The sequence below is a fragment of the Marinobacter xestospongiae genome (assembly GCF_023156385.1).
GTDB classification, from domain to species: Bacteria; Pseudomonadota; Gammaproteobacteria; order Pseudomonadales; family Oleiphilaceae; genus Marinobacter; species Marinobacter xestospongiae.
On sequence record NZ_JAKZAK010000008.1, the window covers coordinates 57672 to 173014 of the forward strand.

105 protein-coding genes and 1 tRNA gene (2 of these 106 cut by a window edge) are annotated in these 115343 nt (G+C 61.7%); 78 read left to right on the forward strand and 28 right to left on the reverse strand.

Annotation, left to right across the window (positions count from 1 at the left end):
* From MLD24_RS07630 to MLD24_RS07655, 6 genes are all read left to right on the forward strand, one after another.
* Window positions 1–332, forward strand: partial view of an alpha-amylase family glycosyl hydrolase gene (locus MLD24_RS07630; RefSeq protein WP_248165849.1) — the final stretch only. It extends 1402 nt beyond the left edge of the window; the window shows 332 of its 1734 coding nt (coding positions 1403–1734); its start codon lies off the left edge, out of view; it ends in the stop codon at window positions 330–332.
* 14 nt (window positions 333–346) lie between these two features.
* A complete protein-coding gene (locus MLD24_RS07635; protein WP_248165851.1) occupies window positions 347–1522 on the forward strand; it encodes a tRNA-queuosine alpha-mannosyltransferase domain-containing protein in 1176 nt (391 codons plus the stop codon).
* A gap of 85 nt (window positions 1523–1607) precedes the next feature.
* Window positions 1608–2048, forward strand: coding sequence for a lactoylglutathione lyase (gene gloA / locus MLD24_RS07640; RefSeq protein ID WP_248165853.1), 441 nt, complete (start codon window positions 1608–1610; stop codon window positions 2046–2048).
* 89 nt (window positions 2049–2137) lie between these two features.
* Window positions 2138–3541 (forward strand): mannose-1-phosphate guanylyltransferase/mannose-6-phosphate isomerase, encoded by a 1404-nt coding sequence (locus MLD24_RS07645; protein ID WP_248165855.1) that lies wholly within the window; start codon window positions 2138–2140, stop codon window positions 3539–3541.
* 80 nt (window positions 3542–3621) lie between these two features.
* Complete coding sequence (locus MLD24_RS07650; protein WP_248165863.1) at window positions 3622–5067, forward strand: hypothetical protein; 1446 nt, start codon at window positions 3622–3624, stop codon at window positions 5065–5067.
* 11 nt (window positions 5068–5078) lie between these two features.
* A complete protein-coding gene (locus MLD24_RS07655) occupies window positions 5079–5456 on the forward strand; it encodes a hypothetical protein (RefSeq protein WP_248165865.1) in 378 nt (125 codons plus the stop codon).
* Window positions 5457–5505: 49 nt separating this feature from the next.
* Here MLD24_RS07655 and MLD24_RS21545 read toward each other — a convergent pair whose 3' ends face one another.
* Complete coding sequence (locus MLD24_RS21545; protein ID WP_282450525.1) at window positions 5506–6069, reverse strand: cold-shock protein; 564 nt, start codon at window positions 6067–6069, stop codon at window positions 5506–5508.
* A gap of 205 nt (window positions 6070–6274) precedes the next feature.
* Here MLD24_RS21545 and MLD24_RS07665 point away from each other — a divergent pair, with 205 nt between their 5' ends.
* The gene (locus MLD24_RS07665; RefSeq protein WP_248165867.1) at window positions 6275–6493 is read left to right on the forward strand and encodes a SlyX family protein; all 219 of its coding nucleotides are present in this window, start codon (window positions 6275–6277) and stop codon (window positions 6491–6493) included.
* 33 nt (window positions 6494–6526) lie between these two features.
* Here the strand turns inward: MLD24_RS07665 and dapE are convergent, their stop codons facing one another.
* From dapE to map, 6 genes are all read right to left on the reverse strand, one after another.
* Window positions 6527–7657, reverse strand: coding sequence for a succinyl-diaminopimelate desuccinylase (dapE, locus tag MLD24_RS07670; RefSeq protein WP_248165869.1), 1131 nt, complete (start codon window positions 7655–7657; stop codon window positions 6527–6529).
* 80 nt (window positions 7658–7737) lie between these two features.
* Window positions 7738–8766 (reverse strand): 2,3,4,5-tetrahydropyridine-2,6-dicarboxylate N-succinyltransferase, encoded by a 1029-nt coding sequence (dapD, locus tag MLD24_RS07675; protein ID WP_248165871.1) that lies wholly within the window; start codon window positions 8764–8766, stop codon window positions 7738–7740.
* A gap of 78 nt (window positions 8767–8844) precedes the next feature.
* Window positions 8845–9189, reverse strand: a complete 345-nt coding sequence (locus tag MLD24_RS07680; protein ID WP_227175403.1) for an ArsC family reductase — start codon at window positions 9187–9189, stop codon at window positions 8845–8847.
* A 67-nt stretch (window positions 9190–9256) separates the two neighbouring features.
* The gene (gene dapC / locus MLD24_RS07685) at window positions 9257–10456 is read right to left on the reverse strand and encodes a succinyldiaminopimelate transaminase (RefSeq protein WP_248165873.1); all 1200 of its coding nucleotides are present in this window, start codon (window positions 10454–10456) and stop codon (window positions 9257–9259) included.
* A complete protein-coding gene (locus tag MLD24_RS07690; protein ID WP_248165875.1) occupies window positions 10453–13101 on the reverse strand; it encodes a [protein-PII] uridylyltransferase in 2649 nt (882 codons plus the stop codon). Before MLD24_RS07690 ends, dapC begins: the two co-directional genes overlap by 4 nt.
* Window positions 13102–13872, reverse strand: coding sequence for a type I methionyl aminopeptidase (gene map, locus MLD24_RS07695; RefSeq protein WP_248165877.1), 771 nt, complete (start codon window positions 13870–13872; stop codon window positions 13102–13104).
* 265 nt (window positions 13873–14137) lie between these two features.
* Between map and rpsB the strand changes: the two genes are divergently transcribed.
* The 17 genes from rpsB (at window position 14138) to proA (ending at window position 34792) form a co-directional block, all read left to right on the forward strand.
* Window positions 14138–14887: a 30S ribosomal protein S2 gene (gene rpsB, locus MLD24_RS07700; RefSeq protein WP_227175407.1), complete on the forward strand. Its 750-nt coding sequence runs from the start codon at window positions 14138–14140 to the stop codon at window positions 14885–14887.
* Between the two features lie 230 nt (window positions 14888–15117).
* Entirely contained in the window at window positions 15118–15987 is an 870-nt protein-coding gene (tsf, locus tag MLD24_RS07705; RefSeq protein WP_248165879.1) for a translation elongation factor Ts, read from the forward strand.
* 232 nt (window positions 15988–16219) lie between these two features.
* On the forward strand, window positions 16220–16948 hold the full coding sequence (gene pyrH, locus MLD24_RS07710; RefSeq protein ID WP_227175409.1) for a UMP kinase: 729 nt from the start codon (window positions 16220–16222) through the stop codon (window positions 16946–16948).
* 51 nt (window positions 16949–16999) lie between these two features.
* Window positions 17000–17557: a ribosome recycling factor gene (gene frr / locus MLD24_RS07715; protein WP_228752845.1), complete on the forward strand. Its 558-nt coding sequence runs from the start codon at window positions 17000–17002 to the stop codon at window positions 17555–17557.
* 70 nt (window positions 17558–17627) lie between these two features.
* On the forward strand, window positions 17628–18410 hold the full coding sequence (gene uppS / locus MLD24_RS07720; protein ID WP_248165881.1) for a polyprenyl diphosphate synthase: 783 nt from the start codon (window positions 17628–17630) through the stop codon (window positions 18408–18410).
* A 12-nt stretch (window positions 18411–18422) separates the two neighbouring features.
* A complete protein-coding gene (locus MLD24_RS07725; protein WP_248165883.1) occupies window positions 18423–19259 on the forward strand; it encodes a phosphatidate cytidylyltransferase in 837 nt (278 codons plus the stop codon).
* Window positions 19259–20422 (forward strand): 1-deoxy-D-xylulose-5-phosphate reductoisomerase, encoded by a 1164-nt coding sequence (ispC, locus tag MLD24_RS07730; RefSeq protein ID WP_425562303.1) that lies wholly within the window; start codon window positions 19259–19261, stop codon window positions 20420–20422. The genes MLD24_RS07725 and ispC overlap by 1 nt, the downstream gene beginning before the upstream one ends.
* Window positions 20423–20461: 39 nt before the next feature.
* Window positions 20462–21811, forward strand: a complete 1350-nt coding sequence (rseP, locus tag MLD24_RS07735) for an RIP metalloprotease RseP (RefSeq protein ID WP_248166018.1) — start codon at window positions 20462–20464, stop codon at window positions 21809–21811.
* Window positions 21812–21854: 43 nt separating this feature from the next.
* Window positions 21855–24173, forward strand: coding sequence for an outer membrane protein assembly factor BamA (bamA, locus tag MLD24_RS07740; RefSeq protein WP_248165887.1), 2319 nt, complete (start codon window positions 21855–21857; stop codon window positions 24171–24173).
* 51 nt (window positions 24174–24224) lie between these two features.
* The gene (locus tag MLD24_RS07745) at window positions 24225–24722 is read left to right on the forward strand and encodes an OmpH family outer membrane protein (protein ID WP_227175413.1); all 498 of its coding nucleotides are present in this window, start codon (window positions 24225–24227) and stop codon (window positions 24720–24722) included.
* Between the two features lie 68 nt (window positions 24723–24790).
* On the forward strand, window positions 24791–25816 hold the full coding sequence (gene lpxD / locus MLD24_RS07750; RefSeq protein WP_248165889.1) for a UDP-3-O-(3-hydroxymyristoyl)glucosamine N-acyltransferase: 1026 nt from the start codon (window positions 24791–24793) through the stop codon (window positions 25814–25816).
* Window positions 25817–25827: 11 nt separating this feature from the next.
* Window positions 25828–26265: a 3-hydroxyacyl-ACP dehydratase FabZ gene (fabZ, locus tag MLD24_RS07755; RefSeq protein WP_227175415.1), complete on the forward strand. Its 438-nt coding sequence runs from the start codon at window positions 25828–25830 to the stop codon at window positions 26263–26265.
* Window positions 26265–27056, forward strand: coding sequence for an acyl-ACP--UDP-N-acetylglucosamine O-acyltransferase (lpxA, locus tag MLD24_RS07760; protein ID WP_227175416.1), 792 nt, complete (start codon window positions 26265–26267; stop codon window positions 27054–27056). Before fabZ ends, lpxA begins: the two co-directional genes overlap by 1 nt.
* An 11-nt stretch (window positions 27057–27067) precedes the next feature.
* Window positions 27068–28246, forward strand: coding sequence for a lipid-A-disaccharide synthase (gene lpxB / locus MLD24_RS07765; protein ID WP_248165891.1), 1179 nt, complete (start codon window positions 27068–27070; stop codon window positions 28244–28246).
* Window positions 28246–28941: a ribonuclease HII gene (gene rnhB, locus MLD24_RS07770; RefSeq protein WP_248165893.1), complete on the forward strand. Its 696-nt coding sequence runs from the start codon at window positions 28246–28248 to the stop codon at window positions 28939–28941. The genes lpxB and rnhB overlap by 1 nt, the downstream gene beginning before the upstream one ends.
* Before the next feature lie 68 nt (window positions 28942–29009).
* Window positions 29010–29086 (forward strand) — tRNA-Met (locus MLD24_RS07775).
* 438 nt (window positions 29087–29524) lie between these two features.
* Window positions 29525–34792 (forward strand): anti-phage protein ProA, encoded by a 5268-nt coding sequence (proA, locus tag MLD24_RS07780; protein WP_248165895.1) that lies wholly within the window; start codon window positions 29525–29527, stop codon window positions 34790–34792.
* A 46-nt stretch (window positions 34793–34838) separates the two neighbouring features.
* Here the strand turns inward: proA and MLD24_RS07785 are convergent, their stop codons facing one another.
* The 8 genes from MLD24_RS07785 to MLD24_RS07820 all read right to left on the reverse strand — a co-directional run bounded on the left by MLD24_RS07785 (window position 34839) and on the right by MLD24_RS07820 (window position 47058).
* Window positions 34839–35981 (reverse strand): Wadjet anti-phage system protein JetD domain-containing protein, encoded by a 1143-nt coding sequence (locus tag MLD24_RS07785; RefSeq protein ID WP_248165903.1) that lies wholly within the window; start codon window positions 35979–35981, stop codon window positions 34839–34841.
* The gene (locus MLD24_RS07790) at window positions 35965–39288 is read right to left on the reverse strand and encodes an ATP-binding protein (protein ID WP_248165905.1); all 3324 of its coding nucleotides are present in this window, start codon (window positions 39286–39288) and stop codon (window positions 35965–35967) included. The genes MLD24_RS07785 and MLD24_RS07790 overlap by 17 nt, the downstream gene beginning before the upstream one ends.
* Window positions 39285–40022, reverse strand: a complete 738-nt coding sequence (locus tag MLD24_RS07795) for a DUF4194 domain-containing protein (RefSeq protein ID WP_248165907.1) — start codon at window positions 40020–40022, stop codon at window positions 39285–39287. Before MLD24_RS07795 ends, MLD24_RS07790 begins: the two co-directional genes overlap by 4 nt.
* 6 nt (window positions 40023–40028) lie before the next feature.
* A complete protein-coding gene (locus MLD24_RS07800; RefSeq protein ID WP_248165909.1) occupies window positions 40029–41525 on the reverse strand; it encodes a DUF3375 domain-containing protein in 1497 nt (498 codons plus the stop codon).
* 224 nt (window positions 41526–41749) lie between these two features.
* Entirely contained in the window at window positions 41750–43288 is a 1539-nt protein-coding gene (locus tag MLD24_RS07805; RefSeq protein WP_248165911.1) for an amidase, read from the reverse strand.
* A gap of 60 nt (window positions 43289–43348) precedes the next feature.
* Window positions 43349–44392, reverse strand: a complete 1044-nt coding sequence (locus MLD24_RS07810; RefSeq protein WP_248165913.1) for a hypothetical protein — start codon at window positions 44390–44392, stop codon at window positions 43349–43351.
* A 140-nt stretch (window positions 44393–44532) separates the two neighbouring features.
* Entirely contained in the window at window positions 44533–45741 is a 1209-nt protein-coding gene (locus MLD24_RS07815; protein ID WP_248165915.1) for an acyl-CoA dehydrogenase family protein, read from the reverse strand.
* Window positions 45742–45753: 12 nt separating this feature from the next.
* Window positions 45754–47058, reverse strand: a complete 1305-nt coding sequence (locus MLD24_RS07820; RefSeq protein ID WP_248165918.1) for an acyl-CoA dehydrogenase family protein — start codon at window positions 47056–47058, stop codon at window positions 45754–45756.
* A 277-nt stretch (window positions 47059–47335) separates the two neighbouring features.
* Here MLD24_RS07820 and trhA point away from each other — a divergent pair, with 277 nt between their 5' ends.
* From trhA to MLD24_RS07840, 4 genes are read left to right on the forward strand one after another with little or no spacing between them, the layout of a single operon-like run.
* A complete protein-coding gene (gene trhA / locus MLD24_RS07825) occupies window positions 47336–47998 on the forward strand; it encodes a PAQR family membrane homeostasis protein TrhA (protein WP_344815646.1) in 663 nt (220 codons plus the stop codon).
* Window positions 47998–49779 carry an autotransporter assembly complex protein TamA gene (locus tag MLD24_RS07830; protein ID WP_248166022.1) on the forward strand — a complete coding sequence of 594 codons (1782 nt, stop codon included), beginning with the start codon at window positions 47998–48000 and terminating at the stop codon, window positions 49777–49779. Before trhA ends, MLD24_RS07830 begins: the two co-directional genes overlap by 1 nt.
* On the forward strand, window positions 49776–53486 hold the full coding sequence (locus tag MLD24_RS07835; RefSeq protein ID WP_248165920.1) for a translocation/assembly module TamB domain-containing protein: 3711 nt from the start codon (window positions 49776–49778) through the stop codon (window positions 53484–53486). Before MLD24_RS07830 ends, MLD24_RS07835 begins: the two co-directional genes overlap by 4 nt.
* Before the next feature lie 7 nt (window positions 53487–53493).
* On the forward strand, window positions 53494–53694 hold the full coding sequence (locus MLD24_RS07840) for a hypothetical protein (RefSeq protein WP_248165922.1): 201 nt from the start codon (window positions 53494–53496) through the stop codon (window positions 53692–53694).
* A gap of 11 nt (window positions 53695–53705) precedes the next feature.
* Here the strand turns inward: MLD24_RS07840 and MLD24_RS07845 are convergent, their stop codons facing one another.
* Window positions 53706–54431, reverse strand: a complete 726-nt coding sequence (locus MLD24_RS07845; RefSeq protein WP_248165924.1) for a gamma-glutamyl-gamma-aminobutyrate hydrolase family protein — start codon at window positions 54429–54431, stop codon at window positions 53706–53708.
* On the reverse strand, window positions 54424–55440 hold the full coding sequence (locus tag MLD24_RS07850) for an amidoligase family protein (protein WP_248165926.1): 1017 nt from the start codon (window positions 55438–55440) through the stop codon (window positions 54424–54426). The genes MLD24_RS07845 and MLD24_RS07850 overlap by 8 nt, the downstream gene beginning before the upstream one ends.
* A 176-nt stretch (window positions 55441–55616) precedes the next feature.
* Between MLD24_RS07850 and lexA the strand changes: the two genes are divergently transcribed.
* Entirely contained in the window at window positions 55617–56225 is a 609-nt protein-coding gene (lexA, locus tag MLD24_RS07855) for a transcriptional repressor LexA (protein WP_227175434.1), read from the forward strand.
* A 50-nt stretch (window positions 56226–56275) separates the two neighbouring features.
* Complete coding sequence (locus MLD24_RS07860; protein ID WP_227175435.1) at window positions 56276–56800, forward strand: cell division inhibitor SulA; 525 nt, start codon at window positions 56276–56278, stop codon at window positions 56798–56800.
* A gap of 131 nt (window positions 56801–56931) precedes the next feature.
* Here MLD24_RS07860 and MLD24_RS07865 read toward each other — a convergent pair whose 3' ends face one another.
* Together MLD24_RS07865 and MLD24_RS07870 are read right to left on the reverse strand one after the other, a co-directional pair.
* The gene (locus MLD24_RS07865) at window positions 56932–57192 is read right to left on the reverse strand and encodes a hypothetical protein (protein WP_227175436.1); all 261 of its coding nucleotides are present in this window, start codon (window positions 57190–57192) and stop codon (window positions 56932–56934) included.
* Window positions 57193–57246: 54 nt separating this feature from the next.
* Entirely contained in the window at window positions 57247–57780 is a 534-nt protein-coding gene (locus MLD24_RS07870) for a DUF6586 family protein (RefSeq protein WP_248165928.1), read from the reverse strand.
* A gap of 344 nt (window positions 57781–58124) precedes the next feature.
* On the opposite strand from MLD24_RS07870, the gene MLD24_RS07875 reads away from it, so the two are divergent.
* From MLD24_RS07875 to MLD24_RS07895, 5 genes are all read left to right on the forward strand, one after another.
* Window positions 58125–59483, forward strand: coding sequence for a DUF1329 domain-containing protein (locus MLD24_RS07875; protein ID WP_228752847.1), 1359 nt, complete (start codon window positions 58125–58127; stop codon window positions 59481–59483).
* Between the two features lie 298 nt (window positions 59484–59781).
* Window positions 59782–60093 (forward strand): flagellar protein FliT, encoded by a 312-nt coding sequence (gene fliT, locus MLD24_RS07880; protein ID WP_227175438.1) that lies wholly within the window; start codon window positions 59782–59784, stop codon window positions 60091–60093.
* 163 nt (window positions 60094–60256) lie between these two features.
* Complete coding sequence (locus tag MLD24_RS07885) at window positions 60257–61708, forward strand: sigma-54 dependent transcriptional regulator (RefSeq protein WP_227175439.1); 1452 nt, start codon at window positions 60257–60259, stop codon at window positions 61706–61708.
* 225 nt (window positions 61709–61933) lie between these two features.
* Window positions 61934–63208 (forward strand): sensor histidine kinase, encoded by a 1275-nt coding sequence (locus tag MLD24_RS07890; protein ID WP_248165930.1) that lies wholly within the window; start codon window positions 61934–61936, stop codon window positions 63206–63208.
* Between the two features lie 12 nt (window positions 63209–63220).
* On the forward strand, window positions 63221–64678 hold the full coding sequence (locus MLD24_RS07895) for a sigma-54-dependent transcriptional regulator (protein ID WP_248165932.1): 1458 nt from the start codon (window positions 63221–63223) through the stop codon (window positions 64676–64678).
* A 38-nt stretch (window positions 64679–64716) separates the two neighbouring features.
* On the opposite strand, the gene MLD24_RS07900 is transcribed toward MLD24_RS07895, so the two are convergent.
* From MLD24_RS07900 to MLD24_RS07915, 4 genes are all read right to left on the reverse strand, one after another.
* Entirely contained in the window at window positions 64717–65613 is an 897-nt protein-coding gene (locus tag MLD24_RS07900; RefSeq protein ID WP_248165934.1) for an alpha/beta hydrolase, read from the reverse strand.
* Window positions 65614–65720: 107 nt separating this feature from the next.
* Window positions 65721–68123, reverse strand: a complete 2403-nt coding sequence (locus tag MLD24_RS07905; RefSeq protein WP_248165936.1) for a TonB-dependent siderophore receptor — start codon at window positions 68121–68123, stop codon at window positions 65721–65723.
* Between the two features lie 135 nt (window positions 68124–68258).
* On the reverse strand, window positions 68259–69248 hold the full coding sequence (locus MLD24_RS07910) for a FecR family protein (RefSeq protein ID WP_248165938.1): 990 nt from the start codon (window positions 69246–69248) through the stop codon (window positions 68259–68261).
* Window positions 69238–69753 (reverse strand): sigma-70 family RNA polymerase sigma factor, encoded by a 516-nt coding sequence (locus MLD24_RS07915; protein ID WP_425562300.1) that lies wholly within the window; start codon window positions 69751–69753, stop codon window positions 69238–69240. Before MLD24_RS07915 ends, MLD24_RS07910 begins: the two co-directional genes overlap by 11 nt.
* Window positions 69754–70130: 377 nt before the next feature.
* Between MLD24_RS07915 and fliE the strand changes: the two genes are divergently transcribed.
* The 18 genes from fliE to flhB all read left to right on the forward strand — a co-directional run bounded on the left by fliE (window position 70131) and on the right by flhB (window position 85599).
* The gene (fliE, locus tag MLD24_RS07920) at window positions 70131–70499 is read left to right on the forward strand and encodes a flagellar hook-basal body complex protein FliE (protein WP_227175446.1); all 369 of its coding nucleotides are present in this window, start codon (window positions 70131–70133) and stop codon (window positions 70497–70499) included.
* 15 nt (window positions 70500–70514) lie between these two features.
* Complete coding sequence (gene fliF / locus MLD24_RS07925) at window positions 70515–72218, forward strand: flagellar basal-body MS-ring/collar protein FliF (RefSeq protein WP_227175447.1); 1704 nt, start codon at window positions 70515–70517, stop codon at window positions 72216–72218.
* A 37-nt stretch (window positions 72219–72255) separates the two neighbouring features.
* Window positions 72256–73251 (forward strand): flagellar motor switch protein FliG, encoded by a 996-nt coding sequence (gene fliG / locus MLD24_RS07930; RefSeq protein ID WP_416381912.1) that lies wholly within the window; start codon window positions 72256–72258, stop codon window positions 73249–73251.
* Complete coding sequence (locus MLD24_RS07935) at window positions 73251–74102, forward strand: flagellar assembly protein FliH (RefSeq protein ID WP_248165947.1); 852 nt, start codon at window positions 73251–73253, stop codon at window positions 74100–74102. The genes fliG and MLD24_RS07935 overlap by 1 nt, the downstream gene beginning before the upstream one ends.
* Entirely contained in the window at window positions 74083–75441 is a 1359-nt protein-coding gene (fliI, locus tag MLD24_RS07940; RefSeq protein WP_227175450.1) for a flagellar protein export ATPase FliI, read from the forward strand. The genes MLD24_RS07935 and fliI overlap by 20 nt, the downstream gene beginning before the upstream one ends.
* Window positions 75441–75881 carry a flagellar export protein FliJ gene (gene fliJ / locus MLD24_RS07945; protein WP_248165949.1) on the forward strand — a complete coding sequence of 147 codons (441 nt, stop codon included), beginning with the start codon at window positions 75441–75443 and terminating at the stop codon, window positions 75879–75881. Before fliI ends, fliJ begins: the two co-directional genes overlap by 1 nt.
* A gap of 156 nt (window positions 75882–76037) precedes the next feature.
* Window positions 76038–76343, forward strand: a complete 306-nt coding sequence (locus MLD24_RS07950) for an STAS domain-containing protein (protein WP_248165951.1) — start codon at window positions 76038–76040, stop codon at window positions 76341–76343.
* 32 nt (window positions 76344–76375) lie between these two features.
* Complete coding sequence (locus MLD24_RS07955) at window positions 76376–78091, forward strand: ATP-binding SpoIIE family protein phosphatase (RefSeq protein ID WP_248165953.1); 1716 nt, start codon at window positions 76376–76378, stop codon at window positions 78089–78091.
* 81 nt (window positions 78092–78172) lie between these two features.
* Window positions 78173–78520, forward strand: a complete 348-nt coding sequence (locus MLD24_RS07960; protein WP_227175454.1) for an Hpt domain-containing protein — start codon at window positions 78173–78175, stop codon at window positions 78518–78520.
* Window positions 78521–78597: 77 nt separating this feature from the next.
* Window positions 78598–79809 (forward strand): flagellar hook-length control protein FliK, encoded by a 1212-nt coding sequence (locus MLD24_RS07965; protein ID WP_248165955.1) that lies wholly within the window; start codon window positions 78598–78600, stop codon window positions 79807–79809.
* A 267-nt stretch (window positions 79810–80076) separates the two neighbouring features.
* The gene (locus MLD24_RS07970) at window positions 80077–80580 is read left to right on the forward strand and encodes a flagellar basal body-associated FliL family protein (protein ID WP_248165957.1); all 504 of its coding nucleotides are present in this window, start codon (window positions 80077–80079) and stop codon (window positions 80578–80580) included.
* Window positions 80581–80595: 15 nt separating this feature from the next.
* Entirely contained in the window at window positions 80596–81594 is a 999-nt protein-coding gene (gene fliM, locus MLD24_RS07975) for a flagellar motor switch protein FliM (protein ID WP_227175457.1), read from the forward strand.
* Entirely contained in the window at window positions 81587–82123 is a 537-nt protein-coding gene (fliN, locus tag MLD24_RS07980; protein ID WP_227175458.1) for a flagellar motor switch protein FliN, read from the forward strand. The genes fliM and fliN overlap by 8 nt, the downstream gene beginning before the upstream one ends.
* A 7-nt stretch (window positions 82124–82130) precedes the next feature.
* Window positions 82131–82604 carry a flagellar biosynthetic protein FliO gene (gene fliO / locus MLD24_RS07985; protein ID WP_425562299.1) on the forward strand — a complete coding sequence of 158 codons (474 nt, stop codon included), beginning with the start codon at window positions 82131–82133 and terminating at the stop codon, window positions 82602–82604.
* A gap of 35 nt (window positions 82605–82639) precedes the next feature.
* Window positions 82640–83350, forward strand: a complete 711-nt coding sequence (fliP, locus tag MLD24_RS07990) for a flagellar type III secretion system pore protein FliP (protein ID WP_248166028.1) — start codon at window positions 82640–82642, stop codon at window positions 83348–83350.
* A gap of 39 nt (window positions 83351–83389) precedes the next feature.
* Window positions 83390–83659: a flagellar biosynthesis protein FliQ gene (gene fliQ, locus MLD24_RS07995; RefSeq protein ID WP_227175459.1), complete on the forward strand. Its 270-nt coding sequence runs from the start codon at window positions 83390–83392 to the stop codon at window positions 83657–83659.
* Window positions 83660–83662: 3 nt separating this feature from the next.
* Window positions 83663–84448 (forward strand): flagellar biosynthetic protein FliR, encoded by a 786-nt coding sequence (fliR, locus tag MLD24_RS08000; RefSeq protein ID WP_248165959.1) that lies wholly within the window; start codon window positions 83663–83665, stop codon window positions 84446–84448.
* 11 nt (window positions 84449–84459) lie between these two features.
* Entirely contained in the window at window positions 84460–85599 is a 1140-nt protein-coding gene (gene flhB / locus MLD24_RS08005; protein WP_248165961.1) for a flagellar biosynthesis protein FlhB, read from the forward strand.
* A gap of 19 nt (window positions 85600–85618) precedes the next feature.
* Here flhB and MLD24_RS08010 read toward each other — a convergent pair whose 3' ends face one another.
* From MLD24_RS08010 to upp, 3 genes are read right to left on the reverse strand one after another with little or no spacing between them, the layout of a single operon-like run.
* Complete coding sequence (locus MLD24_RS08010) at window positions 85619–86509, reverse strand: class I SAM-dependent methyltransferase (protein WP_248165963.1); 891 nt, start codon at window positions 86507–86509, stop codon at window positions 85619–85621.
* Window positions 86490–87746 carry a uracil-xanthine permease family protein gene (locus MLD24_RS08015; protein WP_248165965.1) on the reverse strand — a complete coding sequence of 419 codons (1257 nt, stop codon included), beginning with the start codon at window positions 87744–87746 and terminating at the stop codon, window positions 86490–86492. Before MLD24_RS08015 ends, MLD24_RS08010 begins: the two co-directional genes overlap by 20 nt.
* A 2-nt stretch (window positions 87747–87748) precedes the next feature.
* On the reverse strand, window positions 87749–88387 hold the full coding sequence (upp, locus tag MLD24_RS08020; protein WP_227175464.1) for a uracil phosphoribosyltransferase: 639 nt from the start codon (window positions 88385–88387) through the stop codon (window positions 87749–87751).
* A gap of 216 nt (window positions 88388–88603) precedes the next feature.
* On the opposite strand from upp, the gene flhA reads away from it, so the two are divergent.
* The 16 genes from flhA (at window position 88604) to MLD24_RS08100 (ending at window position 106831) form a co-directional block, all read left to right on the forward strand.
* On the forward strand, window positions 88604–90769 hold the full coding sequence (flhA, locus tag MLD24_RS08025) for a flagellar biosynthesis protein FlhA (RefSeq protein ID WP_248165967.1): 2166 nt from the start codon (window positions 88604–88606) through the stop codon (window positions 90767–90769).
* Between the two features lie 58 nt (window positions 90770–90827).
* Window positions 90828–92168 (forward strand): flagellar biosynthesis GTPase FlhF, encoded by a 1341-nt coding sequence (gene flhF / locus MLD24_RS08030; RefSeq protein WP_248165968.1) that lies wholly within the window; start codon window positions 90828–90830, stop codon window positions 92166–92168.
* 95 nt (window positions 92169–92263) lie between these two features.
* Complete coding sequence (locus MLD24_RS08035; RefSeq protein WP_227175467.1) at window positions 92264–93076, forward strand: MinD/ParA family protein; 813 nt, start codon at window positions 92264–92266, stop codon at window positions 93074–93076.
* A 30-nt stretch (window positions 93077–93106) separates the two neighbouring features.
* Complete coding sequence (locus MLD24_RS08040) at window positions 93107–93853, forward strand: RNA polymerase sigma factor FliA (protein WP_227175468.1); 747 nt, start codon at window positions 93107–93109, stop codon at window positions 93851–93853.
* Window positions 93854–94084: 231 nt separating this feature from the next.
* Window positions 94085–94468, forward strand: coding sequence for a chemotaxis response regulator CheY (gene cheY, locus MLD24_RS08045; RefSeq protein WP_227175469.1), 384 nt, complete (start codon window positions 94085–94087; stop codon window positions 94466–94468).
* Window positions 94469–94486: 18 nt separating this feature from the next.
* Entirely contained in the window at window positions 94487–95290 is an 804-nt protein-coding gene (locus MLD24_RS08050; protein ID WP_227175470.1) for a protein phosphatase CheZ, read from the forward strand.
* 13 nt (window positions 95291–95303) lie between these two features.
* On the forward strand, window positions 95304–97466 hold the full coding sequence (locus MLD24_RS08055; RefSeq protein WP_248165970.1) for a chemotaxis protein CheA: 2163 nt from the start codon (window positions 95304–95306) through the stop codon (window positions 97464–97466).
* Between the two features lie 36 nt (window positions 97467–97502).
* Window positions 97503–98639: a protein-glutamate methylesterase/protein-glutamine glutaminase gene (locus MLD24_RS08060; protein WP_227175472.1), complete on the forward strand. Its 1137-nt coding sequence runs from the start codon at window positions 97503–97505 to the stop codon at window positions 98637–98639.
* Window positions 98639–99379 carry a flagellar motor protein gene (locus tag MLD24_RS08065; protein ID WP_227175473.1) on the forward strand — a complete coding sequence of 247 codons (741 nt, stop codon included), beginning with the start codon at window positions 98639–98641 and terminating at the stop codon, window positions 99377–99379. The genes MLD24_RS08060 and MLD24_RS08065 overlap by 1 nt, the downstream gene beginning before the upstream one ends.
* Window positions 99380–99421: 42 nt before the next feature.
* Entirely contained in the window at window positions 99422–100204 is a 783-nt protein-coding gene (gene motD / locus MLD24_RS08070) for a flagellar motor protein MotD (RefSeq protein ID WP_248165972.1), read from the forward strand.
* Window positions 100205–100414: 210 nt separating this feature from the next.
* Entirely contained in the window at window positions 100415–101203 is a 789-nt protein-coding gene (locus MLD24_RS08075; protein ID WP_227175475.1) for a ParA family protein, read from the forward strand.
* Between the two features lie 57 nt (window positions 101204–101260).
* Window positions 101261–102304, forward strand: coding sequence for a chemotaxis protein CheW (locus MLD24_RS08080; RefSeq protein ID WP_344815622.1), 1044 nt, complete (start codon window positions 101261–101263; stop codon window positions 102302–102304).
* A gap of 147 nt (window positions 102305–102451) precedes the next feature.
* Window positions 102452–102940, forward strand: coding sequence for a chemotaxis protein CheW (locus MLD24_RS08085; protein ID WP_227175476.1), 489 nt, complete (start codon window positions 102452–102454; stop codon window positions 102938–102940).
* 75 nt (window positions 102941–103015) lie between these two features.
* Entirely contained in the window at window positions 103016–103408 is a 393-nt protein-coding gene (locus MLD24_RS08090; protein WP_248165974.1) for a DUF2802 domain-containing protein, read from the forward strand.
* Between the two features lie 67 nt (window positions 103409–103475).
* Window positions 103476–105743 carry an ATPase, T2SS/T4P/T4SS family gene (locus MLD24_RS08095; RefSeq protein WP_248165976.1) on the forward strand — a complete coding sequence of 756 codons (2268 nt, stop codon included), beginning with the start codon at window positions 103476–103478 and terminating at the stop codon, window positions 105741–105743.
* The gene (locus MLD24_RS08100) at window positions 105740–106831 is read left to right on the forward strand and encodes an ATP-binding protein (protein WP_248165978.1); all 1092 of its coding nucleotides are present in this window, start codon (window positions 105740–105742) and stop codon (window positions 106829–106831) included. The genes MLD24_RS08095 and MLD24_RS08100 overlap by 4 nt, the downstream gene beginning before the upstream one ends.
* Here the strand turns inward: MLD24_RS08100 and MLD24_RS08105 are convergent.
* Window positions 106828–107160, reverse strand: coding sequence for an EscU/YscU/HrcU family type III secretion system export apparatus switch protein (locus tag MLD24_RS08105; protein ID WP_227175479.1), 333 nt, complete (start codon window positions 107158–107160; stop codon window positions 106828–106830). The genes MLD24_RS08100 and MLD24_RS08105 overlap by 4 nt on opposite strands.
* Window positions 107157–108509, reverse strand: coding sequence for a flagellar hook-length control protein FliK (fliK, locus tag MLD24_RS08110; RefSeq protein WP_248165980.1), 1353 nt, complete (start codon window positions 108507–108509; stop codon window positions 107157–107159). Before fliK ends, MLD24_RS08105 begins: the two co-directional genes overlap by 4 nt.
* Window positions 108510–108671: 162 nt before the next feature.
* Here fliK and ccmA point away from each other — a divergent pair, with 162 nt between their 5' ends.
* The 9 genes in view from ccmA to ccmI are tightly spaced (at most 55 nt apart) and all read left to right on the forward strand, a layout consistent with a single transcriptional unit that may run on beyond the window.
* Window positions 108672–109316, forward strand: coding sequence for a cytochrome c biogenesis heme-transporting ATPase CcmA (gene ccmA / locus MLD24_RS08115; RefSeq protein WP_248165987.1), 645 nt, complete (start codon window positions 108672–108674; stop codon window positions 109314–109316).
* On the forward strand, window positions 109313–110035 hold the full coding sequence (ccmB, locus tag MLD24_RS08120; RefSeq protein WP_394373238.1) for a heme exporter protein CcmB: 723 nt from the start codon (window positions 109313–109315) through the stop codon (window positions 110033–110035). Before ccmA ends, ccmB begins: the two co-directional genes overlap by 4 nt.
* Window positions 110036–110090: 55 nt before the next feature.
* Window positions 110091–110834, forward strand: coding sequence for a heme ABC transporter permease (locus MLD24_RS08125; protein ID WP_227175483.1), 744 nt, complete (start codon window positions 110091–110093; stop codon window positions 110832–110834).
* Between the two features lie 4 nt (window positions 110835–110838).
* Window positions 110839–111069, forward strand: coding sequence for a heme exporter protein CcmD (ccmD, locus tag MLD24_RS08130; protein ID WP_248165989.1), 231 nt, complete (start codon window positions 110839–110841; stop codon window positions 111067–111069).
* Between the two features lie 20 nt (window positions 111070–111089).
* Window positions 111090–111560, forward strand: a complete 471-nt coding sequence (gene ccmE / locus MLD24_RS08135; RefSeq protein ID WP_248165992.1) for a cytochrome c maturation protein CcmE — start codon at window positions 111090–111092, stop codon at window positions 111558–111560.
* Between the two features lie 50 nt (window positions 111561–111610).
* Window positions 111611–113617, forward strand: coding sequence for a heme lyase CcmF/NrfE family subunit (locus MLD24_RS08140; protein WP_248165994.1), 2007 nt, complete (start codon window positions 111611–111613; stop codon window positions 113615–113617).
* Entirely contained in the window at window positions 113614–114153 is a 540-nt protein-coding gene (locus MLD24_RS08145; RefSeq protein WP_227175487.1) for a DsbE family thiol:disulfide interchange protein, read from the forward strand. Before MLD24_RS08140 ends, MLD24_RS08145 begins: the two co-directional genes overlap by 4 nt.
* The gene (locus MLD24_RS08150) at window positions 114153–114647 is read left to right on the forward strand and encodes a cytochrome c-type biogenesis protein (protein WP_248165996.1); all 495 of its coding nucleotides are present in this window, start codon (window positions 114153–114155) and stop codon (window positions 114645–114647) included. The genes MLD24_RS08145 and MLD24_RS08150 overlap by 1 nt, the downstream gene beginning before the upstream one ends.
* A gap of 40 nt (window positions 114648–114687) precedes the next feature.
* A protein-coding gene (ccmI, locus tag MLD24_RS08155) for a c-type cytochrome biogenesis protein CcmI (protein WP_248165998.1) crosses the window boundary here: on the forward strand, window positions 114688–115343 show its 5' portion. It continues 604 nt past the right edge of the window; only the first 656 of its 1260 coding nucleotides appear in the window; its start codon is at window positions 114688–114690; the stop codon falls past the right edge of the window.

A 115343-nucleotide genomic window follows, 5' to 3' on the forward strand; every position in this document is an offset into this window, starting at 1 on the left:
CGCTCAGTCACCACAGCCAGGTGTTTGGCGAGCTGAAGCGGTTGATTGAAGTACGGCGTCGGCAGCCAGCGTTTCACCCCAATGCCACCCAGTTCACCCTGCATCTGGGGTTGCAGGTGTTTGGCTTCTGGCGCCAGAGTCTGCGGCGGGACCAGTCCATCTTCTGCATCTACAACGTCACCGACAGTGTGCGCCAGGTGGCACTCAGCGACATCAACCTGATCGGTACCGACCGCTGGCTGGACCTGATCTCGGGCCAGCGCATCGACGATCTGGGGGGCGAGATCACCCTCAAACCCTACCAGGCGGTCTGGCTGTCCAACCGGGAGTGATACCATAGCGCGTTATGCGCGATGATCCTCACTCTCACGACCCCGAGTCATACGGCTCCAACTCTCACAGCTCTTGTCCTGACGGCCCAGAACGACCGCGGGCGCTGATCCTGTCGGCCTACGATGTGGGCAGCCACCGTCGCTGGCGGCAGCAGTTGGTGGCCTGCCAGCCCGCCTACGACTGGCAGGTGCTAACCCTGCCGCCACGTTTCTTCCGCTGGCGTATCCGGGGCAATGCCCTGAGCTGGCTGCGGGAGCCAGCCCTGTCGCGACCCTGGGATCTGTTGGTGGTCACCTCAATGGTGGACCTGGCGACTCTCAAAGGACTCCAGCCTCAGCTGGCAAGGGTGCCGACCCTGCTGTACATGCACGAGAACCAGTTTGCCTACCCGGAGTCCGCCGGCCAGCACCAGAGCATCGACCCGCAGCTGGTCAACCTATACAGCGCCATCGCCGCCGATCGGGTGGCCTTCAACAGTGAGTGGAACCGGCAGAGCTTCCTCACTGCTGTCGACGCCCTGCTGCGTAAGCTGCCGGATGCGGTGCCGGCCGGCGTGGTGGACTCGATCCGGGCCAAATCCCTGGTCTTGCCGGTGCCGCTGGAGGACCGGCTGTTCGTGTCCCGCCAGCAGCCCCATAACCGTGATGAGCCCCATCTGCTGTGGAATCATCGTTGGGAGTACGACAAAGGCCCGGGGCGCCTGCTCGCTCTTTTACAACGGCTGGAGGCGCAGGGGCAGCGATTCCGGCTGAGTGTGGTTGGGGAGCGTTTCCGCAGTCAGCCGCCGGAGTTCGAGGCCATTCGCAGCCGCTTCGGGCATCGGCTGGAGCACTGGGGGTTCCTGGAGGATCGGGACGGTTACGACGCCCTACTCGCCCGTGCCGATGTGGTGGTGTCGACGGCGTTGCACGATTTCCAGGGCCTGGCAATGCTGGAGGCGATGGCTTCCGGGTGCCTGGCACTGGCGCCGGACCGGCTGGCCTATCCGGAGTACGTGCCGGAACACCAGCGTTACCCCAGCCACCCGACCGATGAGGGCGCCGAGGCGCGGGCGGCAGCTCATTGTCTCGCGGCCTTGTTGGGCTCCAATGCCTCGCTGGTGCAGCCCCGGCAATGGAGCCTGTCTCATCTGGGGCCCCGTTACCGGGAACTGTTGGCGGAGCTGGTGGCGCAGCAGGCCAGCGAATGAACCAGACATCCCGGGATAGCCACAATTGCGCATTCAGCGCCCCCGGGCCCGGTGTACACTGGCGGAAGAAACCAAGGAGTTCGTCATGCAATACCTGCACACCATGGTCCGGGTCCACGACCTGGACAAATCCCTGCACTTTTATTGTGACCTGCTGGGACTGACCGAGATCAGCCGCAAAGACAGTGACCGCGGCCGGTTTACCCTGGTGTTCCTGGCCGCCCCGGACGACGAAGCCCGGGCCCGGGAAGAGAAAGCGCCAACGCTGGAGCTGACCTACAACTGGGACCCGGAGGAGTACACCGGAGGCCGTAACTTCGGTCATCTGGCGTTCCGGGTGGACGATATCTATGCCCTGTGTGAGCACCTTCAGCGCCATGGCGTCATCATCAACCGCCCGCCCCGGGATGGCCACATGGCGTTTGTCCGCTCACCGGACGGCATTTCCATTGAACTGTTACAGAAAGGGGAGCCGCTGCCGGCGGCTGAACCCTGGGCCAGTATGGAGAACACCGGCAGCTGGTAGCCTGCGTCGCCGGCGCCTGCATGGCCAAGCCTGGCCGGATTGCGTAGAATCCGGCCATCATTCCTTACTCTCATTGCCTGGAAACCAGTATGTTAGCAGTCATTCTCTCCGGCGGGTCTGGCACCCGCCTCTGGCCCCTGTCCCGGGAAGCATACCCCAAGCAGTTCCTGCCGGTTGTCACTGACGAGACGCTGTTGGCCGAGACCATTCAGCGGGGTCTGCAGCTGGACGAAAACGCCCGCGTTATGGCGATTACCAATGAAGACCACCGTTTCGTGGTGGCTGCCCAGCTTCACGCCCAGGCCAGCCAGCGTACCGAGGGAATCATCCTGGAGCCGGTAGGGCGTAACACCGCACCGGCCATCGCCCTGGCGGCACTGGCGGCGGGCGCGGAGTCTGATGAGCTGCTGCTGGTGATGCCGTCTGACCAGGTGCTGAAAGACATGAAGGCGTTCCGTGAAGCGGTCGACAAGGGTGCCGAAGCGGCGCGTGCCGGCAAGCTGGTGACCTTCGGCATTGTGCCGTCCTCACCCCATACCGGCTATGGCTACATCAAGGCCGGCAAGGACCAGGGCGGCTACGCCGACGTAGCGGCGTTCGTGGAGAAGCCCAACGAAGCGAGGGCGCAGGAATACCTGGACGAAGGCGGCTACCTCTGGAACAGCGGCATGTTCCTGTTCCGGGCCGACCGCTACCTGGAGGAGCTGGCGGAACACCAGCCGGCGATGCTGGCGGCTTGCCGTCAGGCCTGGGACGGCAAAGAGGGCGATATGGACTTCATCCGGGTTGCGCGGGAAGCGTTCGAGGCCTGTCCTGACGATTCCATCGATTACGCGGTGATGGAAAAAACCCGAGACGCGGTGGTGGTGCCGCTGGATGCCGGCTGGTCAGACGTGGGCTCCTGGTCAGCGCTGTGGGAAATCCAGCCACAGGATGAACACGGCAACGTCTGCCGTGGCGACGTGATCACTGAGGACGTTTCCGGCTCTTACATCCATTCCGAAAGCCGACTGATTGCGGCCCTTGGGGTGGACGACCACGTCATCGTGGAAACCGATGACGTGGTGCTGGTGGCGGATCGCTCCCGGGTCCAGGAAGTGAAAAAGCTGGTGGCCAAGGTCAAGGCCAGTGGCCGCCTGGAACACCGTTTCCACAAGAAAGTACACCGCCCATGGGGCACCTACGAAGGCGTTGCTCAGGGCGATCGTTTTCAGGTCAAGCGCATTACCGTTAACCCGGGGGCGTCGTTGTCCCTGCAGAAGCACCACCACCGCGCCGAGCATTGGGTAGTGGTCAAAGGCACCGCCAATGTCCACCGTGGTGAGGAGACCCTGCTGCTGACGGAAGACCAGTCCACGTACATTCCCCTGGGCGTGACCCATCGGCTCACCAACCCGGGTGTGATCCCCCTGGAGTTGATTGAAGTGCAGACCGGCAGCTACCTTGGGGAAGACGACATTGTCCGGTTCGAGGATACCTATAACCGGGTGTAACCGTGTCAGGACGATGCGGCTCGACAATCTTAGCGGTCGTTCCATTTTCCGGAACGGCCCAACGCAAAAAGGAGTTTGCGATGGAAGACTGGCAAGGATGCCTCACTCCCGTCTGCCAGCAGGCGCTTCAGGTCGCCCTGCGGCAGGTTCGCGGCCGTCATGGCTGCGCCATTACCGTGGAGGATTTCCTCCTGGCTTTGCTGGAAAGCGCCCCTGCACTGGTACGCTTTCTGCGGGCCCGCGGCGTTGACCAGGACGAACTGGTTCGCACCATCCAGTGTGAACAGCCCACCGTAACCTCACTGGCCGGCAACAGTCAGCTATCCACCCAATTGCAGTACTGGCTGGCTCTCACCCGGGAGCAGAGTCCCCGGCCCTGGCTGGACTGGCCCCAATTGCTGGAAACCCTCGCCGTGTCGGCCGAACGCTTGCAGGACAAAGCCTATGTGGCGGTGTTGGAGCAGGTTTCCCGGTGGCCGGATGGCTCCTCGGATACGGACTCTGCCGATAACTCCCCGGGTCACCCCTGTGGCGCCAAGGTATTGATCACCGATCCGGACTGGCTTGCCCTGGCAGAGGATGTTCGGGTTGCCCTGATGATGTCGGACCGGGCCCTGGTGTGGGTCAGCGGCCCAGCTGGCATTGGTAAGAGTGCCTGGCTGGCCGGGCTGGCTCCGATTCCCGGTCGGCGTCTGGAGTGGCTGCAGTGGCAGGATGATGACAGCTCGACATGGCAGAGTGTGCCTGCGGAGACACCGGTGGCGACAGCCGACTATGCCCGCTCCTCTGTATTGGTGCTGGATCAGCTCTCCCCGGGGGATCTGTGCGAACTGCTTGGCAGTAAGGGGTCGGAACTGGCTCGCCGGCTGAGGGCGCACGCCGGGCCGATACTGCTGGTCGGTCGCTGCAAGCTGGAGGCGTCGGGCGCCATTCGGGCTCTGGAATGCCAGCTTGGGCGCACACTGCAGCGCTTGCGGTTTCCGCTGCCCGGGCGAGGCCAGTTGACGGCGGTGCTGCATGCCCATCAGCCCTGCCTGGAGAAACGCTGGCAGGTCCGCATTGAGTCTGATGCCCTGGCTCGTGTGGTGGCCGCCTGGCCCGATCCGGTTGATACACCGGGCAAGGCGCTGGCCATTCTGGAGCGAGCAGTGGTGCGCAAAGCTCTGCGGTTCCACCAGGGGCAAGGGGACGAAGCCATACGGCTGGCGGGCGAAGTCCAGCTGTTGCGTCAGCGGTTGTTGATCGGCCTGGCCCGGCAACAGCCGGTGGCCGAGCTGGAACGGGTTCTGCACCAGCTTTGTCTGCAGCAGACGGCGGCGGAAGTGAGCTGGCAGGAAGAGCTTCACGTCGGTGCGTTTAATGACCTCCGGCCGCAGGACGTTGAGCAGGAGCTGATGCGCCTGCAGTGGCTCGACCAAGCGGAATGCCTGGTCCCGGGTTGCAGCGTTGCCCGCCAGGCGTCACTATGCAGCCAGAACAATGGGCTGCCCGGTTCACCAGAGTGGGCAGCGCAGAGCACAACTTAGGGAGACGGTGGGTGCAAGACCTTGAAATCTACATACGCGACCTGGAGCCAGGGCAACTCAGCCACTGGTTGCAGGCTCACTTTGATGAGCTTGAGCTGGATGACGCCAGTCTTGACCGGCCCATGTTGAGAGGGCAGGGCAAGGTCAACGCGCAGCCGGTGAGCATCAGCCTGTACCCTGGTGCGATGGGGCGACGTTACGCCTGTCTGGTGCTGGAAGGCAATGAGCTGCCGTGGGCAAGCGATCTGGATTGCGCCCGCAGCGCCTGGGAGGCTCTCCAGGTTGAAGTTCGTTGCAGCCCCGGCGGCTGGCAGGAAGGTGATCCGGTAGCGGATGAGAAATGGTGGCGGCTGGATCAGCGTGGTGAGCAGCTGGTGGCCTGGAACTGAGGGGATTGACGGTCAGTGGCCGCTGGGAGGCGACCACTGACCGACGGCCTTACTCTTCGAGGATAGAGACGTTGTCGGCCTGCAGGCCTTTATCCGCTTCCACCACATCGAAACGTACTGCCTGGCCCTGACGCAGGACGCGACGGCCACGCCCGCGAATGGCGCGGAAGTGCACAAACACTTCGTCACCGCTTTCACGCACGATAAAGCCGAAGCCTTTCTTGACGTTGAACCACTTCACGGTACCTTCTTCATCACCTTCCGGTCCCTCGTTGTCGTCATCATCATCGTCAGACGCCTGCGTGCGGGACTGAGGCGCGCTGCGACGCGCGGCCTGGGGCTGCTGACGGCTCTGGCGCTGAGGCTGCTTCTGGGAGAAGGTGATGGCAAGGAAACCGGCCAGGGCGAACAGTACCAGAGTCAGCACATAGGCGCCGATTCCCTGGGCACTACCCAGTACAAAGGTGGGTTTGCCGGCCAGTTCTGAGCTGCCGGTTTGGGACAGGATCTGGAACAGTTCCGGGGTAAAGGTCACCAGGGCGAACGCGAGAACGAACGGGGCCGGGATGGCGATCAGGATGGCCAGGAGGATCGCTTTGGCTGGACTACGCATTGGGGGATGTTTCTCCGTTATTCAAAATTTCAAACTCTAACCAACAAGGCCGGGAATCGCGTACACTTGGATAACCGACCGGTGAACAACAGCCGCTACCAGAAACCGGTGCCGGCTGACAAAAGCGCGATCATAACAGATATCAGCGGGTACTGGCCAAGCGGACGCTACATCGGAGAAGCCACAACAGAGGAGTCTCACTGCCATGACTGAGAAGTCCCTGGAAACCCGACTGGAAGAGCTGGAAACCCGGCTGGCCTTTCAGGACGACGTCATCAACACCCTCAACGAGCAAGTAGCCCGGCAGGAGCTGGAGCTGCGGGAATTGTGGGACGCCAAACGCCACCTCCACAAGCAGATCAAGGAGATGGCGCCTTCCAACATCAAGCCGGAAGAGGAAGAGACGCCCCCTCCCCATTACTGAGCCTGAGTGGTTGCTGATGGTGCCAGTGGCCTATCAGGCCAGCAGCTGCACCAGGATCTGTTCGTAGATATCGGACAGGGTGTCGAGATCCTCGGCCTTCACGCATTCATCCACTTTGTGGATGGTGGCGTTGATTGGTCCGAGTTCCACCACCTGGGCGCCGGTCGGGGCGATGAAGCGGCCATCGGAGGTGCCTCCGGAGGTCGACAGTTCCGTCTCGCGCCCGGTGACCTGGCGAATGGCGTCCTGGGTCGCACTGACCAGGGCGCCGCGATCCGTGAGGAAGGGGCGGCCACTGAGGTTCCATTCCAGGTCGTAGTTGAGCTTGTGATCGTCGAGTATCTCGGACACCCGCTCAGCCAGGGATTCGGCCGTGTTCTCGGTGCAGTAGCGGAAGTTGAAGTGCACCAGCAGTTCACCTGGAATGATGTTGCTCCCGGTTCCCGACTCGATCTTGGTGATCTGGAAGGTGGTGGGCGGGAAGAATTCGTTACCACTGTCCCAGTGCTGGGTGCTGAGCGCGGTCAGTGCCGGCGCGGCGGTATGCACCGGGTTCTCTGCCAGGTGCGGGTACGCCACGTGGCCCTGGACCCCGTGTACGGTGAGGTAGCCATGCAGTGAGCCGCGACGGCCGTTTTTGATCACGTCGCCGACCAGCTCGGTGCTGGAGGGCTCGCCAATCAGACACCAGTCGATCTTCTCGTTCCTTGCCTCCAGCGTTTCCACCACTTTAACGGTGCCGCCCTTGGCGGGGCCTTCCTCGTCGCTGGTAATCAGCAGTGCGATTGAACCGCGATGCTCAGGGTAGCGAGCCACGAAGCGCTCACAGGCAGTGACAAACGCCGCCAGGCTGCCCTTCATGTCTGCCGCGCCGCGGCCGTGCAGAAAGCCGTCGCGAAGGGTGGCGTCGAACGGCGGCAGCGCCCAGTTCTTCTCCGGGCCGGTGGGAACCACGTCGGTGTGGCCGGCAAAGGCCAGTACCGGGCCGTCCTGGCCCTTTCGAGCCCACAGGTTGTCGGTATCGCCAAAGCGCAGGGATTCTCCCTGGAACCCCAGGGCCGCGAGACGGGACATCATCAGTTCCTGGCAGCCGGCATCGTCTGGTGTGACGGAGCGGCGGCGAATCAGTTCCATGGCGAGTTCGATGGTGGGCGAGTTACTCATTGGGTGGCCTGTCTGTTTCGAGGTAGGGCGAGCCCGGTCCGCAGTCAGGGCAGGGACCGGGCGTGATCAGGGCGTAGCCCTCAGTTGTTGGCGTGAAGCTCTTCGTTGAGTTCGATCGCGGTCTTGTTGGTCTTGCACTCAACCGCGCCGGTCTGGCTGTTACGACGGAACAGAAGGTCCGGCTTGCCGGCGAGGTCGCGGGCTTTGACGACTTCCACCAGGTTGTTGTGGTCGTCCAGCAGCGCCACTTTGGAGCCGGATGTGATGTACAGGCCTGCTTCCACTGTGCAGCGATCACCCAGCGGGATGCCAATGCCGGCGTTGGCGCCGATCAGGCAGTTCTCGCCCACGGAGATGATGATGTTGCCGCCGCCGGACAGGGTGCCCATGGTGGAGCAGCCGCCGCCGAGATCGGAACCCTTGCCGATCAGCACGCCTGCGGAGATCCGGCCTTCGATCATGCTGGTGCCTTCGGTACCGGCGTTGAAGTTGATGAAGCCTTCATGCATGACCGTGGTGCCTTCACCGACGTAGGCGCCCAGACGTACGCGGGCGGTGTCAGCGATACGGACCCCGGCGGGAACCACGTAGTCGGTCATCTGCGGGAACTTGTCGACGGATTTCACTTCCAGCACGCGGCCTTCAAGGCGCGCCTGGAGTTGGCGATCCGGCAGTTCTTTCAGGTCGATCGCGCCTTCGTTGGTCCACGCCAGGTTGGGCAGCAGTCCAAAGATGCCATCCAGCTTGAGGCCGTGGGGCTTGGCCTGGCGGTGGGAGATCAGGTGCAGCTTGAGGTACACCTCCGGTGTGCTGCTGGCGGTGTCGTCGCTTTCCAGTACCGTGACCACAACCGGGCGCTGGCTGTCTGCGGCCTTGCGGGCGAGGTTGGCCTGGGCTGCGTCGCCAGCGTCGGCCAGAGCCTGGGCGAGGGCGTTGAGCTGGTCGGCATTGGCGACGAGCGCCTGATTGCCGCTGGTGTAGCCAAGGGCTGAGCGGGCGGCGTCAACCAGCGCGTCGGCCGGGTTGAGTACCGGTTGCTGGTAGAACACTTCCAGCCACTCGTTGCTGGTGTTCTGGGTACCGATGCCGATTCCGAATGCGAAACTCATGGCGCTGAATTCTCCTTCAATCTGGGATTTTGTGTTCGGGTCGCGCTGATGTCCTGTGGCCGTGTCGACGGCCCGGGCTCAGGGCGTGAAAGTGTTGGCCCAGTCATCGGCCTTGAAGCCGACGTAGACCTTGCCGTCCTGCTCAACCACCGGGCGCTTGATGATCGATGGGTTGTCGAGCATGACGGTGTGGGCGGATTGGGCGTCGATGTTATCACGAACCTCTTCCGGCAGCTTGCGCCAGGTGGTTCCGCGCCGGTTCAGCAGCAGCTCCCAGCCTACGGCCTGCTCCCAGCGGCTGAGCAGTTCCGGGTTTAGACCGTCTTTCTTGAAGTCGTGAAACTGATGGTCGATGCCCGCCTCATCCAACCACTTGCGGGCTTTCTTGACGGTGTCGCAGTTCTTGATGCCGTAGAGTTTCATGAGTCCTGACTCGTTGCTTGCAAGGGTTGGTTCGAGAGTTGGGCTGGTGCCTGGCCGACTACCGCCATTAGCGTTGGCGCAGATAGGTCGCTATGCGTTCGGCTGCCGTCACGCATTCGTCCAGCGGTGCGACCAGTGCCATACGCACCCGGTGTTCGCCCGGGTTGTAGCCGTCAATGGTGCGTGACAGATAGCGGCCGGGCAGAACGTGTACGTTCTGGGTTTGTGCCAGTTCGAGGGCGAAGGTTTCGTCGTCCACCGGCGTCCTGGGCCAGAGATAGAAGCCTGCGTCCGGGAAATCGACCTCCATCACCTGCTTCAGGATTGGCACCACTGCCTCAAATTTGGCCCGATAAGCGGCCCGGTTTGCCTGCACATGGGCTTCGTCCTGCCACGCCGCCACACTGGCGAGCTGGTGCTGAACCGGCATCGCGCAGCCATGGTAGGTGCGATAGCGCAGGTATTCCCTGAGGATGCGGGCGTCACCGGCGACAAAGCCGGAGCGCAGTCCGGGCAGGTTGCTGCGTTTGGACAGGCTGTGGAACACCACGCAGCGGGCGAAGTCGTCCCGGCCCAGGGCGGCGCAGGTCTGCAGCAGGCCCTCCGGCGGCTGGGCTTCGTCAGGGTAGAGCTCCGAGTAGCACTCGTCGGAGGCGATGATGAAGTCGTGGCGGTCCGCAAGCTCAATCACCCGTGCCAGGGTGCTGCGGGGAATAACGGCGCCACTGGGGTTGCCAGGAGAGCACAGGAACAGAATCTGGCAGTCGTCCCAGACGCTGGCCGGTACCTGATCGAAATCCGGGATAAAGCCGTTGCTCTCGTCGCAGGCGAGGTAGTGGGGGCTGGCGCCGGCCAGCAGTGCCGCGCCCTCGTAGATCTGGTAGAACGGATTGGGGCTCACCACTCTGGCGCCGGGGCGGCTGCGGTCCACCACCGACTGCACCAGGGAGAAGATGCCTTCCCGGGTGCCGTTGACCGGCACCACGTGTGCATCCGCCGTTAGTGTGCCAGCGGTCAGTTGAAAGCGGCGGGTGGCCCACGCCGCGATGGCTTCGCGCAGTTCGTCCAGGCCGCGGGTTGTCGGGTAGTTGGCCAGTCGGTCCAGGTTGTCCGCGATCACCCGTTTGACGAATTCGGGGGCCGGATGCTTGGGCTCACCGATGCCCAGGGCGATGGCCGGGAGGTGGTCGGGCAGCTCGATGCCGGCCTTGAGCTTGCTCAGTTTTTCAAAGGGGTAGGGGTGCAGTCGGGACAGGTTGGGGTTCATTGAGTCTGGTCCAGCATGTTGCAGAGGTCTTCCTGAAGGCGGTGACACACGTTCGGGTCCTGGATCGGCTGGCCGTGTTCGTCGGTGACGAAGAACACGTCTTCCACCCGCTCACCGAGGGTGGCGATTTTGGCGGTGGCCAGGCGTACCCGGTGTTCCAGCAGGACCTGGCCGATTCGGGCCAGCAGGCCGGGGCGGTCGGGGGTGACGACTTCCATCACCGTGCGCTGATTGTAGGTGTCGTTTGAGAACGTCACCTCCGTCGGGAAGGCGAAGTGCTTGAGTTGTCTCGGGGTGCGCCGGTGAATGATGTCCGGGTAGTCCTCCGGATCATCCAGTTCCTCGATCAGGCGCTTGCGTACCCGCTCCTTGCGGGCCGGGTCGATCCCCAGTGGTTGGCCCTTGTCATCCAGCACGACGTAGGAGCTGATGGAGTAGGGGCTGTTGGTGCAGGTGGTGATGCGGGCGTCGGCGATATTGAGGTTGAGTTGCTCCAGCACCGCCGTTGTGGCCGCGAACAGCGCAACCCGGTCTTTCATGTAGATGGTGATCTGGGAGTAGCCTTCACTGGGGCCGCCGCGGGTGTCACGGATCAGCACCAGGGGGTCCGGGTGGTCGCCATGGCGGATGATGGCGGCCGTCTGCCAGGCAATGTCCACGGTGGAGTCCTGGAGGAAGTAGTCCTGGTCCAGGTTGTCCCAGATACTGTCGATCTGCTCGTCACTGAAGCCCTGGGACAGCAGCATTTCCCGGGCTTCCGTGCGGGTGGCCCGGACCCACTCCTGGCGGTCCACCGGGTTGTCGTTGCCGCGGCTCAGAACCCGTTTCGCCTCAATGTACAATTGCCTCAGCAGGGAGGCGCGCCAGGTGTTCCAGAGCGAGGGGTTGGTGGCGCTGATATCGCAGACGGTGAGCACGTACAGGTAATCAAGGTGCACCTCACTGGGCACGGACCGGGCGAAGCCCTGGATAATGTCGGGGTCGGAGATGTCCTTGCGCTGAGCCGTCATCGACATCAGCAGGTGGTTCTCCACCAGCCAGGCGATGAGCTGGGTATCGCGCTCGCTGAGGTGGTGGCGCTGACAGAATGCTTCGGCGTCGATCGCCCCCAGTTCGGAATGATCCCCGCCCCGGCCCTTGGCGACGTCGTGATAGAGCCCGGCAATGTACAGGGTTTCCAGTTTCGGCAGTCGATGGATCAGGCGCGATGCCAGCGGGAACTCGGTGCGGGCGTCCGGGCCGGTCAGGCGCACCATGTTGCGGATCACCCGCAGGGTATGGGCGTCCACTGTGTAGATGTGGAACAGGTCGTGCTGCATCTGGCCGATGATCTGGCCAAATTCCGGCAGGTAGCGCCCCAGCACATTGTACTTTTTCATGTACGACAGGGTCTGATCCAGCGCATGGGGCGTTTTCAGCAGTTCCATGAACAGGGTCGTTACCGCCAGGTCGCCGCGGAAGGCATCGTCAATAAGGTGCCGGTGGGCCCGCAGGGAACGAATGGTGGTGGCGCGGATGCCCTTGATCTCCGGATGCTGCGCCATCAACACGAAGATCTCCATAATGGCGTAGGGCGCGTAGGCAAAGACCTGGTTGTTGATCGCTTCAATGTAACGGTTACGGACCTGGAAGCGTTTGTTCAGCGGCTGGATGGTTTCCTGGCCCTCGCTGGCGAGGATGGCCTCATCGTAGTACTGCAGGATGACGTCGGCCAGCTCGGCCAGCGCCAGCACGGTGCGGTAGTAAGCCTGCATCATCGCTTCCACGCCCAGGCGACGGCCTTCGTCACGGTAACCCAGCAGGTGAGCCAGAGCTCGCTGGTGATCAAACAGCAGTCGGTTCTCGTTGCGATCGGCGATCAGTTGCAGGCCATAACGCAGTCGCCAGAGGAAGGTCTCGCCCTCGAGCAGAATCCGGTGTTCTTCTTCGGTCAGAATGCTGAAACGAGTCAGATCGGCGATGCTCTGCAGGCCGAAATGCCGCTTGGTGATCCAGCCAATGGTCTGGATGTCTCGTAGCGCCCCGGGGGAGCCTTTGACGTTGGGCTCGAGGTTGTACTCGGTGTCGCCGTATTTGGTGTGGCGGGCCTGTTGCTCCTCCCGCTTGGCGATGAAGTACTCCCGGTCGGTCATGATGTCATCGGAGTAGATGGCATCGCTCAGGGTTGAGCGCAGTTCGTCCGGGCCGGCTACCGTCCGGGTTTCCAGCAGGTTGGTGAGAATGGTGACGTCGTCGCGGGCGGCGTGCTTGCTTTCTTCCAGGCTGCGGACGCTGTGGCCGATGTCCAGTCGCAGGTCCCAGAGCAGCGTGATGAAGGCGCCGAGATCTTCCTGCCAGTCGTCCTCAACGCCGTTGCGGCTGAGAATCAGCAGATCGATGTCGGAATGGGGGTGAAGCTCGCCGCGACCGTAGCCGCCCACAGCCACCAGGGCAATGTCCGGAGAGCTGGCGAAAGGGTAGCGTGACCAGATGAGCTGGAGAACCCGGTCGATGGTGTTGGCGCGGGACTGCACCAGCTCCCGCACCCCGGCACCCTGGCGAAAGGCCTCAGCATCCGCGTTGTAGCGGGATTGCAGCAGTTCGCGGGCTGCCAGGACCGGGGACAGGTCCTCGCGGACTCGGGTTTCCAGCTCGGCCGTGTCCACCTAGAACGACTCTTCGGTTCGCTTGGTGAGCACGTCACAGCCGTCGGCGGTCACCAGCAGGGTGTGTTCCCACTGGGCGGACAGTTTGTGGTCCTTGGTGACCACGGTCCAGCCGTCTGGCAGCAGCTTGGTCTGGTACTTGCCCTGGTTGATCATCGGCTCGATGGTGAAGGTCATGCCTTCCTGGAGTTCGAACCCGGTGCCTGGCTTGCCGTAATGCATGACCTGGGGCTCTTCATGGAACACCTTGCCAATGCCGTGACCGCAGTAGTCTCGAACCACCGAATAACGATGCTTCTCGGCGTGACGCTGGATTACGTGGCCGATGTCCCCCAGGCGGGCGCCTGGCTTGACCAGTTCAATACCTTTATAGAGGCATTCCTGGGTAATCTGGATCAGTCGCTCGGTGCCGGGCTTGGGCTTGCCCACAATGAACATCTTGCTGGTATCACCGTGGTACTCATCCTTAATGACGGTAACATCGATGTTCATGATGTCGCCGTCCTTGAGGATTTTCTTCTCCGACGGAATGCCGTGGCAGATCACGTGGTTGACCGACGTGCAGATCGACTTCGGAAACCCCTTGTAGTTCAGCGGAGCCGGAATCGCCTTCTGTACATTGACGATGTAATCGTGACAGATGCGGTCCAGTTCCTCGGTGGAAACGCCAGGCTTGATGTACTCGCCAATCATCTCCAGCACTTCGGCCGCCAGACGGCCGGCGACACGCATCTTCTCGATTTCTTCCGGGGTCTTGATCGTTACCTGCATTGGGCTTCCTGTTGATTTGGATCAAACAGGCATTTTAAGGGTGCGCTGTTCCGGGTACAAGGCGGTGGCTGCCTTCGCCGGCGCCTTAAAAGGTACGAAAGCAATGGCGCCGGGGTTTGCTTTTGTGGTATAAACGCGCCCGCCGGACATCAATCCGGTAAATTCGCACACGCGTCGACACGTTGTCCCAGGGTGCCCCCTTAACAGGTGGGGTTGGGGCAATCGGACGTGTGGAGGACTAACCCGAAGCTAAAAGGTATATATCATGGCTCAGGTAAATATGCGTGACCTGCTGAAAGCAGGTGCTCACTTTGGTCACCAGACCCGTTACTGGAACCCGAAAATGGGTAAGTACATCTTTGGTGCCCGTAACAAGATTCATATCATCAACCTGGAGCAGACTGTTCCTGCCATGAACGACGCGCTGAAGTTCGTTCAGCAGCTGGCAGAGAGCAAGAACAAGGTCCTGTTCGTTGGCACCAAGCGTGCTGCCGCCAAGATCGTTAAGGAAGAAGCCGAGCGCGCTGGCCAGCCGTTCGTAAACCACCGCTGGTTGGGTGGTATGCTGACCAACTACAAGACCATTCGTCAGTCCATCCGTCGCTACCGTGATCTGGAAGCCCAGAGCAAAGACGGTACTTTCGACAAGCTGACCAAGAAAGAAGCCCTCGAGCGTACCCGCGAGATGGACAAGCTGGAGCGCAGCATCGGCGGTATCAAGGACATGGGTGGCCTGCCGGACGCTCTGTTCGTGATCGACGTTGACCACGAGCGCATCGCGATCAAGGAAGCCAACAAGCTGGGCATCCCGGTCATCGGCGTTGTTGATACCAACAGCGATCCTGACGGCGTTGACTATGTCATCCCGGGCAATGACGACGCGATCCGTGCGATCCAGATCTACGTTAAGGCGGTTGCCGATACCTGTGTTGAAGGTACTCAGGCTGGCGCCGGCGCTGATGAGTTTGTAGAAGTCAGCGAAGACGCCGAAGGCGCAGCTCCGGCTGCCGAGTAAGACGCCTGGCGTCATGTGCTGATCATCTTTCGGCGCTTGAATGTGGGGGCTGAGGAGAGAAACCTCCGGTCCCCCTTTCTTCAGGTGCGAAAGGTACGGGCAAGACCCGACTCCACCCGAGTGGGAGGATCAGCGTTCTGAACAGTCGAGGCTGTTCAGGTTTTCCTGAATATCTGTACCGGCCCCATAAGGGACGGGACTCCAGATTCCTGACATTGAGAGGATTGAACATGGCTGCAATTACCGCTGCAATGGTCAAAGAACTGCGTGAGCGTACCGGTCTTGGCATGATGGAGTGCAAGAAGGCACTGGTAGAAGCTGACGGCAGTGTAGAAACTGCTATCGAAGAGCTGCGTAAGTCTTCCGGTCTGAAGGCCGCCAAGAAAGCTGGTCGTACCGCTGCTGAAGGCGTTGCCCTGATCAAGGTATCCGACGACAACACCGTCGCATACGTCCTGGAAGTCAACTCTGAGACTGACTTCGTTGCCCGTGATGACAACTTCATGGCTTTCGCCAATGACGTTCTGGCCGTTGCGTTCGACAAAGGCGAGACTGACGTTGCCAAGCTGATGGAAGGCGAACTGGAAGAGAAGCGCCAGGGCCTGGTTCAGAAGATCGGCGAGAACATCACTGTTCGTCGTCTGCTGAAGGTTGAAGGTCCGGTTGTTGGTGGCTACGTCCACAGCAACAACAAGATCGCTTCCGTTGTTGCCATTTCTGCTGGTGACTCCGAAGTGGCTCGCGACGTTGCCATGCACGCCGCTGCGGTTAACCCGCGCGTTGGCAAGCCAGAAGACATGCCTGCTGAAGAGCTGGAAAAAGAGAAGGAAATCATCAAGGCCCAGCCGGATATGGAAGGCAAGCCTGATGAAATCGTTGAGAAGATGATGGGCGGCCGGATCAAGAAGTTCCTGAAAGAGAGCAGCCTGGTCGAGCAGCCGTTCGTCAAGAACCCGGACCAGACCGTTGGTGAGCTGATCAAGGCTGCCGGTGGTGAGCTGGTTGGCTTCATTCGCCTGGAAGTTGGCGAAGGCATCGAGAAGGAAGAAGTGGACTTTGCTGCCGAGGTTGCTGCTGCAGCCGGTACCGGCAAGGCCTGATCCTGCTCCCAGGGCCCGGAATCAACGATTGTCGGGCCCGACAAAGACTGCCACGTTGGCTGGGGAAACCCGGCCCTCGTGGCGGGCTTGTATCTGAGATACCCCTTTTTTACCGCCGGATCGGCTGGAGAGGTATGTCAGATGCGAGTCCGGACAGTGATCGCGCCAGTCGACAGGCGTGGTCCTCCCGCAGCGTCGTCATCCTGCCAGCCAATGTATAGAGGGGATCATCATGCCTAAGTCTTCGAACAGCCAGCCACGGTACAAGCGAGTTCTGCTGAAACTCAGTGGTGAGGCGCTCATGGGTGAGCACGATTTCGGCATTGATCCGAAGGTGCTGGACCGAATGGCCCTGGAGATCGGCGCGTTGATCGGTATCGGGGTCCAGGTTGGCCTGGTGATCGGTGGTGGTAACCTGTTCCGCGGTGCCGCCCTGAACGCGGCGGGCATGGACCGGGTAACCGGTGACCACATGGGGATGCTGGCAACCGTCATGAACGCCCTGGCGATGCGGGATGCCCTGGAGCGCTCCAACATCCGTACACGGGTAATGTCGGCCATTCCGATGAGCGGCATTGTTGAGCATTACGACCGCCGCCGTGCGGTTCGCGATCTCAAGGATGGCGATGTCGTGATCTTCTGCGCCGGTACCGGCAACCCCTTCTTCACCACCGATTCCTCCGCCTGCCTGCGTGGCATCGAAATCGAAGCCGACGCGGTACTCAAGGCCACCAAGGTGGATGGCATCTACTCCGCCGATCCGGTCAAGGATCCATCAGCGGAGAAATACGACTATCTGACCTATGATCAGGTGTTGGACATGAAGCTGGAAGTCATGGACCTGACTGCAATCTGTCTGGCCCGTGATCACGGCATGCCGTTGCGGATCTTCGACATGAACCAGCCGGGCGTGTTGACCCGGATTGTCACCGGCGAGCCCGAAGGCACACTGGTCGACTGAGTCGGCGACAGACAACGTTTTTTTACCAGACACAGAATTGAGGATGCTGCAGTGATCAACGAAATCAAATCCGATGCCGAAACGCGCATGAAGAAGAGCCTGGAAGCTCTGGGTTCAGCATTCAACAAGATCCGTACCGGTCGCGCCCATCCGGCGATCCTGGATAGCGTTATGGTGAGCTATTACGGTCAGGACACCCCGCTGAAGCAGGTGGCCGCGGTCAACGTCGAAGACAATCGTACTCTGGTGGTGGCGCCCTGGGAGAAGAACCTGACGCCGACCATCGAGAAGGCCATCATGATGTCTGATCTGGGCCTGAACCCGTCCACCAACGGTGACGTGATTCGGGTACCGATGCCGATGCTGACCGAGGAAACCCGTCGCGAGATGGTCAAGCAGGCCAAGGCAGATGCCGAGCACGCCCGTGTCTCCATCCGCAACGCCCGCCGGGACGCCAACAATGACATCAAGGACCTGGTGAAGGAGAAAGAGATCTCCGAAGACGACCAGCGTCGCGGTGAGGAAGAGGTCCAGAAGCTGACCGACCGCTACGTAGCTGAGGTCGAGAAGATGCTCAAATCCAAGGAAGAGGACCTGATGGCGGTCTAGACCGTCACGGTTCGGCGTTCACCAACCACCGGCAGAGAGCCTTCCCAGGCGCTGCCGGTCAGGGGTTAGCATGACGGAAAAGGTATCCGCAGATATTCCGGTTTCGGCGGCGACGCGGCCCCGGCACGTGGCGATCATCATGGATGGCAACAACCGCTGGGCCAAGGCGCAGCGCCTGAAAGGGGTTGCCGGTCACAAGGCCGGGGTCAAGGCCGTCAAGTCGGTGGTGGAAACCTGTGCCCGGGAAGGGGTGGAAGTACTCACCCTGTTTGCGTTCTCAAGCGAGAACTGGCGTCGTCCCGAGGATGAGGTATCGGCATTGATGCGGTTGTTCCTGTTCGCGCTGGAACGGGAAGTCAAGAAACTGCACCGCAACAATATCCGGCTGCGGATCATTGGCGATCGCAGTGCCTTCAGCGCCGTGCTCCAGGAGCATATGGCCCGTGCCGAAGAGTTGACCCGTCACAATACCCGCATGACGCTGGTGATTGCCGCCAACTACGGTGGCCACTGGGATATCACCCAGGCCACCCGCCAGGTGGCGGCAGACGTGGCGGCAGGGCGCCTGGCGCCGTCCGATATCACCGATGACCTGATTCAGCAGCACCTCTCCATCGGCGACCTGCCCATGCCGGATCTGATGATCCGCACGGCCGGTGAGCAGCGGATCAGCAACTTCCTGCTCTGGCACCTGGCCTATACCGAATTCTACTTCTCAGAGGTGTACTGGCCGGATTTCCACGAAGCGGAGATGCGCGAGGCGTTGGAAGCCTACTCCCGTCGTCAGCGCCGGTTTGGCCAGACTGACGATCAGATTTCCGCCGCGTGCTCGCCCGACAATAACGACGAATAAGCGACCCGACTCGTGTTAAAGACCCGTATTATCACCGCCCTGATCCTGGCTCCCATTGCGATCGGGGGCATTTTCTTTCTACCGCCACTGGGCTTCGCCCTGTTTACCGGTCTGATCATCGCCATTGGTGCCTGGGAGTGGGCCAATATGGCAGGACTGACGTCCCAGGCCGCCCGTTTTGGCTATGCCGCAGTCGTTGCCGCCGTGTTGTACCTGTTGTACCAGCCCCTGGCCTGGGTGAACTGGGTGGCGCTGGTGTGGTGGGGAATCTGTCTGCTGTTGGTGCGCAGCTACCCCAAGGGCACGGATCGGTGGTCACCGGTGCCGGTGCGGGCGCTGATGGGCGTGCTGGTTCTGGTACCGGCCTGGGTTGGTTTGAACCAGTTGCGCAATGGCGACGTCGAGTTTGGCCGTCTGGACAACAACCTGCTGGTTATTCTCTACGTCTTCTGCATTGTCTGGGTCGCGGACATCGGTGCCTATTTTGCCGGGCGCGCCTTTGGCAAGGCCAAGCTGGCGCCCCGGGTCAGCCCCGGTAAATCCTGGGCTGGGGTGTGGGGTGGCCTGGCTGCCGTCGCGGTGTTGGCAACACTGTGCAGTATGGCTGTCGAAGCGACCCTGGTGGAGGGCTCGCTGCTGGTCATCGCCAGTTTGCTGACCGGGGCGATTTCGGTCCTGGGTGACCTGCTGGAGAGCATGCTCAAACGCCATCGTGGCATCAAGGACAGCAGCCAGCTGCTGCCGGGGCATGGCGGCATCATGGACCGGATCGACAGTCTCACCGCCGCAATTCCGGTGTTTGCACTGTTGGTTGGGCTGTTGGGCTGGCTGCGGGCCGGAGTGGCATGATGCGCTCGGTGACGGTCCTGGGCGCTACCGGCTCCATTGGTCAGAGTACACTGGATGTCATCCGTCGCCACCCACAGCGGTTCCGGGTCGAGGCGCTGACGGCCAGCACCCGGGTCGATGAGATGACCCGCCTGTGTCAGGAATTCCAGCCGTCGGTCGCCGTGATGGCGGACGCCGCCGCTGCGGCCGAGCTGCAGTCCCGTTTGTCCGGTACCGACATCGAGGTGCTGACAGGTGAATCGGGGTTGTGTGCGGTCGCTGGTGACGCAGGCTGTGATACCGTTATGGCGGCCATTGTGGGGGCGGCCGGTCTGGCGCCCACCCTGGCAGCTGTGAAGGCCGGCAAGCGGGTTCTGCTGGCCAACAAGGAAGCACTGGTGATGTCCGGTCAGTTGTTCATGGACGCAGTGGCCCACTCTGGCGCCGAGCTGCTGCCGATCGACAGCGAGCACAATGCCATCTTCCAATGCTTGCCCGCAGGGCAGAGTCGGCAGTTGGATGCCGCCGGTGTCCGCCGAATTCTGCTGACCGCCTCCGGCGGCCCTTTCCGTACCTTCAGCGTCGAGCAACTCCAGGATGTTACTCCGGAGCAGGCCTGTGCCCATCCCAACTGGTCCATGGGGCAGAAAATCTCGGTGGATTCCGCCTCGCTGATGAACAAGGGGCTGGAGCTTATCGAAGCCTGCTGGCTGTTCAACACTGATCCCGGTAAGGTGGAGGTGCACGTCCATCCTGAAAGCATCATTCACTCCATGGTGGACTACGAGGATGGCTCCGTGCTGGCGCAGTTGGGTAGCCCCGACATGCGCACGCCTATCGCCAACGGCCTGGCATGGCCGGAGCGGATTGAAGCCGGAGTGCCGCCTCTGGACCTGTTTGCCATTGGTCGTTTCAACTTTGAGCGCCCGGACCCGGACCGTTTTCCCTGTCTGCGACTCGCCGCCGAGGCGTTCTATGCCGGAGCGACGGCGCCAGCCATCCTGAACGCCGCCAACGAAGTGGCTGTTGATGCCTTTCTGAAGCGTAAGATTCGTTTCGTGGATATCCCGGCTATCATTGAGCGGACCCTGGCGCGGGTGGCGATTGAACCGGCAAGCAATTTTGAGGCAATCTTTGCCAAGGATGACGAAGCTCGAGCGGTGGCCCTTGAGCAGATCCGTTGAACTCTCAATCATTGAGAATGACTGGCAAATGACATTATGATGCAGCTATTGCAGACCATACTGGCATTGGTGCTGACCCTGGGAATCCTGGTCACCATCCACGAGTATGGCCATTTCTTGGTGGCCCGGCGCTGCGGGGTCAAGGTGTTGCGGTTTTCCGTTGGCTTCGGCAATCCGGTCTACTCCTGGTACGATCGCCACGGTACCGAGTTTGCGATCGCGCTGATTCCCCTGGGTGGCTACGTCAAGATGCTCGACGAGCGCGAAGGGCCCGTGCCGGAAGAACTCCGGGATCAGGCGTTTACCTCCAAATCGCCGGGTCAGCGTATTGCGATTGCCTCGGCTGGTCCTATCGCCAACTTCCTGTTCGCCATTGCTGCTTACTGGCTCCTCGGCGTGGTCGGATTCAATGCCCTGGCCCCGATTGTGGGGGAAGTGGAGCAGGATTCGGTCGCTGGACGACTTGGCCTGGAAAGTGGGATGGAAGTGACTGAGGTTGATGGCCGCCGGGTATCGTCCTGGCAGGACATCAACATGCGCCTGCTGGAGCGTGCAGGGGAGCATGGGTCAGTCTCGATGACGGTCATCGACGACGGCCTGTCCCGTCAGCTTCAGGCCTCCCTCAATGGCTGGCAGTTGGATGACGAAGCACCATTGCCTTTGAGTCAGTTTGGCGTATCGCCCTGGCGACCGGCGGTGCCGGCGGTGATTGATCAGGTGCTCGAAGACGGTCGTGCCGCCTTGGCTGGGCTGCGACCCGGTGATGAAGTAACGGCGGTGGACGGTGAGCCCGTGGCCGGCTGGTACGAACTGGTGAAGGTGATTCGGGGCGCGCCAGAGCAGACCCTGGAGCTGTCAGTGCTGCGCGATGGGCAACTGATGCTGGTGGCCATTACGCCAGCGGAGCAGGTGCAGGATTCCGGAGAGACCATCGGTTACGTTGGTGCAGGTGTGCAGCCGGTCGATTGGCCTGAGAGCATGCTCCGGGAGGTCGGTTACAATCCGCTGGCGGCGATTCCGTATGCGATTGAGCGCACCTGGGCCGATACCCGGCTGACGCTGGTGGCGATCAAGAAAATGGTTACCGGGCTGCTGTCTCCCAAAAATCTCAGTGGTCCGATTACCATTGCCCGGGTGGCGGAGCAGAGCGTCAGTTCCGGATTTGAGGATTTTATTCGTTTCCTGGCCTACCTGAGTGTCAGTCTCGGCGTGCTTAACCTGCTGCCGATTCCGGTACTCGATGGCGGCCATATCGTTTTCTATACCATTGAAGCCATTCGCCGTAAGCCGGTCTCGGAACAGGTTCAGGCGCTAGGATTACGAATTGGTATGGTAATGATTCTTTCATTGATGGTGTTTGCACTTTACAACGACCTGATGCGGTTGTGAGAATTGCCACCTTCTTACGCGCACCAACAGGCGAAGTTATTGAATGAGACGGTCTTTTTTCGGCGCAGTATTCGGCCTGGCAGTTACTTCCTTGGGTGGCCAGTCAGCCTTTGCTGACGAGTTCATCATTTCCGATATCGAAGTCGAGGGGCTGCAGCGGGTTTCCGCGGGCAGTGTGTTCTCGGCGTTCCCGATCGGTATCGGGGAGTCACTCTCCGACCGGGCACTGGCGGATGGCATCAAGACCCTGTTCAAGACCGGTCTGTTTACCGACATAGCCGCCAGCCGCGACGGCAACGTGCTGATCCTCTCGGTACAGGAGCGGCCTTCGATCAGCTCTATCGATATCGAAGGCAACAAGAATATCGAGACCGAAATGCTGATGGACGCGCTGTCCAGTGCCGGTCTGCAGGAAGGTCAGGTCTTCCGGCGCGCGACCCTGGAGCGGCTGGAGCTTGAGATCCTGCGCTCCTACGTGGCGCAGGGGCGTTACAACGCCCGGGTCAAGGCCACCGGCGAGACCCTTCCGCGCAATCGGGTGGCCATTCGCCTGGAGATCAATGAAGGCGATGTGGCGGCGATCCAGCACATCAATCTGATCGGCAACAAGAGCTTCGACGACGAGCAACTGCTGGATCTGTTTGAACTGCAGACCAGTGGCGTCTGGGCGTCGCTGACCAGTGCCGACAAGTACGCCCGCGAGCGCCTCAGCGGTGATCTGGAAACCCTGCGTTCGTTCTACCTCGACCGTGGCTACATAGATTTCACGGTGGAATCCTCCCAGGTGTCGATCTCGCCGGACAAGAAAGAGGTGTTCATTGCCATTGCCATCAATGAAGGCCCCCAATACACCATCCGCGATATCCAGCTCCGGGGCGATCTGATTCTCGACGAAGAGACGCTCAAGAAACTGTTCGTTATCGAAGAGGGGGATGTGTTCTCCCGCGCCTCGATGACCACCACGTCGGATCTCATCACCCGGCGCCTGGGCACCGAGGGCTACGCCTTTGCCAACGTCAACGCCATTCCGGAGACGCACGACGACAACACCACGTCGGTGACCTTCTTCGTGGAGCCTGGCAACCGCGCTTACGTACGTCGTATCAATTTCCGCGGCAACGTCGCCACCCGGGACGATGTGCTGCGTCAGGAAATGACCCAGATGGAAGGTGGGGTGGCGTCAACCGACCGGATCGAGTTCTCCAAGACCCGGCTTGAACGTCTTGGTTTCTTCAAGACTGTGGACGTTGAGACGGTGCCCGTGCCGGGTACTGACGATCAGGTGGACGTCAATTATTCGGTGGAAGAGCAAACCACCGGGAGCCTGTCTGCTTCAGTGGGTTATTCCCAGACTTCCGGTGCCATCCTTGGTGCCAATATCTCGGAGAACAACTTCTTCGGCAGCGGTAAGCGGGTGTCCATCGGCGCCAACGTCAGCGATTCGATCAAGAGCGCCAACTTCTCCTACCTGGACCCTTACTTCACCGTGGATGGGGTCAGCCGTGGGTTTAGCCTGTTTGCCCGGGAAACCGACTTCGAAGACCAGGACATTTCCTCCTACCTGCTGGATGAGTATGGCGGCAAGCTGACTTTCGGCTACCCCACCGACAACATCACCCGGCTGAATTTCGGCCTGGGCTATACCCTGTCGAAGGTCCAGACCGGGAGGTTCACGTCGCTGGAAGTGGAGGATTTCATCGCCGAGGAAGGTGACCACTTCAACAACTACTACCTGTTCGGTTCCTGGCGGCGCAGCACTCTCAACCGGGGAATTCTGCCCACCGATGGCTACAGTCATACCCTGTCTGCGGACGTGGCGGTGCCGGGCAGCGACCTGACGTACTACAAGCTGCGCTACAAGGGCGACTTCTACCAGCCTCTTAACGACGCCCAGAGCTGGGTGCTGAGGGTGCGGTCCGAGGTTGGTTATGGGGATGGCTACGGCGATCGTACCGTGATGCCGTTCTACGAGCATTACTACGCGGGTGGTTACGGCTCCGTTCGCGGTTTCGAGGCAAACTCACTGGGGCCGCTGGCGACCAATAGTGAGAACGACGACTCTGATCCTGATCCCTTCGGTGGTAATCTCCTCACCGAGGGCAGCATTGAGCTGGTATTCCCGACGCCGTTTGCCGGCGATACCCGATCCATGCGGACGCTGTTTTTCATCGATGGCGGTCAGGTGTTTGATGCCGATCGCGGTTATGATCCGCGATTTGATGAAGTCCGGTTCTCGGCCGGCATCGGTTTCCAGTGGATCACGGCGGTGGGTCCGCTGGCGTTCAGTCTGGCCAAGCCATTAAACGACAAGGACGGGGATGACACCCAGGTGTTCCAGTTCTCGTTGGGCCAGAACTTCTAACCCAGCCAACTCGTGACCGGCTGGATCGATTCAACCATGAGGAGAGTGGACATGTTCAGAAAACCCGCAGTGGCTGCGCTACTGGCTCTGTTGATCGCCATGCCGGCCGCGGCCGATACCCGCATTGGCGTGGTGGACCTGCGCCAGGCGCTGTTTTCTTCCAACGATGCCCAGGCTTTCAGTGACAAACTGCAACAGGATTTTGCGGATGAGGAAGCCAATGTGCGCTCGGTTCAGGAAGAGGCCCGCCAGCTCAAGGAGCGTCTTGAGAAAGATGGCGCGATGATGAACGAGTCCGAGCGGAATTCCCTGGCCTCCGACTTCCAGGACAAGGTCCAGGAGTTCAATTTCCTCAAGCAGCGTCTGGACAACACCGTTGCCGGCCGTAAGCAGGCGTTTCTGGAGCAGGCTCGTCCGGAGGTGGACGCCGCAGTCAAGGAACTGCTGGAAGAGAACGATCTCGACCTGATTCTGCCGAGCGAAGCGGTGGTCTACGTGAAGCCGGAGATGAATCTGACCCAGCAACTGCTCGAGAAGCTGAATCAATAACGTTTAGGCCGGTCTGGCAGTTCTCCGGGTCGGCAGACGGGACACTGGATGCTGGCACGGGAGCTGACATGACACAGAAAACCTACACCCTCGGTGAAATCGCCGCGGCACTGGGCGCTGAACTGCAGGGCGACCCCGATGTCCGCGTGGAAGGGCTGGCGACGCTTCAGGCTGCCGGCCCCGGCCAGCTGTCCTTTCTGGCCAACCCCGCCTACGCCCGTTTTCTGGCCGACACCCGGGCGTCCGCTGTGATTGTGGCGCCGGCGATGGCTGAGAAAAGTGCGACCAATGTCCTGTTACTGGACAACCCCTATCTTGGGTATGCTCGCCTCAGCCATTGGTTTGATCCGGCCCCGGTAGCGCCGCCCGGAGTCCATCCCACGGCGGTTGTGGACCCCACGGCCGTCATCCCCGACACTGCCTCCGTTGGCCCCCAAACCGTCATTGAGGCGGATGTGGAGCTTGGCGATGGCGTGGTGATTGGGGCGGGCTCAGTGATTGGCGCCCGCTGTCGTATTGGCGCTGGTTCGGTGCTGCGCCCGCGGGTGACTCTGGCCCACGATGTGGTAATGGGTGCCCGTTGCCACATCCTCAGTGGTGCCGTGCTGGGGTCGGATGGCTTCGGCTTCGCCAACGAGCGGGGTGTCTGGCACCGGATTGCGCAGATCGGGCGCGTGGTTCTGGGTGACGACGTCGAAGTCGGCGCCAACACCACCATCGATCGTGGCGCGCTGGACGATACTGTCATCGGAAATGGGGTAAAACTGGATAACCTGATCCAGATCGCCCATAACGTTTCTATTGGCGACCACACCGCCATGGCGGCAAAGGTGGGTGTGGCCGGCAGTACCCGTATCGGGCGGCACTGTGTGTTCGGCGGTGCTTCCGGCGTTGCCGGCCATCTCGAGATCGGCGACCAGGTCCAGCTCACCGGCATGACGCTGGTGACCGGCAACCTTTCCGAGCCCGGAGTCTATTCTTCGGGGACCGGTGCGGAATCAAACCGGCAATGGCGAAAAAACGCGGTTCGCTTCCGACAGCTTGATGCGATGGCCAGAAAGCTGAAGGAACTGGAAAAGAAAATTGAGGGCTGAGGCCAATCCTGATGATGCACATTAAAGAGATCATGGAGTTCCTTCCACATCGCTATCCGTTCCTGCTGGTGGATCGCGTGCTTGAAGTTGAGAAGGGCAAATCGATCGTTGGTTACAAGAACGTCTCCATCAACGAGCCGTTCTTTACCGGGCACTTTCCCAACAACCCCATCATGCCCGGTGTTCTGATCGTCGAGGCGATGGCGCAACTGTCGGGAATTCTTGGTTTTGTGACCGTTGACAAAAAGCCATCTGACGGCGTGGTACACTACCTCGCTGGCTCCAGCAAGGTCCGCTTCAAGCGGCCGGTGGTGCCAGGGGATCAGTTGCGGATGGAGTCGCAGTTTATATCCGGTAAACATGGAATCTGGAAATTTGACTGCCGTGCGCTGGTTGATGGTGAAGTCGCCTGTGTCGCGGAGGTCATGACCGCTGAGAGAGACGTTTGATGGCGACAAATGATTGGTCGGGAGTACATCCTCAGGCGATTGTAGACCCTTCCGCGAAACTGGCTGACGGTGTCACCGTCGGCCCCTGGAGTTACATCGGCCCCGATGTGGAAATTGGTGAAGGTACCGAGGTGCTTTCGCACGTGGTTATCAAGGGGCCAACGAAGATCGGGCGTAACAACCGCATCTTCCAGTTCTCCAGTATTGGCGAGGAGTGTCAGGACAAGAAGTACGCCGGCGAGCCCACCACTCTGACCATCGGTGACAACAACGTTATTCGTGAGAACTGCACCATCCACCGCGGTACGGTCCAGGATCAGGGGCGTACCGAGATCGGCAGCGACAACCTGCTGATGGCGTATGTGCATGTGGCTCACGACTGTGTGGTCGGCAGCCATACCATCCTCGCCAACTGTGCCACCCTGGCCGGCCACGTCCGGGTTGGTGACTGGGCGATTCTCGGTGGCGGCACTATGGTTCACCAGTTCTGTCGCATTGGCCCCCACAGCATGAGTGCCGGCGGCAGTATCGTGCTCAAGGACATTCCCGCGTACGTCATGGCCAGTGGCCAGTCCGCCCAGCCCCATGGCCTGAATGCCGAGGGACTCAAGCGCCGTGGTTTCGACAAGGACGTGCTGACGGTCCTGAAGCGGGCGTACAAGGTGATCTACCGTCAGGGACTGACCACCGAACAGGCCCTGGAAGAACTGGAAAGCCAGTACAGCGATGTCGATGCTGTACACCCTCTGATTGAATCCCTGCGTGGTGCTCAGCGCGGCATCATCCGGTAGTGTCCTCCTCCATGCTCCCCCTGGCCCCGTGCGTTGATGGCAAGCGCCCGCTGACGTTTGGTATTGTTGCCGGCGAAGCCTCCGGCGACATTCTTGGGGCCGGGCTGATTCGGGCCCTGCGCGCCCGCTACCCCCAGGCCCGTTTTGTCGGCATTGGTGGCGATGAAATGGTGGCCGAAGGCTTCCATTCACTGCTGCCGATGGAGCGCCTGTCCGTTATGGGGCTGGTGGAAGTGCTGGGACGATTGCGGGAGCTGCTCAGCATTCGTGACCGGCTGCTGGACTATTTCCTCACCACGCCACCGGATGTGGTGATTGGCATCGACTCCCCGGATTTTACCCTGCGTATTGAGCGTCGCTGTCGCGACGCCGGCATTCCCACGGTTCACTATGTCAGCCCGTCGGTCTGGGCCTGGCGCCAGAAGCGGATCTTCAAGATCGCCAAGGCGGTGGACCTGATGCTGACCCTGTTCCCGTTTGAGGCGCGCTTTTACGAGGAGCACCAGGTGCCGGTGGCCTTTGTTGGCCATCCACTGGCTGACCGGATTCCGCTGGAAACCGATACCCGGGGCGCCCGGGTGGCTTTGGGGCTGGACCCGGCGTTGCCGGTGCTGGCAATTCTGCCCGGCAGCCGCGGCGGTGAAGTGGAGCGCCTGGGCAACCTGTTCCTGTCGGCTGCGCATTGGCTGCAGCAGCAGCGGCGGGATATTCAACTGGTGATTCCCTGCGTCAATCGCGACCGCGAGCAGCAGGTGACGGCATTGGTGGCGGCGCTGGACGTGCAGTTGCCGGTCACCATTGTGCGCGGCCGTTCCCGGGAGGTGATGGCGGCGGCGGATGTGGTGCTGCTGGCATCGGGCACAGCGACCCTGGAAGCCATGCTGCTGAAAAAGCCGATGGTGGTGGGCTATCGCCTCAGCAACCTGAGCTACGCTCTGGTCTCGCGGTTGGTGAAGGTGCCTTATGTGGCTCTGCCCAATCTGCTGGCGCGGGAGCCCTTGGTGCCGGAGCTGTTGCAGGACGACGCCACACCGGAGGCCCTCGGTGCTGCCGTGCTGGAGCGGCTGGAAAACGACACCGAACGGGAGCGTTTGACGACTGCGTTCACCGACCTGCATCACCAGCTCCGCCGCTCCGCCGATGAACGGGCGGCATCGGCAATCGTGGAGCTTTTGGAGAATCGACGCTGATGGCCAGAACCGAACTGCCGCCGTTTGTTTGTAGCTACGCCGGAGATCGTCTCGCCGGTGTTGACGAAGTCGGGCGCGGACCGCTGGCAGGGCCGGTGGTGACCGCCGCCGTGATTCTCGATCCGACCCGCCCGGTGCCTGGCCTGGCAGACTCGAAGAAGCTCACCGAGAAACGGCGTGAACGGCTGTTCGAGCAGATCCAGGAGCAGGCGCTGGCCTGGAGTGTGGGCCGCTGCGAAGTGGAGGAGATCGATCGCCTCAATATCTACCAGGCGACGATGCTGGCCATGGAGCGTGCCGTGGCGGGGCTGCCAATGGCTCCGGAATATGTACTGGTGGATGGCAATCGGTGTCCGCGCTGGTCCTGGCCGTCAGAGCCGGTCGTCAAAGGCGATGGCCGGGTAGCGTGCATCAGCGCTGCCTCAATCATTGCCAAGGTGGTCCGGGACCGGGAAATGGTGGCTCTGGATGCCCAGTACCCGGGCTATGGGCTGGCCGGCCACAAGGGTTATCCGACCGCAGCTCACCTGCAGGCCCTGGAGGATCTGGGGCTAACACCGATCCATCGACGCTCGTTCCGTCCTGTGCAATCGGCGCTGGAACGGGTGGGTGAGAACCGGACCGGCACCCAGCAGGACCCCGCCAAAAGCGAGTCGCTGGACTACCCAACCGATTTATTTCCAGAAAGCGTTTGACAGCCCCCAGTGTAATCCTTAATATACGCGCCACGTTGATCGGGACAGCCGGTTAACAACCAGTTTGATGCGGGGTGGAGCAGTCTGGTAGCTCGTCGGGCTCATAACCCGAAGGTCGTTGGTTCGAATCCAGCCCCCGCTACCAATACAGAAAAAAGCCGGTCGATGACCGGCTTTTTTCGTTTTAGCCAAAGGGCTTTTGAGTCAGTGTTCTTATTTGTGCTGCGCCCTTTAAGATCGCTGATGATTCCGCGTTACCCTATTTGAAAGGCAGACCAGTCAAACTGGCCTGCCTTTTTTGTTTGCGCGAGAAAAACGTGAGATGCCTTGCCGGTGCTTCTGATTGCATGGCCAGGGAGCCTCTCGGTGAAACGTTGTTGAAAGGCTTTCCGTTCCTCCCAAGCAATGTCACCGTTAGGCTGGCGAGGGCCGTCGCAAGTCAAATCGGTAGTAAGCTGTTAGCGTATTTGGGTGACGTGTCAGCGTGTAACGTTGGAGCGCTACTGCAAATCTTGAGATGCTCTTGTTAATAGCCGATTGGCCTCCAATACAGATCGGCGCAATTCACTGTGAGGGAACGGATATGTCTGACAGGGACGCGTTAACACTGAAAATCCACACCACCCTGGTGGAAAAGATCAACTTCGCCTGCCACCAGAGCGCGTTTGCCGTGCTGCGGGAATTGCAGGTCGAGAATCTGGATGAAGCGCAGGATCTGTCGGACCTGACGGTGACGTTGGCGGCATCCCCGGCGTTTGTGAAAACCAAGACCTGGACTGTGGATCGGCTCGCGGCAGGTGGTCTGCTGGCCATGAAGGATCGGGATCTGGAGCTGGATGGCGGGTTCCTGCATGGGCTGACGGAATCCATGCGAGGCACGGTAACGATTCGGGTCAGCCAGGCGGAGCAGTGCCTGGCCGAGGTGGCGATTCCGGTGGAGTTGCTCGCCTGCAACGAGTGGGGCGGTGCGGCCTACATTCCGGAACTGCTGGCCGCCTTCTGCACCCCGAATGATCCGGCGGTGGACCGCTTGCTGGGGCAGGCCAGCCAGCTTCTGCGCTCGGCGGGCAAATCGGGCAGTATCAACGGCTACGATTCCGGCAGTCGTGAGCAGGTGTGGTTGATGGCGTCGGCCATTTATTCCGCCATCGTGAAAATGCAGGTGGGCTATGCGCTGCCGCCAGCCAGTTTCGAGAACAATGGCCAGAAGATTCGTCTGCCCAGCCAGATCGAGAGCTCGAAGGTGGCTACCTGCCTGGACACCACCCTGCTGTTTGCGGCGGCACTGGAGCAGGCCCAACTGAACCCGCTGGTGATTTTGACCCGCGGCCACGCCCTGGTGGGGCTGTGGCTGGACAAGGAGGACCTTGCCAGCGTGGTGGTCGATGACGCAGAAACCCTGCGCCAGCGCATTCCGCTGAAAGAGCTGATCCTGATCGAGACCACCTGCCTGACCAATCACCCTGCGCCGCCGTTCTCCCAGGCAGTAAAGGAGGGCAACAAGCAGGTGGCGCTGGACAAGGATGGCGAGTTTGTCGCCGCCATCGACATCCGCCGGGCGCGGGCACATCGCATCAACCCCATCAGCCTGACAACCGGGATCGCCGGGGGTGCCGGGGTTGCCGAAACCGGCGATGCGACAGAGGGTATCGAACCCGGGCTGGAAGAGGCGCCAGTGGATCTGCCGTCGGCAACCGTGCATGTGGAAGCGGATCTGCCGGACGATACGCCGGGCGGTCGCCTGGAGCGCTGGCAGCGCAAGTTGCTGGATTTGTCCGCGCGCAACCCGCTGTTGAATCAAAAGCCCAGCAAAAGCAATCTGACGCTGGTGTGCGCTGACCCGGGGGCATTGGAAGACGTGCTGGCCACTGGGGCTCGGATATCCATTGCACCATTCCCTCAGTTAAAGACCCAGGATCAGGACCAGGAGATCCATCGCCAGCGTACCGGCGAAGAGCTGAAAGAAGTCTATGCCCGTGATGCGCTGGCCAAGAAACAGGTATTGGTGGAGCTGACTCAGGAGGAGCTGGACAAAAGGGCCGTGGAAATCTACCGCAAGGCCCAGACGTCGCTGAAGGAAGGGGGCTCCAATACCCTGTTTCTGGCGGTGGGCTTTCTGCTGTGGAAGCCCAGGGACAAGGGCGATCGCCGCTACCGTGCGCCGCTGATCCTGTTGCCGGTTTCCCTGGAGCGCAAGTCGGTGCGCAGTGGCGTGAAGATGGTGGCCAATGACGATGAGCCCCGCTTCAACACCACCTTGCTGGAGTTGCTGAAGAAAGACTTCGGTATCGAGATCCATGGCCTCAGTGGCGCCTTGCCGGAAGACGAAAGCGGTGTGGACGTGGCCGGGATCTGGCACCGGGTGCGCCATGCCATCAAGGAGGTTCCGGGCTTTGAAGTCATCGAAGAAACGGTCCTGGGCCACTTCTCCTTTGCCAAGTACCTGATGTGGAAGGATCTGGTGGACCGCTCCGAGGCGCTGAAACAAAGCCCGGTGGTGCGTCATCTGCTGGATACGCCTCGAGAGGCTTATGAGAGCGACATTCGTTTTGTCGATCCCAAAGAGATTGACCGGGAATACACCCCGGCGGATCTGCTGACGCCGCTACCGGCGGATTCTTCCCAGATGGCGGCCATTGCCACGGCGGATCGGGGCAAGGACTTCGTCATCATCGGCCCGCCTGGCACCGGCAAGAGCCAGACCATCGGCAACCTGATCGCGCACATGCTGGGCAAGGGCAAGAAAGTCCTGTTTGTGTCCGAGAAGACCGCCGCACTGGAGGTGGTGCATCGGCGCCTCAGGGACATTGGTCTGGGCCAGTTCTGCCTTGAGCTGCACTCCAACAAAGTTAAGAAAGCCGATGTGCTGGATCAGCTGCGAAGTTCCTGGAACAGCGCCTCTGGGGCTGTGGTGGGTGACTGGAAGGCGGAGGCCGAACGGCTGAAGGCGGTGCGGGATCGACTGAACCGGTTGGTGAATGCGTTGCATCAACCCCACCGAAATGGTCTTACGCCGCACTATGCCATGGGCGTGAAGGTTCGTGATGCCGATCTGGCCGCCAGGGTGAAGCTGAGTTGGCCGAACGCGGCCTATCACGATGAGGCTCAACTGCAGAAACTGCGTGAAGTGGCCGCATTGCTGGCGGTGCAGGCCGGGGCGGTCGGTGATCTGGTCGACCACCCGCTGGCGCTGGTCAGCAATTTTGACTGGCGCCCCCAGTGGGAAGACGAGGTGGTGGCAGCCGCCCGCAGCCTGAAAGCCAGCGGGGCAAGGCTCACGGAGGCACAGGCATCGCTGGAGCAGGCGTTGGGCATCAGCCCGGGCGTGGTGAACCTGCCCAGGCTGGCGGCCATGGCGGAGTGCGGCCAGGTATTGCTGGACGCTTACCGTCAGCATGCGTCTTTTGCGCTGGAGCCGGATGGCGCGGACCGGCTGGAGGCCTTGGAAGAGGCCGTCGTTCAACTGAAAACCTACATCGAGACCCAGGCGAAGCTGAGCTGCCCCTATGAGGCCCTGGCCTGGCAAACCCTGGATGCCGCGGTGCTGGAACCGGCCTGGACAGAGGCCAATGACACCTGGTGGCCCAGGAGTTGGTTTGCAAAGCGCAAAGTGGTCAAGCAAATGCGTGAGGGCGGTGCGCAGGGCGATCCGGACCCGACCAATGATATCCCGCTGTTGAAACAGCTGCGGGAGACCGGTGGCCAGATCGACCGTCTGGATGGCGTGCTGAAAGGCCTGCGGGAGTGGGACGCCTATCACTCAGACCCGGAGGCCATCGCCGCCCTGAAGACGCTGGGCTCTCGGGCGCGCGTTGCGGTGGGCAAGCTGGCGGACGACGCGCAATCTCTGGTGGCGTTGCGCGGCACAATTCGCACGCTGCTCTATGATGCCAACGACCTGCTGGCACCGGATGCGCAAGTGGGGCGGACCATCAATGACTTCAGAGCGGCGTTCGAGACCTTCACGGCCCATAAGGAAACGTTTGAAGCACTGATCGGTGGTTCTCTGAATGGCCGATTGCCGGAAGGGCGGCCAGCCCTTGAGTCGATTGCCGCACAATGCCAGGCGATCGTGGATCACCATGTCGCCTTGCGCGATTGGTGCGCCTGGGTGCGGCGCCGCACTGAGGCGCTGGATCTCCAGCTTGGCCCGCTGGTGGACGCCATTGAGAACGGAACGGTACCCGCTGACCAGGTAGAAGCGGTTTTCGAGGCGGCGTACTGCCGTTGGTGGTCGTCGGCGGTGATCGGTGAGGATGAGGTACTGCGCACCTTCTCCTCACCGGAACATGAAGCCGCCATTGAAAATTTCCGGGAGCTGGATACCAGGTTCAGTGATCTGACGGCGCAGTACATTGCCGCCAACCTGGCTGGTGAAATCCCGGATCAGGAAACCACCCGGAAGAAGTCGTCCTGGGGTGTGTTGGCCCACGAACTCCAGAAGAAAATGCGCCACAAGCCGGTTCGGGAACTGATGGAAACCATCCCGGACGTGATTACCACGCTGGCGCCGTGCCTGATGATGTCGCCGTTGTCGATTGCCCAGTTCCTCTCCGCCGGGCAGGCGCAGTTCGATGTGGTGATTTTTGATGAAGCCTCCCAGATCACCGTGTGGGATGCCGTGGGCTCGCTGGCCCGTGGCAAACAGGTGATTGTGGCCGGTGACCCGAAGCAGATGCCGCCCACCAATTTCTTCGGTCGCTCCGATGACGACCCGGATGGCGACATCGATGGAGAAGGGGATCTGGAGAGTATCCTCGATGAACTGATCGGGGCCAGTATCCCTCAGCGGGTGCTGAACCTGCATTACCGGTCCCGCCGGGAAAGCCTGATCGCCTTCTCCAACAGCCGCTATTACGACAGCTCCCTGATCACGTTCCCGGCGCCGGTGCATCCCGACAAGGGGGTGTCGCTGGTGAAACCGGAAGGCTTCTATGCACGCGGCAAGGCGCGCCATAACCAGGGCGAGGCCAAGGCCATCGTGGCGGAGATTGAGCGCCGTCTGACCTCTGATAACCCGGCGGTTCGCAGCCAGTCCATTGGCGTGGTCACGTTCAATACCGAACAGCAGAGCCTGATCGAGGATCTACTGGACAGGGCGCGAGCGGAGGATCCTGGCATCGAGTGGGCGTTCTCCGAGGATGAGCTGGAGCCGGTGTTCGTCAAGAACCTGGAAACCGTGCAGGGGGATGAGCGTGACGTGATCCTGTTCAGCATCACCTATGGTCCCGATGAAACCGGCCACGTCACCATGAATTTTGGCCCGCTCAACCGCTCGGGTGGGGAGCGCCGGCTGAACGTGGCCATGACCCGCGCCCGTTCAGAAATGGTGGTGTTCTCCACCCTGCCGCCGGAACGCATTGATCTGGCCCGCACCCAGGCTCGCGCCGTGGCAGACCTCAAACACTTCCTGGAATACGCCGAACGTGGCGCCTCTGCGCTGGGGGCTGCTGTCTATGGCTCCATGGGCGATTTCGAATCCCCCTTTGAGGTCGCGGTGGCGAGAGGCCTGCAGGACCGGGGCTGGACGGTACATCCCCAGATCGGCGTCTCCGCCTACCGCATCGACATGGGCATAGTGCACCCGGACAAACCCGGCATCTATCTGGCCGGCATCGAGTGTGATGGCGCCATGTACCACAGCTCCGCCTATGCCCGTGAGCGGGACAAGATTCGCCAGGGCGTCCTGGAGGGCCTGGGCTGGACGCTGTTCAGGGTGTGGTCCACGGACTGGTGGAGCAACAGGGATAAGGCAATGGCGGCGTTGGATGCGGCGTTGTCTGAACGTTTGGCGCTTTGCCGCGCTGAAGGTTCGGCAGCCACGGCGGGGCAGGAAGAGGTTGAGTCGTGAGCGTGGCTTGTGCGGCCTGATATGGCCTTCAAGAGTGGGCCTTCGATCAGGCGCTCCACCCCAGAACCGCCTGATGAACAAGCTCCACTGGCAGGAACTCCTGTTCCAGCCGGCCTCTTTCTGAATGTAGCAGCTGCTGGTAAAGCGCCGCCTCCTGGCAGTTCAGTCTGGAAGGGGCTTCCGCCGAAGCCGGTTGGGGTTCTTCCACGGCGCTTTGCTGCCGATACCGTTCGAAGGTTGTCTGATCCATCAACAGCGGGGTGAGGTTTGGCAGGTAGTCACGCGCGCGGCTCAGCATGGTCAGACCCCAGGTATCCAGGTCGCCCCAGTAGGCAATGGATTTCTGGCTCAGCCATGGTGCCTGCAGCCAGGAAAGATTCAGGCCGGAGCCGAGCACGGCGATGGTGTCTGGTACCGCCGGGAGCTGGTGCAGACAGCGTTCGTTTTCCACCAACAGCAGACGCTGACCGGGCAGTGAGGTCGTTTGTAGCTCGTGGGCCCGCACGCGCATCTGGGCGAAGGGCAGCAGCGTGCCGCTGAGGTCGGCTACCAGCAACCAGTGATGGCCTTCGTCCTCCGCACCCAGAAAGGCCTCGAGTCCAGTATCACTGGCTTGGCCGTCGAACAGGATGTCCAGCATCTGAGTAATCAATTGGCGGTTGCGTTCAAAGAACTTACTGTCGATGCCGGCCAGAGCAAGGGCTCGGAGCGGTTTCCCCCTTGCGCAGCCGGGCTGTAGCTGCAACGCCACCTTGCCACAGAGGATGACGTCAGACGCCGGTTTATCCATGACCAGGCTACGGCGGCGTACGATCAATGAGTGAAATCGCGGGTCCAGCGCCGAGGCCAGATGGGCGAGCGTGTCGTACTCCCTTCTAACCTCATGATTGCCGGCGGCCTGCACCCACTGGCTGGGCGATTGCAGTACCCAGAACGCAGGCACATCGATGGCTTCGCTGGTGCTCTGGAAGCGGACAGGCTGCCACTCCACCTGTCCCACGGCGACTGCGCGCCAGTGTTGCAGATGCTGGCGAACCTGGCTGACCCGATCCCGTACCTCGGCAGCGCTGGGTTTACCGATGGCAATCCTCAGTGGCCAGGTTTCGGGGGAAAGTAGACGCCGCTCCCTCAGATCGGCTGATTGCCACTGCCGGGCGAGGCGGGCCGCGATGTCATCCGGAGATTTCATGAGCTTTCCGGGTCACTTTATCCGCGTGTGCCTTGAGTTCCTCCCAACTGAGCGAGGTCAGGGTGGCCTGCAGGTTCTTACGATGTACCAGAATGGCCGAGCGGGTGTGGGCTCGTAGCAGCCGCATTTCCTTGTTTGGGGTCACGAACAGAGGGTGCAGACCGAACTCGTTCAGGGCCGAGATGATGCGCCCCGCCACAGCATGGGAGCTCTTGGAGAAGGCCTCGTCAAGCACAATGGTGCCGAACAGGGGCTGAGTGGCACCGTCTGGACACAGGGCATAGCTCAGGGATGCCGTGAGAATATAGCTGGCGATGATCTCCTTCTCGCCACCACTGCCGCCCTGGGAACCGGTGCGGGTCTCGATCACGGCGCTGGAGTCCCGATCCAGCACCGACACTTCAAACTGCAGCCGGTAACGGGGGTCCAGCAGGGCGCGGGCACCAACGGTGCGTTTGTTGTCCGCCGCATCCCGCAGCAAGGCCACCATGTTTTGCAAGGCCTTGAAATGACTCTCCCCCTGGTCGTCCTTGAGGGCATCGGCTCTGAGTTGACGCTGGGCCCGCTCGAGTGTTCTCAGGGATTCGTGGGTTACCCGGCGGGGTTCCAGGCGCAGGTATCGGCCAGGTTGAAAATCGACCCGGCGCAGGGTGGCGTTAAGGTCGGCAATCCGCTCCTCGATGATGGCCACCTGGTTCTGGATATGAGCCAGCAGTTGGGTAACCCCCTGATCGGAGGATTGGTTAAGATAGCCGAGGAAGCGCTCCAGCTTCTGGGGCAGGGCCTCTTCTTCCAGTACCCGCAGCCGTTCCAGGTACTCCGGGATGTCCCGAATGTCGCTGCCAGTCTCCGCCAGAGCGCCGGTGTCGATGGTTTGAGCTTTTTCCATCAGTTGGGTCAGGCTAAGCTCGTACCCCTGGACCTGTTTGCCCAGCTTGCCGATGGTGTTATCCAGCTGTTCCCGCTGATGTCGTTCCAGGGCGTCCAGGCGATCGTACTGATCGGCTGAAGGTTTTTTGAAATGCTGGTCTGCCAGAGTCTGTTGTTCGTCGCTGAGGCCATCGCCAAGGCGCTCCAGCAGGTCATGGCACCGTTGGGTTGCCTGGCGGCGTTTGTCCTCCAGGACGGCCAGGTCAGCCTGCTGTTTGCCCAGCTTCTTACGATGCCCCTCCAGTTGCTGATTGACGGCCTCGAATTCCCTCCGGGTGACTTCCACGTCTGAATCCGGTGCGGTCAGAGCGTCCAGCCGCTCCTGGAGTGACGCCAGTTCCTGCTGCGCGGTGGGGAGGTCGATGGTGCTGAACTCGATGTCGGCAAGCAGTTTGTAGAGGGTGATCTGATCGCGGGTCACCGTCAGCTTGGCACGGGCTTGGTTGAGCTGTGCTTCAACTGCCTCTGCTTCCTGGCGGGCGTCCGCCAGTTCGCTGTTGAGGGCGACCAGCCGGTCACGGTTGTTGAACCCGGTCATCCAGCCTTTATCGAGGCGCTGGTTGTCCCGTTTTTCAAAGTGCCCGCTTTTGCCGGACATCAGGCCCTGTCGGGTCATGCCGTGGGGGGTCTGGCGCAGCACTTCCGGTGAATCGACACAGTGCCGGTCGATGCTCGCCAGCAGCTGTTTCAGTGCTTCCCGGTGAGGGTGGTCCTTGAAGTTGAGCTTCCGGGTGAAGCCGTTCTCCATGAACTCCGCCGCGCCCTTGGGGATCTGGGCTTCCAGCAGCCGTACGTGCAGCTTGTTGTTGCGGCTATTGATCCAGTCAAGGGCAGATTGCATCGCCGCCGGCGGCACCAGCAACCGCAACCGATGACCGCCGATAGCCCTTTCGATGGCGCCCCGCCAGTCTTGTTCTTCGGCTTTGACTTCCACCAGTTCGGCGACGAAGGGCAGGCTGGCTTCCGCCAGGTTCAGGGCGTCGGCGAGCTCGGTCCGGAATTCCTGATAGCGACCGTCAATGTTGGAGTCGGGGCGGGCCTTGATGCGGTCGATTTCTGCGGTCAGTTCGGTCAGCGTTTCGCTGAGCCTGCCGTGGTGGATGCGCAGGTCCAGCAGGGACTGGTCCTGGTTCTCCTCCGCGACGGCAAGCTCTTTGAGACGTACCTCACCCTGTCGGTGGTTGGCGGCGAGGGTTTCCGGGGAAAGGGTGTCGTCCAGTTCGAGTTTCCGGGTGAGGGCCTGGTAATCCCGGGCGTGGCGCTGCCGTTCTTCCGCCCAGCGCTCTTGCTGGGCGATTTGTTCTTTCAACTGCTCAATACTGGCGCCGCCGGCCTTGAGGTAGATGTCCTTCAGGGTGTCCGCTTTGCTGGTCAGCTCCCTTTCGGTGGCAGCCAGTGTCTCGATGGTATGCCGGCCATCGTCAAGTTGTGTGTCCAGTTCCCGCGCGCGGTCGCTCCAGAGGTCATAGCCGGTTTGAGCAAACCATATTGGAAGAGTGTCTTTCAGGGTCAGTTGCTGGCCCAGCGCTTGACGGGTGTTCTGGTGTTTTTGGTAGGTATCGGCAATGGGCAACAGCGATTGATGCTGTCTGCGGGCGGTTTCCAGTTCGCTGTGAATCGCCGCCAGGTCGTCGAACTCGCTGGCGACTTCCGCGGCCCGGTCGAACGCGGATTGATCATCCAGCACCAGCTCTCGAAAGATCTCGTCGATGCTGTTGAGTTGTTTCAGGCCGGCGGCGCGATTGAGCAGAGTGAAGGCATTCTCACCTACTTCAAAGAAACGTCGTACCTGAGCCAGGTAGGCTTTCTTGCTGTCGTTGGTCTGCAGTCCCGGGTGTTGCTTGGCATGCTGTTTGAGCTCCCTCGCGCCACCTTCGTGGTGCAGTGCCAGCCAATCGTCCAGGCCTTGGTCGTCGCGTTCCGAAAACAGCCACAGGCGTTTGAGGTCACTTGCGGCCGAACTGCTGCCCTCAATCCAGAACAGGGCGGCAATGCGGATAGCCTTATCACCATTTGAGAAGCGGGCGCTGACGGCGGTGACCGTTTTGCCAGGGCGGGCGATGTGGCTGTTGTCGCCGCTGTTGTTGCCGGCCCCGGATACGCCGCGGATGTAGGAGATCAGGTCCCGGTCACTTTCGTGGCCGCCGGTGGAGGCCAGGTTGTAGCGGGGTTGATGGGTTAACAGGGTCATCAGCGCATCCACCAGCGTGGTCTTGCCGCTGCCAGTTGGACCGATGATGGCAGTGCCTTTGGGATCAATCTCCGCACAGTGACGGCCACCAAAAGGCCCCCAGTTATAAAGATCCAGGTGGGTAAGAATGTAGGCTGACGGCGGCAGCGATTCGGTTGCGAAGAGGTCGTTCTGGGACTGGCTCATACGTCATCTCCGTCCATGGTGTCAGTCTGGCCTGCGACCTTCCGGAAATGGTGCAGCAGGTTCTGCAGGTTTTCCGGATTGGCCAGGTGAGCAATGATGGGGCGGATGGTTATCTGATCGTTGGTATCAATATCCGAGACAATACCGTGGTTTCTCAGGGCATCCAGCAGGCTGCGTAGCCGTTTCTGGTCCCGGGCATCACTGCCGGTATCACCCAGATACAGTTGAAGTTGTGGTAATAATTCCTCCAGCTCCAGGGTGGCGTCACCCGCGCCCAGTCCGGCCTCCTGTTCGTGCGCTATAAAGTGCTGTCGGAGAATGGCGACCAGCAGGGACTGTTCCATGGTCAGGCGCTGGCGGCGTACCAGGGGGTGGGACCATTCGTCGGCATTGTCTTCGCCGTCCCGAAACAACTGCTCGGAGACCACCAGAAAAGCCAGACCGCGAACATCATCCACCTTTAGGCGCAGGTCGAAGGGTTCCAGAGTCCGATTGATGGCGGACGTCTGGGTAATGGCAATTTGGTACAGATTGGGCTTGCGATCAGCCTCTAAAAGTCCGTATTTCAGCAGCTCCTGGGCGGTGGCCTTGAGATGTTTGGCGGTGTATTGCTCGGTCTCGGCGGAACCGGTTTCGGCTGTCGGGTGCAGGGCGGGTGCGGTTTCCGTGGGTGCGCTGTCACCGCTTTCCGGTTCATCGGCTGGACGGGTCAGGCGGTCAAAGTAGTCGGGCATGAGGGGTTACAGCTCCCAGTCTATGGATTCTGCGTCGTTGCGGGTCAGGGTCAGGTGCGGCAGACGAAAGCGCAGTGTCTGACCGTTGCTGTCGGTGATGTCCACGGTTTCCTGCTGGTCGGAAATCGTCACCTCTGCCTCTCTGGCCATGGCCAGCCAAAGGGCAATGGACTCAAGGTCATGGGTGGGCGGCAGGTGGCTGGCGATATCGCCAATGCTCATCGGGCGGTCGGTGACGGTTAACAGCTCCACGGTGTCTTGATAGAGCGCTTCTCGGTCGAGACCGTCAAAGGCCCGCCAGAATTCCTCGTCCACATCCTCAAGATTGGCGTTCTGCTCGGACAGTTCCAGGTCCTGACTCTGCTCTTCGGTGGCGGACTTGAACCTGAGGCGTTCCATCACGGGCAGGCCGGAAACTGCAACAGCGACCGGAGGCAGGGGCGTCTCGCTCTTGCGGACCTTGTGGCTGGACCAGTCGACGCTCAGCGCGGTGTTGAGTAATCCATTGAGCAGCTCGCCTACCCGGTGGTTTTCTGCGGCCAAGCCTGTTTTCAGAAACCCCTTCACGTCCTTCTCGCTGCGGGCGCGGGCCTTGATGATGGCAGCGGATTCCTGAATGAGGCGGATCACCAGCCAGCGAAGTTCGTCTTGCTGTTGCCGGGAGAGTGCATGCTGTGTGGCGGGGTGACGCAGAATGGTGCGCAGCCGGTGTTTCATGTTCTCCAGCTCGATGGAGCGGCTGAGCTGTTCATTGAAGTTGTGGAAGACCTTGCCCTCGGCGGTCTCCAGCAGGGTGTCGTGGCCATCCAGCAGCCGGTCGACAATGTCGCCCCGGTGATGCTGATCGCTGACGATGGATTGGCGCAGTTGCCGGTCAGCCTCCCGATACGAGTCTTCCACCCGCCGGAAATCCGCCCGCAGGCTGGTGGCCAGATTGTAGACCTCGCGGATGCCTTCGGCAGCCTCTGCGCCTTTGAGCACCTCAAAGTGGCCGGCCTCGACCGCTTTGAGTTCCGCCTCCAGATCCCGGATCTTGCGCCGGATATGGTCTGCGCGGCTCTGTGCATCGGGGTTCAGCCGGGTTTCCAGGCTCTCGATTTCCCGTTGCACGGTTGCCAAGCGGGAGGCAGTCGAGGTCATGATCTTTTCGTCGAGGCCTTCCACGAAGGTCAGAGCCTTTTGCAGGGCGTCGGTGGCCATGAGCCGGCCATCGCGCTCCACAATCAGCCCCTTGCGAATCCAGGATCGAAGTTCTTTTCTGGCATCACCGGCCGGGTCCCCGGACGTGAGATCCAGGTCGTCGCTGTTCGCATGTTCCTGGAGGATATCCGCCAGCATCTGCTGGGCATCCTCCAGCAGAATCTCTTCCCGGTTCTGTTCCAGCAAGGTCTGCAGGCAGCTTAGCACCAAGGGGCCACGGTTGGCGGAAAGCAACTTCCAGGCGGGGTGTTGATGGCGAGCAACCAGGTAGGTGCGGGTTTTCAGGTGGGTTTGTCGGTCCATAGGGCTATGGGGCGTTCATTCCCTCAGTCAGCTCGATGCCTCTTTTCAGAGGTGATCTTGAATTCATCAGTGTGTTGCTATCGACACTGGCCGTGGCTGCAAAGAGGCAGTACTCCCTCGAGTTGCTCGACGTGCCCCCCGCAGCCCACTCGCAATGATATTGCATTGGAAAGCTGCTGTCTGCCGCCCCCGTCAGGACCCGGCACCCCTACACCGGTATCACCTCAATCGGCCGCCTCATCCAGCCTTTCCCGATTGTACCGTTGTGTTCCACCGACGTTGTCCTGTGCCTGAGGCGGCGTAAACCCGGCCAGCCCCTCGGCTTCCAGCAGTTCCGCAAAGCGGATGGTGGTGAGGTCTTGCCCGGGGGCGGCGATAACCTGGACTCCAAAGGGCAAGCCGGCTGCCGTCCGGCCAATGGGCACTGAGGTGGCTGGCAGACCCAGCAGCGAGGCCAGGGCGATCCAGCAGAACTGGTCCATGTAGGAGCGCTGCTGGCCGTTAACGGTGATTTGCCGTCTCACCACGGGATCACTTTGATCATGGGGAATGGCTGCGGTCGGGGTAATGGGTGTCAGCAGCACATCCACGTCCTGGAACAGGGATTCGATCTGGCTGCGCATCTGTTCCCGGTGTTCGTGGTGTATCAGCCATTGGTGCACCGGCTGGTTTACGCCACGGCCATACTGCCCGATCCCGGTGGTCATCGGTCCCAGATGGCGGAGTATTTTCTCCAGGCGACTGATCCACAGCATCTGCCGGCGTTGGGCTGGTTTCAGGGATGGACTCAGCAGGCTGCCCAGCAGGTTGAAGTAGAGTGGCAGGAGCTTGTCGAGGGACAGCAGAGGGTGATCGGCGGTGCCGATGTGGCAGGCCAGTCCTTTCAGCCGGTCGGCCAGGGTGTTGTAGCCGCCACTCAGTTCCTGACTGATGGGACAGTGGGGATCGTCAAACCACAGGCCGATCCGGCATTGGCTGAGGCTGGTAAGCGAGGCGGGCTCCATGTTCAACTGCCAGCTTCTGGCCTGATCCGGTCGTGGGCCGGCCAGGCCAGTCAGCAGTAATTCCAGGTCACGGGCACTGCGGGCCATCGGGCCTGCCACCGCCAAGTCCGGTTCAGACTGGGTGCCAGGGGGACCGGGGATATGGCCGCGCATTGAAATCAGATGACGGGAGGCCTTATGTCCGAAGACGCCACAAAAATGTGCCGGGGTTCGGATGGACCCTGCCAGGTCACTGCCCACCTCAAGAGGCGTCATCCCTGCCGCAAGGGCGGCGGCAGCCCCGCCGGATGAGCCTCCGGCGGTATGGCTGATGCCATAGGGATTGTTTGTGGTACCGAAGAGCCGGTTGTAGCTCTGCAAATCACTGGCGTAGAGTGGCACGTTGGTCTTGCCCAGAATGACGGCACCGCCTTCCAGCAGTCTGGCGATGGCGTTTGCTGCCAGGGTAGGGCGATGATGCTGCAATACCGGGGCGCCCGCGGTGCAGGCAAAACCGGGAACCTCCCAGGTATCCTTGATGGTCAGTGGCAATCCGTCCAGGGGGCCAAGGGGAGCACCTTGCTGCCGGCGCTGGTCTGAGGCCCGGGCGGCGGCCAGGGCCTGCTCCCGGTTCTGGGTGACAACGGCATTGATGACCGGGTTCTGGGTTTCGATTCGGGCCAGCAGGGCTTCGGTCAGGGCGACGCTGGTCACCTCACCCTGAGTCAGTTGTCGACTGAGTTCATGAGCGGGCAGGTAGTGCAAGGGTGCATTGTCCACGGTGGATGTCCTTATTCGTTGTTGTTGTCAATCGACAGCTGCTCTGCCGTTATTGTTGCGCTATGACTCTTTGGCGGCAGCCATTTCGGCGTTGGGCTGCTTGAGGTCCGAACGCCAGTGCTTGACCTGTACCTGGGTCTTGATGGCTTCAATAATCTCATTGATCAGCGAGATAAGCGCCTCGTTACGGACTTCCGGCGCTTCATGGTCGCCTGGTTGCGGCAGCACCACCTCAACGATGTCCTCAATAAAAGCGTGATTGGCCGACGAAGCTAGGTCTTCGAGGATCTGGTGGATTACGTTGGCGACGATGTCGCCTACCGCATCTTCCAGGGTTTCCTGGATGGTTGGGCCTACCATGGGGAGCAGGCGTAGCCGGGACAGTTCCAGGTTCTGCTTGAGAGCGTGATCCACCCGGTTCTCCAGGTAGACCCGCAGTTCTCCACGTTTGGGCATATAGCCTTCGCTGGCGGCACGGGAGACCCGGTCTGATAGCCACTCGGTCAGCATCGCCTTGCGTGGCACCAGAATGTCGTTCTGGATGCGCTCAAACAGCGGTGAGCCCAGGGTGATTTCGCTCTGCACGCCAGAGAGAACCTTGATAACGATGCGGTCCGACAGTTCCTCCAGAAAGGCTTCGTAGTAAAACGCGCAGAACTGGTACAGCCGCCACTGGGTGACATCGATAATGCGGTACTGATGCAGCCGGTAAATGATGGAGATGATTCGCAACACCCGCAGGAAGCGGAAGCTGCCCACCGGTATACAGCCCACCAGGTCGTACCAGTGAATGAACGGGTAGAAGTACCAGCGATCGTAGATCTTGGCTTTGATGGCGTAGCCCCAACGCACAAAAAACTCGGTCAGGAAGATCGCGACGAAGATCAGGTCGTAGAACAGGAAATTGGCGTGCACAGGCTTGTAAAGATCGTTGAACGCCGGCACCTGCTGGGCAAGGAACTGTTCAACGGCCGCAAAGCTGTAAATGGAGTCGAAGATGATCAGGGTCAGGTTGAGGATCAGAAGACCCAGCATCAGAAAGTCGATGATGAACCAGATCAGCTGATGGCTGGTCTTCAGGTTTTCCCGGTTGATCTTGAGCATAGAGCCGTTCGGTTGCCTCCGAGACTGCGGATTCGGGTTATGGAGAGTGATGGCGTGTGCTGGACCGTGGTGGCAAGCATCGGTCAGTGGCAAACAGGAGAGCAGGGCCGTGACCCTGCACACCGGCTCATCAGAATACCCTATTTGAGTTCCCTGGACGACTTGCCCAGCAGTCTTCTGGCAATGATAAGAAGCTGAATCTGTTGAGTTCCTTCAAAGATATCGAGAATCTTTGAGTCCCGCGCCCACTTCTCCAGCAGTTCGCTTTCGGCAAATCCCAGGTGGCTGCACAGTTCCACGCATCTGAGGGTGATTTCGTTACCGACTCGCCCAGCCTTGGCCTTGGCCATGGAGGCTTCGCAGGAATTGGGTTGACCATTGTCCGCCATCCAGGCCGCTCTCAGGGTCAGCAGCCAGGCGGCATCCAGTTCGGCTTCCAGGCGTTGCAGCTCACGCACAGCGGCATTCTGGGTCCAGCCCTGGAGGCGATAGTCCAGATCCAGGCCGGTGCCTGCCAGCAGTTCCCGGGTTCGCTCCAGCGCGGCACGACCAACGCCAACCGCCATTGCCGCCACCACGGGACGGGTGTTGTCAAAGGTCTGCATGGCGCCAGCGAACCCTTTTTCCGCTTCAATGTCCGGATTACCGAGCAGGTTTTCCCGGGGGATGCGGCAGTTGTCGAATCGCAGGGTGGCGGTATCGGAAGCGCGGATACCGAGCTTTTTCTCCAGCCGTTCCACGGTCATTCCGGGGGTGCCTTTCTCCACCACGAACGACTTGATGGCCGCGCGGCCCTGGCTTGGGTCCAGGCTGGCCCACACCACCACCGCGTTGGCGCGGTCCCCGGCAGTAACGTAGATCTTCTCGCCGTTGATGACGTAGTGGTCGCCATCGATGGTTGCGGTGGTGCGGATGGCGGCGCTGTCTGAGCCGGCACCGGGTTCGGTGATCGCCATGGCCGCCCAGGTATCGCCGAAACGGGCCAGTTGTTCGTCGTTGGCAACGGCCGCAATGGCGGCGTTACCCAGACCCTGACGCGGGATCGACAGCGCCAGCCCGACGTCGCCCCAGCACAACTCGGTCAGGCCGAGCACGGTGTTCATGTTGGTGCCATTGCGATTGCCGGTGTCACCTTTGGGGCCGGACTGGGCAAGCTTGCCGGCGCCAGCGGTGGCTTCGCCGGAGCCGGCGTTCATGCCATCCATGATGGTGGCGAACATGTCCAGTTCCCGGGGGTAGCTGTGCTCGGCCCGGTCATACTTGCGGGAGATTGGCCGGAACACCTCCCGGGCAACCTGCCGGGCCTGGTGGATGATGGGGCTGAACTTGCGGGGAATATCCAGATACATGATGCCGTCTCCTCAGGCGTGGGTGCCGCCGTAGTACACCGCGATGGACCGGAGGTCCCGATACCAGCGCTCGACCGGGTGTTCCCGGGTAAAACCGTGACCGCCGAGCAACTGCACGCCCTGGGTGCCAATCTCCACGGCTTTGTCGTTGCAGAATTGGCGGGCCAGACAGGCCTCCCGGTGCCAGCTCTGGCCGGTTTCCGCGCGGCTGGCTGCGCGCCAGGCCAGCAGTCGCATGCTGTCGGTTTCAATCGCCAGGTTGCTGATCGCAAAGGCGACGGCCTGGCGGTGGCTGATGGGTTCGCCAAAGGCTTTGCGTTCGTTGCAGTAGGGGATGATGTAATCCAGTACCGCCTGGGCGGTGCCAACCGCCAGGCCGCATCGCAGCAGGCTGCCATAGTCCAGAAAGGCGTTGTAATCGAAGTCGTCATCCCCCAACAGGGCGTCGGCCTCCAGCTGACAATCGCGGAAGGTCAGCCGGGTAAGCTGCGCCGCCCGCAGCCCCATGGCAGGCTCGCCCTGACGTTGCAGTCCGGGGGTGGTGCCGGGGACCAGAAACAGCCTGGGCTGGTGCTCCAGGGTCGCGGCGACCAGGATCAGGTCGCTGACATCACCCAATACGACGCCGCATTTCTCGCCGTCGAGGCAGTAACCGTTCCGGGTCCTGCGAGCCCGGGTTGTCAGCCGGTGGGGATCGAACATGGGGGTGGGTTCATCCACCGCGATGGTGGCAACCGCTGGCTCGGATTCGCAGAAGGCCGGCAGGAATCGTGATTGCTGCTCGCCGGTTCCCCAGTGGGTCAGTGCCTGGGCCACGCTGAACGGCGCCAGCAGGGCCATGGCCAGCGCCATGTCGCCCCAGGCCAGTTGTTCGGCGATCAGCACGCTGGTCACCGGTGATTGATGTTCGGCAACGCCGCCGAGGCTCTCGGGGATGGCGTAGAGGGGCAAGCCGAGTTCAGCGATGCTCTGGTGCAGATCGGCCGGCAGGGCGCCGGCTTCATCGGCTTCGGCGGCTGCCGGTCTGAGGGTGTCCCGGGCCAGACGCGCCAGCGTGTCGACGATCATCTGCTGGTCGTCATCCAGTCCCAGATCAAACAGCTCCGGGGTCGCTCGTTTGGACAATCGCTGGGTGGGTAGCCACTGTTTGGCGCGCCGGAACTGGCGGTTGGTCAGGTGCAGGGTCTGGAATCCGGCCCGCGTGCCGTGGAACGCGGCCTGCTCGACCGCGGGACGCAACCGCAGGCGGTCGAGCCAGTCGCTGCCAGCCAGCCGGGTCATGGCCGCCAGGGCCAGGCCGATGGGATCTCGGGTCATGGGTGGCTCCCCTTTTGTCTGCTGTTTTGTATTGTTGGTTGTTATTGGCTGTGTCTGATCATCTGGCCCGGGCGGTGCAAGACCATTGGCAGGGTTGGCAATGAGCTCAGGCAAATGGGTCAATCCCGGCGCAGGCGGTAAGTGCCTTCACCAGGCGGCGTGTTGATGGGCGTGGATTAACTTGACTGCCAGAGGGTAAAATCCCAGGCTTGGGGCCTGCTCCCTGCGCGGGGGCAATCTGAGGCTCCTTAAAGGATTGTTTGGAGGAAGTGACAGCGTGTCCCAATCGGTTTCAATGCAGCCTTACCCACCTGCCGAAGAGTGGTTAAACCAGGTTACTCATGGTCTGGCCGCGCTGCTGAGCGTGGTGGGCATGATCGTACTGCTGGTGATGGCGGCGCCGATGGACGATACCTGGAAGCTGGTCAGCTTCAGTGTCTACGGCGCCAGCATGACGCTGCTGTTCCTGGCCTCCACGCTGTATCACTCGGCCCGCCGGCCGGCGCGCCGCCAGCTCTTCAAGATGCTTGACCATTGCGCCATTTTCCTGCTGATTGCCGGCACCTACACCCCGTTTCTGCTGGTCAACATGCGTGAGGGCAGCGGCTGGACCCTGTTTGCGGTGATCTGGGGCCTGGCGCTTGGCGGCATAGCCCTGAAGCTGGCATTCGGCCACCGATTCAAGCCGTTACAGATCGCCATCTACCTGCTGATGGGCTGGTTGGTAGTGGTTGCCTCAAAGGAGCTGGCGGCCAGCGTCAATACGCTGGGGTTGTGGCTTGTGGTCGCGGGCGGCATTACCTACACCCTGGGCGTGGTGTTCTACCTGTTCAAACGCATTCCCTTCAACCATGCCATCTGGCACCTGTTTGTGATTGCCGGCAGTACCTGCCATTTCTTTGCCATTTATCACGGGGTTCTGAACGGCCCCTCGGTGTGATGGATCAACTCGGCATGTTCTCCCGGCAGCCAGGCGCAGCCCAGCGAAGCCTCCGGCGCTTTGCCGTCCGGTGTCTGGCCGGGTTGGCCGGGGCGTTGCTGGCTGCAATCGCCTCGGCCCAGCAGGTGCTGGTGGAGGTTCAGGGCGATTACGACAACCTCCAGGACAATGCGGAAGCCTTCATTGGCGATGTGGAGGGGCGCAGTGAGCAGCGGCTGCGACGCTACATCCCTACCGCAGTCGGGCAGGTTGAACAGGCGCTGAAAGCTCTGGGCTACTACCAGCCCACCATCGAATCCCAGATGCTTGAAGATACCGAGCTGCCCACCGTGCTGTTGACGGTGATCCCCGGCGAGCCGGTTCGGGTGCGCACCGTCAACGTCACCATCCGCGGACCGGCCCGGGACGATCCCTTCTTCCTGCCGGTATTGCCGGAAAAACCGGCAGTGGGTGATGTGCTCAATCATGGCCATTACGATGCTCTGCGCCAGACTATCCGCAACCGTTCGCTGATCCTTGGCTATTTCGATGGTGAATTCACCAAGCGGACCCTGCTGGTGGACCCGGAAAACCATACCGCCGATATTGAGCTGGAATTCGTCAGCGGCGAGCGTTTCCGCCTCGGTGAGGTGACCTTTGATGGTGGCGACGAGTTTGATCGCTCATTGCTGGACCGGTTTGTGAAGATCGAGTCGGGCGAGTACTACCATGCCGACAAGATTGCCGAACTCAGCGGCGATCTCTCCAACAGCGGCTACTTCGCTGAGGTCCTGGTGGACGCACCTCAGGAAGGCGCGGTGGACCGGGTCATCCCGGTGAGTGTCCAGGTGCGGGCCCGGGACCCGCGCTCGGTATCGGCGGGTGTTGGCTATTCCACCGACGTTGGTCCCCGCCTCCGGGGGACCTGGCGGGAGCACTGGATCAACGAGCAGGGCCACCGTCGTGGTGCCGAAACCGAGTTGGCCAAACCCCGCCAGAGCATCAGTGGCTGGTACGAAATTCCCCTGGACCCGCCGATGACGGATCTGTGGCGCTTTTCCAGCGGTTACCTGCGTGAGGACATCGAAGACGTCGAGTCCGAGCGGCTGACGTTTGGGCAGCAGTGGCAGCATGAGAAAGATAATGGCTGGCTGCAGATCCTGTCGCTGCGCTGGGAGGGCGAACGCTACAGCATCGGTGGTGAGGAAACCAACCGCAGTTACCTGTTGTTGCCCGGCATTGGCTACTCCAAGCTCCGGGCCGACTCCCCCCTTGACCCGTCCCGGGGATACCGGGTGCAGTTTGACCTCACCGGCGCCCACCGGGAAGTGTTTTCCACCGCTGACGTGTTACATCTGAATGTTCTGGTCAAGGGGCTGATTACCTTTGCCGACAAGCACCGGTTACTCACCCGTTTCCAGTTTGGTGGTGTGGCTACTAACGACTTTGATGAAGTGCCGCCATCGTTGCGTTTCTTCGCTGGTGGTGACCAGAGCGTCCGAGGCTATGGCTACGAGACCCTGTCTCCGGAGGACCGCGAAGGCGTGTCGGTCGGTGGTCGTTACCTGATGGCCGGCAGTGTTGAATACCAGTACACCATTGCCGATCGCTGGCGGCTGGCGGCGTTTTTTGACCGCGGCAATGCCATTGATGATCTGTTTGACCCCCTGGCCACGGGTGTGGGTGCCGGCATTCGCTGGATCAGCCCGGTCGGCCCGTTGCGGCTGGATATTGCCAAGGGGCTGGACCCGGAGTTTGGCGGTGACTGGCGCCTGCACTTCTCCATGGGGCCCGAGCTATGACCGCCACCGTACGTCACCCGTTGCGCTGGCTGCTGCTGACGTTGCTGGCCCTGCTGGCGGTGGTGGTGTTGGCCATCGCCGGTGTCTTCGCCATGCTGCGTTCCGACACCGGCACCCAGTGGGTGCTGGAGCAGATCCCCGGGCTTACCGTCACCGCTGGTCAGGGCTCGCTGCTCGGGCGCTGGCAGGCGGAATCGCTGCACTGGCAGGGGTACGGGGTCATCGCAGAGGTTGCCTCGCCGCTGGTGGACTGGTCGCCGACCTGTCTGTTTGGCATGGAGTTGTGTCTGGAGGCGCTCTACGCCGAACGGGTGGACGTCACACTGCAGCCGTCCGACGCTGAGCCTGCCAGCGGGCCGATACGGCTGCCGGAGCTGAACCTGCCGCTGTCACTGACGATCAGTGAAATTCGACTGGGCCCGGTGACGGTTAACGGCAACCGGGTGGCCCAGTTGGCGGTGGTGCAGGCCACCGGTTCCGGGGCCGATTGGCAACTGCAGCGTTTGCGTTACCAATTGGATGATATCGACGTCGATGCCCGTGGCCGCCTGACAACCCGGGGGGACTGGCCGTTGCACCTGGAGGTGGCTACCAGCCTGCCACCGCCAGTTGGCGACCAGTGGCGGATTCAGCTGGAGCTGGCCGGCAGCGTTGCGGATCTGCGCTTCCGGGGCCAGAGTGAGGGCTACCTCAATGCCGACATCGAGGGTCGCACCCGGCCGCTGCAGCCCGCCTTGCCGGCCCGAGTGGCGGTGACTTCCAGTCGCTTCCTGGCCCACGACAGCCTGCCGCTTACCCTGGCGCTCAATGACTGGCGACTGGCGCTGGATGGCAGTCTCGAATCGGGGTTTGCCACCGAACTGAAGGCCCGCCTGGAAGGCACCGAGGGCCCCGTGCAGCTGGCCCTGAGCGGGCAAGTCGGTACCACCGGCGCGGAGTCGGTAGAGCTGTTACTGACCACCGCCAAGACTGCTGAGCGGCCCGCCGGTCGCGTCAGTGTCAATGGCGAGGTGGACTGGTCCGGGGAGCTGGATGCCCGGGGCGAGCTGACGCTGGACCGGTTCCCCTGGCATTCGTTGTTGCCGGATGTGACGCCACCGCCGGTGACCCTGCAATCTCTGGTGGCTGGCGGCCATTACCGGGCAGGGAACTACCAGGCAGAGGCGGAAGCTCAGGTTACGGGTCCCCAGGGACCGGCGACCGTGGAGACCCAGTTCACCGGCGACCTGTCGGCGGTGTCACTGGACCGGGTGTTGGTGACGACTGAGGCCGGTCGGGCAGAAGGCAGCGCGGACGTCGGCTTTGCCGGCCCCCTGACGTGGCAGGCATCGCTGGAGCTGGCTGGCTTCAATCCCGGCTACTGGCTGCCGGTGCTGGAGGCAAGCCTGGATGGCGCCGTCAGCAGCCAGGGTCGCGTGGTCTCCGGGCACCCCCCGCAAGTGGCCGCCCAGTGGCAGGTGGCTGGGCAGTGGCAGGGCCAGCCAGCCGAAGCCCGGGGCCAGCTGGATGCAGCGAACGATCGCTGGCAGGCTGCCGGGCTTGAGCTGTCGGTTGGCCCCAATCAGGTATCCGGGGAAGGCGTCTGGGCCCGGCAACTGGAGGCGATGCTGACGTTGACCATCCCCCAGCCGGACATGTTGCTGCCCGGGCTCAGTGGGCAACTTAGTGCGGAACTGAAAGCCTCCGGGTCACCGGACCGTATCGATGGCCAGTTACATCTGGATGGCCAGAGCCTGGGCTGGCAGGACAGCGTTTCGCTGGAAAGCCTGGCGGTTAAGGCGGATCTCACGGACAGCCAGCGGCTGTCGGCGACAGTGACCGGTTCCGGGCTGGAGGCGGCGGGTCAGACTCTGGCGTCATTGGAACTGGCCCTGAACGGGGGGATCGAGCAGCATCAACTGACGCTGACCACCGTTCGTGACGAGCTGGAAACCTACTGGCAGTTTGAAGGCGGCTGGCAGGACGGCTGGCAGGGGCAACTGGCCGACGGCCGCATCGACCTGCCACAGCAGGCCCAGCAGTGGCGTCTTGAAGCGCCGGCGGATCTGGTCTACCGGCAGGCGGGGCCAGCGCTGACACTGGGCCGGCATTGCTGGCGCTGGCAACAGAGTGAGGTCTGCGCCGGCGATCAGCAGCTGATGCCTGAGCTGGCCATCGAATACCGCCTGACGGATTTTCCAACGCTGGCGTTGTCACCGTTCTTCCCGAATACGCTGAAGTGGGACAGTCGCCTGGATGGCCGGTTGGCGTTCCGGTTGCCCGAGGCCGGCCCTCAGGGTGAAGTGGTGCTGGCCGCCGATGCCGGCGAGGTGGAAGTGCTGGTGACCGACGCCTGGCATACCCTGGATTACGACACCCTGGACGTGCGCCTGGAGCTGATGCCGGAGGCCGCCAGTCTGGATCTGACGCTGGCGGGGCCGGACATCGGGCGACTGGTGACACAGGTAAGCCTGGACCCGAGTTCCCCCCGTTATCCAATGACCGGAACATTTGATCTGGCGGATCTGGATATCGCCTTCCTGGGCCCAATGCTGGATCTGGAAGCCGTGACCGGGATGGTCAGTGGTTCCGGCAAGGTGGGGGGCGAGCTGCTGTCGCCCCGGCTGGAAGGCGAGCTGTCCCTGGTGCAGGGCAGTCTGGTGGATCAGCGTCTGCCTACGCCGGTGCAGGATCTGGTGCTGGTGGTACGACTGGACGGCCAGCGTGCCGATCTTGAGGGGCGCTGGGCGGCGAATGATCGCAGCGAGGCCCGTATCGACGGCACCATGAACTGGCAGGGATCGCCGGAGATGACACTGTCCCTGGCGGGGCAGCGACTGCCATTCAACTATGAGCCATACGCCAGCGTGGAGCTAGCGCCGAACCTCTCGATTCGCTACGCCGAGGGCGGGCTGACCATCGGCGGCGAGCTGAACGTACCGCGCGGCCAGATCGAGATACGCCAACTGCCTGAGCAGGCCGTGACGGTATCAGACGATGAGGAGCTGGTAGGCGTTACCCGCGAGGAGCCGGCACTGCGCTCCCTCAATATGAATGTCACCGTCTCGGTGGGGCAGGATGAGGTGTCGTTTGACGGTTTCGGGGTCACCGGCAACCTGCAGGGCGGCCTGCGTCTGGGCAATGACCTGGACACCCGGGGCTCCCTGCAGTTGCGGGACGGCCACTTCGAGGCCTACGGCCAGGAGCTGGAACTCAGGCGTGCGCGGCTGGTATTCGTGGGGCCTATCGCCGAGCCTTACCTGGATATTGAGGCCATCCGCCGGGTGGATCAGGTGGTGGCCGGGCTGCGACTGTCCGGGCCGGTGTCTGAGCCGTCGACGGAGGTGTTCTCCGAGCCCTCGATGTCCCAGGCCAATGCCCTGTCTTACGTGATTCTCGGGCGGCCGTTACGCTCCGAGGGTGATCAGGGCCAGGTGAGCCAGGCCGCGATTTCGCTGGGGCTGACCCAGGCCAGCAAGGTGACCCAGAAGATTGGTGAGGAAATCGGTATTGAACAGCTGATCCTGGAAACCGAAGGCTCCGGGGACCAGGCTTCGGTGGTTGCCAGCGGCTACCTGACAGAAGACCTCAGTCTGCGCTACGGGGTGGGTATCTTTGAGCCGATATCCACCATCGCTCTGCGGTATGATCTGGGAAGGTACTTCTACCTGGAGGCCGCCAGCGGACTCGCCGCGTCGCTGGACATCTTCTACACACGTGATTTTTAGGTGAAGCATGCTGCTGCATCAGGACCAGATTCGACTTACCCGCCGCGAGTGCCAGGTATTGCAGAAGCTAACTGGCGCGGACCCCAGTGGCATCACCAATCGCCAGCAGCTGCAGCGGTGGACCGAGACCCATCTCACCAGTCTGCCAGACGATGATCCCGCTGTGGCGGCCATCAAGGCGATCCTGCGTCAGCACCTGCCAGTCTGACGCCCCCGGTATCAGGCCAAGGCTTCCTGGCCTTCCAGTCGCGCCAGCTTTCGCAGTTTGGCGGCATGCACCAGGCTGCTGAAAATATGGCGATGGCCAGGGTGGTAGAGCAGGTATTCCGGGTGCCACTGAACCCCCAGTACCCAGTGGCCCTCGGTATGCTCTATGCCCTGCACGAACCAGTCGTTGTCCACTGCCACCACCCGCAGGTGTCGCCCCAGCACCTTGATCGCCTGACTGTGAATGCGGTTGGCGCCAATCGACGGTGCCGGCATGATTCGCCCCAGCAGGCTGTTGTTCACCAGTCGCACGGTCTGTAGCGGTAAAAGTAACGGGTGGTGCCGGGTATGGACCCGCAGCGGGGTGACGTCCTGACACAGCGAGCCGCCCCGAAACACGTTCAGCAGCTGTGCCCCCCGGCAGATCCCCAGAACCGGCAGATCCAGCCGTTCGGCCTGCGCCAGCAGGGACCAGTCGGTCTCGTCCCGGCGTCGGTCATAGCCGGCTGAGACTTCCGGTTCCTGGCCATAGCGTCCCGGGTGAACGTGGGTGCCGCCGCTGAGTACCAGCCCGTCCAGCAGGCTGACATCGACCCGGGCGCCGGGCCGAATGTAGAGCGTCCCGGCGCCGGCCAGGCGCAGGGCCAGAGCGATCAGCCGATGGGGCATCCGTTTGCGTCTCGGTCCACTGATACCGATGGTTACCCCGGGGTGCTCGCGCTCCGGCTTGTCAGACATAGCCGTTGACCTGCAGCCACTGGTGACAGGTTTCTGTCCAGCTGTGGGTCAGGTTATGGAGGCTCAGGCGGTGGCTTTCGCGGAGGGCCTGCATCAGCTCCTGCAGGTGCTGTGGCCGGTTGGCGATGCGCTCAAGAACCACCCAGTCATTCCACACCGATGAGAAGTGCCAGCCCGGGTTGTCGATGTCGCAGTCCGGCAGGCGGTAATGCAGGGTGGGGCGGGACTTGATGCGATGGTCCTGGACATAATCCGCCAGCAGTTCCGGGTTGAGATGGGCAAACAGCGGCAACAGGTCCAGCGCACGGTTACGGGTGGGATTATCACGCAGGTAGTCCTGCATCAGCTCGTCGAGATTGGGGTGATAGTCAGGCTCCACCAGGCGTTCCACAAACAGGTGATCCCAGGGTTCGATGTAGCTGGTGATCTTGCGGCTGATATCGAGCTGATGGCGTTCCTTAAGCCAGTCGTACAGCACGGCAAAGGCTTGCAGGTAACGCAGCAGGGTGGGGGCCGACAGGTCCGGCAACTCTGGGTTCAGTTGCAGGGCGAAGGCGTAGTAGATGGCTTCCCGGCTGCCAAGAGCGCCCGCCTCCCGCAAGGCATTGCACAGGTCTTCGATCTGCTCAAGATCCTGGAACGCGATGGGCGGTGTGACAATCTCCAGGGGCACCAGCTTCTCGGCTGCGGCGTCAATCAGATTCATTGCATGACCACCGAGTTCCCGCAGGGATTCCGGCAGTTGCTCGTCCTGGAGATCCAGGTCCTTGATCGGATCGGAATCCAGCTCGATGGTGAAGTCGCCGTGATCGGTGCGGATACGGGTGACGTAGCGGGACGTGATCTCGGCCTCGCCATTGAGCATCTCCGCCACCAGATCCACCAGGGCGTGGTAGCTGAGGCCGGATATCTCTATCTCAATACCCACCCGTCGGGGCTGTTGTCCGGTGGTGTGGCACACCTCCGGCAACTGACAGGCGCTGACTTGCTTGACTGTGGTGTCTTCCATGGGGTGAACAACCTCCGGTATCGGGAAAGAGTCTCCTGACAGTATCGACAGAACCGATCCGATGGCAAACGGGCTTTGGGGCCAGTCAGCCTCACAGTGAAATGCGGCTTGGGGTTTACACTGGATAAAACACTGTATATATTTTGGCTTACTGTATAAAAAAACAGGAAGACACCATGAAGCTTACGGCAAGGCAAAGCCAGGTGCTGGATATCATCCGGCGCTATCTCGACGATACCGGCTATCCACCCACCCGGGCCGAGATTGCGGCGGAGTTGGGTTTCCGTTCAGCCAACGCGGCGGAGGATCACCTGAGGGCGCTGGCACGCAAGGGCGCCATTGAGATGGTTCCCGGTGCCAGCCGGGGAATTCGTCTGCCGGAAGCTGAGCCTGATCTGGGGCTGCCAGTGATTGGCCAGGTGGCGGCGGGTAGCCCCATTCTGGCACAGGAGCACATTGAAGATCACTGTACGCTCAAGCCGGAGTTTTTCTCGCCGAGCGCGGATTACCTGTTGCGGGTACGCGGGATGAGCATGAAGGACATCGGCATTCTCGATGGTGATCTGTTGGCTGTGCATCGCACTCAGGACGTTCACAACGGCCAGGTGGTGGTCGCCCGTGTTGGCGAGGAAGTGACAGTCAAGCGCTTCCGCAAGCAGGGCTCCACGGTATGGCTGATTGCCGAGAATGAGGAGTTCGCCCCCATTGAAGTCGATCTCCGTGAGCAGGAAGTCTTTATCGAGGGGCTCGGCGTCGGCGTGATCCGCCGCTCCGACCTTCACTAGTTATTGCGTAGACCAGGCCATGCCCGGCGAGCGGGCAGGGGGAGAATGAAATGGAACAGCTCAGTTTCGACCGCAACCTGACCGTACCCGGAGCCCTGGCCGGTGGCATGAATGCCGGGCGGCGTATTGGTTCGCTGGCGCTGCGGCCCGCGCACCCGAAAGCGTCTGAACCTTCGGAGGCTGGCCCCCGGTTCTCTTCCCCCGCCCAGGCAGATGCCGAGACCGGTAATGTCACCGAGATCATTTTGCCGGCGGGGCAGGGAGACAGTGTCCAGTTGCTTCTGCCAATGCTGACCCAACTCAATCAGGAGCGGCGCTGGTTGGCCCTGATTGATCCACCGGCAGCCCTGGTCGGCAAATGGCAGACCATGCACGGGATTGTGGCGACAGAGCTGCTGGTGTTGCGTTCAACTCCGGAGCATTCCGCCCAGGAGTTGGCAGAGCGGGCGCTGAGTGCCGGTACCTGCCATGCCGTGGTTATGTGGACCTCAAAACTCGCAAGGCCTGCCTTCCGGGCACTTCAGGCCGCCTCGGCCATTGGCAACAGCCACGGTGTGGTGCTGCGCCAGCGTTGAGTCGAGATGCTACGGGGCGTTCGGCCTGGATCAGGTGATCTGATGTGGTCAGGCTTGATTTGGCAGGAAGCGGGGCGGCCTTTACCAGGTAGGCGTTGAGCTGGGAAGGAAAGGCCGCCCGGGGTGTCGCGTCAGTGCAGGGTGTAAGACGGCTGGGTTTCGAAAGTGTCGTTATCGTCCTCTTCCCAGTCGATATCGTGAGTCATGTTACCAACGGCTTCAATGCCAGCCGCAATCATCGCTTTGGCAACGGCCATATCGCGATCTTCCATCATTTCCCGGGCTTCTTCGGAAAACGAGATCTTAACCAGGGGCGCGCTGTCGTCGTCGATGCGGCGCAGGGCGTAATCGCCGTTGGTGAGTTGTACAATTTCAAAATAAGAAGGTGACATCAGCTCTGCCTTTGTCGATCGGGTTTCGGTGGTGTACAGAGGTGGCTCTGGTGATTACCACTCGTTGTGTCGTTCGGCGACGGTATCCGCAAACGCTTTCATGGCGGTGGCCATGCTGTTCAGGGTTGCGGTTGACCTGTCGGGGCCGGCTTCGGCCGATACGGCAATAATGTTGTCTGCCGAGACTGTCTTGCGTTTGGCGGCAGGTCGGGACAGGGAGTGAGCCAGTTGATCCAGGCCTGACCACCAACTGTTGGCGTCCTGCTGAAGCTGTTCCAGCATGGCGATTTCGGGCCGGTCCTCGCCAATCAGTGCGGCCAGTTGATCCGGGTCTCCGGGGTTGGCGTCCTTGTGCTGGTAGAAATCAGCGACCATGATCAGTAGCAGGGCACGCGCCCGCAGCATGAGCTCGATGCTGCCCTGAGCGGTGGCCTCACGGACTGGCTGGCTTGATCCGTCGGTTGCGGAGTCAAGCAGAGTCCTGGCCAGAAACAGCTTCTGGGAAACGAGAGAATGCCACTGGGACGCCATCAAGAACCTTTTCAATGCCTGGCCGGGGCCAGCGTTGGATGCACAGCCCTTGAGCATACCATTTCCGGCAACGGATTTCTCCCACTGTCGTCGCTTCAATGCCGATTGCCGTGATCCGGAGTGAATCACAGGCTCCTTAAGGCAAGTTGCTGATAAGTCTGAAAATCAATAGCCGATCAGGCCTGCGTCTGACAAGATTCTACAAAAAAGCCCTTGTAACAAATTAAGCATTCAGGCAAAAAGCACATCAAATTGTAATATTGGTCATTTGCGGGCGAGTCAGCCCACAAGTGCCCGGGGTGGTTCTGCCGCTCCGATAAACCGGCCCGTCTGGACTGTTTGCTGTAGCCGCGGGGCCGTCCACACAACCGTGAAAGGTAAGTTAGAGCGGAGGTTAGTGAATGCGTAACCTGATACTTGTCGCGTGTACTTCGGCGGCAATGGTCTGTGGAGGACTGGCGCAGGCTCGCGTTAGTGAAGTTGAGGCAGCAAAACTGGGCAAGGAGCTGACACCGGTTGGCGCTGAGCGGGCAGGCAATGCCGAAGGCACCATCCCGGCCTGGACCGGTGGTCTGACCGAGCCACCCAAAGGCTGGCAGCCAGGGGAGCGTGAGATCGACCCGTTCCCGGGAGATCGCCCGCTGTTTACCATCACCAAGGACAACTACGAGCAGTACCGTGATCATCTGACCGATGGCCACATTGCGATGATGGAAACCTACGGCGATGACTATTTCCTGCCGGTGTACCAGACCCGTCGCACCGCTGCGTTTCCCGAGCACGTCTATGAAAAGTTCAAGCAGAATGCGCTGACTGCCGAGTTGCTTGATAACGGCAACGGTGTTCGCAACACCATCATGACCAGTCCGTTCCCGATTCCCCAGAACGGTCTCGAGGTGATGTGGAACCACACCTTGCGGTATCGCGGCGAGCAGTTGCTGTTCCGTGCGGCCCATGCCACGCCGACCGTCGGCGGAGAGTTTACGCCAATCCTCAAGGAGTACAGCTACTATTTTGCTTACGCCGAGCCAGGGGCTGAGCTGCAGGACATCGACAACAAGATCTTCTACCTGAAGACCGAGACCATTTCGCCGCCAAAGTTGGCCGGTACCCTGACCCTGGTCCATGAAACCCTGGACCAGGTCCGTTCACCGCGACTGGCGTGGCGTTATGAGTCCGGTTCCCGCCGGCTGCGCCGCTCCCCGAACCTGGCGTATGAAACCGACTTGCCGGATTCGTCCTCCTTGCGGTCTGTCGACCAGAAAGATCTCTATAACGGCGCGCCCAACCAGTATGACTGGGAGCTCAAGGGCAAACGCGAGATTTACGTACCCTACAACGCCTACGAGCTGCATTCGGACGAGCACAATGCGGAGGACGTCATCCGCGCCGGCCACATCAATCAGGAGCTCACCCGTTACGAGTTGCACCGGGTATGGGTGGTTGAGGCCAAGCTGCGGACTGGTATCAGCCACATCTACCACCGTCGGGTCTACTATGTGGACGAGGACAGCTGGCAGATTCTCGCCACTGAAGAGTACGACGAGGACGACAACCTGTGGCGTGTCTCCGAAGCCCACAACATCAGTTACTACAGTGAGCCGGTGTTCTGGACCACCCTGGAGATGACCTACGATCTCAAAGCCCGTCGCTACTATGTCGACGGTCTGGACTACGACCAGGCACCGTACGATTTTGATCCCGGGTTCCGCAGTCGCGAATTCACCGCATCCGCAGCCCGTCGGGCGGCCCGCCGCTAGGCAATCTCCTGCTGCTCAGGTAACTCCTGATTAGGGAGGCCGGCGCCTGTTTTCAGGCTTGCCGGCTCCCGACCCTCCCTCTTGTCATGGCACTGGCCCAGTGCTGGCCAACAGCAATCTGAGACGCTCTGTCCGGTGGCGCCGTGTTTGGATGCTTTCTGCAATGCCGCACAGGACCCCTCTGCAATACCCTGAACGGGATTCCTGCGGTTCGGGAACCACGGGCCCCTGCGCCGTGATATGCTCTGATGGTTGGCTGGAAAAGCCGTAACAGCAGTCACTAAAGGACACAGAGACTATGGCAAATTCGCTGGAACAACTGGATACCCTGATGGATGCCATCCGCCATGCGCTGACTCAACAGGACTGGGAGGCCATTGCGAAACTGGATGCCGAGGTACGCCCGGTGGTCGATCAGGTCATGGCGAGTCATCATGATGGTGACCTGGCGATGGAAGTGGTTCATGAGCGCCTGGAGCAGCTTCAGGCGTTGTGTGACGACGCCAGGGCCGGCGCTGAGACCGCCCGGGCTGAGGCCAAGGCCGGGCTGGATGAGATGCGCCAGACCCGGAACGCAACCCGTGCCTATCAGGACATCTCCGGTCGCTGAGGTGGTGGGTCAGGGTGATACAGGGATTCCGTCGCCAATGGGCGTCATAAAATTGACTCAGCCCGGTTAACCGTCTTAAATACGGCACAACGATGACGGACTTTCACTGCTGGTGCTCACCCTGACCCAGCCCGAGTGACGCTACTGCGAGAGAACCTACTGAATGTCAAAGAACAACAACGTCCTGGTGTTGTGCGATGATGCTTCCCGATGCCGAGATATAGCCACGATCCTGGAATTTATTGGTGAAGAACAGGTCGTGTCCGGCGAGTCAGCTCAGCAACTGCTGGCGGAGGCTGATCGCGAACAGTTGGATACGCTCTCGGTGGCGATCATCAATGGTGAAGAGGACTCTGCCGAGAATGCGGTCAAGGCTGTTTGCGGTGTTGACGATGGGCTGCCCATCCTGCTGATCGGCAATCCGGAGTTCAACGGGCTTAGCGAGCAGGAACAGAGCCGCATCATCGCCCGTCTGGACTGGCCACTGAACTACACCAAGTTCGTTGACTCTCTCTACCGCGCCCAGGTCTTCCGCGACCAGTTCGCCCGTTCCCGCGAGCGTGGCCAGCAGCGCAGCGTGCAACTGTTTCGCAGCCTGGTGGGCACCAGCCGCAGTGTGCAGCAGGTGCGTCAGCTTATGGAGCAGGTGGCGGACAAAGACGTCAGCGTGTTGATCACCGGCGAGTCCGGCACCGGCAAGGAAGTGGTTGCCCGTAACCTGCACTATCATTCACCGCGCCGGGATCGGCCGTTCGTGCCCGTCAACTGTGGTGCCATTCCCGCCGAACTGCTTGAGAGTGAACTGTTTGGGCACGAAAAAGGCGCTTTCACCGGCGCCATCACCGCCAGGATAGGGCGCTTTGAAATGGCCGAGGGCGGTACGCTGTTCCTCGATGAGATCGGTGACATGCCGCTGAACATGCAGGTGAAAATCCTGCGGGTTCTGCAGGAACGCACCTTCGAGAAGGTGGGCAGCAACCGCACCCAGTCCGCTGATGTGCGGGTGATTGCTGCGACCCACAAAAATCTGGAAGACATGATCGAAGGGGGCGAGTTCCGGGAAGACCTCTACTACCGCCTCAATGTCTTTCCCATCGAGATGCCGCCCCTGCGTGAGCGGGTGGAAGACATCCCGCTGCTGATTAACGAGCTGATCGCCCGCATGGAGAAGGAGAAGCGCGGCTCTCTGCGGATGAACTCTGCGGTGATTATGAGCCTGTGTCGCCACGACTGGCCCGGTAATGTGCGGGAGTTGGCCAACCTGGTGGAGCGTCTTGCGATCATGCACCCCTACGGTGTGATTGGCGTGCAGGAGCTGCCGAAGAAGTTCCGTTACGTCGACGATATCGATGAGAACCGGCCGGTCGAGGATTCCGGCATGCCGTCCGGGGTGCCCGGCCTGGTTGGGCTGGACGCGCCGGCGCTACTGCCGGTCAATGGCATTGATCTCAAGGATTACCTGGCGAACCTGGAGAAACAGCTGATCCAGCAGGCGTTGGATGAAGCCGGCGGTGTAGTTGCCCGTGCTGCCGAGAAGCTGAGAATCCGCCGCACCACGCTGGTGGAGAAAGTGCGCAAGCACGGTCTGCGGCAGAACGAATCCGAAGAGGCGTAGGGCATAGGGGTATTGGGCCGTAGAAGAGTGTCAACGGATTGTCGTTGGCCCCAGAAGATATTCCCCGTGACCGGAAAGGCGGCGACAAAAAATCGCCGCCTTTTCTTTTTGGTTTTCATTACTCATTGAAATCATAGAGAAAAGTGAAGTTGGCATGAAGCTGGCTTAAGTCCCTGCAAACGAATCAAGTGGTCCATCCAGGGCAGGGAGTCGTCAGGGGGAATCATGAGCCAGCCACAACTTTCCATGCCAGCGTCAGAGCAGGACAGCGCCACCAACGCCGCTGCCGATGCCAACGACAAGGTAACCGCGCTGTTTCCCCAGCAGGTGGACGATCAGGCCGTTGGCACCGCCCTGGACCTGTTCAACCAGATGTCCCGCCAGATTACGGACTCCTACCGCACCCTCGAATCCCGGGTCAATCAACTGTCTGGCGAACTCACCGCCGAATCCCTGCAACGCCAGCGCGAGCTGGAAGAAAAAGAGCAGCTGGCGGACCGCCTGTCCACCCTGCTGTCGGCGCTGCCGGCCGGGGTGGTGGTGCTCGACAGCCAGGGCGTGGTCACCCAGTCCAACCCAGCGGCTGTGGGCCTGCTGGGTGAACCGCTGGAAGGTGAGCGGTGGGTGAGCATCATTCAGCGTTGCTTTGCACCGCGCCGGGACGATGGTCACGAGGTGTCCTTGAAGGACGGTCGCCGGGTCAGTATCGAGATCCGGACCATGGAGAACCAGCCGGGTCAGTTGATCCTGCTGACCGATCTTACCGAAACCCGTCAGTTACAGACCCAGCTTGCCCATGCCCAGCGACTCTCGGCAATGGGCAAGATGGTGGCGTCACTGGCGCACCAGATTCGTACCCCGTTGTCGGCGGCCATTCTGTATGGCGGCCACCTCAGTGAGCAGGATCTCGACCCGGAACTGCGCCAGCGTTGCGCCAGTCGCCTGATGTCGCGGCTGACCCACCTGGAACAGCAGGTTCGGGACATGCTCATTTTCGCCCGGGGTGAAACCCGGCTGGCGGAGGAACTGCCGGCAGAAGCGCTGGTGTCCGGCCTGGGGTCGGCGCTTGAAGCCATCAATCTGGGTGGCGGTGCGCAGGTAACGCTGACCTCAGACATTACTGGGCTGTCGCTGCTGTGTAACCGCGACGCCCTGGTCGGAGCCTGCACCAACCTGGTCAACAACAGCATTGAGGCCGGTGCGACGCGGGTGGACGTGCGGCTGACGCGCACCGGTCAGGGTCTGGAGATTCGGGTCCAGGACAATGGTCCCGGCTTTGCGGCCAACGAGGCCGGACAAATGATGGAAGCTTTCTACACCACCAAGTCCCACGGTACGGGGCTGGGCCTGGCGGTTGTCCAGGCGGTTGTCCAGGCGGTGGTCAAGGCGCATCAGGGCGAATTCTCCCTGGAAGCGCCCACCGTGGGAGGAGCCTGTGCCGTCATTCGGCTGCCGGTGTGCAGTCGTGCTCCTCATCAGCAAGATCACAGCAGTCAGTAAGCGGAGGCGATTATGGCCCGGTCTCAGATACTTCTCGTCGAAGACGATCACGACCTGCGCGAAGCGCTGGTGACCACCCTGGAACTCGCCAAATTCCGGGTGCGTGAGGCGGATTGCGCCGAGCAGGCGCTGGAGCGGTTGGCTGAGGATACCGTCGACATGGTCATCAGTGACGTCAACATGCCGGGCATGTCCGGTCATGAGTTGCTGGCGGAAGTCCAGCGCCGATACCCCGGCCTGCCAATGATGCTGATGACCGCGTATGGCCAGATCGATCAGGCGGTGTCGGCGATGCAGTCCGGCGCCACCGATTACCTGGTGAAACCGTTCGAGTCCCAGGTGCTGGTGGAGGCGGTCAGCCGTATTGTCGGTAGCGCGCCTTCCGGCAAGCGCGATCAGCCGGTGGCCGAAGATCCGGTCAGCAAGCGCCTGTTCCAGCTTGCCAGCAAGGTGGCTGCCAGCGAGTCGACCGTGATGATCTCCGGCGAGAGTGGTACCGGCAAGGAAGTCCTGGCCCGCTACATTCACCAGCAGTCGCCCCGTGCCGATCAGCCGTTTGTCGCCATCAACTGTGCGGCCATTCCTGAGAACATGCTGGAGGCGATCCTGTTCGGGCATGAGAAAGGGGCGTTCACCGGCGCTCATGCCGCCTCACCGGGCAAGTTTGAACAGGCCAACGGCGGCACCCTGCTGCTGGATGAGATTTCGGAAATGGAGCTCGGTCTGCAGTCCAAGCTGTTGCGGGTTCTGCAGGAGCGAGAAGTCGAGCGGGTGGGTGGTCGCAAGACCATTGCCCTGGATGTACGGGTACTGGCGACCACCAACCGGGACCTGGCGGACTACGTTCGCGAAGGCAAGTTCCGAGAGGATCTGTACTACCGCCTGACGGTCTTCCCAATGCAGTGGCAGCCGCTGCGGGAGCGGCCGCTGGATATCATGCCGCTGGCCCAGGCGCTGCTCAATAAACACTGTCGCAAGATGAAACTGACCGGTATCCGGTTCAGCAACGGTGCCCGTGATGCGCTGTTGGACCATCCCTGGCCGGGCAATGTTCGTGAGCTGGACAATGCCATCCAGCGGGCCCTGGTACTGCATCAGGGCAATCTGATCGAAGCCGGAGACCTGTGTCTGGAATTTGGCATTACCGGTCAGGTGGCCCCGGCGCCGCAACCGGAAGCGATCGTGCCGCGGACCACGGTGGTGGCGGAGCCGCCCCGGCAGCCAGCCGCGCTTGACGCTGAGGCGGAGCCAGAGCCGGAAGCCCGGGAGGTGTTCCAGGAACCGGCTTCCCTGGGGGACGACCTGCGCCAGAAAGAATTCCGGATCATCATCGACACCCTGCGTCGCGAGCGCGGTCGCCGTAACCGGGCCGCGGAACAGCTGGGTATCAGCCCCCGCACCCTGCGTTACAAGCTGGCCCAGATGCGGGATTGCGGCATCGATCTGGAGGCCGAGCTGGCCACAGCCTGAATCCATACTCCTTCGTCGGCGCCTACGGGCGCCGTTTTTTATTGCCGCCGGGCGCTGAGCAGGTCCGTCAGTACCCGCGAGACCACCCGGTAGGGCACCGACATATGGTCCTCACCCGGCTCGATCCGCACGCTGCTGCGCAGGCCATGGCCTGACAGGGGCCCCAGCCGCAGGGCCAGCGCCTGGGCATCCTGGATCTCCTGGGCGGAGTCCCCCTCCGCCATCACCAGCGCCAGACTGGTGTGGGTCACAGAAACGTTGCCCTGTTCCACCTGTTGCCGAAACCGTTGCTCCGGTGCCAGCAGGTAACGGTCACGCCACCACAGACTAGGGCTGACCGCCACCACGTGGTCGAACAGCGCCGGCCGCTGGAACAGGGCGTAGACCGCAAACATCCCGCCGAAGGAGTGGCCGAACAGACTCTGCTGATGCGGGTCCACCGGATAGCGCTCCGCCACCGCGGGCATCAGCTGTTGTTCGATAAAGTCGAGCAACTCATCCTGGCCACCCTGGGGAGGCTCGTTCTGACCGGCCGGCGCCGGGGGCGAGAAGTCGTAGGAGCGCCGCAGGAAATTCAGGGCCTGCTCATCCGGATAACCGATGCCCACCACAATGGCTTGCTGAAGTGCCGCCTGGGTCTGCTTGGCGGCGTGAAAGGCGGGAAAGTAGGCATTGCCGTCCAGCACATAGACCACCGGATAGCCACCGGTATAGGGCACCTCGCCCTGAGGTTTGCTGACCATGATGTGGTAGGGGCGGCCCTGGGCGTTGGTGAGATGCCAGGACTCGGTGCCGGCCAGCGTGACGGCGGTTTCGGGGGCCGCGCTGTCCGCCCCGGAGGCCCCGGCCGGTTCTGTTGATGGGGTATCCGCGCCGGCAATCGACGCAGAAAGGATCAGGGCCGGGAGACCCAGTCGGGTAAGCCGTTGGCTCATGTCAGTGTCCTCTGGTGCAAAGGGTGTTTGGTCCGGCACAACCGAAAGCACCCGGCAAACGGGTCGCCGGGTGGCTGTCGAAAGGTGCTTGTCGAAGGGCGCCGGGCTTACCAGCGGTAGCTGACGCTGCCGATCACGGTGCGGCCTTCGCCGCGATAGCAGTAGCCGCTGGAGCAGGTGATGTATTGCCTGTCGAGCAGGTTCTTGGCGTTCAGCCCAAGGCGGATGCCCTTTAACGCCCCCGGCAGTGTGTAGTGCAGTCCCAGGTCCACCAGGGTGTAGCTGGCGTTCTTGCTGGTATTGGCCGCATCGTTATAGGCACTGCCGGTCCAGCGGGCGCCGCCGGACAGCGCCAGGCCGCTGAGCACCCCCTTGGCGACGTCGTAGTTGAGCCACAGCGACGCCAACTGCTCCGGCTTGTTGACCGGCGCCTTGCCTTCATTGCCATCGTTGCTGTGGGTGACCTCAAGGTCATTGAAGCTGTAGCTGGCGGTCAGCCGCAGACCGCTGGCCAGCTCGGATACTGCCTCCAGTTCCACACCACGGGCCCGCTGCTCACCGGTCTGGATGCGGTTTGCCGGGTTGGCGGGGTCGGCGGTCAGGACATTGGACTGGGTAAGCTGGTAGACCGAGGCGGTGTACAGGCTGTTGCCATCGCCCGGCTGGAACTTGAGGCCCAGCTCGTACTGCTCTCCCTCGGTTGGCTCGTAATCCCGGCCACTGGCGTCGCTGCCACTCTGGGGCACGAAGGATTGGGCAAAGCTGGCGTAGGGGGCCAGCCCGGAGTCGAGGCGATAGAGCAGGCCAAGCTGGCCGCTGGTGCGGTCATCATGGCGGGAACTGGCGGTGCCGGCCAAGTGGTTGCGCTGGTCACTGTTGACCCAGTCCTGCCGCAGGCCCAGCGAAAGCCGCCAGCGGTCCCAGGCGAGCTGGTCCTGCAGGTACAGGCCGCTGTTGTGGCTGCGGCCGCTGAGGTCGGAAATGACGCTGTCCGGATGCGGCACCGGCTGGCGGTAGTCCGGCGACAACCGGTCAATGGCGGGGGCCTGGCCGCTGGCGTACTCCACCTCGAAGTCAATGTAGCTGTAGTCCAGCCCCAGTAGCAGGGTATGGTCGATCGGGCCGGTCGCCAGCTTGCCCACCAGGCGGGTGTCCACCGCCACCGATGCCATCTCCTCATAGATGCCGTAGCTGGTTCGCTCCAGAGTGCGGCCATCGTCGGACGAACCGGCGACGCTCAGGTATTGATTGGTGGTATCAACCTGGCCGGCCCGCAGGTTCTGCTGGAATGACCACAGGCGGTTGAAGCCGTGTTCGAACTCATAGCCCAGGGCGTACTGGCGCTGGTCCAGTTTGTCGAAGTCCTCGTCACCGGCCCAGAACCGGGTGAGGCGGGTGCCGTCCTGGTAGGGGCGTGGAGAGCCGCTGGTCAGGCGCTCCTGGTACTGGCTGAGCAGGGTCAGATGGGTCCGCTGCCCCAGTTGCCAGCGCAGCGACGGAGCCAGGAAAACGGTGTCGTTATCGACCTGTTCGATCTCGGTCTCGGCATCGCGGACCACGCCCACCAGCCGGTATTGCAGGTCGCCACCCTGGTCCAGGGTGCCGTTGCTGTCGAACTGTCCCTGCCAGTGGTTATGGCTGCCACCCTGCAGTTCCAGCTCGTGCCGGTCTTCGCCGGTCGGGCGTTTGCTGATCCGGTTGACCATGCCGCCCGGGTTGATCTGACCGTACAGAACCGAAGCCGGCCCCTTCAGTACATCGATGCGTTCGAGGTTGTAGGGCTCGGTACCGTAGTAGGACAGCCAGCCGGTGTTGGGTTGGCGCAGGCCGTCGAGAAAGTCGGCGGTGGTGGTGGCGGCGAAGCCGCGAATCTGGATCTGGTCGAAGCGCGGATCAAGGCCGGATTCCCCCACCCGAACACCAGCGGTGTAGGCAACCGCATCCTGAACGTTGGTGGCTTTACGGTCAGCGATCAGGTCGGCACTGATCACGCTAACACTTTGGGCGGTTTCCAGTAGCGGGGTGTCGGTTTTGCTGGCGGAGCGGCTGGCATTGGCGGTGTAGCCGCCAACCGGGCCGACGCCGCTGAGGGTGTCAGCTTCGATGGTGATGGGATTGAGCTGGTAGCCGGTGTCATCGCCGGCGGGCAGGATCACATAGCCGGTATCGGTACGTCGGGCGATCAGGCCGGTGCCTGCCAGCAGCCGCTGCAGGACATCGGCGACGGTGTAGCGACCCTGCAGGCCGGAGCTTTGGCGGTCACTGACCAGGGTCGGGTTGAAGGTCAAGGTGATACCGGCCTGCTGGGCGAAGCGGCTGAGCACGTCATCCAACTGCCCCGCCGTCAGGGTGATCGCGCTGCTGGCGGTATCGGCGCTGGCGGCAAGGGCGACCATCGGAGTGAGCGCCAGGGTGGCGGTCAGGCACAGCGCCGTCCCCAGACGCCGACAAGGTGTCAGGTGGTGAGCGTGAGGGGATAGGGTGCTTGGTGGCAGTGAGCGTGTTGGCATAACGGGTCCCGCTATCAGTGGATTGGATACCCTGTAACCGAACCGGAAAGGAAATCCCGACAGTTTTTTTCGTTGGATTCCGAAATCCCAATCTCAACTCTTAAATCTCAACGCCTGGATCTCAACTCTTGGACTTCAACCTCGGGCAGTAAGGTTCGTCCACCAGCGAGTGCGGGACCGAATCTCGATGGGCAGTACCAGCGGCAGGTCTGCCAGCAGGGCATCGGGATCGTCCAGCTGAAACACGCCGGACAATCTCAGGTTTGCCACCTGCTGGTCGACGCCCAGGTAGCCATGGCGATAGCGGGCCAATTCGGCGGCGAACTCCGCCAGCCGGATATCGTCCACCACCAGCATGCCGCGAGTCCAGGCGGCAGGTTCCAGGGCGCCGTTACCGGTCCGGCTGACGCCGTGTTGATCCAGGCGCCAGGATTCGCCGGCACCGGCCTCTTGCCCCCGTCCACTCATACCCAGCAGCTGCAGTCGCCCCTGCTCAACCACCACCTGGGCGTAGTGTTCGTGTTGCCGCACTACAAAGCGGCTACCCCGGGTCTGGCAGTGGCCGAAGTCGCAGCTCAGCCGTAAGGGGCGTGGGTCGGATGTGGCGCCCAGAGTGTCCACCATCACTTCCCCCTGGTGCAGGGTCAGCTGGCGCCAGTCGGTGTCGAAGGCCACATCCAGTGCGGAATTGGTGTTGAGCATGACACGGGAGCCGTCGGCCAACTCAAGGGTCCGCCGTTCCCCGGTTCCGGTAGTGAAGTCTGAGCGCCATGGCGAATGCTGATGGACGGTGTAACCGGCAGGGCCTGCCAGCATCAGGGTCGCCGCCAGCAGCTTCAGGGTGCGGCGACGTTGCAGATCAGTGCCGGCGCGTTGCAGCACTGGCAGCGCGAGTTCGGGCTGCCCCAGGGCGTCCAGGCTGGCGCTCAGCTCCTGCTGCAGGGTGCCTAATTGCTGCCAGGCCAGGGCGTTCTCCGGTGCCCGTCGACACCAGGCCAGGATCTGGCGACGCACCAGTTGGCTGTCGTTCGCGGTCTCAAGCCTCAGTTGCCAGTGGATGGCGGCTCTTACAACCGAGTCTGACAGGGGCGTATTAGCCGCAGGGGCAGGAGTGTCACCGATCATCGAATCGCAGCCGGTAGCAGTGCAGCATGGCGGTGGCGACATGCCGTTCAACGGTGCGGCTGGACACACCCAGCTGTTCCGCGATGGCGCCATGAGTGAGGCCGCCAAGCCGGTACAGCAGAAAGGCGGTGCGGACTCTTGGCTTCAGGCCCTCCAGCATGGCGGCGATGTGTTCCAGGGTCTGCAGGGTTTCGTGATGCTGTTCTGCCGAAGGCTGGTGGGCTTCCGGCAGTTGCGCCAGTGCTTCCAGGTAAGCTCGCTCCAGGGCGCTGCGACGCCAGTGATCAATAACCAGGCCGCGGGCTATGGTGCGCAGCAGCGCACGGGGCGCCTGGTTGGCGACCGGTTCGGCCCGTACCAGAATGCGGACAAAGGTGTCCTGCGCCAGGTCGGCAGCCTGCTGCGGGCAGTCGAGTTTGCCCCGAAGCCACTGGCACAGCCAGCCGTGATGGTTGTGGTACAGGGTATCGAGGGGAACGTGGGTATCCAGTGTGGTCGCTGACATGATTGTGGCTGGTACGTGGTGGCGTCGGGTCCGGCTTGTGGTGATGGCATTTGCGGTGCTGGGAACCGCTGCCCAGCGGTTTGGGCTCTGCGGGTTGGGGAATACATTATTCGAGAATGGTTCTCATTACAATGGTGTCATTTGGGTGACAACTTTTCAGCGCCCTGGTCGAGGTGTTGTGGTTCGCCTTTGAGGCGCCAAAAAGTCGGCGATCCCGAGGGGAGGGGCTCTAAGGTATATCTATAAAGACATGTAAAATAAGGATAAATGTTTGATGGCCCGTGATTTGCATTTTAGGCCGGTAACTGACGTTATCGATGTCGACTGCCCATTACACCGGCGATATAGCCATGGGGTGGTCGATCAGAGGGGGAGCTATGGTACAACGCGCCGACATCAACAATGTGCTTTCTGAAATCCGCAATTTGCGGTCGCAGATGATGCAGAATCAGCGTGTTGAGCAGGACAACGCCATCCGTGGCGCGGTTGACCGGCCTCAGAAGGTGCAGGAAACCCAGGAAACACCGGGGTTTTCCGACATGCTAAGCCAGGCCGTCAACCACGTTAACGATCTCCAGAAGACCTCCAGTGATTTGCGCACGTCTTACGACATGGGAGATCCCAATGTCGATATCAGCCGGGTAATGATTGCGTCCCAGAAAGCGTCTGTCTCCTTCGAAGCAATGACCCAGGTCCGCAACCGGGTGGTCAAGGCCTATGAAGACATCATGAACATGCCGGTGTAATTGCGGAGTTAAGCCATGTCCAGCGTACCTGCGGAAACCGCCCCCACCAACCCGCCCGCGGATGAGGAAGCCACCGGGCTGGAGTCCAGAAGCGACCTGATGTTCGGCTTCAGCCGGCTGGCCCTGCTGCGTCAGATTGGCCTGATGGTGGGGCTGGCCGCCAGTGTTGCCCTCGGGGTCGCGGTGGTGCTGTGGGCTCAGGAACCCAACTACCAGCCGGTGGTGGGCGATCTGTCCAGCTACAACCCGGACGATGTAACTTCCATTCTTGAGCAGAACGGCATCAACTACCGCATGGAGCCGCGCACCGGTGCCCTGCTGGTGTCCTCTGAAGACGTCTATAACGCCCGGCTGAAGCTGGCCGCCGCCGGAGTGACCGACGAGAAAACCCTGGGCTATGAACTGCTCGATCAGGAGCGCGGCCTCGGCACCTCCCAGTTCATGGAGAACATCAGCTATCGCCGTGGTCTCGAGGGCGAGCTGGCCCGCACTATCGGCAGCATGCGCAACGTCCGCAGCGCCCGGGTTCACCTGGCCATTCCCAAGCGCTCCGTGTTCGTGCGCGATGCCCGTACCCCCACCGCTTCGGTGTTCCTGGATGTCTTTGCCGGGCGTCGTCTGGAGCATGAGCAGATCTCCGCCATCGTCAACCTGGTGGCGGGCAGCATTCCGGAAATGGACAAGGACAATGTTACCGTCGTGGACCAGAACGGCAATTTGTTGACGGACCGCGAAGAGCAGGGCAATCGTCAGCAGATGCAGGACCAGTATGAGTACCAGTCCCGTATGGAAGAGCGGCTGACCCGTCGTGTGGCCTCGATTGTCGACCCCATCATCGGCGATGGTCGCTTCCGTGCCGAGGTCACCGCGGACCTGGATTTTTCCTCCGTGGAGCAGGCAGAAGAGCTGTTCAACCCGGACCAGCAGGCGGTGCGTAGCGAGCGTCAGTTGTCTGAGCAGCGTACCAGCGATTTCATGGGCGGTGTGCCGGGGGCACTGTCAAACCAGCCACCGGGTGAAGCCACCGTGCCGGAGCAGGTGCAGGGCGAAGGCGATGAAGATGCGCCAGCGACTCCGGTCAATATCCGCGAGGAGGCGACCCGCAACTATGAGATGGATCGCACCGTCAGCTACATTCGTCAGCAGCAGGGGCGCCTCCAGCGCCTGACGGTGGCGGTGGCTGTCGATGACATGAAAGTGATCGATCCCGATACCGGCGAAGTCAGCTACCAGCCCTGGCCGGAACAGGAGCTGCAGCGTCTGACCATGCTGATTCGCGATGCGGTGGGCTACTCTGCCGCCCGTGGGGACAGTGTCACGGTGATGAACACGGCCTTTGCGCCGGAAGAAGCGGTCGTCTACGAGGCGCCGGGATTCTGGGAGCAGCCCTGGTTCTGGGACCTGATGAAGCAGGTGCTGGCGGGCTTTGTGATCCTGGTGCTGGTGTTGGGCCTGCTGCGCCCGACCCTAAAGAACCTCTCCGGTGGCGGCCGCAGCGAGCGTGGCGAGCTGGAGGGCGGCGAAGGCTACGACGAACTCGAGGGGCTGGGCAGTGACGGTTCGTTGCGGGATGCCCTCAGTTCCTCCGAGGATGAACTGCTTTTGCCCGGCGCAACGGACAGCTATGATAGACAATTGAATGCTCTCAAGGGCCTGATCACCGAAGACCCCGCTCGGGTGGCCCAGGTTATGCGCCAATGGGTGAATGTCGATGACTGATGAAAACAACCCACAGGGGGATGCGCCGGCCAAGCCGATGCGCAAAATCCCGCGTCTGGAGCAGGCCGCTATCCTGTTGATGACCCTGGGGGAAGCTGACGCTGCGGAAATTCTCAAGCACATGGGCCCGAAGGAGGTTCAGCGCGTGGGTATGGCCATGGCGCAGATGAAAGACGTCAGCAAGGATGAAGTCACCTTTGTGCTGAACCAGTTCGTGGATGCGGTGGGCGGCCAGACTGGCCTCGGTGTCGGCAATGACGACTACATCCGCGCCATGCTCACCCAGGCCCTGGGTGACGACAAGGCGGCCAGCCTGATCGACCGTATTCTGGTAGGTGGTAACACCACCGGTCTTGATACTCTCAAGTGGATGGAGCCGCGAGCGGTGGGGGACATCATCCGCTACGAGCACCCACAGATCCAGGCCATCGTCATTTCCTATCTTGATCCGGACCAGTCCGCCGAAATTCTGTCGACCCTGGATGAAAAGGTGCGCCTGGATGTGATGATGCGCGTGGCCTCGCTGGAGAGCGTCCAGCCCCAGGCCCTGCAGGAACTCAACGACATCCTCGAGAAACAGTTCTCCGGTGGTTCCTCGACCCAGACCAGCCGCATTGGCGGCGTCAAACGTGCGGCGGATATCATGAACTTCATGGATCGCAGTGTCGAAGGCGGCCTGATGGATTCCATCAAGGACATGGACCCGGACCTGGCGTCCACCATCGAGGACCTGATGTTCGTGTTCGACAACCTCAAAGACATCGACGACCGGGGCATACAGGCATTGTTGCGGGAAGTGTCCTCCGATGTGCTGGTTGTGGCCCTGAAGGGGGCCGACGAAGGGGTCAAAGAGAAGATCTTCAAGAACATGTCCAAGCGGGCGGCAGAGTTGCTGCAGGATGACCTGGAAGCCAAGGGACCGGTGCGGGTCAGTGAAGTGGAGACCGCCCAGAAGGACATCATCACCATTGCCCGTCGCATGGCCGAAGCCGGTGAGATCACCCTCGGCGGCTCCGGCGAAGAAATGATGTAATGAGCCAGGATCGTCGCAAGCGCATCCCCTCCGGAACTCTCACCGCCTATGAGCGCTGGGAGTTGCCGTTGCTGGATGAAAATGGCAATGAGGTGGTCGAGGAGGAGATCGAGGAAGTCAAACCTTTGACGGCGGCCGATCTCGAGGCGATTCGCAAGGAAGCCTGGGACGACGGTCACCAGGAAGGCCGCGCGGCCGGTATTGAAGCGGGCCATGCTGAAGGTCGTGAGCAGGGCTTCCGCGAAGGGCATGAGGCCGGGCTTGCCGAGGGTCGCGCCAGCGGCCATGAAGAGGCGCTCAGTCAGACCCGCGGTGAGGTGGAGGCCAAACTGGCGAACCTGGAGTCGCTGCTGGGGGAGCTGCTGCTGCCTATCCAGCGTCACGAAGATGAGCTTGAAACGGCCCTGGTTAACGTCACCACTGTGCTGGCCCGGGCGGTGGTGTTCCGGGAACTGAGCATCGACTCCTCCCACATTGCCATCGTGGTACGTCAGGCCCTGGCAGCGCTGCCGTCCACCCGGGACAACGTCCGGCTGTCGGTCAATCCCGCCGATGCGGAATGGGTCCACCAGGTCGCCGACGACTACGAAGCCGATACGTCCATTATCGAAGATCCCACCATCCTTGCCGGCGGCTGTAAGGTGGAAACCCGTCACAGCCTGGTGGATTTCACCGTTGAGAAGCGCTTCCAGAAAGCTGTCCAGAGCATGTTGAACCAGCAGCTGGCCAGTGAAGAGCCGGGCGACAGCGCGGAACTGAGTGACATGATGGGTGACCTGTCGGATTACCACGGTGATGTGCTTGCCGATCCCGGTCAGCAGGAGGCTCCCGATGACGACCAGTCTGGCTGAGCGCCTCGAACGCCTGAAAGATTATCTCCCCCCTAAACTTGAACCGGAGTTGTCCGGTCGTCTGACCCGTATGGTTGGTCTGACCCTGGAGTGTGTCGGCTGCCCGATGGTGGTGGGCGACCGCTGCCTGATCCAGGGACAGGGTCTGGGGAATGTCGAGGCCGAAGTGGTGGGTTTCGAGGATGACCGGGTTTACCTGATGCCGCTTACCGCGATTGAGGGGCTGCGCCCGGGGGCCCGGGTGGTGCCGCTGTCGGCTGCCAGTCGGGTACCGGTAGGACCTGAGTTGTTGGGGCGCGTCGTCAACGGCACCGGCGATCCGCTGGACGACAAGGGGCCGCTGAAAACCCAGCAGCAGGTGTCGCTGGCTGGCGAAATCATCAACCCGCTGAACCGGGCACCGGTGCGCCAGTCCATGGATGTCGGCATTCGCGCCATCAACGCTCTGCTGACGGTGGGTCAGGGGCAGCGTTTGGGGCTGTTTGCCGGCAGCGGTGTGGGTAAGAGTATGCTGCTGGGGATGATGACCCGGTTTACCGATGCCGACATTACCGTGGTGGGGCTGATTGGCGAGCGGGGTCGTGAGGTCAAGGAGTTCATTGAGGACATCCTGGGCGAAGAGGGCCTGGCACGCTCTGTTGTCGTCGCGGCACCGGCGGACGACTCACCGCTGATGCGTTTGCGGGCAGCCATGCTCACCACCCGCATTGCCGAATACTACCGCGACCAGGGCAAGCGGGTACTGCTGCTGATGGACTCGCTGACCCGCTACGCCCAGGCCCAGCGGGAGATTGCTCTGGCGGTGGGGGAACCGCCGGCGACCAAGGGCTATCCGCCCTCGGTATTTGCCAAGCTGCCGCAACTGGTGGAGCGCACCGGCAATGGCCGTCCGGGGGGCGGGTCGATCACCGCTTTCTACACCGTGTTGACCGAAGGCGATGACCAGCAGGACCCGATTGCCGACGCCGCCCGGGCCATTCTCGATGGTCACATCGTGCTGTCGCGTCGCCTGGCGGAAGAGGGGCACTATCCAGCCATTGACGTAGAAGCGTCGGTGAGCCGGGTCATGCCGCAGGTGACCGAACAGGAACACTTCGCCCAGGCCCAGCGATTCAAGCAGGTCTATTCCCGCTATCAGCAGGCCCGTGACCTGATCAGCGTTGGAGCCTATGTCCAGGGTTCCGACCCTGAAACCGACGTTGCCATTGCCCACATCGACAGCATGCGCCAGTTCCTGCGCCAGGGGCTACGGGAAAGTGCGCCTCTGGCGGCCGCGATTGAACAATTACAGAGTGTGGTTCCGAAAGCCAGGGGCCAGGCCCGCCAGGAGACTAGCTGATGCTGCGCTCGCAACGGCTTGCCGTGGTGCTGGAGCTGGAGCAGCGGCGGGAGCAGCAGGCGTTGGAAAAGCTGGCTGCGGCCCGGGACCAGTGGCAGCAGCACCAGAACCAGCTGGACGAGTTGCGGCAATACCAGGCGGGCTACCAGCAGCAGATCCGCAATGACCAGCAGGGCACGGTCTCTGTAGCCCGCCTGCAGGGTTGGCAGGCCTTCGTTACTCAGCTTGACCAGGTTATTGGCCAGCAGGAGATCAAGGTCCAGAAGGCCAAGGAGCAAATGGAGCAATGCCGGCAGGACTGGCAACAGGCCTATGAGCGCCGCCGGGGCATGGCGCGCTTTATCGACAGTTGTCGGGAACAGGAACAGCGGGCGCAGGATGCCCGGGACCAGAAGGCCATGGACGAAGCCGCCGGCCGTGCCTTCGGTCGCCGTCGCTGATTGCACTGCCAGGAATATCCCGCCACTGCCAACAAACTGAAATGACTGATGCATTTTGTGGTTGCTGGGCTATCCTTGGGGCAGGGACGCTGTCATGTCCGTCAGAGGTTCCCGCTCAGTCACCGCATTCACCAAGCCAGGAAGGGAGGACCCGGGATGCCGATCCAGACACGTCGAAGTGACGATGGCCGTACCCTGACGATCAAGATCGAGGGGCGCTTCGATTTCAGTACCCACCAGAGCTTCCGTGATGCCTACGAACATAGTGATCAGGGAGTGGTTAACTATGTGGTCGATATGTCAGATACCACCTACCTGGACAGCTCGGCACTGGGAATGCTGCTGTTGCTGCGGGATTTCGCCGGCGGTGATTCCGCCCAGATCTGCATCGAGAACTGCAATGGCGATGTCCGTCGCATCCTGTCCATCTCCAACTTCGAACAGCTGTTCGCCATTCGGTAGCCCATCGCGCCAGCCCGTGGCGGGAGACTGGTATGGATGAACCCCTGACCGAACAGGCCCCGCTGACCATTCTGATCGCGGACGACAGTGACACCGACCGGTTGATCCTGGGCAAGCTGATCTCGCGCCAGGGCCATCAGGTGGTTGGGGCGGTCGATGGTCAGGACGCCATCGAAAAGTTTGAGCAACACCAGCCCCACATGGTTCTGCTCGATGTCATGATGCCACGTCTGGATGGCATGGCGGCGGCTCGGGAAATCAAGCGCCTGGCCGGCGAGCGGCTGGTGCCTATCATATTCCTGACCTCCATTTCTGACGCCAAGACCCTGGCCAGTTGCCTGGAATCCGGTGGTGACGATTTCATGTCGAAGCCCTACAACCGGGTCATCCTCGAGGCCAAGGTCAAGGCCTTCAACCGCATGCGGCTGATGCACCGCACCCTCAGCGAGCAGCGCGACCTGATCAGCGAGCGGAACCGACAACTGTTGTCGGAACAGCAGGTCGCCAAGCGGGTGTTCGACAACGTTGCCCACTCTGGCTGCCTGGACTCGCCCAATCTGAGGTACCACGCCTCGCCGCTGTCGTTGTTTAATGGCGATGTGCTGTTTGCCTGCCCGCGACCAGCCGGAGGCATGCACATTCTGATCGGTGACTTTACCGGTCACGGGTTACCGGCGGCCATTGGCGCGATGCCAGTGGCGGAAATCTTCTATGGCATGACCAGCAAGGGATTTGGCTGCGGTGATGTGCTGCGGGAGATCAATCAGAAACTCAAGCGTATCCTGCCAACCGGGATGTTCTGTTGCGCGGTGTTTATCCAGGCCGATTTTCACCTCAATCAACTGCGGGTCTGGAATGGCGGGCTTCCCGACGCCTACCTTCAGCGCCACAGCGGTGAGCGGTTGGTGTTGCCGTCTTCCCATCTGCCATTGGGAGTGCTGAGCACCGAACGGTTTGCCGCCGATGTGGATGTCATTCGCACTGAACCTGGTGATGCCCTGTTTGTGGCGACGGACGGGCTGATTGAGGCGGAGGCACCGAACGGCCAGATGTTCGGTGAGGAACGTCTGGTGACGGCGTTGGACGACCACCGTGGCAGCGAAGCCATCTTCCAGTCGGTGCTGAACGCGGCGCGGGTCTTTGCCGGTGATCGCGAACTGCAGGACGACTTCACCGTGTTCTGCCTGGAAATGGTGGATGAAGAGGCGCTGGATCAATTGCCCGACAGACTGTTACCGTCGGCGCTGACCGGGCCATCGGACTGGCAGTGTGACTATGAGCTCAACGACACCACCCTGGGCAAGTTCAACCCGCTGCCCCTGCTGTTGCACATCTGCATGGAAGTGCCGGGACTGCGCCGTCGGGCCGGGGAGGTCTATACCCTGTTGTCCGAGCTTTACACCAACGGCCTGGAGCATGGCATCCTGAAACTGCCGTCGGCGTGGAAAAATTCCCCCGAGGGGTTTGGTCAGTACTATGCTGAGAGGGAAAGGCGCATGGCCGCAATTGAGGGGCATCACCTGAGGTTTTCCCTGAGCCACCGTCCGAGTGCCGATGGCGGATGCCTGACGATACGCTGTCGGGACAGCGGCGAGGGTTTCGATTATCAGCATCTGATGGCAAAGCGGCCAGACGATCACCAGTATGCGGGGCGGGGTATCATGCTGCTGCGGCAGTTGAGCACGTCGTTGCGCTTTCTGGGCAAAGGCAACGAAGTGGAAGTGGTCTACGACTGGCAGTACGGCTGAGGTCGCCTGCCCGGCATTCAGGATTGGAAACGAACAGGGTTGAGATAACAATGCGTGCGGCATTAAAAGGAGGGAGTGGTTATGGTCGATAAACCGCACCTGGACGAAGAGGCGCTGGCTGAACTCAGGGACGTCATGGAGGATGAGTTCGATGTGCTGATCGAAACCTACCTCAGTGACTCCGCCGACCGCATTAACACGCTGCACCGGGCGCTGGTCGCTGAGGACAACGAGATGTTCACCAAGTCCATCCACAGCTTCAAGGGCAGTTCCATCAACATTGGTGCGCCGCTGCTGGGCGAGCTGTGTCTGCGGGCCGAGTGCGCCGGTCGCAATGGGCATCTGGACGAGGCGGGGCAGGTGCTGGACCGTATCGAGAGTGAATTCCGGACGGTCAGCGACCTGTTTCAGAGGCTCCTGAACGCCTGACCAATCTCACAGTGGCATCATCCTTGCTGACAACCTCTCAGAGAGTTGTGTCCAACAGAAACCGGCAAGAGGTTGCCATGGCAGCAATGGTCTTCCCCCAGACTCCGGCCCCCGAAGCGGCGGGCCCAACCAAGGAACGCAGGTCGCCCCGGGAATCCGATGGTTCCGACGACAGCGGCTTCGAGGCCGTGTCCCGCAAGGAGCGGGAACGGCTCGACCGGGAGTCGACCAAGGTCGAGCGCCGCAAGGAAGAGGCGGCGAATGCCGACGCGAAACAACAGGCCAAAGCGCCAGACCGCCCGACGGACAAGACCGGGGCGGATTCCACCAAGACTGACGCTGGCGCCGTTGCCGAGGCGGAGACCGCCGCGGACGCTGAGGCGGTGTCCGACCTGGAGAGCGATGCCAGCGTACCGTTCACCTTTGCCGACCTGCAGAAGCTGGTACAAAACCCGCAAGGCGCGGCCGTGGATGGGGATGTCGATACACCGACGGTGCCCAGGCTGACGCCGGCCAGCGGCCAGGGCCTGCCCGGAATGACGGGTGTGCCAGGGCTGCCTGGCGCCTCCGCAATGAATGGGTTGCCCGGCATGAACGGCGCTGGTGAGTCCGGCGGCAAGCCTTTGCCGGGGCAAACGGCGTCCCAGATGATGGCTGACCTGATGGCCGCCAACAATGGCGGTGATGGAGCCAAGACGCTGGATCCTGCGCTGTCGTTTTCCGCGGCCCGCGCTTCGGCGTCGGCGGAACTGGCCAATCAGACCGGTCAGTCGCTGACCTCTCTGGCGGGCCAGAAGGGGGCCGAGCAGGGGCTGGCGCTCAAGGGCTACGCCACCAGTATCGATGTGCCGGTGGGGCATGCGGAGTGGGGTGATAAACTGGTGGGCAAACTCACCTGGCTGACCGCCCGCAACCTGTCAGTGGCGGAGATTCATGTCACGCCGCCGGATATGGGGCCCCTGGATGTAAGGGTTCAGGTTCAGCAGGACCAGGCCACGGTAACGGTGCACTCCGCCAATCCGGTGGTTCGTGACCAGCTGGAACTCAATTCGCATCGCCTGCGGGACATGTTGGGAGAGCAGGGCATCGACCTGGACCAGTTTGAGGTGATGGATTCGCCTGATCGGCAACCTGGTCACCCGGACAGCGAAGAAGGTGAGTCCGCGGCTGGCGGTTCCGGCGGGGCGCTGGCCTCCGAGGACGGCGGTGATGCTGACGATGACCTGCTGCCCGGCAGTGCCGGAGCGGTCGACCTTAGCTGGCGTGGTGAACTTGATCTGTACGCCTGACCCCGTAATTTGAGTGGCGCCGGAGCGGCGCCCGTCTGCCTATCCCTGCCGTCGGCAAATCTCTTTGCCCATCCCTGATCCGGGCGCTAAACTGCTGTTTCAAAAGCGGGTTGGCCAGCGTCCGGACGCTTAATCCAGACCCAGGCCGCCAAGTGGCAATCTGGCCCGCTGCTTGCTTCAATCAGTGGGGCGCCCCATCTGGTGGTTGTTCCGACGATTTTTTGACTGACTCCGCGAGCGCGGATTCTCATGGGAAGACAGTGATCTATGGCCGATGACAACGCGCCTGATGGTGCCCCCAAGAAAGGCAAACTCAAGACAATTCTGCTGCTGGTGGTGGTGGTCATCCTGGCAGTCGGTCTGTCTGTCGCAGGCACCCTGTGGTTCCTGCAGGACAAGTCCGACGACGGTGACGATGCCAGCAACAATGGCGAACCTGCACAGCCGGCGTTCCAGCCCAGCCAGTATGCCGAGATCGAGAAAGCTCTGGTCACCACCGTGCAGGCTGAGGGGCGACAGCGTTACGCTCAGGTCTATGTGGCGTTTGAGGCGGACAATGCCGCCGCCCTCGCGGCGACCGAGTTGCACATGCCGCTGTTGCGTGCCCAGTTGATCAACGTGCTGGCAGCCAGCGACTTCATGACTCTGCAGAGCGCTGAAGGTCGCCAGCAACTGTCGCAGACGATGCTGGACGCCGTTAACGGTGTGCTGGAGCAGGAAGGTGAGCCCCCGCTGAAACGGGTGCTGCTGAGAAACTTCGTATTGCAGTGACGGGCGGGAATTAGCATGCAGGACTTACTGTCACAGGACGAAATTGATGCGCTGCTCCACGGGGTGGACGACGGCGACATTGATACCTACGACGAGACCGACGACACCGGCGTCAAATCCTACGACCTTGCCAGCCAGGACCGCATCGTCCGTGGCCGGATGCCCACCCTTGAAATGATCAATGAGCGGTTTGCCCGCTACACCCGGATCAGTCTGTTCAACCTGCTTCGCCGCAATGCGGATGTCTCCACCGGCGGTATCCAGATCATGAAGTTCGGTGAGTACATCCACACCCTCTACGTACCGACCAGTCTCAACCTGGTGAAGGTGCGGCCACTGCGGGGCACCGGTCTGTTCATCCTTGATGCCAAGCTGGTGTTCAAACTGGTGGACAACTTCTTCGGTGGGGAAGGCCGCCACGCCAAGATTGAAGGTCGTGAGTTCACGCCCACCGAAACCCGGATCGTCCAGATGGTCCTGGAGCAGGTTTTCCACGACATGCGGGAAGCCTGGCAGGCGGTGCTCAAGGTGGAGTTTGATTACATCAACTCGGAAGTGAACCCGGCGATGGCCAACATCGTCAGCCCCAGCGAGGTGGTGGTGATCAGCACCTTCCACATTGAGCTGGATGGCGGTGGCGGCGAGCTGCACATGGCGCTGCCCTACTCAATGATCGAGCCTATCCGTGACGTGCTCGATGCCGGGGTCCAGAGTGACATCGACGATGTCGATGAGCGCTGGGTTCACGCCCTGCAGGAGGATATCAAGGACGTCGAGGTGCCGGTGAATGCGATGGTATGCCGCCGTCGCATTTCGCTACGGGAGGTTGCGCGTTTCCAGGCCGGGGACATTATCCCGGTAGAGCTGCCGGAGAGCCTGACCGTGACCGCCAATGGCATTCCGGTCTATCAGGCCAGTCTGGGTACCCGGGACGGTAAGCTGGCATTGAGAGTGAACAAGCGGGCCAAGCGGCCTGAAGTGAAGAAACAATTGAAGGTGGGACGAAATGGCTGACGACGACAAGAAAGACGAGCAGGAGATGAGCGAAGACGAGAAGCTCGCTGCTGAGTGGGAAGCCGCGATGGAGGAGTCCGGTGACGAGCCCGCCGCAGAAGACGCCGGTGGTGGTGAGGCCGGAGGCGATGAGGCCGAGCGTGCCGACGAGTGGGCGGCCGCTATGGCGGAAGCCGGTGACACGCCGGATGAGCCAGAGGACGACGTTCGCACCGCACCGATGGAAGAGTTTGGCGCCGACAGTGCTCTGGCCGCCGGCGGCGAGTCGCCGGACCTCGATGTCATCCTCGACATTCCGGTGACCATTTCCATGGAAGTGGGCAACACCCAGATCCCGATCCGCAATCTGCTGCAGCTGAATCAGGGCTCGGTGATCGAGCTGGACCGGCTGGCAGGGGAGCCGCTGGACGTGCTGGTGAACGGCACCCTGATTGCCCATGGCGAGGTGGTCATGGTGAACGAGAAGTTCGGTATCCGCCTGACCGACGTGATCAGCCCCGGTGAACGCATCAAACGGCTGCAGAAGTGATATGCCCATGATCCGATCCTGTCTTCATGGCCTGGTTGCGCTGGCGGTCATGGCGCCGGCACCGTTGCTGGCGGCGGCTGAAACCGAGTCCACCCGCCAGGGCGGGCCAGACACCGTCGGCAGTCTGGCCAGTCTGAGTCTGGGACTGATTGCCGTTATCGCGCTGATCTTTGGTTGTGCCTGGCTGGTCAAGCGGATGAGCGGTCTGTCCGGAATGAACAGCCAGGCGATGAAAGTGGTGTCGGTGATGAACCTGGGCACCCGCGAGCGGATCGCGCTGCTGGACGTCGGTGGCACTCAGATCCTGGTGGGCATCACGCCGTCCACCATTCGCACCCTGCATGTGTTTGATGAGCCGGTACTGACGCCGGATACCGCGCCTCCGGGGGATTTCGCCCGCCGCCTCCAGGGACTGCTGAACCGCCAGAACAATCCCCCCGGCAGTGGCCACGGAGACAGCCATCGCGGAGACAGCCAATGAATCGCTGGCTGGTCTGGTTGGGCGGTCTGGCGCTGATGCTGGCGGGTTCGTCGGTCCTGGCGGACCTGCCCGGTATTCCGGCGGTCACCATGACGCCCGGAGAAGGGGAAGGGGCCCAGGAATACTCGGTCACCCTGCAGATCCTGGCGCTGATGACCGCGCTGACGTTCCTGCCGGCGATGGTGATGATGATGACGTCATTCACCCGCATCATCGTGGTATTCGCGATTCTGCGTCAGGCGCTGGGGCTGCAGGCAACGCCCTCCAACCAGATTCTGCTGGGGCTGACGCTGTTCCTGACCATCTTCATCATGAAGCCGGTGCTGGAAGAGGCCAACCGGGTGGGGCTGCAACCCTATCTGGCGGAGGAGGTCACCTCGCTGGAGGCGGTGGCGTTGGCCAGTGAACCGTTCCGCGATTTTATGCTGGGGCAGACCCGGGAAGATGACCTGGCGCTGTTCATGCGCATTTCCGACACCCAGTACGATACCCCGGAGGATGTGTCCTTTTGGGTGCTGATGCCGGCGTTTGTCACCAGTGAGCTGAAGACCGCCTTCCAGATCGGCTTTATCCTGTTCATACCGTTCCTGATCATTGACATGGTGGTGGCCAGCGTGCTGATGGCTATGGGTATGATGATGCTGTCCCCGATCATCATTTCGCTGCCGTTCAAGATCATGTTGTTCGTGCTGGTGGACGGCTGGGCGCTGGTGATGGGCACCCTGGCGGCCAGCTATGGTATCTAGTGAGCCACAGCCCGTGATCAACGGGAGGAGAGACCCGCGATGACTCCGGAAACCGTAATCGACATCATGCGGGAAGCGCTGTGGATGATCGTTCTGCTGTCGGCGGTGATCATCGGTCCTGGTCTGGTGATCGGCCTGGTGGTCAGTACCTTTCAGGCCGCCACCCAGATTAACGAGCAGACCCTGAGCTTCCTGCCCCGCCTGATCATCACCTTGCTGGTGCTGATCTTTGCCGGTCCGTGGATGCTGACCCAGTTGATGGATCATGCCGAAGGCCTGATCTCCAGCGTTCCCTACCTGATTGGCTAGCCTGTGATCCCACTGGAGTTCACCGCGGACCAGATTGGCCAATGGGTGGGCCAGCACCTGTGGCCGTTGTTCCGGATCGCCAGTTTTATGATGGTGATCCCGTTCATCGGTACCCAGCTGGTACCGGCCCGGGTGCGCCTGGGGCTGGCGCTGCTGATGACCATCCTGGTGGTGCCGATGATCGGCGAGGTGCCGCAAGTGGAAGCGCTCAGTGGTGATGCGGTGGTGATTACTCTGCAGCAGATTCTCATCGGTGTCGGCATGGGGTTCGCGCTGACGGCGCTGTTTCAGCTGTTCGTGGTCGCCGGCCAGATGATCGCCATGCAGATGGGGCTGGGGTTTGCGTCGATGAACGATCCCGCCAACGGGGTCACGGTACCGGTATTGTCCCAGTTGTACACCATCACCATCACGCTGCTGTATCTGGCGATGAACGGCCACCTGGTGGCGTTTGAGGTGTTTCTGGAGAGCTTCCGCACCCTGCCGATCGGTCTTGAGGGCATCGGGCAGGGGGGCTTGTGGATGCTGACTCACCGTATCAGCTGGATGTTCGTGTCGGCGATGCTGCTGGCGTTGCCGGCGGTGACCGCGGTGCTGATCGTCAACATCTCGTTTGGGGTGATGACCCGGGCGGCGCCGCAGATGAACATCTTCGCACTGGGTTTCCCGATCGGGCTGATCTTTGGCCTGTTTGCGATCTGGGTGCTGCAAAGCAACTTCCTGCCCCATTTCCACCAGTACACCGAGGAAACCTTCGAATTCATGCGCCAGTTGCAGGGGGTGCCCTGAGGTAGCGAGCGATGGCGGAAGACAGCGACGACAGTAGTCAGGAAAAGACCGAAGACGCCACCCCCCGACGATTGGAAAAAGCCCGGGAAGAGGGCCAGACCGCGCGATCCCGCGAACTGGCCACCATGGCTGTGCTGATTGTGGGGGCCGGTGGCCTGCTGGTGTTCGGCGCGAGCATGGGTAAGGCCTTCGCCAACATCATGCGCAACAGTTTCGACATTGAGCGCGACACCATCTTCGATACCAGCCAGATGAGCATCCAGCTGCTGGCTGCGGCGGAGGAGGCGACACTGGCGGTGGCGCCCCTGCTGGTGTTGTTGCTGGTGGCTGCCATTGCCGGTTCCATTGGCATTGGCGGGCTGCTGTTCAGTGGCAAGGCGATCATGCCGAAACTGAACCGCATGGACCCGATCAAGGGGCTCAAGCGGATGTTCTCCATGCGCTCGCTGATTGAGCTGGTTAAAGGGATTGCCAAGGTGGGGCTGGTGATGGTGGTCGCCATCCTGATCCTGGACCTGCGCACCGATGACCTGCTCAGTATCGCCGAGGAGCCGCCAGTGCCCGCCATGAGCCACGTGGTGTGGACCCTGGGCTGGAGCTTTTTCCTGCTGTCCTGTGCCACCATCCTGATCGCGGTGATTGACGTACCGTTCCAGATCTACGATCACCAGAAAAAGCTGCGGATGACCAAGCAGGAGGTCAAGGACGAGTTCAAGGACACCGAGGGCAAACCAGAGGTGAAGGGGCGGATACGCCAGTTGCAGCGGGAAATGGCGCAACGGCGGATGATGCAGGATGTCCCCGATGCCGACGTGGTCATCACCAACCCCAGTCACTACGCGGTAGCTCTGAAGTACGATCAGGCCACCATGGCGGCTCCGATCGTGGTGGCCAAGGGCGCGGATGACGTCGCCTTCAAGATCATGGAAATTGCTCGGGAGCACCGTGTGGACGTGTTGCGGACGCCACCTCTGACCCGGGCGGTCTATCACAACACCGAAGTGGGCGGCGAGATTCCGGACGGACTGTACATGGCCATCGCCCAGGTGCTTGCCTACCTGTTCCAGCTACGCCAGTTCCGTCGAGGTCAGGGCGCCAAGCCCGGCATGCCAGACTTCCCGATCCCGCGGGATCTGCGGCGCGACTCTTAGGGGGCAAACAGCTAGGGCGTCAAACAGCAGTGCCCTGGAGTGTGTCCCGGGATGGCCCCGTCCGGGCTTCAATGACCCGCACCATGGGGTTGTCCCGACTCCGGGGGATCGCCAGGGTGTGATAGAAGTCCCTGGGGTTGTGGACGTTCGTCGCCGCAAACCCCAGGTTCTCAAAATGGCTGGCGGCGTGGCCGTCGTCCCGGAAATGGAAGCTGACCTGGCTCTGGGTCATTCCTCCGAGTACCTTGCTGAGTAGATCGATGCTGCCACGCAGCAGTGGCTGGGGTGGCAGCAGATAGCTGTCCGTGAGGTAGACCGAGCCGGGGCGTCGGGCGAGTGCGGTGGCAAGCCGTTGCCAGAAATCGCTGATTACCGGCAGTGAGAAGTAGTTGGTCAGACCTTCGGTCACCACAGTCACCGGGCCGCCGGCGTCGAAACAGCGGTCGATCACCGTTTCCAGGGCCTGCTCGCCGGATGGGGCCAGAATGTCGATGGGGGTAACCTGGTGATGGTGGCCAAGATGGCCGCTGGCTGCCAGCTTGGCGGACTTGCGCCGGGCCATGTCAGTCAGGTCGGCTTCCACCATGTGTAGGTTAGGGAAGCGTTGCCGCAGGCGAATGCCTCGCGGGGAAAGACCGCAGGCAATCTCCAGCACCTGGCAAGCGCCGTGCTGGCGGATGGTCTGTTCGATCAGATGATCAATGATCAGGTGGCGTTGCAGCAGAAAGGTTCGCAGGTTGCCGCCAGCAATCTGGCGGCTGACGGCTTCAAACGGGCTCATCAGCTGATAGAGCCATTTGCCCTGAACGGTGGTGAGGCTATCGTCGGAGAGCCCATTCCGGTGCCAGACGGCACCGGTGTAGAGGGCTGTGAAGCTGATACCGGAACTGTCAGTCGGCTTGGTGCTCATAGATGGCTTTTCCCCAGGCTTCCCTGTCGCCGGGCAGAACCAGGTTGAGCGCAATGGCGACGACCGCACACAGGGCAATGCCTTCCATGTGGCCGAGTACCATGCCGCCGATGCCGAACACCAATGTGACGCCGACAATCACCAGGTTGCGTGCTTCCGACAGATCCACCTGGTGGCGGATCAGGGAGTTCAGGCCTACCACGGCAATCGAGCCGAACAGCAGGCACAGGATGCCGCCCATCACCGGGACCGGGATGGTCTGCAGGGCTGCCCCGAATTTGCCGACAAAGGCCAGCACGATGGCAGTGACAGCAGCCCACAGCATCACCCGCGGATTGAAATTGCGGGTCAGCATGACCGCACCAGTCACCTCGGAATAGGTGGTGTTGGGCGGTCCGCCGAGCAGGGCAGCGGAACTGGTAGCGAGCCCGTCACCCAGCAGGGTGCGGTGCAGGCCGGGTTTCTTCAGGTAGTTCTTGCCAGTGACGTTGCTGATCGCCAGCACGTCACCGATGTGTTCGATTGCCGGCGCAATCGCTACCGGAATCATGAACAGGATCGCCGACCAGCCAAACTCCGGAGCCACGAAGTTGGGCATCGCCAGCCAGGGCGCTTCCAGAATCGGGGTGTAGTCGACAATGCCGGTGATGGCCGAGAGCACGTAACCGGTTACCACACCAAACATGATCGGAATCAGCCGGAACAGGCCCTTGGCCCAGACGGAGGCCACAATGGTGACGATCAGCGAGGCCATGGCAATCAGAATGGCGGTGTCGTAGGGCACCAGCTGGGCACTGCCGTCACCGGCGCGACCGGAGGCCATGTGCACGGCCACTGGCGCCAGGCTGAGGCCGATCACCATGATCACCGGGCCAATCACCACCGGCGGCAGCAGGCGGTTGATGAACCCGGTACCGCGGAGTTTGACCAGCCCGCTGAGGAGAATGTAGAGGATACCCGCAGCCACCAGGCCGCCCAGGGTTTCCTCCAGACCAAACTTGGTTTTGGCAGCCAGGATCGGTGCGATAAAGGCGAAGGACGAGGCCAGAAAGATGGGGATCTGCCCGCCCGTCACCAAATGGAAGATCAGGGTGCCCATGCCCGCGGTGAACAGCGCGACATTCGGGTCCATACCGGTGATCAGTGGCATCAGCACCAGGGCGCCGAATGCCACCAGCAGCATCTGCGAGCCGGCCAGGACCTGCCGCAGGATTCCGGTGGTTGAAGGGGACTGCATGTTCAGATGTCCTTTTGCTTGGTGCCGAAAATCTTGTCGCCGGCATCACCCAGGCCAGGCAGAATATACCCTTTTTCATTCAGGCACTGGTCAATGGAGGCCGTATAGATGGACACATCGGGATGGGCCTCCAGCACCTTTTCCACACCTTCCGGTGCCGCGACCAGAACCAGCGCGCGGATCTCGGTGCTGCCGGCCTTCTTCAGCAGGTCGATGGTACCGATCATGGAACCACCGGTCGCCAGCATCGGATCAATGATGATGGCCATGCGCTGGTCCAGCTCGCCCACCAGTTTCTCCAGGTAGGTGCTGGCTTCCAGGGTTTCCTCGTTGCGGACCTGGCCCACCACACTGACCCGAGCGCCGGGAATCAGACTCAGCACGCCATCCATCATGCCCAGACCGGCACGCAGGATCGGGACGATGGTGACTTTCTTGCCGGTGATCTGCTCCACCTTCACCGGACCTGCCCAGCCTTCGATGGTGGCCTCGTCGAGCGAGAAATCCTGGGTCGCCTCGTAGGTCAGCAGGGCGGACACCTCCTGCGCCAACTCACGAAAATTCTTGGTGCTGATATCGGCCCGGCGCATCAGGCCGAGTTTGTGGCGGATAAGGGGGTGTTTCACCTCGTGAATGGGCATGGCTCACCTACTGTGTTCTGGATTGCGGAAATTGGGGAAATATCGGCGCAAGGATAACGTATATCGCTGGGGGCGTCAGGCGTTGCCGCGCAATTGCGGGTAAGGAGTGGTACAGATATTGCGACAACGACAGGGAACGGCGCTTGGGCGTCAAATTTTCGACCGGATTTCGTTGCAGCGACGGCTGCGATGACAGTAAGGGGAGTATTACCGGGCATGGACCGAGCGCTAGTCCTGAACAACGTCAAATCCCTGACGCGGGGGAACCTGGGCATCCCTCTCATGCTGATAGCGCTGCTGGGCATGATGATTCTGCCCATGCCCACCTTCCTGTTGGATGTCCTGTTCACCTTCAACATCACCCTGTCCATCGTCATCCTGCTGGTGTGTGTGTACGCCTTGCGGCCAATGGAGTTTGCGGCTTTCCCCACGGTCTTGCTGGTGGCCACACTGCTGCGACTGGCCCTCAACGTGGCTTCCACCCGGATCGTACTGCTCAATGGTCATGCCGGTGGTGACGCCGCCGGTAAGGTCATCGAGTCCTTCGGCGCGGTGCTGATTGGCGGCAACTACGCGGTTGGTCTGGTGGTGTTTGCGATTCTGATGATCATCAACTTCATGGTGGTCACCAAGGGTGCCGGCCGGGTGTCTGAAGTCAGTGCCCGCTTCACCCTCGATGCCATGCCAGGCAAGCAGATGGCGATCGATGCCGATCTCAACGCCGGCCTGATCAACCAGGACGAGGCCAAGCATCGTCGCGAAGAGATTGCCCAGGAGGCCGACTTCTATGGCTCCATGGACGGTGCCAGCAAGTTCGTGAAGGGCGATGCCATTGCCGGGCTGCTGATCCTGCTGATCAACATCGTCGGCGGCGTGGTCATCGGTATGCTCCAGCACGGGCTGGATTTCACCACCGCGATGCAGAACTACGCCCTGCTCACCATTGGTGACGGACTGGTGGCGCAGATTCCGTCGTTGCTGCTGTCGACCTCCGCCGCGATCATGGTCACCCGGGTCACTACCTCCCAGGATATGGGCAGCCAGATCATCCAGCAGATGTTCAATGGGCCCAAGGCGCTGTCGATCGCTGCCGGCATCCTGATTCTGCTGGGCCTGATTCCCGGCATGCCTCACCTGGCGTTCCTGGGGCTGGGTGGCATTGCCGCCGCTGCGGCCTACTTCATCTGGCAGCGGGACCGACAGACCGTTGAGGAAGGCGGTGCCTTCCCGGCACGCGGTGGTGGCATGCCGGCACCGCGTCCGGGTGGTGATGCTCCCGGTGGTGCCGGTCCGGACCAGTCGTTGCCGGCGCCCACCGAAACCCGGGAACTGGGCTGGGAGGACGTTTCCACCGTCGATGTGGTGGGGCTGGAAGTGGGTTACCGGCTGATTCCGCTGGTGGACAAGAGTCAGGGTGGGCAACTGCTGACGCGGATAAAGGGCGTGCGCAAGAAACTGTCCCAGGACCTGGGATTCCTGATGCCGTCGGTGCACATCCGTGACAATCTGGACCTGATGCCCAACGTCTATCGCATCACCCTGATGGGGGTCACCATCGCCGAAGCGGAGATTCATCCGGACCGGGAACTGGCGATCGACCCCGGCCAGGTGTTCGGCAAGGTTGAGGGCATCGAAGGCAAAGACCCGGCCTTTGGGCTGAACGCCTGCTGGATCGAGGAAAGCAAGAAGGATCAGGCCCAGACCCTGGGGTATACCGTGGTGGATGCCAGCACGGTGGTGGCGACCCACCTCAATCAGGTTCTGCAGAAGCATGCCCACGAACTGCTGGGGCATGAAGAAGCGCAGAAGTGGCTGGATCAGCTGGAGAAGCTGTCACCGAAGCTGGCCGAAGAGCTGGTGCCGACCACGGTCTCCATCAGCATTCTGCTGAAGGTATTGCAGAGCCTGCTGAAAGAAGAGGTGCCGATCCGCGACATGCGCTCCATTGCCGAAGCCATCGTCAACCTCCATCCCCGCAGCCAGGACCCGAAAGTGCTGACCACAGCGGCGCGCCAGGCGCTGCGGCGGATGATCGTACAAAGCATCTGTGGCAACGAATCCGAGATTCCGGTGATCACCCTCGATCCGGAGTTGGAACAGATGTTGCTAAAGTCTCTGCAGCAGAGTCAACAAGCCGGCGGTGGCGAAGACATCGGGCTGGTGCTGGAACCGAACATGGTCGAGAAGCTCCAGCGCTCGCTGCAGGAGAGTGTGCAGCGCCAGGAGATGCTCGGGAAGCCCGCCATCCTGCTGGTATCAGGGCCTTTGCGGCCGGTGTTGGCGAAATTTGCCAGTTATGGCGTAGAGCGACTGCACGTGTTGTCCTATCAGGAAGTGCCGGATAACAAGCAGATAACGATTGTGGCGTCCGTCGGGCAGTGACAGAAAGTCGGCGTCAAATAGGTGACAGGGGTGGCCTGATCACCACGGAGGATGAATCATGAAGGTTAAACGGTTCTTTGCACCCACCATGGCCGAGGCGCTGAAGCTTGTCAGTGCCGATATGGGCCCGGACGCGGTGATCCTCTCCAACCGGAAGGTTGATGGCGGCGTGGAGATCGTGACCGCGTTGGACTACGACGAGAATGTGGCGCGCCAGCGTTTGGGGGAGTCGGCCGAAGAGGCCACCAACAGTGCCCGGCTGGCGGAATTGCAGGCAGATCAGCAGCGCAGGCTGGAAGAGGAGCTCAACCGCAGCAAGGCCCGGATCACCGAAGTCCGTGGCCACCAGTCTGAGTCCGTCCCGGCGTCGGCAGAGTCCGAGCCGGAAGGGTTTGTCGTCCGGGGACGGACGGATCTCGACTGGAATCTGCCGGAGCCTCAGCCGCAAACACGGCAGGTTCAGTCTCCGTCACAGCAGGTCCAGCACGATGAGCTGGCGGCGATGAAGGCGGAGATCCAGTCGTTACGGGACCTGGTGCAGGCACAGGGCGAGCAGCGCGCCAGCAGGTCGGAACCGGCTCCCGTGCAGCCCCAGCCGCAGCCGGCCCAGCACCGTCTGATGGAGCGGCTGCAGGACTTCGGTCTCAGCCATGATCTGGCAACAGCGCTGTCCCGCAGCCACGGCCGTGGTCGCCTGGAAGATGGCTGGAAGCAGGCGCTCAAGACCCTGGCCGCAGGCATCAAGACATCACGGGCAGAGTGGCTGGAGCAGGGCGGCATCTTCGCGCTGGTCGGCCCGACCGGTGCCGGCAAGACCACCACCATTGGCAAACTGGCGGCCCAGTATGTGCTGCGTCACGGCGCCGACTCGCTGGCGCTGGTGACCACTGACCGCTTCCGGGTTGCCGCCCATGAACAGCTGTTCGTGTTCGGGCGCATCCTCAACGTGCCGGTTCGGGTAGTGGATGACCGGCATTCCCTCGACGATATTCTGGCGGAGCTGTCAGACCGTCACCTGGTGCTGATCGATACCGCCGGCCTGAACCAGGGCGACAAGGGCTATCAGCAGCAACTGGCGGAGTTGGCGGGCAGCGATTATCCGATTCGCCCACACCTGGTGGTGTCCGCCACCAGTCAGCCCCGTATTATGAAATCCGTCTGGCATTGCTATAAGATGGCGGATCTTGCCGGTTGCGTAATTACCAAGCTGGACGAAGCGCTGACGCTGGGGGAATCCCTGGGGTTTGCCATGGAGACGGGGCTGCCGGTGGCCTATTATACCGATGGCCAGAAGATACCGGACGACCTGCACCACGCCGAACCGGCGACCCTGGTCCGCCAGGGTGTGGAACGGCTCAAGCAGGTACAGCGGGATGCGGTGGTGGCCGAGGGCGCCTGAGCTGTTACCGGCGTCGACCGTAGTCAGTATTCAAGTAAACCAGTCATCGGCATCCGCGGGTGCCGGACACTGATGGGCAAGAGACAAGACACAATATGAGCAAATCACATCCGGTTCAGGTGATCGCGGTTACAGGTGGCAAGGGCGGCGTCGGCAAGAGCAATGTCTCGGTGAACCTTGGCATCGCGTTGGCCCAGAAGGGGCGCCGGGTGGTTTTGCTGGATGCCGATCTGGGGCTTGCCAACATCGACGTTTTGCTGGGTATTACCGCCAACAACAATCTGTCCGACGTGTTGAATGGTGAGTGCGATCTCCGCGATGTCTTGGTAGATGGCCCAGGCGGCATCAAGATCGTGCCGGCATCCTCCGGTACCCAGAAGATGACCCAACTGTCACCGCTGGAGCATGCCGGCCTGATCAATGCGTTCAGTGAGCTGGGGGACCAGATCGACGTGCTCATCGTCGACACCGCAGCCGGCATTTCCGAGTCGGTGGTGAGCTTCCTGAGGGCCTCCCAAGAGCTGCTGCTGGTAGTCTGTGACGAGCCTACGTCGATCACCGATGCCTACGCCCTGATCAAACTGATGAACCGCGATTACGGCATCAACCGCTTCCGCATCCTGGCCAACCAGGTTCGCAATGAGCAGGAAGGGCGACACCTGTTCGGAAAACTCGCCCGGGTAACCGAACGTTTCCTCGATGTCGCGCTACAATACACGGGAATAGTGCCCTACGACGAAGCCGTTAAAAAAGCCGTGCAGAGACAGCGGGCCGTGCTTGATGCCTATCCCCGAGCCAAGGCCTCCCTGGCCATCAAGGCGCTGGCCGAGCAGGTGGACAATTGGCCACTGCCGTCCTCTCCCCGCGGGCACCTGGAGTTTTTTGTCGAACGGCTCGTTGAGGTCTGATTTATCCACCGTCACTGGTAAGCTGGTTACATGACATTGGCGAAGAACCTGGGATTATACCATCGCACCGGCGCCGGGCAGGCCCATCAACTGGTTGAGCGACATGCCCCGTTGGTCAAGAAGATCGCGCTTCACCTGCTGGCCCGGTTGCCAGATTCCGTGCAACTGGATGACCTGATGCAGGCGGGCATGATCGGCCTGCTGGAAGCTGCCCAGAAGTACCAGTCCACCAAGGGCGCATCGTTTGAAACCTACGCCGGCATCCGGATTCGTGGCGCCATCGTTGATGAAATACGCAAGGGCGACTGGGTGCCACGTTCGGTTCATCGCAACGCCCGACGTGTCGCCGAAGCCATCAAGGCGGTGGAGTCCCGCGAAGGCCGGGAAGCGCAGGACGTGGAAGTGGCAGCCGAGCTCGATATGAGTCTGGCCGACTACCACGCCTGCCTCAACGACGCCAGCAGCGGGCGACTTTTCAGTCTCGATGAACTCAATGAATCCGGTGAGGTGCCGATAGAGGAGTCAGACGGTTCTGACAATCCGCTGCAGGGCATCACCTCGGATGCCTTCCGCCACAGCCTGGCGGGTGCCATCGAAGAGCTGCCGGAGCGAGAAAAGCTGGTGCTGAGTCTTTACTACCAGGAAGAGCTGAACCTGAAGGAAATTGGTGCGGTCCTGGGCGTAAGCGAAAGCCGGGTCAGCCAGATTCACAGTCAGGCGGCGATGCGGCTGCGGGCCCGTCTGTCGGACTGGCAGAAAGCTGACGCGGGACACTAGATCCCTTGCCAGTGGCCATCTGCGGCGGGATTGATACTGATCATGGCCGGTGCCGAATAACCCGACAATCTGTGTAGAATTTGGTAACAGATGCTTTACAAGTCGGTGAAAGACAACACAATACAGGGTGTAATCCCGACAGCCTGCTAGAATTTAGTCGGGAGGCCGAAATCCTGAGGGGTCACGGCTGCCGGCCCCACGAATTCCGGGTGTTATTAACTGGAGGTCCCATTGGACAAAAACATGAAAATCCTCATCGTGGACGACTTCTCCACGATGCGACGGATCATCAAGAACCTGCTGCGTGATCTCGGGTTCACCAATACGGACGAGGCCGATGACGGCAACACCGCGTTGCCGATGCTCAAGAGTGGCAAGTACGACTTCTTGGTGACCGACTGGAACATGCCCGGCATGACCGGCATCGAGCTGCTCAAGGAAGTGCGTGCTGACGATAACCTCAAAACCCTGCCAGTGCTGATGGTTACCGCCGAAGCCAAGCGTGACCAGATCGTCGCGGCGGCCCAGGCCGGCGTGAATGGGTATGTGGTGAAGCCATTCACCGCAGCGGTGCTCAAGGAAAAGATCGAAAAAATCTTTGAACGAATTCAGTGACGGGTCGGACGCGCTCCTATGAGCAATAACAACGATGACGAGAAGGGCCTCGACCCGGAAGTAATCGAAAAGCTTCGGACTCAGGCCGCAGAGCTGGTGGAACAGGTCAATGCCGGCGATTACGCCCGCGCCATGGGCCTGATCAACGAGCTGAATGAAGTTCGCGACCAGAGCCTTTATCGGGAAGTCGGACGACTGACCCGCAGCCTTCACGAAGCCATTCGCAACTTCCAGATCGATCCCCGCAATGCCGAACAGCAGGAAGCCCTGTCCAAGATGACAGACGCTTCCGACCGGCTGGAATACGTGGTGCAGATGACCTCCAAGGCCGCCAACCGCACCATGGACCTGGTCGAAGACACCATGCCCAAGGCGATGGCGCTGAAAGAACAGGCGGCCTCGTTGCGAGACGACTGGCAGCGCCTGCGGCGTCGCGAGATGGAACCAGCCGAGTTCCGCGAACTGTATGGTCGGATCGATAACTTCTTCGTCAGTCTGACCGACGAAGCCGACAGCATCTACGGCAGTCTGTCCGAGATTCTGCTGGCACAGGACTTCCAGGATCTCACCGGTCAGGTAATCCAGAAAGTGACCGGCCTGGTGAAAGAGGTGGAAGACCACCTGCTGAGTCTGGTGGTGATGGCCAGTCATGTGGACCAGATCACCGGTACTGTCCATGACCTTTCCGAGGCGGAGCCGGCAGAGCCGGATGAGAAAGCCGCGGATCAGGGACATGGTCCCCAAATCAACGCTGCAGACCGCTCGGATGTGGTGTCGGGGCAGGACGATGTTGATGACCTGCTGTCCAGTCTCGGTTTCTAAGTGAGGGTAATGCATGGCATTCGATGCAGATGAAGAGATCCTTCAGGATTTTCTGGTAGAGGCCGGGGAAATCCTCGAAAACCTGTCTGAGCAGTTGGTCGATCTGGAGCAGAATCCGGATGACGGCGATCTGCTCAATGCCATCTTCCGTGGCTTCCATACCGTCAAGGGCGGCGCCGGGTTCCTCCAGCTGGATGCCCTTGTCAGTTGCTGCCACTCTGCCGAGAACGTGTTTGATACTCTCCGCAACCACAAGCGCCGGGTGGATTCGGAGCTGATGGATGTGGTGCTGCAGGCACTGGATAACGTCAACTCGATGTTTGATCAGGTCCGCAGCCGGGAAGAGCCAACGCCGGCGCCGGATGACCTGATCGCCGCGTTGGATCAACTGGCGCTACCGGCGGACCAAGCGCCGCCGGCGGCAGCAGAACCAGAGCCGGAGCAACCCGCCACCGAAGCTGAACCGGAAGCGCCAGAAACTGGCAACCAGGGGCAGGGCGGTGACATTACCGACCAGGAATTCGAGCAGTTGCTGGATGCGCTGGATGGTGAAGACGGTGCTGACGCCGCCAGCGGTGCAGACGACAGCCTAGGTGGCGCTGCCAGTGAGTCCGGCGGTGACGACGAGATAACCGACGACGAGTTTGAGGCGTTGCTGGATCAGCTGCACGGCAAGGGCCAGTTCAGTGGTCCGCCACCGGAGTCTGAACAGGAGGCCCCGCAGGAGGATGCGGCGTCCCCGGATTCGGGCAAGGGTGGCGACGATCTGATTACCGACGACGAGTTTGAACAGCTGCTCGACGACCTGCATGGCAAGGGCGGTGCGCCTACGCCCAAGGCGGACGCCAAGTCTGATGCCAATCCGACCGCTGACAAACCGGCTGAAAGTGCCAAGCCTGAGCCCAAGCCACAACCAAAGCCAGAGCCGAAACCGGCCCCCAAACCGGCGGCAGCGGCCAAGCCCGAGCCAGCCAAAAAGCCCGGTGGCGATGGCAACAGCCATCCGGCACCGGTGGCGGAGACGACGGTTCGGGTCGACACCAAACGGCTTGACGACATCATGAACATGGTCGGTGAGCTTGTTCTGGTGCGTAACCGCCTGCAGCGCCTTGGGGCGACGAGTGAAGACGAGAACATGCACAAGGCGGTCTCCAACCTGGATGTGGTGACCACCGATCTGCAGGCTGCGGTCATGCAAACCCGGATGCAGCCGATCAAGAAAGTGTTTGGCCGCTTCCCGCGGGTGGTGCGGGATCTGGCCCGCAGCCTGAAAAAAGAAATCAATCTGGTGATGCATGGCGAGGAGACGGACCTCGACAAGAACCTGGTTGAAGCCCTGTCTGACCCGCTGGTTCACCTGGTGCGTAACTCGGTGGATCACGGTATCGAGGCGCCGGATGTCCGGGAAGCCGCGGGCAAGCCCCGGGTTGGCCGCGTCACGCTGTCCGCCGAGCAGGAGGGCGACCACATCCTGCTGTCGATCGAGGACGACGGTGCCGGCATGGACCCGGAGAGACTGCGTGCCAAGGCGGTAGAGAAGGGGCTGTTCGATCAGGATGCCGCTGACCGTCTCACCGACAACGAGTGTTTTAACCTGATCTTTGCCGCCGGCTTCTCCACCAAGGAGCAGATCTCGGACGTGTCCGGCCGGGGTGTGGGCATGGACGTGGTCAAGACCAAGATCGGCCAGCTCAACGGCCAGATCAATATCGAGTCCAAGATGGGCAAGGGCTCGCGGATCATCATCAAGGTGCCGCTGACCCTGGCCATTATGCCAACGCTGATGATCATGCTGGGCGACCAGTCCTTTGCGCTGCCGCTGGTCAATGTGGTGGAAATCTTCCATCTCGACCTCAGCAAGAAGAACATCGTCGACGGCAAGGAATGCATCGTGGTGCGCGACAAGGTGTTCCCGCTGTTCCACGTCAAGCGCTGGCTGGTACACGGCGCGGCGGGCGAGCCGGACCCCACCAACGGCCATGTGGTGATTGTCGCCATGGGCACCAAGAAAGTCGGGTTTGTGGTGGATCAGCTGATCGGCCAGGAAGAAGTGGTGATCAAGCCCCTGGGCCGGGCATTGCAGGGTACTCCGGGCATGGCCGGGGCGACGATTACCGGTGACGGTCGCATCGCCCTGATTATTGATGTGCCCAGCCTGCTGCAGCATTACGGCTAAGGTGGCTCGAATGATGACTCTTAACGGGAGATGTAGATGACGGTTTCTGTTCTGGTCGTTGATGACTCAGGGTTTTTCCGTAAGCGACTGACTGAAATCCTCAATGCTTCCGGTAACATCAAAGTGGTGGGCGTGGCGACCAACGGTCGTGAGGGCGTGGAGCTGGCAGAACGCCTGAAGCCGGACGTCATCACCATGGATTACGAGATGCCGGTGCTGGATGGCATTTCGGCGGTGAAAGAGATCATGAAGCGCCGGCCGACGCCGGTGCTGATGTTTTCCTCACTGACCTACGAAGGTGCCCGGGTGACCCTGGATGCACTGGAAGCCGGGGCGGTGGATTTTCTGCCCAAGAACTTCGAGGAAATTGCCCGCGATACCAGCCAGCTCCAGAAGATCCTCAAGGATCGCATTCTGGATGTTGCCCGCAGCCGGCCCGGTGCCCGCACGGCCCCCGCACCGGAGCCTGCCCGTCGGCCTGCGCCGGCCTCACCTGCGGCCCGCCCGTCGGCCTCCGCTTCCCGACCTGCGCCTGCCACTCCATCACGGAGCCAGCCGGAACCGGCGGCACCCCGGGCCAGCGGCAAGCGCACTCCCAGCAAGCACTACAACGTGGTGGGCATCGGCACCTCAACCGGTGGCCCGATTGCCCTGCAAAAGGTATTGATGGCGTTGCCGGCGAGTTTCCCGGCGCCGCTGGTGCTGGTTCAGCACATGCCGGCCAGTTTTACCCCGGCCTTTGCCGATCGCCTCAACAAGCTGTGCCAGATTGAAGTCCGCCAGGCCGAAGACGGCGACATGCTGCGCCCCGGTGTGGCACTGCTGGCGCCGGGCGGCAAACAGATGATGATTGAGAACCGGGGTGGGCAGGGCCGGGTGCGAATCCTGCCCGGTGACGATCGCCTGAACTACAAACCCTGTGTGGATGTGACCTTTGGTTCCCTGGCACGCAGCTTCCCCGGCAAGACCCTGGGGGTCATCCTCACCGGGATGGGCGCGGATGGCAAGGAGGGCTGTCGGTTGATGAAACAGAGCGGCTCGGTCATCTGGTCACAGGATGAAAAGTCGTCAGTGATCTACGGCATGCCCATGGCGGTCGCCAAGGCGGGCCTGTCGGATGAGATCCTTTCACTGGAGGAAGTTGGGCCCCGCCTGGTTGAAGGTGTGAGCTGATGGATGTCTTGAGTCTGCTGGGTGTCATCCTGGCGTTTGCCGCTATTCTTGGCGGTAACGTATTGGAAGGCGGGGCGCTAAGCTCTTTGTTCAATGGTCCCGCCGCACTGATCGTGATCGGCGGTACCCTGGCGGCCACCATCCTGCAGACCTCCTGGCCGGTGTTGAAGCGGTCCTTCTCCCAGGTGCGCTGGGTGTTTATGCCGCCTTACATCGGCCTGGAAGACGGCATCGGCAAAGTCATCGACTGGAGCGTCAAGGCCCGCAAACAGGGGCTGCTGGGCCTGGAAGGGCTGGCGGAGCGCGAGCCGGAGCGGTTTGCCCGCAAAGGCCTGCAATTGCTGGTGGACGGCGCGGAAACCGATTCCATCCGCAGTATTATGGAAGTGGACCTGGAGTCCCGGGAACAGCGGGACCTGGACTCCGCCAAGGTGTTCGAAGCCATGGGGGGATACTCGCCCACCATCGGTATCATCGGCGCGGTGATGGGGCTGATCCAGGTCATGACCAACCTCGAGGACCCTTCCACTCTGGGCCGGGGGATCGCCACCGCCTTTGTGGCGACAATTTACGGCGTGGCGCTGGCCAATCTGCTGTTCTTTCCTGTTGCCAATAAACTGCGGGCCATCGCCCGGGAGCGCTCCCGCTACGAGGACATGATGATCGACGGCATCGTGGCGATTGCCGAAGGCGAGAACCCGCGTTCCATTGAGCTGCGACTGCGCGGCTTCCTGCCCTGAATTCCTGACACCCTGATAGTCCGACGGCAAGGTGGCTGAAGCATGAGACGACTGCGAAAAGCCGATGACGAACCCCATAACCGGGAACGTTGGCTGGTGTCCTACGCCGATTTCATCACCCTGCTGTTTGGTTTCTTCGTGGTGATGTACTCGGTGTCCTCGGTGAACGAGGGCAAGTACAAAGTGCTCTCGGATACCCTGACCGGGGTGTTCAACGCCCCCCAGCGGTCCCTCAATCCGGTGGAAGTGGGGCCGGAGTCGAACCCCGCAATCCCGGCAGACAGCCAGGCCGTCATTCCGCCGCCGGTGACGGAAGCGCCGGATACACCGGAGCGGGTCCCCGAAGATCGCAGCGACCGCTTGCGGGAAATGTCGGCGCGGTTGGCGCTGGAATTCGATGAACTGATTGATCAGGGCGTGGTCACCATGGAAACCAGCGACCAGTGGCTGGAGCTCAGCCTCCGCAACAGTCTGCTGTTCAGCAGCGGCGATGCCGAACCCCATTACGACGCCTTTGACCTGGTGGAGAAAATAGCCGACGTGCTCCGGGATACCGACAATGCGATCCGGGTTGAGGGGTTCACGGACAATCTGCCGATCCGTACCGGCACCTTTCCCTCCAACTGGGAGCTATCCGCGGCCCGGGCATCGGCTGTGGTCCGCATGCTGACGATGGAAGGTGTGGACCCGCGGCGACTGGCAGCGGTGGGTTACGGCGAATTTCAGCCGGTGGCCCGGAACGATACCGAGACGGGCCGCAAGCGGAACCGGCGCGTGGTGCTGCTGATCTCCCGCGACGCCAGCATCCGTGGCGCCATGAGGTAGCCGCCCGCTGTGGCGGCAGCCAGCTTCCTGGCAATTCTCCTGAAACCTGCTTTGCTGCTGATGATGGCCGGTGTCACAACGTGTCTTCAGGGTTGGCACGTTTCCTGTATTTATCCTTTAACAACAGTCGGAACAGGCAAGTTTTTGCCGCTGGGATTAAGTATGCCAGCTAACTGCCGATAGCTATTGAGAGTAACGGGAGAACGCATTGTGCGAATTTGGGCCGTAGCCAATCAGAAAGGCGGTGTAGGCAAAACCACGTCGGTGGTGACCCTCGGAGGGCTGCTGGCAGAGCGCGGCAAGCGGGTACTGGTGGCCGATCTCGATCCCCATGGCTCGCTCACCAGTTGGTTTGGGTATGATCCAGACACCATTGCCCACAGCGTCTTCGACCTGTTCCAGCACGAGGGCAAGGTGCCCGATGGCCTGCCGGCGCAGTTGATCACCGATACTGGCTGTCCCGGTATGTCCCTGCTGCCTGCCAGCACCGCTCTGGCAACGCTGGAACGGCGGATGGTCGGCGTAGAGGGCATGGGGTTGATCATCTCCCGCGCCCTGGCTCAGCTGTGGGATGATTTCGACTATGTGCTGCTTGATAACACGCCGTCCCTCGGGGTACTGATGGTAAACGCCCTGGCGGCGACCCAGCATCTGGTGATCCCGGTACAGACCGAGTTCCTGGCTATCAAGGGTCTGGAGCGGATGCTGCATACCCTGCAGATGGTGATGCGGTCCCAGAAGAACCAGTTGGCCTATACCATCGTTCCAACCCTGTTTGATCGCCGTACCCAGGCCTCGGTCAAGAGTCTGAACATGTTGCGCAAGACCTATCCGGACACCCTGTGGCGCTTTGCCATTCCGGTGGACACCAAGTTCCGGGATGCCAGCCAGTCCGGTCAGGTGCCGTCAGCCCTGGATGCTGAAACCCATGGCGTGAGGGCCTATCGGAGGTTGCTGGACGATTTGCTGGAACAGACAGGCGGCGCCGGGGAGCGTTAGAATGCAGTACGCAGTACCGACCGTGCCGGCCGCTGCCGGGGCAGGGGGGGCATAACCATGACGTCATCCCGCAAGACCGGCCTCGCCGATCCCGCCAGCGCCATTGCTGACTATCTGGATGATCTGCTCCTGACTGCCACCGATGCTGCCCGTCGGGAGGACGAAGCGTCCGCGCCGGAACCTGAGCCTGAACGCAAGCCCGAGCCCAAACCGGCGCCTCTGGCCCAACCTGGCAGGCCGGAGCCGCCGTCGCGCCCCCGTCAAAGTGCGCCGACGCGACCGGTGGAGTCCCAGCTCAAGTTTGATCGACCGCAGCCCGCACCCCGGCCTGTTGCCGAGCGTCCATTGCCCAAACCGGTGGCGATGCTGGCGACGGTCGCGCCCCAGACAAAGACCGGTACCGAAGCGCCTGCGCCAGCCCAACAGAAGCCCACTCCTGCGCCCCAGGCACGCAGCGAAGCGAAGCCGGTGACGGCACCGCCATCAGCGCCTGCACCTGCTGTCAAAACTTCGACGCCGAAACCAGCGCCGCCGGAGGCGAAAGCCAAATCACCGGCGCCGACCGAAGATACCCCGACACCGATGCCCAAGCAGGCAACGCCTGCCGAACCGGGTGGTGGTGAACCTGCTGGACGACCTGGCTGGTCAGAGTCGCCTTTCGAGTGCCTGATATTCCGGGTGGCCGGTCTGCAACTGGCGGTGCCACTGATTCTGCTTGGTGCCATTCACCGGCTGGAGCAGGGGGTCAAACCGATTCCTGGTCGGCCACCTTGGTACATGGGCATGTTGCCGGGCAAGGACCACAACCTGAAAGTGGTGGACTCCGCACAGTGGATCATGGCCGGCCGGGTGCCGCCGGATGCCCGTGACAACTACCGTTTCGTGATCCGCCTGGACAACAGCGACTGGGCGCTGGCCTGTGACGATGTGGCCCAGTCTTTTACCCTGAATCCGGATGAGGTGCGCTGGCGCACCTCACGCAGCAAGCGGCCGTGGCTGGCGGGTACCGTGAAAAAACAGATGTGTGCGCTGATCGATGTGGGCGCCATGGCCGAGCTGTTGGCACGGGCGGAACGGGAACATCAGCTCAAGCTCGACTAAAGTGATAGGGAACGGGAGAATACCGTTACCGATTGATACCGTGGCGTACTGGCACGGTTTGTGCCCTTAACTATAGTATGGGCACTGATGATGGTTTTTTGACGATCAGGTTGCCCGCAGGGGTGGCCTTCCAGGAGACGTAACACTATGGCATCCCAAAGCGGACAACAGAATCAGTCCCAGGACGATCAGGTACTCCAGTATGTGACGTTCCGGCTGGATGATGAGACCTACGGTATCGATGTAATGCAGATCCAGGAAGTCCTGCGCTACACCGAGATTGCGCCGGTACCGGGAGCCCCGGACTACGTGCTGGGCATCATCAACCTGCGCGGCAACGTGGTCACAGTGATCGACACCCGGCGCCGGTTCGGCCTGGCCGACGCGGAAGTGACCGACGCCACCCGGATAGTGGTGATGGAGTCTGCCAACCAGGTGATGGGCATTCTGGTGGATTCAGTGGCGGAAGTGGTGTACCTGAAAGCCAGCGAAATTGAGACGGCACCAAACGTGGGTAACGAGGAAAGCGCCAAGTTTATCCAGGGTGTCTGCAACAAGAACGGCGAACTCATCATCCTGGTGGAGTTCGACAAGATGCTGTCCGACAGCGAGTGGGCTGAAATCGCATCACTCTGAGGCAGGGTTTCCCGAACCCGCCCGGGGTTGTCCGATGAAGCCCGCCACGATCGGCAAGGTGGAGGACAACCCGCTATGAACGTTGATTGGATGACTTACGCGCCCTGGCTGGCCACTGCGGTGGTGGCAATTGCTCTGGTGGCGCATGCCGTCGTAACCCAGCGCCAGCTTCGCGCCCTGCAGACACAGCTCAAGCAGCGTTGCGACACCCTGGGGCGGGAGCTGCATGCCACCGGCAGCGGCAGCATGGGCGTAGGCCAGCGGGTGGTGGAATGTGAGCGTCGCCTGCATGAGCTGCGCAGCACCCTTGATGAAATGCGTCAGAATGACCCGCTGCGGGTTTCTTATGACGAAGCCTCCCGCCTGGTTGAACTCGGTGCCGATATCGACGATCTTATGAATACCTGCGGAATCTCCCGACCCGAAGCGGAGCTGGTGTCGGCGCTGAACAAGAAACGCGCCGCCTGATGGACCGGGGCCAGTTGTTGTCAGGGTAGATTTCGCACGCTGTCCTCACTGACCCGAGTCCATACTGATGTCACTAAGCCCTACCAAGGTGGAGGCCCTGGCCTCCATTCCGCGAACCGAATTTGTTGCCTCCCCGGATCTGGCCGCCTCGATCTCCGGCCATTCCATCCCCCCGGAGCCGCTGGTTCGTCATCTCCTGAAAATTCTGCCGCCGTTCTCCCGGGAGCAGGTGGTCATGCACATCGGCGGCGGTGCCGGTTACCTGGCGGCGGTGCTGTCCCGACTGGTGGCACAGGTGGTGTACGTAGAGCGGCAGGCGGCGATTGCCAACGCCGCCACTCGACGCTTTGAGAAGCTGAGCCTCGACAACATTGCAGTACGGATCGACGACGCCCGGCCGGGTTTTGATCCGGGGCAGACCTTCGACGTGATTCTTGCCACCACCTTTCTGGAGGACTGGGACTTCCTGATCCCCTGTCTGGCCGAGGGCGGTGTGCTGTACGCCCTGGAAGGTCGGGAGGGGCCGGTGCCCGGGTTGGTTATGCTGCGGCGGAACCGGGAGCGGTTGGTGCGTCAGCGCACTCTGGGCTGGCTGGACTTTGCCCGTACCACCGAGCAGATCCTGATGGATATGGGCGTTATCGACCGCAAGGCGCTGAAAATGGCCAAGGCCCAGGCCGCCAGCGGCAATCGTCGCCTGCTGGATGTGCTCCATGGCCAGCTCCATCTGGAAGATCGGGAACTCTACGCCAACCTGGCCCGTCAACGGGGGATACCCTTCGTTGAGGCCGATCTGGTGATGAACCAGCTCGATCACCGGCTGTTTGGCCGCTTTTCCCGAACCTTTCTCGATCTGTCCCGGTTGATTCCGCTGTGGACCGACGCTGACGGCCTGGTGGTGGCCACCGATGACCCGGATGCCCGCAAGGAACAGTTGGAGCGCATGAGTGGCGACCAGGCCGTGCGGGTGGTGTTGGTAACGCCAACAGACTATCGCCGGCTCTGGACCACGCTCGACCTGTCGGAGAAGGGCAGTCGGTTTGCCTCCGAGCATGCCGGTTCAGGCGGTCGTAGCGAGTCTCACGATGCGGTACTCGGTGACAGTCAGGAAGCTGGCCATATCAGCCCCTATCTGGTGTCGATCTACGAATCCATCCTGCTGGAAGCTGCCAGCGAGAAAGCCAGTGACATCCACATCGAGCAGTACGGTGACCAGGTTCGGTTGCGTCTACGGGTGGATGGTGAATTGCACGACCTTAACCAGTACCAACTCTCTGACCGTGAGCTCAAGGGGCTGATTAACGTCATCAAGCTGCGGGCGGAGCTGAACATAGCCGAGCACCGGTTGCCACAGGGTGGACGTTCGCGCCTGCGACTGGCGGATCAGGAATACGATCTGCGGGTCCAGACCCAGCCGTCGCTGCACGGCGAGCATGTGGTGATCCGCCTGCTGCCCCAGACCGGCCGAGCCATGACCATTGCCGAACTGGGCATGTCGGCGCGTATCGGCGCCCACTATGAGCGGCTGCTGGCGAACCCGTCCGGCCTGGTGCTGGTGGTGGGGCCGACCGGCTCCGGCAAGTCGACCACCCTTTACGCCGGCCTGCAGACCCTGGCGGACGATGGTCGTCGGAAGGTGATCACCGTGGAAGACCCGATTGAATACTCCATTGACCGGGTCCAGCAGACCCGGGTGCGCAGTGAGATCGGTTTCGGGTTCTCCGATGCCATGCGGTCGTTCGTGCGCCAGGACCCGGATGTCATCATGGTGGGAGAAATCCGCGACCAGGAAACCGCCCTGGAGGCCATTCGCGCCTCCCAGACCGGTCACGTGGTGCTTTCCACACTGCACTGCAACGACGCGGTGGATGCCCTGCAGCGGCTTTACGATCTGGGCATTCACCCCAACTCCATTGCCGGTGAGCTGATGGCGGTAATTGCCCAGCGGCTGGCGAAACGGATCTGCGAGCAGTGTCGCCAGCCCGCGGACGCCGATCCTGCCATCCTGGCGGAGCTTTTCCCCACCGGCACCCCGGACAACTTCCACTGCTTTGAGGGCAAAGGCTGTGCCGCCTGCAACGGGCGGGGCACCCGTGGTCGGGTGGCGGTCATCGAATACCTGGAGGTAGACGCGGATATCCGCAACGCCATTTCCGGCCAGCCCCCCATCGGCGAGATGCGCTGGCGGGCGCTGGACGGCGGACTGGTGACCATGCGCGACAGCGCCCTGGATCACGTGATTGAAGGCCGGATTCCGTTGTCGGAACTGCCGCGAATCCTGCCGCGCGAACGCATGGCACCGGAAGTCCGTGGCGGACGGAGGCAAACACAATGAGTACCGAGCAGTCTATCCAGCGGCCACCGGCAGAGCAGACCTACCGCCATGAACTGGAGCGCCTGAAAGCCCAGGATACCGGCCAGTGTCCACCGGGCTGGTTGTTGTCGCCCGCCATGGTGGAGCGTTTTATCCTCGGCGATGAAGGGCTGCGGGTCAGCCGCAAGTTTGTGTCTGACCCCGGCCGGGTACGCCGGATTCTGGTGTCATTGTGTACCCACCGTGGCTGCCTGCTGGTGGGAGAGCCCGGTACCGCCAAGTCCTGGCTCTCGGAACTGATTACCGCTGCGGTCTCCGGCCAGTCGACCCTGACCCTGCAGGGTGGTGCCGTTAACCGGGTTGACCAGTTGCTGTACCGCTGGAACGACACCATCCTGGCGGAACGCGGTCCCTGCCGGGAGGCGCTGGTACCCAGCCCGCTGTTGCGGGGTATGGAGCGGGGGCAGTTGGTCCGTTTCGAGGAGCTGGCCCGGTGTCCGCAACCGCTGCAGGACGCTTTGTTATCAATTCTGTCTGACCGGGTTGCCATTGTGCCGGAGCTGCCGGGGGCGGACGGCGTTATCCAGGCCCGAGGAGGGTTCAACGTGATTGCCACATCGAACTCGGTGGATGAGGGCCTCTTCCGCATGAGCGCGGCGCTGAAACGCCGGCTGGACTTTGAGGAGATCCGGCCCATTGCCCGGGTGGAGGATGAGATTGAAGTGGTGCAGCGGGAACTGGCTTCCCATAACCGCCGCGCCGGCATTGAGCCAAGCCTGGACCCGGGGGTGATTGAGGCGCTGGTGACCCTGTTCCATGAGGTCCGCAACGGCCAGACCCTGGATGGGCGCAGTACTGACCGCCTGGCTGGCGCCGCGTTGTCGACGGCGGAAGCGGTTTCGGTGGCCCACGCCACCTGTCTGCATGCCTGTTACTTCGGCGACGGCCAGATGACGCCGGAAACCCTGATGCACCACCTGGTGGGATCGGCGTTGAAAGACCAGCCGGACGATCGTCGCCGTCTGCGACACTACTTTGATACCGAGGTGGCTACCCGCAAAGGCAAGGTCTGGGGCGCCCTATATCGCTATCGTGACCTGTTGAGTTAGTCCTGGGCTCCTTGCCCCGATTCGGCGTTTCTGGAGCCTGTCGACGCGGCGCCACCGGCGTCTTCCGGGGTTTTGCCCTGCAGGTTGAACGCGAAGGCCAGGATCTCGGCGATGACCCGGTACAGGGTTTCGGGGATTTCCTCGTCCAGCTCGAGCCGGCCGAGAATACCGGCCAGCTCCGGGTTCTCGTACAGCGGGACGCCGTGTTCACGGGCGATACGGATGATTTCCTCCGCCAGTTCGTGGGTGCCGGTGGCACTGACCGTTGGCGCCTTGCTGCCGTCGTACCTGAGGGCAACGGCGGTTTGAGGCGTGGTTGTCTGGTTCATGCGCGGATATCCACCAGTCGATGTTCCAGCTGGGTTCTGGCGCCTTGCGGCTTGCCCTTGCGGCAATCCAGGTCCAGCACGTCGAGGCCCAGGTCGCGGAAGCCCTGGCGCAGTTGCGGCAGCTGGTCTTCCACCCGGGTCAGAGTCTGACTGCGTTCCGCCCACACCCGGGCGGAGACCTGTTCCTGCTGCAGCGCCACTTCAAAGTACAGTGGCCCCATCTCATCCAGATCCATGGCAAGGGAAAAACGCCATTGTGCGATGTGGCGTTTGCCTTCGCGGTTCTGGTCTTCGCGATCCCGCGCCTCGTGCTCAATGCGCAACTGGGCCAGCCGTGGCTGCTGTTCGGTATTGAGCCACGGCAGTTCCAGCAACCAGGTCGCGGTTGGCGCCGCGGCGGCCCCATCGGCGGTGGTGCGGGTGGTCAGTACCTGGCTATGGAGTTGGTTGACGGTCACCCGGTTCAGCATGCCGGCCAACAGGCGCAGCATCTGGCCTACCGGCATAGGCTCCTGGCGGCCGGTTGCCGGTGGTGCCGGCAGCGGCTGGGGGAACTGCAGCGGAGATTGCACCAGTTCCGGGCTGGCCAGCGGCGTCAGACGACGGAACTGGCCAGCGTCGCTGCCCTGTTCTGCCAGCAGGGTGCTGACCACCCGTACCAGAGCCAGCTTGAGATCGGGGACCTCCTGGCTGCCACCGCGAGCCAGCCTCGCTTCAGCAAACAATCCGCTCTCGGCCAGCCATTGCCGCACCTGGGGCGCGAGGGTCTCCTTGCCGCCGGCCTGGCTCAGACTCTGCTGGCTGGGAAGTCGCGCGATGACCTGCTCAATGGCCTGGCGGACGGGGACAGGCAAGAGCGGTTGCTGGGCGCCGGGCAAACCGGACTGGCTGCCAGGGCCTGATGACGGCGGCGGTTGCAGCAGCCGCACCAGCTGGGCCAGCCCGCTATCCAGTCGTTGCTGCCAGGGCAGCCGTTGCGCCAGTGCCTGGGCAATGCGTGCTTCCGCCGGCGGTGCCAGTTTACCCAGCAGTTGCAGTTCGTTGCCCGCGCGCATCACCTTGACCAGATCGCCCACGGCCAGTTGGGTCTCGCCAATGGCGGCATTGACGGTCAGCGGCTTGCCGCGGATGTCCAGCAACAGTTGCTGGCTGGCACCCTGTTGCTGGTTAAGGATGCGGGTGACCTTCGCCAGGATTTCGGCGCGATTGGCCAGTTGCAGCCGGTCCAGCTGGGCACGGGCGCTGTCTGCGGATGTCGCCGGGGCGGTGTCGCCCGCCGGTGCCGTTGTCGCGGGCTTGCCGGCTGGGGGCTCAGGGCTGGGCGGAGTTGGGCTGGTAGGTAGTTTCATCGTGACCAATTGACTTCAGACAAAAGCAATCTCGCCCGCGGTTCGCTATAATGCGCGCGGCTGGCGTACCACCGGGAATGGACCCGAACGGCCGGCTCCGATGTTGATTCCGGTTCTCCCAAGGATGGCAGTAACCGGCACCGTTCCCGACCTGAGGCCCTGATGTCTTCGCCGATGCTACAGGCTGTCGATCTACAATGTGAACGCGATGACCGAATCCTGTTTCGGGGCCTGGATTTCTCCATAGTGCCCGGGACCGTGACCCGTGTCGAGGGCCCGAACGGCGCGGGCAAGACCACGCTGCTGCGTATTCTGGCTGGGCTGAACGACCATTTCAGTGGCGAACTCCTGTGGCTCGGCGAGCGCTGGCAGTCCCAGCGGGAGGCGTTCCTGCGGAACCTGCTCTACCTTGGCCACCGGCCCGGCATCAAGCCGTTGCTGACCCCCCTGGAAAACCTTCGTGCACTGACCGCGGTTCGCCGACCGGTCAGCGATCAGGCGATGAAACAGGCTCTGGATGGTACTGGATTGCAGGGTTACTACGATGTGCCCTGCCGCAATCTGTCGGCAGGCCAGCAGCGCCGGGTGGCGCTGGCGCGCCTGCTGATCGCCGATGAACCGTTGTGGCTGCTGGACGAACCGTTCACCGCACTGGACCGCCACGGGGTGGCCGGGCTTGAGCAGTTGTTGCTGGATCATGCCGCCAGTGGCGGTGCGGCGGTGGTGACCACTCACCACGAACTGGATCTGCCCGGGATGGCACGGATTACTCTGGGTGCCAGCCCCGCCGGGGAGGCGCCGTCATGACTGCCCGACAGCCCGGTGTGGCACTGGTTACTGCCCAGGTGGGTACCGCCAGTGCAATGTGGACGGTGGTGCGCCGGGACCTGAAATCCAGTTTCCGCCAGCGTCAGGATCTGCTCAACCCACTGCTGTTTTTCTTCATGGTGGTGACCCTGTTCCCCCTTGGTGTTAGCCCGGAAGTGTCATTCCTGCAGCGTTCCGGCAGCGGTATCCTGTGGGTGGCGGCGCTGCTGGCCACCCTGCTGTCGCTCGATCACCTGTTCCGTCACGATTTTGACGATGGCACCTTGGAGCAGATGGTGCTTCAGCCCCAGCCGCTGTTTCTGCTGGTGTTGGCGAAGACTCTGGCACACTGGCTGGTTACCGGATTGCCGCTGATTCTGCTGGCTCCGGTGCTGGGCATAATGTTGCATCTTGAAGGGAACTCTATTGCGGTTTTGTGTCTAACGCTGCTGATTGGCACACCGGTGCTGAGCCTGATAGGAGCCATCGGTGCGGCGTTGACGCTGGGATTACGGGCCGGGGGGGTGTTGTTGTCCCTGCTCATCATCCCGCTGTACATTCCGGTGCTGATTTTCGGCACCGGTACCGTCGCGGCGGCGGCGGATGGTACGCCAGTCGGTGGCTACCTGGCGCTGATGGCGGCGTTTCTGGTGCTGGCGATCACACTGGCACCGTTTGCTGCCGCGGCGGCACTGAGAATCAGTCTGTCCAACAGCTGACAAAGCTGGAGCCGACGACCAGGCTCCCAATAAAAGATGAGATGGTAAGTACCTGATGTGGCAATTCTTTCATAAACTTGGCTCGCCCAAGTGGTTCTATGGCATCGCCAATCGATTCATGCCATGGCTGTTCTGGCTGGGCCTGGCCCTGCTGCTGGGCGGCCTGGTCTGGGGCCTGGCCTTCGCCCCCAAGGATTACCTCCAGGGCAACAGTTACCGCATCATCTTTATCCACGTTCCCAGTGCCTTCCTGGCCCAGTCGGTGTACGTCATGATGGCGGTCGCCGGGGTGGTGACCCTGGTCTGGCGGATGAAGCTGGCGGATCTGTTCGTCAAGGCGGCGGCCCCGGTGGGGGCGGTACTGACCTTCCTGGCACTGTTTACCGGTGCGGTCTGGGGCAAGCCGACCTGGGGTACCTGGTGGATCTGGGATGCCCGTCTTACCTCCATGCTGATCCTGCTGTTCCTGTACCTGGGGGTGGTGTTCCTGGGGAGCGCCATCTCCGATGAGAAATCCTCCGCGCGGGCGGTTGCCGTATTGGTACTGGTGGGTGTGGTGAACATCCCCATCATCAAGTACTCGGTGGAGTGGTGGAACACGCTGCATCAGCCGGCGACCTTCAAGTTGACCGAGAAGCCCAGCATGCCGGCAGAAATGTGGGTCCCGCTGCTGTTGTCGGTGCTGGGCCTCTACCTGCTGTTCGGCTGGCTTGCCTGCCTGCGCATGCAAACCGAAATCCTTATCCGCGAGCGCCGCACTCGCTGGGTCAAAGACTTTGTCAGTACGGGAGGGCACTGATTCCATGGCATTTGATTCCCTGCAGGCGTTCTGGCTCATGGACGGGCACGGTCCCTATGTGTGGACCTGTTATGGCGTTTTTCTGGCAGGCCTGGTGGGCCTCGCGCTCTGGTCCAGACACCGTCGCAAGGTGGTGATCCGGGAACAGCAGCGTCAACTGGCGCGGGATCGCCAGGATCAGGGCGAGTCCACACCGGCCGCAGCGGCCACCTTTAGCCGTATTCATCCATCCTGAGCTTTGGCAGTTAGGTCCCCATGCATCCAGTTAGAAAGAAACGACTGACCATTATCCTTTTCCTGTTGGCCGGCCTCAGTGTTGCCGTCGGCCTGACCACCTACGCCCTGCGACAGAACATCAACGTGTTCTACGACCCCAGCGAGATTGCCGCCGGGGATGCACCGGTGGACGCCCGTATCCGTGCCGGCGGCATGGTGGAAGCGGGCTCGGTGGTGCGTAGTTCCGAAGACCTGACGGTCCGCTTCCGGGTCACCGACTACGCCGAAGCCGTCACGGTCCAGTACACCGGTATCCTGCCGGACCTGTTTGCCGAAGGGCAGGGTGTGGTGGCCATCGGCCGGCTGCAGGCCGACGGCACCTTCGTGGCGGAACAGGTACTCGCCAAGCACGACGAGAATTACATGCCGCCGGAAGTCAGCGATTCGCTGAAGAAGGCCGGCCATCCGGGGAGCGATACAGGCGCATCCGCCGAACAAACCGGTTACTGATAGCCCGCTGCGGCATCGACAAGCATTCCTAAACCTTTGAGGGGAGTACCATGTATCCCGAACTTGGACAGATCGCGCTGATTCTGGCACTGCTGTTGTCGGTGTTGCTGTCGGTGGTGCCACTGGCCGGCGCCATCACCGACCGGTCCCGGCTGATGGCGTTTGCGCGGCCGTTGGCCAGCGGTATCTTCGTGTTTATCGGGTTGGCGTTCGCCATCCTGACCCATGCGTTCCTGGTGGACGACTTTTCTGTGGCCTACGTGGCCAACAACAGCAACAGCCTGCTGCCCTGGTACTACAAGTTCAGTGCGGTCTGGGGTGGCCATGAGGGGTCCCTGCTGCTGTGGATTCTGATGCTGGCGGGCTGGACCCTGGCGGTGTCGGTGTTCAGTCGCCGCCTGCCGGAAGAGATCATCGCCCAGGTACTGTCGGTACTCGGCATGGTGACGGTGGGTTTCCTGCTGTTCATTCTGATGACCTCCAACCCGTTTGATCGCCTGTTGCCCAACGTACCGGCCGATGGCGCGGACCTGAACCCGCTGCTGCAGGACTTCGGTCTGATCGTGCACCCGCCGATGCTCTACATGGGGTATGTCGGGTTCTCGGTGGCCTTTGCGTTTGCCATCGCGGCGCTGATCAATGGCCGTCTGGACGCGGCCTGGGCACGCTGGTCCCGTCCCTGGACCACGGTTGCCTGGTCGTTCCTGTCGGTGGGCATTGCCCTGGGCAGCTGGTGGGCCTATTACGAGCTTGGCTGGGGTGGTTGGTGGTTCTGGGACCCGGTGGAGAACGCGTCCCTGTTGCCGTGGCTGGCCGGTACCGCACTGATGCATTCACTGGCGGTGACCGAGAAGCGGGGCGTGTTCAAATCCTGGACGGTCCTGCTGGCGATTGTCACCTTTGCGCTCAGTCTGCTGGGTACCTTCCTGGTCCGTTCCGGGGTTCTGACGTCGGTCCATGCCTTTGCTTCCGATCCTACTCGTGGTGCGTTCCTGCTGGGGCTGCTGGCGGTGACCATCTTATCCAGCCTGACCCTGTACGCGTTCCGGGCGCCAGTGGTGCACTCCCGGGCGCGCTACGGCTCGCTGTCGCGGGAAATCTTCCTGCTGCTTAACAATATCCTGCTGATGGCGGCGATGCTGCTGGTGCTGGTCGGCACCCTGTACCCATTGGTGCTGGATTACCTGGGCGGCGGCCGGCTGTCCATCGGCGAGCCCTTCTATAACCTGACCTTCAGCCCGATTGCCATCGCGGTGGCGCTGCTGCTGGGCGCCGGTATTTTCTCCCGCTGGAAGCGGACCGATGGCGGCTGGCTTGGCCGCAAGCTGTTGTGGCCGGCGGCTATCAGCCTGGTGGTCGCGTGTCTGACCATGCTGGTGTTTGGTGGTTTCACCCCCTGGGCCTTTGCCGGACTCTTTGGTGCGGCCTGGGTAACCGTGGCGACAGCGGCGGATCTGTGGGACAAATCGTCCTCCCGCAAGGGCCGCTGGCACGGTCTCAAGCGCCAGTCCCGCAGCTATTACGGCATGATCCTGGGGCACCTGGGGCTGGCGATTACCATGGCGGGGGCCACGGTGGTGTCCAACTACGGTATCGAACGGGATGTGCGGATGTCCCCCGGTGATACGGCGGAGATCGGTGATATCCGTTTCACCTTCACCGAAATCGGTGAGCGCCAGGGCAGCAACTTTGTGGCCCAGTACGCCCGCTTTGATCTGAGCCGTGACGGCGATGCCATTTCCACCCTGTATCCGGAGAAACGCCAGTATCGGGTCCAGCGCAATGTCATGACCGAGGCTGGCATTGATGCCGGTCTGACCCGCGACCTGTTTGTGGCGCTGGGCGAGAAGGTAGGTGACAACGCCTGGGCTGTGCGACTGCAGTACAAGCCGCTGATCCGCTGGTTGTGGCTGGGATCACTGTTCATGGCGGCAGGCGGTTTCCTGGCCATCGCCGACAAACGCTACCGGATTCGCAAGCGTGCCGAACAGTCGGCGACGGAGAACGGTAAGGCGAGCGGCGAGGAGAACCCGGCGGTGGCAGGAGCAGCAGGATGAGACGGGCACTGTTGTTCATTCCGGTGGTGCTGACGGTGATCCTTGGCATCGTGCTGTTCCAGCGTATCGGCAAGGACCCCACCCAATTGGAGTCTGCCCAGATTGGCAAACCCGTGCCGGCTTTCGAACTGGCGGATCTACTGGACCCGTCCGTCAGCCATGGCCCCGAAGCTCTCCGGGGCAAGGGACCGTTCCTGCTCAACGTCTGGGGGACCTGGTGTCCCTCCTGTCGCGATGAGCACCCGGATCTGATCCGGCTGGCGGAGCAGCAGGGCGTTCGCATCGTCGGCCTCAACTACAAGGACGAGCGGCCGTTGGCGCTGCAGTGGCTGGAGCGCCTGGGCAATCCCTACGCTCTGAGTCTGTTTGATCCGGACGGCAAGCTCGGCTTTGATCTGGGGGTCTACGGCGCACCGGAGACCTTTGTTATCGACGGTGACGGTATCATCCGCTACCGCCACGTTGGCGTCGTTAACCAGAAAGTCTGGAGCGAGACCCTGCAGCCGTTGATGCAGCAACTGGGAGGACAAGGCTGATGCGCGCCCACCAGGTTTCACCCCATCGTTTGACCCTGTTGCTGATGGCCTTCCTGCTGCTGCCTGTGAGCGGCTGGGCAACCACCGACACCTACCCGTTCAGTGATCCCCAGGACGCTGACCGGTTTCGCACCCTGATCAGCGAATTGCGCTGCCCCAAATGCCAGAACCAGAACATCGCCGATTCCAACGCGCCGATTGCCAAGGACATGCGGGACGAGGTCTATCGCATGCTGCAGCAGGGCGCCAGCAATGAGGAGGTGACCGAATCGCTGGTCGGCCGGTTTGGTGAATTCGTTCGCTACAAGCCGGAGCTGGACCGTCGGACCGCGTTGCTATGGGCGACACCGGTGATCGCGGTGCTAGGCGGGTTGCTGGTGGTCATTGGCATTGTCATTCGCTCACGACGCCGGCCTGAAAGAACCGCAGCACTGAGTGACGAGGAGCGGCGTCAGGCCGAAGCCCTGCTGAAAGATTCCGGTAACGATCGCTGATTGCCCAGACAGATTCACTGAACTTTGTAATGGTCACCCTATGACAACCACTTTTTGGCTGACGGCCGCGGTGCTGATTGCCCTGGCCCTGGCGTTTGTACTGTTTCCCCTGTTTTTCCATAAGTCCACCCGCCAGAGCGTTGGCGACCAGAGAAGCCAGAACCTGCAGGCCTACCGATCCCGCCTGGAGGAGCTCGAAGCCGAGTACGCTGCCGGCGGCCTGGAGCAGGACGATTACCAGCAGCTCAAGGACGAACTGGAGGGCAGCCTGCTGGACGACGTCAGCACGGCGCCGACCCATTCTGCAGCACAGCGGGATCGGTGGACGTCAGCGGTGGCGGTGGTGCTCGGCAGCATTGTGGTGGTGCCGGTTGCGGTGATCCTGCTGTACCAGGAGTGGGGGGCGATGGATCAGGTCGAGCAGTACCGCACCATGACCGCCATGGCTGCCGAGGAAGGTGATCGGGTTGCTCAGATGAACCGCCTTACCGACGAGTTGCGGCAGAAACTCGAAGCCAGCCCGGACAACCCCGACGGCTGGGCCATGTTGGGACGCTCCTACATGCGCGTGGAACGTTACCCCGATGCGGCCTGGGCCTTCGAGCGCCTGGCCCAGCAGGTGCCGGACCGGGCAGCTCAGGCCGTGGCCTGGGGACTGTCGGCCCAGGCCCTGTTTTTTGACAGCAAGGGCCAGCT

Bases quoted from the DNA above. Each gene is read 5' to 3' on its own strand.
- MLD24_RS07635 (WP_248165851.1), top strand. From the start codon at position 347: ATGCGCGATGATCCTCACTCTCACGACCCCGAGTCATACGGCTCCAAC.
- gloA (WP_248165853.1), top strand. From the start codon at position 1,608: ATGCAATACCTGCACACCATGGTCCGGGTCCACGACCTGGACAAATCC.
- MLD24_RS07645 (WP_248165855.1), top strand. From the start codon at position 2,138: ATGTTAGCAGTCATTCTCTCCGGCGGGTCTGGCACCCGCCTCTGGCCC.
- MLD24_RS07650 (WP_248165863.1), top strand. From the start codon at position 3,622: ATGGAAGACTGGCAAGGATGCCTCACTCCCGTCTGCCAGCAGGCGCTT.
- MLD24_RS21545 (WP_282450525.1), bottom strand. From the start codon at position 6,069: ATGCGTAGTCCAGCCAAAGCGATCCTCCTGGCCATCCTGATCGCCATC.
- MLD24_RS07665 (WP_248165867.1), top strand. From the start codon at position 6,275: ATGACTGAGAAGTCCCTGGAAACCCGACTGGAAGAGCTGGAAACCCGG.
- dapE (WP_248165869.1), bottom strand. From the start codon at position 7,657: ATGAGTAACTCGCCCACCATCGAACTCGCCATGGAACTGATTCGCCGC.
- dapD (WP_248165871.1), bottom strand. From the start codon at position 8,766: ATGAGTTTCGCATTCGGAATCGGCATCGGTACCCAGAACACCAGCAAC.
- MLD24_RS07680 (WP_227175403.1), bottom strand. From the start codon at position 9,189: ATGAAACTCTACGGCATCAAGAACTGCGACACCGTCAAGAAAGCCCGC.
- dapC (WP_248165873.1), bottom strand. From the start codon at position 10,456: ATGAACCCCAACCTGTCCCGACTGCACCCCTACCCCTTTGAAAAACTG.
- map (WP_248165877.1), bottom strand. From the start codon at position 13,872: ATGCAGGTAACGATCAAGACCCCGGAAGAAATCGAGAAGATGCGTGTC.
- rpsB (WP_227175407.1), top strand. From the start codon at position 14,138: ATGGCTCAGGTAAATATGCGTGACCTGCTGAAAGCAGGTGCTCACTTT.
- tsf (WP_248165879.1), top strand. From the start codon at position 15,118: ATGGCTGCAATTACCGCTGCAATGGTCAAAGAACTGCGTGAGCGTACC.
- pyrH (WP_227175409.1), top strand. From the start codon at position 16,220: ATGCCTAAGTCTTCGAACAGCCAGCCACGGTACAAGCGAGTTCTGCTG.
- uppS (WP_248165881.1), top strand. From the start codon at position 17,628: ATGACGGAAAAGGTATCCGCAGATATTCCGGTTTCGGCGGCGACGCGG.
- ispC (WP_425562303.1), top strand. From the start codon at position 19,259: ATGCGCTCGGTGACGGTCCTGGGCGCTACCGGCTCCATTGGTCAGAGT.
- rseP (WP_248166018.1), top strand. From the start codon at position 20,462: ATGCAGCTATTGCAGACCATACTGGCATTGGTGCTGACCCTGGGAATC.
- bamA (WP_248165887.1), top strand. From the start codon at position 21,855: ATGAGACGGTCTTTTTTCGGCGCAGTATTCGGCCTGGCAGTTACTTCC.
- MLD24_RS07745 (WP_227175413.1), top strand. From the start codon at position 24,225: ATGTTCAGAAAACCCGCAGTGGCTGCGCTACTGGCTCTGTTGATCGCC.
- lpxD (WP_248165889.1), top strand. From the start codon at position 24,791: ATGACACAGAAAACCTACACCCTCGGTGAAATCGCCGCGGCACTGGGC.
- fabZ (WP_227175415.1), top strand. From the start codon at position 25,828: ATGATGCACATTAAAGAGATCATGGAGTTCCTTCCACATCGCTATCCG.
- lpxA (WP_227175416.1), top strand. From the start codon at position 26,265: ATGGCGACAAATGATTGGTCGGGAGTACATCCTCAGGCGATTGTAGAC.
- lpxB (WP_248165891.1), top strand. From the start codon at position 27,068: ATGCTCCCCCTGGCCCCGTGCGTTGATGGCAAGCGCCCGCTGACGTTT.
- rnhB (WP_248165893.1), top strand. From the start codon at position 28,246: ATGGCCAGAACCGAACTGCCGCCGTTTGTTTGTAGCTACGCCGGAGAT.
- proA (WP_248165895.1), top strand. From the start codon at position 29,525: ATGTCTGACAGGGACGCGTTAACACTGAAAATCCACACCACCCTGGTG.
- MLD24_RS07785 (WP_248165903.1), bottom strand. From the start codon at position 35,981: ATGAAATCTCCGGATGACATCGCGGCCCGCCTCGCCCGGCAGTGGCAA.
- MLD24_RS07790 (WP_248165905.1), bottom strand. From the start codon at position 39,288: ATGAGCCAGTCCCAGAACGACCTCTTCGCAACCGAATCGCTGCCGCCG.
- MLD24_RS07795 (WP_248165907.1), bottom strand. From the start codon at position 40,022: ATGCCCGACTACTTTGACCGCCTGACCCGTCCAGCCGATGAACCGGAA.
- MLD24_RS07800 (WP_248165909.1), bottom strand. From the start codon at position 41,525: ATGGACCGACAAACCCACCTGAAAACCCGCACCTACCTGGTTGCTCGC.
- MLD24_RS07810 (WP_248165913.1), bottom strand. From the start codon at position 44,392: ATGCTCAAGATCAACCGGGAAAACCTGAAGACCAGCCATCAGCTGATC.
- MLD24_RS07815 (WP_248165915.1), bottom strand. From the start codon at position 45,741: ATGTATCTGGATATTCCCCGCAAGTTCAGCCCCATCATCCACCAGGCC.
- MLD24_RS07820 (WP_248165918.1), bottom strand. From the start codon at position 47,058: ATGACCCGAGATCCCATCGGCCTGGCCCTGGCGGCCATGACCCGGCTG.
- MLD24_RS07830 (WP_248166022.1), top strand. From the start codon at position 47,998: ATGGATCAACTCGGCATGTTCTCCCGGCAGCCAGGCGCAGCCCAGCGA.
- MLD24_RS07835 (WP_248165920.1), top strand. From the start codon at position 49,776: ATGACCGCCACCGTACGTCACCCGTTGCGCTGGCTGCTGCTGACGTTG.
- MLD24_RS07840 (WP_248165922.1), top strand. From the start codon at position 53,494: ATGCTGCTGCATCAGGACCAGATTCGACTTACCCGCCGCGAGTGCCAG.
- MLD24_RS07845 (WP_248165924.1), bottom strand. From the start codon at position 54,431: ATGTCTGACAAGCCGGAGCGCGAGCACCCCGGGGTAACCATCGGTATC.
- MLD24_RS07850 (WP_248165926.1), bottom strand. From the start codon at position 55,440: ATGGAAGACACCACAGTCAAGCAAGTCAGCGCCTGTCAGTTGCCGGAG.
- lexA (WP_227175434.1), top strand. From the start codon at position 55,617: ATGAAGCTTACGGCAAGGCAAAGCCAGGTGCTGGATATCATCCGGCGC.
- MLD24_RS07860 (WP_227175435.1), top strand. From the start codon at position 56,276: ATGGAACAGCTCAGTTTCGACCGCAACCTGACCGTACCCGGAGCCCTG.
- MLD24_RS07865 (WP_227175436.1), bottom strand. From the start codon at position 57,192: ATGTCACCTTCTTATTTTGAAATTGTACAACTCACCAACGGCGATTAC.
- MLD24_RS07870 (WP_248165928.1), bottom strand. From the start codon at position 57,780: ATGCTCAAGGGCTGTGCATCCAACGCTGGCCCCGGCCAGGCATTGAAA.
- MLD24_RS07875 (WP_228752847.1), top strand. From the start codon at position 58,125: ATGCGTAACCTGATACTTGTCGCGTGTACTTCGGCGGCAATGGTCTGT.
- fliT (WP_227175438.1), top strand. From the start codon at position 59,782: ATGGCAAATTCGCTGGAACAACTGGATACCCTGATGGATGCCATCCGC.
- MLD24_RS07885 (WP_227175439.1), top strand. From the start codon at position 60,257: ATGTCAAAGAACAACAACGTCCTGGTGTTGTGCGATGATGCTTCCCGA.
- MLD24_RS07890 (WP_248165930.1), top strand. From the start codon at position 61,934: ATGAGCCAGCCACAACTTTCCATGCCAGCGTCAGAGCAGGACAGCGCC.
- MLD24_RS07895 (WP_248165932.1), top strand. From the start codon at position 63,221: ATGGCCCGGTCTCAGATACTTCTCGTCGAAGACGATCACGACCTGCGC.
- MLD24_RS07900 (WP_248165934.1), bottom strand. From the start codon at position 65,613: ATGAGCCAACGGCTTACCCGACTGGGTCTCCCGGCCCTGATCCTTTCT.
- MLD24_RS07905 (WP_248165936.1), bottom strand. From the start codon at position 68,123: ATGCCAACACGCTCACTGCCACCAAGCACCCTATCCCCTCACGCTCAC.
- MLD24_RS07910 (WP_248165938.1), bottom strand. From the start codon at position 69,248: ATGATCGGTGACACTCCTGCCCCTGCGGCTAATACGCCCCTGTCAGAC.
- MLD24_RS07915 (WP_425562300.1), bottom strand. From the start codon at position 69,753: ATGTCAGCGACCACACTGGATACCCACGTTCCCCTCGATACCCTGTAC.
- fliE (WP_227175446.1), top strand. From the start codon at position 70,131: ATGGTACAACGCGCCGACATCAACAATGTGCTTTCTGAAATCCGCAAT.
- fliF (WP_227175447.1), top strand. From the start codon at position 70,515: ATGTCCAGCGTACCTGCGGAAACCGCCCCCACCAACCCGCCCGCGGAT.
- fliG (WP_416381912.1), top strand. From the start codon at position 72,256: ATGCGCAAAATCCCGCGTCTGGAGCAGGCCGCTATCCTGTTGATGACC.
- MLD24_RS07935 (WP_248165947.1), top strand. From the start codon at position 73,251: ATGAGCCAGGATCGTCGCAAGCGCATCCCCTCCGGAACTCTCACCGCC.
- fliI (WP_227175450.1), top strand. From the start codon at position 74,083: ATGACGACCAGTCTGGCTGAGCGCCTCGAACGCCTGAAAGATTATCTC.
- fliJ (WP_248165949.1), top strand. From the start codon at position 75,441: ATGCTGCGCTCGCAACGGCTTGCCGTGGTGCTGGAGCTGGAGCAGCGG.
- MLD24_RS07950 (WP_248165951.1), top strand. From the start codon at position 76,038: ATGCCGATCCAGACACGTCGAAGTGACGATGGCCGTACCCTGACGATC.
- MLD24_RS07955 (WP_248165953.1), top strand. From the start codon at position 76,376: ATGGATGAACCCCTGACCGAACAGGCCCCGCTGACCATTCTGATCGCG.
- MLD24_RS07960 (WP_227175454.1), top strand. From the start codon at position 78,173: ATGGTCGATAAACCGCACCTGGACGAAGAGGCGCTGGCTGAACTCAGG.
- MLD24_RS07965 (WP_248165955.1), top strand. From the start codon at position 78,598: ATGGCAGCAATGGTCTTCCCCCAGACTCCGGCCCCCGAAGCGGCGGGC.
- MLD24_RS07970 (WP_248165957.1), top strand. From the start codon at position 80,077: ATGGCCGATGACAACGCGCCTGATGGTGCCCCCAAGAAAGGCAAACTC.
- fliM (WP_227175457.1), top strand. From the start codon at position 80,596: ATGCAGGACTTACTGTCACAGGACGAAATTGATGCGCTGCTCCACGGG.
- fliN (WP_227175458.1), top strand. From the start codon at position 81,587: ATGGCTGACGACGACAAGAAAGACGAGCAGGAGATGAGCGAAGACGAG.
- fliO (WP_425562299.1), top strand. From the start codon at position 82,131: ATGATCCGATCCTGTCTTCATGGCCTGGTTGCGCTGGCGGTCATGGCG.
- fliP (WP_248166028.1), top strand. From the start codon at position 82,640: ATGCTGGCGGGTTCGTCGGTCCTGGCGGACCTGCCCGGTATTCCGGCG.
- fliQ (WP_227175459.1), top strand. From the start codon at position 83,390: ATGACTCCGGAAACCGTAATCGACATCATGCGGGAAGCGCTGTGGATG.
- flhB (WP_248165961.1), top strand. From the start codon at position 84,460: ATGGCGGAAGACAGCGACGACAGTAGTCAGGAAAAGACCGAAGACGCC.
- MLD24_RS08010 (WP_248165963.1), bottom strand. From the start codon at position 86,509: ATGAGCACCAAGCCGACTGACAGTTCCGGTATCAGCTTCACAGCCCTC.
- MLD24_RS08015 (WP_248165965.1), bottom strand. From the start codon at position 87,746: ATGCAGTCCCCTTCAACCACCGGAATCCTGCGGCAGGTCCTGGCCGGC.
- upp (WP_227175464.1), bottom strand. From the start codon at position 88,387: ATGCCCATTCACGAGGTGAAACACCCCCTTATCCGCCACAAACTCGGC.
- flhA (WP_248165967.1), top strand. From the start codon at position 88,604: ATGGACCGAGCGCTAGTCCTGAACAACGTCAAATCCCTGACGCGGGGG.
- flhF (WP_248165968.1), top strand. From the start codon at position 90,828: ATGAAGGTTAAACGGTTCTTTGCACCCACCATGGCCGAGGCGCTGAAG.
- MLD24_RS08035 (WP_227175467.1), top strand. From the start codon at position 92,264: ATGAGCAAATCACATCCGGTTCAGGTGATCGCGGTTACAGGTGGCAAG.
- MLD24_RS08040 (WP_227175468.1), top strand. From the start codon at position 93,107: ATGACATTGGCGAAGAACCTGGGATTATACCATCGCACCGGCGCCGGG.
- MLD24_RS08050 (WP_227175470.1), top strand. From the start codon at position 94,487: ATGAGCAATAACAACGATGACGAGAAGGGCCTCGACCCGGAAGTAATC.
- MLD24_RS08055 (WP_248165970.1), top strand. From the start codon at position 95,304: ATGGCATTCGATGCAGATGAAGAGATCCTTCAGGATTTTCTGGTAGAG.
- MLD24_RS08060 (WP_227175472.1), top strand. From the start codon at position 97,503: ATGACGGTTTCTGTTCTGGTCGTTGATGACTCAGGGTTTTTCCGTAAG.
- MLD24_RS08065 (WP_227175473.1), top strand. From the start codon at position 98,639: ATGGATGTCTTGAGTCTGCTGGGTGTCATCCTGGCGTTTGCCGCTATT.
- motD (WP_248165972.1), top strand. From the start codon at position 99,422: ATGAGACGACTGCGAAAAGCCGATGACGAACCCCATAACCGGGAACGT.
- MLD24_RS08080 (WP_344815622.1), top strand. From the start codon at position 101,261: ATGACGTCATCCCGCAAGACCGGCCTCGCCGATCCCGCCAGCGCCATT.
- MLD24_RS08085 (WP_227175476.1), top strand. From the start codon at position 102,452: ATGGCATCCCAAAGCGGACAACAGAATCAGTCCCAGGACGATCAGGTA.
- MLD24_RS08090 (WP_248165974.1), top strand. From the start codon at position 103,016: ATGAACGTTGATTGGATGACTTACGCGCCCTGGCTGGCCACTGCGGTG.
- MLD24_RS08095 (WP_248165976.1), top strand. From the start codon at position 103,476: ATGTCACTAAGCCCTACCAAGGTGGAGGCCCTGGCCTCCATTCCGCGA.
- MLD24_RS08100 (WP_248165978.1), top strand. From the start codon at position 105,740: ATGAGTACCGAGCAGTCTATCCAGCGGCCACCGGCAGAGCAGACCTAC.
- MLD24_RS08105 (WP_227175479.1), bottom strand. From the start codon at position 107,160: ATGAACCAGACAACCACGCCTCAAACCGCCGTTGCCCTCAGGTACGAC.
- fliK (WP_248165980.1), bottom strand. From the start codon at position 108,509: ATGAAACTACCTACCAGCCCAACTCCGCCCAGCCCTGAGCCCCCAGCC.
- ccmA (WP_248165987.1), top strand. From the start codon at position 108,672: ATGTCTTCGCCGATGCTACAGGCTGTCGATCTACAATGTGAACGCGAT.
- ccmB (WP_394373238.1), top strand. From the start codon at position 109,313: ATGACTGCCCGACAGCCCGGTGTGGCACTGGTTACTGCCCAGGTGGGT.
- MLD24_RS08125 (WP_227175483.1), top strand. From the start codon at position 110,091: ATGTGGCAATTCTTTCATAAACTTGGCTCGCCCAAGTGGTTCTATGGC.
- ccmD (WP_248165989.1), top strand. From the start codon at position 110,839: ATGGCATTTGATTCCCTGCAGGCGTTCTGGCTCATGGACGGGCACGGT.
- ccmE (WP_248165992.1), top strand. From the start codon at position 111,090: ATGCATCCAGTTAGAAAGAAACGACTGACCATTATCCTTTTCCTGTTG.
- MLD24_RS08140 (WP_248165994.1), top strand. From the start codon at position 111,611: ATGTATCCCGAACTTGGACAGATCGCGCTGATTCTGGCACTGCTGTTG.
- MLD24_RS08145 (WP_227175487.1), top strand. From the start codon at position 113,614: ATGAGACGGGCACTGTTGTTCATTCCGGTGGTGCTGACGGTGATCCTT.
- MLD24_RS08150 (WP_248165996.1), top strand. From the start codon at position 114,153: ATGCGCGCCCACCAGGTTTCACCCCATCGTTTGACCCTGTTGCTGATG.